Source organism: Methylocystis sp. (genome assembly GCF_051062815.1).
Classification (GTDB): Bacteria; Pseudomonadota; Alphaproteobacteria; order Rhizobiales; family Beijerinckiaceae; genus Methylocystis.
In genome coordinates, this window is the sequence record NZ_JBPFDU010000070.1 from 1 (window position 1) to 109019 (window position 109019).

Annotated in this window: 117 protein-coding genes, 2 tRNA genes and 1 pseudogene (1 of these 120 running past the window's edge); 60 read left to right on the plus strand and 60 right to left on the minus strand. The window is 62.7% G+C overall.

All coding sequences use genetic code 11. The features are described from left to right. The first annotated feature begins 480 nt into the window (after positions 1-480). The 4 genes from ACR65W_RS10915 (at position 481) to ACR65W_RS10930 (ending at position 4337) form a co-directional block, all read left to right on the plus strand. The gene (locus ACR65W_RS10915; protein WP_434502654.1) at positions 481-1101 is read left to right on the plus strand and encodes a hypothetical protein; all 621 of its coding nucleotides are present in this window, start codon (positions 481-483) and stop codon (positions 1099-1101) included. A 63-nt stretch (positions 1102-1164) separates the two neighbouring features. Next, the gene (locus ACR65W_RS10920) at positions 1165-1602 is read left to right on the plus strand and encodes a copper resistance CopC family protein (protein ID WP_434499846.1); all 438 of its coding nucleotides are present in this window, start codon (positions 1165-1167) and stop codon (positions 1600-1602) included. A 113-nt stretch (positions 1603-1715) separates the two neighbouring features. Further along, complete coding sequence (locus ACR65W_RS10925) at positions 1716-3641, plus strand: c-type cytochrome (protein ID WP_434499847.1); 1926 nt, start codon at positions 1716-1718, stop codon at positions 3639-3641. A gap of 117 nt (positions 3642-3758) precedes the next feature. Next, positions 3759-4337 (plus strand): copper chaperone PCu(A)C, encoded by a 579-nt coding sequence (locus ACR65W_RS10930; protein WP_434499848.1) that lies wholly within the window; start codon positions 3759-3761, stop codon positions 4335-4337. 139 nt (positions 4338-4476) lie between these two features. Here the strand turns inward: ACR65W_RS10930 and ACR65W_RS10935 are convergent, their stop codons facing one another. After that, on the minus strand, positions 4477-4710 hold the full coding sequence (locus tag ACR65W_RS10935) for a hypothetical protein (RefSeq protein WP_014893014.1): 234 nt from the start codon (positions 4708-4710) through the stop codon (positions 4477-4479). A gap of 465 nt (positions 4711-5175) precedes the next feature. Between ACR65W_RS10935 and ACR65W_RS10940 the strand changes: the two genes are divergently transcribed. The 3 genes from ACR65W_RS10940 to ACR65W_RS10950 all read left to right on the plus strand — a co-directional run bounded on the left by ACR65W_RS10940 (position 5176) and on the right by ACR65W_RS10950 (position 7622). Continuing rightward, on the plus strand, positions 5176-6378 hold the full coding sequence (locus tag ACR65W_RS10940; RefSeq protein ID WP_434499849.1) for a pyridoxal phosphate-dependent aminotransferase: 1203 nt from the start codon (positions 5176-5178) through the stop codon (positions 6376-6378). Positions 6379-6564: 186 nt separating this feature from the next. Then, the gene (locus ACR65W_RS10945; protein WP_434499850.1) at positions 6565-7113 is read left to right on the plus strand and encodes an SRPBCC family protein; all 549 of its coding nucleotides are present in this window, start codon (positions 6565-6567) and stop codon (positions 7111-7113) included. Between the two features lie 41 nt (positions 7114-7154). Then, complete coding sequence (locus tag ACR65W_RS10950) at positions 7155-7622, plus strand: hypothetical protein (RefSeq protein WP_434499851.1); 468 nt, start codon at positions 7155-7157, stop codon at positions 7620-7622. Between the two features lie 25 nt (positions 7623-7647). On the opposite strand, the gene ACR65W_RS10955 is transcribed toward ACR65W_RS10950, so the two are convergent. Beyond that, on the minus strand, positions 7648-8241 hold the full coding sequence (locus ACR65W_RS10955) for a superoxide dismutase (RefSeq protein WP_029651728.1): 594 nt from the start codon (positions 8239-8241) through the stop codon (positions 7648-7650). Positions 8242-8428: 187 nt separating this feature from the next. Further along, positions 8429-9040 carry a hypothetical protein gene (locus ACR65W_RS10960; RefSeq protein WP_434499852.1) on the minus strand — a complete coding sequence of 204 codons (612 nt, stop codon included), beginning with the start codon at positions 9038-9040 and terminating at the stop codon, positions 8429-8431. 384 nt (positions 9041-9424) lie between these two features. On the opposite strand from ACR65W_RS10960, the gene ACR65W_RS10965 reads away from it, so the two are divergent. Further along, on the plus strand, positions 9425-9877 hold the full coding sequence (locus ACR65W_RS10965; RefSeq protein ID WP_434499853.1) for a hypothetical protein: 453 nt from the start codon (positions 9425-9427) through the stop codon (positions 9875-9877). Positions 9878-9884: 7 nt separating this feature from the next. On the opposite strand, the gene ACR65W_RS10970 is transcribed toward ACR65W_RS10965, so the two are convergent. The 3 genes from ACR65W_RS10970 to ACR65W_RS10980 are packed head-to-tail and all read right to left on the minus strand — an operon-like array spanning position 9885 to position 12758. Beyond that, entirely contained in the window at positions 9885-10826 is a 942-nt protein-coding gene (locus ACR65W_RS10970) for a CBS domain-containing protein (RefSeq protein ID WP_434502656.1), read from the minus strand. A 33-nt stretch (positions 10827-10859) separates the two neighbouring features. Beyond that, positions 10860-11675, minus strand: coding sequence for an exodeoxyribonuclease III (locus ACR65W_RS10975; RefSeq protein ID WP_434499855.1), 816 nt, complete (start codon positions 11673-11675; stop codon positions 10860-10862). Between the two features lie 6 nt (positions 11676-11681). Continuing rightward, complete coding sequence (locus tag ACR65W_RS10980; protein WP_434499856.1) at positions 11682-12758, minus strand: YcjF family protein; 1077 nt, start codon at positions 12756-12758, stop codon at positions 11682-11684. Positions 12759-12988: 230 nt separating this feature from the next. Here ACR65W_RS10980 and plsY point away from each other — a divergent pair, with 230 nt between their 5' ends. Both plsY and dprA read left to right on the plus strand, forming a co-directional pair. Then, positions 12989-13582, plus strand: coding sequence for a glycerol-3-phosphate 1-O-acyltransferase PlsY (gene plsY / locus ACR65W_RS10985; protein ID WP_434499857.1), 594 nt, complete (start codon positions 12989-12991; stop codon positions 13580-13582). Continuing rightward, on the plus strand, positions 13579-14847 hold the full coding sequence (dprA, locus tag ACR65W_RS10990; protein ID WP_434499858.1) for a DNA-processing protein DprA: 1269 nt from the start codon (positions 13579-13581) through the stop codon (positions 14845-14847). Before plsY ends, dprA begins: the two co-directional genes overlap by 4 nt. A gap of 1 nt (position 14848) precedes the next feature. On the opposite strand, the gene ACR65W_RS10995 is transcribed toward dprA, so the two are convergent. Beyond that, a complete protein-coding gene (locus ACR65W_RS10995) occupies positions 14849-14983 on the minus strand; it encodes a hypothetical protein (RefSeq protein WP_434499859.1) in 135 nt (44 codons plus the stop codon). Between the two features lie 249 nt (positions 14984-15232). Next, positions 15233-15697, minus strand: a complete 465-nt coding sequence (gene ruvX / locus ACR65W_RS11000; protein WP_434499860.1) for a Holliday junction resolvase RuvX — start codon at positions 15695-15697, stop codon at positions 15233-15235. A gap of 153 nt (positions 15698-15850) precedes the next feature. Here ruvX and gatC point away from each other — a divergent pair, with 153 nt between their 5' ends. From gatC to ACR65W_RS11015, 3 genes are read left to right on the plus strand one after another with little or no spacing between them, the layout of a single operon-like run. Further along, entirely contained in the window at positions 15851-16138 is a 288-nt protein-coding gene (gene gatC, locus ACR65W_RS11005; RefSeq protein ID WP_014893028.1) for an Asp-tRNA(Asn)/Glu-tRNA(Gln) amidotransferase subunit GatC, read from the plus strand. Positions 16139-16190: 52 nt separating this feature from the next. Beyond that, positions 16191-17681 (plus strand): Asp-tRNA(Asn)/Glu-tRNA(Gln) amidotransferase subunit GatA, encoded by a 1491-nt coding sequence (gatA, locus tag ACR65W_RS11010; protein WP_434499861.1) that lies wholly within the window; start codon positions 16191-16193, stop codon positions 17679-17681. Next, complete coding sequence (locus ACR65W_RS11015; protein WP_434499862.1) at positions 17681-18064, plus strand: chorismate mutase; 384 nt, start codon at positions 17681-17683, stop codon at positions 18062-18064. The genes gatA and ACR65W_RS11015 overlap by 1 nt, the downstream gene beginning before the upstream one ends. On the opposite strand, the gene ACR65W_RS11020 is transcribed toward ACR65W_RS11015, so the two are convergent. After that, positions 18031-18363, minus strand: coding sequence for a hypothetical protein (locus ACR65W_RS11020; protein WP_434499863.1), 333 nt, complete (start codon positions 18361-18363; stop codon positions 18031-18033). The two genes, ACR65W_RS11015 and ACR65W_RS11020, sit on opposite strands and share 34 nt — an antisense overlap. Positions 18364-18449: 86 nt before the next feature. Here ACR65W_RS11020 and gatB point away from each other — a divergent pair, with 86 nt between their 5' ends. From gatB to hemB, 3 genes are all read left to right on the plus strand, one after another. Further along, positions 18450-19919, plus strand: a complete 1470-nt coding sequence (gatB, locus tag ACR65W_RS11025) for an Asp-tRNA(Asn)/Glu-tRNA(Gln) amidotransferase subunit GatB (protein ID WP_434499864.1) — start codon at positions 18450-18452, stop codon at positions 19917-19919. Between the two features lie 675 nt (positions 19920-20594). Beyond that, positions 20595-20882 (plus strand): histone, encoded by a 288-nt coding sequence (locus ACR65W_RS11030; protein WP_434499865.1) that lies wholly within the window; start codon positions 20595-20597, stop codon positions 20880-20882. 765 nt (positions 20883-21647) lie between these two features. Beyond that, entirely contained in the window at positions 21648-22673 is a 1026-nt protein-coding gene (gene hemB / locus ACR65W_RS11035; RefSeq protein ID WP_434499866.1) for a porphobilinogen synthase, read from the plus strand. Positions 22674-22720: 47 nt separating this feature from the next. Here hemB and ACR65W_RS11040 read toward each other — a convergent pair whose 3' ends face one another. Further along, the gene (locus ACR65W_RS11040) at positions 22721-23161 is read right to left on the minus strand and encodes a PA2169 family four-helix-bundle protein (protein WP_434499867.1); all 441 of its coding nucleotides are present in this window, start codon (positions 23159-23161) and stop codon (positions 22721-22723) included. Positions 23162-23391: 230 nt separating this feature from the next. On the opposite strand from ACR65W_RS11040, the gene ACR65W_RS11045 reads away from it, so the two are divergent. Together ACR65W_RS11045 and pyk are read left to right on the plus strand one after the other, a co-directional pair. Then, a complete protein-coding gene (locus ACR65W_RS11045; RefSeq protein WP_434499868.1) occupies positions 23392-23811 on the plus strand; it encodes a DUF1036 domain-containing protein in 420 nt (139 codons plus the stop codon). Positions 23812-23834: 23 nt separating this feature from the next. Continuing rightward, a complete protein-coding gene (gene pyk, locus ACR65W_RS11050; protein WP_434499869.1) occupies positions 23835-25277 on the plus strand; it encodes a pyruvate kinase in 1443 nt (480 codons plus the stop codon). Here pyk and ACR65W_RS11055 read toward each other — a convergent pair. From ACR65W_RS11055 to ACR65W_RS11065, 3 genes are all read right to left on the minus strand, one after another. Continuing rightward, positions 25274-25486, minus strand: coding sequence for a cold-shock protein (locus ACR65W_RS11055; RefSeq protein WP_014893040.1), 213 nt, complete (start codon positions 25484-25486; stop codon positions 25274-25276). The genes pyk and ACR65W_RS11055 overlap by 4 nt on opposite strands. Positions 25487-25672: 186 nt before the next feature. Next, positions 25673-26152, minus strand: a complete 480-nt coding sequence (locus ACR65W_RS11060; protein ID WP_434499870.1) for a GNAT family N-acetyltransferase — start codon at positions 26150-26152, stop codon at positions 25673-25675. Then, positions 26149-26940, minus strand: coding sequence for an inositol monophosphatase family protein (locus ACR65W_RS11065; protein ID WP_434495209.1), 792 nt, complete (start codon positions 26938-26940; stop codon positions 26149-26151). Before ACR65W_RS11065 ends, ACR65W_RS11060 begins: the two co-directional genes overlap by 4 nt. A 447-nt stretch (positions 26941-27387) precedes the next feature. On the opposite strand from ACR65W_RS11065, the gene ACR65W_RS11070 reads away from it, so the two are divergent. Continuing rightward, entirely contained in the window at positions 27388-27918 is a 531-nt protein-coding gene (locus ACR65W_RS11070) for a DUF1465 family protein (protein WP_434499871.1), read from the plus strand. Positions 27919-27969: 51 nt separating this feature from the next. Here the strand turns inward: ACR65W_RS11070 and rpmE are convergent, their stop codons facing one another. Beyond that, positions 27970-28200, minus strand: coding sequence for a 50S ribosomal protein L31 (gene rpmE, locus ACR65W_RS11075; RefSeq protein ID WP_014893044.1), 231 nt, complete (start codon positions 28198-28200; stop codon positions 27970-27972). Between the two features lie 164 nt (positions 28201-28364). Here rpmE and ACR65W_RS11080 point away from each other — a divergent pair, with 164 nt between their 5' ends. Further along, on the plus strand, positions 28365-29300 hold the full coding sequence (locus ACR65W_RS11080; protein WP_434499872.1) for a homocysteine S-methyltransferase family protein: 936 nt from the start codon (positions 28365-28367) through the stop codon (positions 29298-29300). A 60-nt stretch (positions 29301-29360) separates the two neighbouring features. Here ACR65W_RS11080 and cpdR read toward each other — a convergent pair whose 3' ends face one another. Beyond that, positions 29361-29735, minus strand: coding sequence for a cell cycle two-component system response regulator CpdR (gene cpdR / locus ACR65W_RS11085; protein WP_026223012.1), 375 nt, complete (start codon positions 29733-29735; stop codon positions 29361-29363). A 179-nt stretch (positions 29736-29914) separates the two neighbouring features. Between cpdR and ACR65W_RS11090 the strand changes: the two genes are divergently transcribed. Both ACR65W_RS11090 and hisN read left to right on the plus strand, forming a co-directional pair. Beyond that, complete coding sequence (locus tag ACR65W_RS11090) at positions 29915-30874, plus strand: N-formylglutamate amidohydrolase (protein ID WP_434499873.1); 960 nt, start codon at positions 29915-29917, stop codon at positions 30872-30874. A gap of 33 nt (positions 30875-30907) precedes the next feature. Further along, complete coding sequence (gene hisN, locus ACR65W_RS11095; protein WP_434499874.1) at positions 30908-31720, plus strand: histidinol-phosphatase; 813 nt, start codon at positions 30908-30910, stop codon at positions 31718-31720. Between the two features lie 117 nt (positions 31721-31837). On the opposite strand, the gene ACR65W_RS11100 is transcribed toward hisN, so the two are convergent. The 4 genes from ACR65W_RS11100 to ACR65W_RS11115 all read right to left on the minus strand — a co-directional run bounded on the left by ACR65W_RS11100 (position 31838) and on the right by ACR65W_RS11115 (position 36339). Further along, on the minus strand, positions 31838-32785 hold the full coding sequence (locus ACR65W_RS11100) for an alpha/beta fold hydrolase (RefSeq protein WP_434499875.1): 948 nt from the start codon (positions 32783-32785) through the stop codon (positions 31838-31840). A 78-nt stretch (positions 32786-32863) separates the two neighbouring features. Further along, the gene (locus ACR65W_RS11105) at positions 32864-33412 is read right to left on the minus strand and encodes a TlpA family protein disulfide reductase (protein ID WP_434499876.1); all 549 of its coding nucleotides are present in this window, start codon (positions 33410-33412) and stop codon (positions 32864-32866) included. An 80-nt stretch (positions 33413-33492) separates the two neighbouring features. Next, complete coding sequence (locus ACR65W_RS11110) at positions 33493-35886, minus strand: TonB-dependent receptor (RefSeq protein WP_434499877.1); 2394 nt, start codon at positions 35884-35886, stop codon at positions 33493-33495. Positions 35887-35946: 60 nt separating this feature from the next. After that, positions 35947-36339, minus strand: coding sequence for a DUF2946 family protein (locus tag ACR65W_RS11115; protein WP_434499878.1), 393 nt, complete (start codon positions 36337-36339; stop codon positions 35947-35949). Between the two features lie 269 nt (positions 36340-36608). On the opposite strand from ACR65W_RS11115, the gene ACR65W_RS11120 reads away from it, so the two are divergent. Beyond that, positions 36609-37769: a helix-turn-helix transcriptional regulator gene (locus ACR65W_RS11120; RefSeq protein ID WP_434499879.1), complete on the plus strand. Its 1161-nt coding sequence runs from the start codon at positions 36609-36611 to the stop codon at positions 37767-37769. A 91-nt stretch (positions 37770-37860) separates the two neighbouring features. Next, a complete protein-coding gene (locus ACR65W_RS11125; RefSeq protein ID WP_434499880.1) occupies positions 37861-38325 on the plus strand; it encodes an Hsp20 family protein in 465 nt (154 codons plus the stop codon). Between the two features lie 62 nt (positions 38326-38387). Here ACR65W_RS11125 and ACR65W_RS11130 read toward each other — a convergent pair whose 3' ends face one another. Then, complete coding sequence (locus tag ACR65W_RS11130; protein ID WP_434499881.1) at positions 38388-39854, minus strand: hypothetical protein; 1467 nt, start codon at positions 39852-39854, stop codon at positions 38388-38390. 444 nt (positions 39855-40298) lie between these two features. Between ACR65W_RS11130 and gltB the strand changes: the two genes are divergently transcribed. From gltB to ACR65W_RS11150, 4 genes are all read left to right on the plus strand, one after another. Then, a complete protein-coding gene (gene gltB / locus ACR65W_RS11135) occupies positions 40299-44993 on the plus strand; it encodes a glutamate synthase large subunit (protein WP_434499882.1) in 4695 nt (1564 codons plus the stop codon). A gap of 131 nt (positions 44994-45124) precedes the next feature. Further along, positions 45125-46330 carry a diguanylate cyclase domain-containing protein gene (locus tag ACR65W_RS11140; protein ID WP_434499883.1) on the plus strand — a complete coding sequence of 402 codons (1206 nt, stop codon included), beginning with the start codon at positions 45125-45127 and terminating at the stop codon, positions 46328-46330. 199 nt (positions 46331-46529) lie between these two features. Then, positions 46530-47948: a glutamate synthase subunit beta gene (locus tag ACR65W_RS11145; RefSeq protein WP_434499949.1), complete on the plus strand. Its 1419-nt coding sequence runs from the start codon at positions 46530-46532 to the stop codon at positions 47946-47948. Between the two features lie 6 nt (positions 47949-47954). Further along, a complete protein-coding gene (locus ACR65W_RS11150; RefSeq protein ID WP_123176412.1) occupies positions 47955-48164 on the plus strand; it encodes a hypothetical protein in 210 nt (69 codons plus the stop codon). Between the two features lie 55 nt (positions 48165-48219). Here the strand turns inward: ACR65W_RS11150 and ACR65W_RS11155 are convergent, their stop codons facing one another. Beyond that, positions 48220-48948: a L,D-transpeptidase gene (locus ACR65W_RS11155; RefSeq protein ID WP_434499884.1), complete on the minus strand. Its 729-nt coding sequence runs from the start codon at positions 48946-48948 to the stop codon at positions 48220-48222. Between the two features lie 80 nt (positions 48949-49028). After that, the gene (locus ACR65W_RS11160; RefSeq protein WP_434499885.1) at positions 49029-50345 is read right to left on the minus strand and encodes an SGNH/GDSL hydrolase family protein; all 1317 of its coding nucleotides are present in this window, start codon (positions 50343-50345) and stop codon (positions 49029-49031) included. 139 nt (positions 50346-50484) lie between these two features. Between ACR65W_RS11160 and ACR65W_RS11165 the strand changes: the two genes are divergently transcribed. From ACR65W_RS11165 to ACR65W_RS11180, 4 genes are all read left to right on the plus strand, one after another. Beyond that, positions 50485-50961, plus strand: coding sequence for a hypothetical protein (locus ACR65W_RS11165; protein ID WP_434499886.1), 477 nt, complete (start codon positions 50485-50487; stop codon positions 50959-50961). Positions 50962-50986: 25 nt separating this feature from the next. After that, complete coding sequence (locus ACR65W_RS11170) at positions 50987-51694, plus strand: ribonuclease T2 family protein (protein ID WP_434499887.1); 708 nt, start codon at positions 50987-50989, stop codon at positions 51692-51694. Between the two features lie 3 nt (positions 51695-51697). Then, positions 51698-52543: a 23S rRNA (adenine(2030)-N(6))-methyltransferase RlmJ gene (locus tag ACR65W_RS11175; RefSeq protein ID WP_434499888.1), complete on the plus strand. Its 846-nt coding sequence runs from the start codon at positions 51698-51700 to the stop codon at positions 52541-52543. Positions 52544-52643: 100 nt separating this feature from the next. Beyond that, positions 52644-53252: a glutathione S-transferase family protein gene (locus ACR65W_RS11180; protein WP_434499889.1), complete on the plus strand. Its 609-nt coding sequence runs from the start codon at positions 52644-52646 to the stop codon at positions 53250-53252. A gap of 57 nt (positions 53253-53309) precedes the next feature. Here ACR65W_RS11180 and ACR65W_RS11185 read toward each other — a convergent pair. Next, a pseudogene (locus ACR65W_RS11185) lies at positions 53310-53603 on the minus strand (LysM peptidoglycan-binding domain-containing protein); the annotation flags it as partial. Between the two features lie 268 nt (positions 53604-53871). Between ACR65W_RS11185 and coaD the strand changes: the two are divergent. From coaD to ACR65W_RS11230, 9 genes are all read left to right on the plus strand, one after another. Next, positions 53872-54396, plus strand: a complete 525-nt coding sequence (gene coaD / locus ACR65W_RS11190) for a pantetheine-phosphate adenylyltransferase (protein ID WP_434499890.1) — start codon at positions 53872-53874, stop codon at positions 54394-54396. A 9-nt stretch (positions 54397-54405) separates the two neighbouring features. Then, entirely contained in the window at positions 54406-54957 is a 552-nt protein-coding gene (locus tag ACR65W_RS11195) for a peptidylprolyl isomerase (protein ID WP_434499891.1), read from the plus strand. A gap of 42 nt (positions 54958-54999) precedes the next feature. Beyond that, the gene (locus ACR65W_RS11200; RefSeq protein WP_014893070.1) at positions 55000-55455 is read left to right on the plus strand and encodes a peptidylprolyl isomerase; all 456 of its coding nucleotides are present in this window, start codon (positions 55000-55002) and stop codon (positions 55453-55455) included. Between the two features lie 167 nt (positions 55456-55622). Further along, positions 55623-56324 carry a PRC-barrel domain-containing protein gene (locus ACR65W_RS11205; RefSeq protein ID WP_434499892.1) on the plus strand — a complete coding sequence of 234 codons (702 nt, stop codon included), beginning with the start codon at positions 55623-55625 and terminating at the stop codon, positions 56322-56324. A 94-nt stretch (positions 56325-56418) separates the two neighbouring features. Continuing rightward, the gene (gene queA, locus ACR65W_RS11210) at positions 56419-57480 is read left to right on the plus strand and encodes a tRNA preQ1(34) S-adenosylmethionine ribosyltransferase-isomerase QueA (protein WP_434499893.1); all 1062 of its coding nucleotides are present in this window, start codon (positions 56419-56421) and stop codon (positions 57478-57480) included. After that, the gene (locus tag ACR65W_RS11215) at positions 57477-57809 is read left to right on the plus strand and encodes a hypothetical protein (RefSeq protein WP_434499894.1); all 333 of its coding nucleotides are present in this window, start codon (positions 57477-57479) and stop codon (positions 57807-57809) included. The genes queA and ACR65W_RS11215 overlap by 4 nt, the downstream gene beginning before the upstream one ends. Beyond that, a complete protein-coding gene (gene tgt / locus ACR65W_RS11220) occupies positions 57806-58930 on the plus strand; it encodes a tRNA guanosine(34) transglycosylase Tgt (RefSeq protein WP_434499895.1) in 1125 nt (374 codons plus the stop codon). The genes ACR65W_RS11215 and tgt overlap by 4 nt, the downstream gene beginning before the upstream one ends. Positions 58931-59264: 334 nt before the next feature. Then, positions 59265-59549, plus strand: a complete 285-nt coding sequence (locus tag ACR65W_RS11225) for a HigA family addiction module antitoxin (protein WP_246720743.1) — start codon at positions 59265-59267, stop codon at positions 59547-59549. Between the two features lie 2 nt (positions 59550-59551). Beyond that, the gene (locus tag ACR65W_RS11230) at positions 59552-60751 is read left to right on the plus strand and encodes a DNA methyltransferase (RefSeq protein ID WP_434499896.1); all 1200 of its coding nucleotides are present in this window, start codon (positions 59552-59554) and stop codon (positions 60749-60751) included. A gap of 7 nt (positions 60752-60758) precedes the next feature. On the opposite strand, the gene recG is transcribed toward ACR65W_RS11230, so the two are convergent. Both recG and ACR65W_RS11240 read right to left on the minus strand, forming a co-directional pair. Further along, complete coding sequence (gene recG / locus ACR65W_RS11235) at positions 60759-62861, minus strand: ATP-dependent DNA helicase RecG (protein WP_434499897.1); 2103 nt, start codon at positions 62859-62861, stop codon at positions 60759-60761. Positions 62862-62895: 34 nt separating this feature from the next. Beyond that, positions 62896-63540 (minus strand): M15 family metallopeptidase, encoded by a 645-nt coding sequence (locus tag ACR65W_RS11240; protein ID WP_434499898.1) that lies wholly within the window; start codon positions 63538-63540, stop codon positions 62896-62898. A gap of 81 nt (positions 63541-63621) precedes the next feature. On the opposite strand from ACR65W_RS11240, the gene ACR65W_RS11245 reads away from it, so the two are divergent. Further along, positions 63622-63915: a peptide-binding protein gene (locus ACR65W_RS11245; RefSeq protein ID WP_434499899.1), complete on the plus strand. Its 294-nt coding sequence runs from the start codon at positions 63622-63624 to the stop codon at positions 63913-63915. Positions 63916-63975: 60 nt separating this feature from the next. After that, positions 63976-64683: a superoxide dismutase gene (locus ACR65W_RS11250; RefSeq protein ID WP_434499900.1), complete on the plus strand. Its 708-nt coding sequence runs from the start codon at positions 63976-63978 to the stop codon at positions 64681-64683. 13 nt (positions 64684-64696) lie between these two features. On the opposite strand, the gene ACR65W_RS11255 is transcribed toward ACR65W_RS11250, so the two are convergent. Together ACR65W_RS11255 and ACR65W_RS11260 are read right to left on the minus strand one after the other, a co-directional pair. Next, positions 64697-65380, minus strand: coding sequence for an orotate phosphoribosyltransferase (locus ACR65W_RS11255; RefSeq protein ID WP_434499901.1), 684 nt, complete (start codon positions 65378-65380; stop codon positions 64697-64699). A 43-nt stretch (positions 65381-65423) separates the two neighbouring features. Then, complete coding sequence (locus tag ACR65W_RS11260; protein WP_434499902.1) at positions 65424-66128, minus strand: glutathione S-transferase N-terminal domain-containing protein; 705 nt, start codon at positions 66126-66128, stop codon at positions 65424-65426. Between the two features lie 98 nt (positions 66129-66226). Here ACR65W_RS11260 and ACR65W_RS11265 point away from each other — a divergent pair, with 98 nt between their 5' ends. Further along, the gene (locus ACR65W_RS11265; RefSeq protein ID WP_434499903.1) at positions 66227-66709 is read left to right on the plus strand and encodes a DUF2165 family protein; all 483 of its coding nucleotides are present in this window, start codon (positions 66227-66229) and stop codon (positions 66707-66709) included. 4 nt (positions 66710-66713) lie between these two features. Here the strand turns inward: ACR65W_RS11265 and ACR65W_RS11270 are convergent, their stop codons facing one another. Together ACR65W_RS11270 and ACR65W_RS11275 are read right to left on the minus strand one after the other, a co-directional pair. Beyond that, on the minus strand, positions 66714-66908 hold the full coding sequence (locus ACR65W_RS11270) for a hypothetical protein (protein ID WP_434499904.1): 195 nt from the start codon (positions 66906-66908) through the stop codon (positions 66714-66716). Positions 66909-67053: 145 nt separating this feature from the next. Beyond that, positions 67054-67905, minus strand: a complete 852-nt coding sequence (locus ACR65W_RS11275; protein WP_434499905.1) for a hypothetical protein — start codon at positions 67903-67905, stop codon at positions 67054-67056. A gap of 535 nt (positions 67906-68440) precedes the next feature. Here ACR65W_RS11275 and ACR65W_RS11280 point away from each other — a divergent pair. Next, entirely contained in the window at positions 68441-69184 is a 744-nt protein-coding gene (locus ACR65W_RS11280; RefSeq protein ID WP_434499906.1) for a hypothetical protein, read from the plus strand. Between the two features lie 44 nt (positions 69185-69228). Here the strand turns inward: ACR65W_RS11280 and ACR65W_RS11285 are convergent, their stop codons facing one another. Both ACR65W_RS11285 and ACR65W_RS11290 read right to left on the minus strand, forming a co-directional pair. After that, on the minus strand, positions 69229-70260 hold the full coding sequence (locus ACR65W_RS11285; RefSeq protein WP_434499907.1) for a hypothetical protein: 1032 nt from the start codon (positions 70258-70260) through the stop codon (positions 69229-69231). 340 nt (positions 70261-70600) lie between these two features. Further along, positions 70601-70676, minus strand: a tRNA-Ile gene (locus ACR65W_RS11290). A gap of 165 nt (positions 70677-70841) precedes the next feature. On the opposite strand from ACR65W_RS11290, the gene ACR65W_RS11295 reads away from it, so the two are divergent. Then, the gene (locus tag ACR65W_RS11295) at positions 70842-71504 is read left to right on the plus strand and encodes a class II aldolase/adducin family protein (protein WP_434499908.1); all 663 of its coding nucleotides are present in this window, start codon (positions 70842-70844) and stop codon (positions 71502-71504) included. Here the strand turns inward: ACR65W_RS11295 and mtnA are convergent. Then, positions 71501-72589 carry an S-methyl-5-thioribose-1-phosphate isomerase gene (gene mtnA, locus ACR65W_RS11300; protein WP_434499909.1) on the minus strand — a complete coding sequence of 363 codons (1089 nt, stop codon included), beginning with the start codon at positions 72587-72589 and terminating at the stop codon, positions 71501-71503. The two genes, ACR65W_RS11295 and mtnA, sit on opposite strands and share 4 nt — an antisense overlap. Positions 72590-72711: 122 nt before the next feature. Here mtnA and ACR65W_RS11305 point away from each other — a divergent pair, with 122 nt between their 5' ends. The 3 genes from ACR65W_RS11305 (at position 72712) to ACR65W_RS11315 (ending at position 75721) form a co-directional block, all read left to right on the plus strand. Next, entirely contained in the window at positions 72712-73911 is a 1200-nt protein-coding gene (locus ACR65W_RS11305) for a GNAT family N-acetyltransferase (protein ID WP_434499910.1), read from the plus strand. 89 nt (positions 73912-74000) lie between these two features. After that, entirely contained in the window at positions 74001-74759 is a 759-nt protein-coding gene (locus ACR65W_RS11310; protein WP_434499911.1) for a peptidase, read from the plus strand. Next, the gene (locus tag ACR65W_RS11315) at positions 74756-75721 is read left to right on the plus strand and encodes an L-threonylcarbamoyladenylate synthase (protein WP_434499912.1); all 966 of its coding nucleotides are present in this window, start codon (positions 74756-74758) and stop codon (positions 75719-75721) included. Before ACR65W_RS11310 ends, ACR65W_RS11315 begins: the two co-directional genes overlap by 4 nt. Here ACR65W_RS11315 and ACR65W_RS11320 read toward each other — a convergent pair. Continuing rightward, entirely contained in the window at positions 75718-76758 is a 1041-nt protein-coding gene (locus ACR65W_RS11320) for a hypothetical protein (RefSeq protein ID WP_434499913.1), read from the minus strand. The two genes, ACR65W_RS11315 and ACR65W_RS11320, sit on opposite strands and share 4 nt — an antisense overlap. 173 nt (positions 76759-76931) lie before the next feature. Here ACR65W_RS11320 and pgi point away from each other — a divergent pair, with 173 nt between their 5' ends. The 3 genes from pgi to ACR65W_RS11335 all read left to right on the plus strand — a co-directional run bounded on the left by pgi (position 76932) and on the right by ACR65W_RS11335 (position 79784). Next, on the plus strand, positions 76932-78566 hold the full coding sequence (pgi, locus tag ACR65W_RS11325; RefSeq protein WP_434499914.1) for a glucose-6-phosphate isomerase: 1635 nt from the start codon (positions 76932-76934) through the stop codon (positions 78564-78566). A 166-nt stretch (positions 78567-78732) separates the two neighbouring features. Continuing rightward, positions 78733-79233: a hypothetical protein gene (locus ACR65W_RS11330; protein ID WP_434502658.1), complete on the plus strand. Its 501-nt coding sequence runs from the start codon at positions 78733-78735 to the stop codon at positions 79231-79233. 53 nt (positions 79234-79286) lie between these two features. Next, positions 79287-79784, plus strand: a complete 498-nt coding sequence (locus ACR65W_RS11335; protein ID WP_434499916.1) for a DoxX family protein — start codon at positions 79287-79289, stop codon at positions 79782-79784. A gap of 94 nt (positions 79785-79878) precedes the next feature. Here ACR65W_RS11335 and ACR65W_RS11340 read toward each other — a convergent pair whose 3' ends face one another. Beyond that, positions 79879-80994 (minus strand): methyltransferase, encoded by a 1116-nt coding sequence (locus ACR65W_RS11340; protein ID WP_434499917.1) that lies wholly within the window; start codon positions 80992-80994, stop codon positions 79879-79881. Between the two features lie 131 nt (positions 80995-81125). Between ACR65W_RS11340 and ACR65W_RS11345 the strand changes: the two genes are divergently transcribed. Then, positions 81126-81202: transfer RNA gene (locus tag ACR65W_RS11345), tRNA-Arg, on the plus strand. Between the two features lie 166 nt (positions 81203-81368). Continuing rightward, positions 81369-81815, plus strand: a complete 447-nt coding sequence (locus ACR65W_RS11350) for a hypothetical protein (protein ID WP_434499918.1) — start codon at positions 81369-81371, stop codon at positions 81813-81815. 13 nt (positions 81816-81828) lie between these two features. Here ACR65W_RS11350 and ACR65W_RS11355 read toward each other — a convergent pair whose 3' ends face one another. The 15 genes from ACR65W_RS11355 to ACR65W_RS11425 form a co-directional block, all read right to left on the minus strand. After that, the gene (locus tag ACR65W_RS11355; RefSeq protein ID WP_434499919.1) at positions 81829-82092 is read right to left on the minus strand and encodes a hypothetical protein; all 264 of its coding nucleotides are present in this window, start codon (positions 82090-82092) and stop codon (positions 81829-81831) included. Continuing rightward, positions 82092-82670, minus strand: coding sequence for a hypothetical protein (locus ACR65W_RS11360; RefSeq protein ID WP_434502660.1), 579 nt, complete (start codon positions 82668-82670; stop codon positions 82092-82094). The genes ACR65W_RS11355 and ACR65W_RS11360 overlap by 1 nt, the downstream gene beginning before the upstream one ends. A 132-nt stretch (positions 82671-82802) precedes the next feature. Beyond that, positions 82803-83411 carry a terminase small subunit gene (locus tag ACR65W_RS11365; RefSeq protein WP_434499921.1) on the minus strand — a complete coding sequence of 203 codons (609 nt, stop codon included), beginning with the start codon at positions 83409-83411 and terminating at the stop codon, positions 82803-82805. A gap of 8 nt (positions 83412-83419) precedes the next feature. Further along, on the minus strand, positions 83420-83854 hold the full coding sequence (locus ACR65W_RS11370; protein WP_434499923.1) for a hypothetical protein: 435 nt from the start codon (positions 83852-83854) through the stop codon (positions 83420-83422). A 234-nt stretch (positions 83855-84088) separates the two neighbouring features. Then, positions 84089-84403 (minus strand): hypothetical protein, encoded by a 315-nt coding sequence (locus ACR65W_RS11375; protein ID WP_434499924.1) that lies wholly within the window; start codon positions 84401-84403, stop codon positions 84089-84091. After that, positions 84400-84894, minus strand: a complete 495-nt coding sequence (locus ACR65W_RS11380; protein ID WP_434499925.1) for a hypothetical protein — start codon at positions 84892-84894, stop codon at positions 84400-84402. Before ACR65W_RS11380 ends, ACR65W_RS11375 begins: the two co-directional genes overlap by 4 nt. Then, positions 84891-85211 carry a hypothetical protein gene (locus tag ACR65W_RS11385; protein ID WP_434499926.1) on the minus strand — a complete coding sequence of 107 codons (321 nt, stop codon included), beginning with the start codon at positions 85209-85211 and terminating at the stop codon, positions 84891-84893. Before ACR65W_RS11385 ends, ACR65W_RS11380 begins: the two co-directional genes overlap by 4 nt. Then, positions 85208-85636, minus strand: coding sequence for a hypothetical protein (locus ACR65W_RS11390; RefSeq protein ID WP_434499927.1), 429 nt, complete (start codon positions 85634-85636; stop codon positions 85208-85210). Before ACR65W_RS11390 ends, ACR65W_RS11385 begins: the two co-directional genes overlap by 4 nt. Continuing rightward, positions 85633-86760, minus strand: coding sequence for an AAA family ATPase (locus tag ACR65W_RS11395; protein WP_434499928.1), 1128 nt, complete (start codon positions 86758-86760; stop codon positions 85633-85635). The genes ACR65W_RS11390 and ACR65W_RS11395 overlap by 4 nt, the downstream gene beginning before the upstream one ends. A 521-nt stretch (positions 86761-87281) precedes the next feature. Further along, positions 87282-87575: a helix-turn-helix transcriptional regulator gene (locus tag ACR65W_RS11400; RefSeq protein WP_434499929.1), complete on the minus strand. Its 294-nt coding sequence runs from the start codon at positions 87573-87575 to the stop codon at positions 87282-87284. A gap of 102 nt (positions 87576-87677) precedes the next feature. Then, the gene (locus ACR65W_RS11405; RefSeq protein ID WP_434499930.1) at positions 87678-88310 is read right to left on the minus strand and encodes a hypothetical protein; all 633 of its coding nucleotides are present in this window, start codon (positions 88308-88310) and stop codon (positions 87678-87680) included. Positions 88311-88434: 124 nt separating this feature from the next. Next, a complete protein-coding gene (locus ACR65W_RS11410; protein WP_434499931.1) occupies positions 88435-88650 on the minus strand; it encodes a hypothetical protein in 216 nt (71 codons plus the stop codon). Next, complete coding sequence (locus ACR65W_RS11415; protein ID WP_434499932.1) at positions 88647-89009, minus strand: hypothetical protein; 363 nt, start codon at positions 89007-89009, stop codon at positions 88647-88649. Before ACR65W_RS11415 ends, ACR65W_RS11410 begins: the two co-directional genes overlap by 4 nt. Further along, positions 89006-89596, minus strand: a complete 591-nt coding sequence (locus tag ACR65W_RS11420; protein WP_434499933.1) for a hypothetical protein — start codon at positions 89594-89596, stop codon at positions 89006-89008. Before ACR65W_RS11420 ends, ACR65W_RS11415 begins: the two co-directional genes overlap by 4 nt. A 68-nt stretch (positions 89597-89664) precedes the next feature. Then, positions 89665-90945: a tyrosine-type recombinase/integrase gene (locus tag ACR65W_RS11425; protein WP_434499934.1), complete on the minus strand. Its 1281-nt coding sequence runs from the start codon at positions 90943-90945 to the stop codon at positions 89665-89667. A gap of 926 nt (positions 90946-91871) precedes the next feature. On the opposite strand from ACR65W_RS11425, the gene ACR65W_RS11430 reads away from it, so the two are divergent. Beyond that, entirely contained in the window at positions 91872-92084 is a 213-nt protein-coding gene (locus ACR65W_RS11430) for a cold-shock protein (RefSeq protein ID WP_014893112.1), read from the plus strand. A 154-nt stretch (positions 92085-92238) separates the two neighbouring features. Continuing rightward, positions 92239-92394 carry a hypothetical protein gene (locus tag ACR65W_RS11435; protein WP_434499935.1) on the plus strand — a complete coding sequence of 52 codons (156 nt, stop codon included), beginning with the start codon at positions 92239-92241 and terminating at the stop codon, positions 92392-92394. A 45-nt stretch (positions 92395-92439) separates the two neighbouring features. On the opposite strand, the gene ACR65W_RS11440 is transcribed toward ACR65W_RS11435, so the two are convergent. Next, positions 92440-92922, minus strand: coding sequence for a hypothetical protein (locus ACR65W_RS11440; RefSeq protein WP_434499936.1), 483 nt, complete (start codon positions 92920-92922; stop codon positions 92440-92442). Positions 92923-93203: 281 nt separating this feature from the next. On the opposite strand from ACR65W_RS11440, the gene ACR65W_RS11445 reads away from it, so the two are divergent. Next, complete coding sequence (locus tag ACR65W_RS11445) at positions 93204-93425, plus strand: hypothetical protein (protein ID WP_434499937.1); 222 nt, start codon at positions 93204-93206, stop codon at positions 93423-93425. Positions 93426-93556: 131 nt separating this feature from the next. After that, complete coding sequence (locus ACR65W_RS11450; RefSeq protein ID WP_434499938.1) at positions 93557-93691, plus strand: hypothetical protein; 135 nt, start codon at positions 93557-93559, stop codon at positions 93689-93691. Here ACR65W_RS11450 and ACR65W_RS11455 read toward each other — a convergent pair. The 3 genes from ACR65W_RS11455 to ACR65W_RS11465 form a co-directional block, all read right to left on the minus strand. Continuing rightward, the gene (locus tag ACR65W_RS11455; protein WP_434499939.1) at positions 93688-94146 is read right to left on the minus strand and encodes a DoxX family protein; all 459 of its coding nucleotides are present in this window, start codon (positions 94144-94146) and stop codon (positions 93688-93690) included. The genes ACR65W_RS11450 and ACR65W_RS11455 overlap by 4 nt on opposite strands. Further along, complete coding sequence (locus ACR65W_RS11460) at positions 94064-94477, minus strand: HvfC/BufC family peptide modification chaperone (protein ID WP_434499940.1); 414 nt, start codon at positions 94475-94477, stop codon at positions 94064-94066. Before ACR65W_RS11460 ends, ACR65W_RS11455 begins: the two co-directional genes overlap by 83 nt. Positions 94478-94595: 118 nt before the next feature. Continuing rightward, on the minus strand, positions 94596-95150 hold the full coding sequence (locus tag ACR65W_RS11465; protein WP_434499941.1) for a GYD domain-containing protein: 555 nt from the start codon (positions 95148-95150) through the stop codon (positions 94596-94598). A gap of 18 nt (positions 95151-95168) precedes the next feature. On the opposite strand from ACR65W_RS11465, the gene ACR65W_RS11470 reads away from it, so the two are divergent. Both ACR65W_RS11470 and ACR65W_RS11475 read left to right on the plus strand, forming a co-directional pair. Continuing rightward, the gene (locus ACR65W_RS11470; RefSeq protein ID WP_434499942.1) at positions 95169-96305 is read left to right on the plus strand and encodes an efflux RND transporter periplasmic adaptor subunit; all 1137 of its coding nucleotides are present in this window, start codon (positions 95169-95171) and stop codon (positions 96303-96305) included. A 20-nt stretch (positions 96306-96325) separates the two neighbouring features. Then, a complete protein-coding gene (locus ACR65W_RS11475; protein WP_434499943.1) occupies positions 96326-99607 on the plus strand; it encodes an efflux RND transporter permease subunit in 3282 nt (1093 codons plus the stop codon). Positions 99608-99643: 36 nt separating this feature from the next. Here ACR65W_RS11475 and ACR65W_RS11480 read toward each other — a convergent pair whose 3' ends face one another. The 7 genes from ACR65W_RS11480 to recF form a co-directional block, all read right to left on the minus strand. Further along, a complete protein-coding gene (locus ACR65W_RS11480; protein WP_434499944.1) occupies positions 99644-99904 on the minus strand; it encodes a hypothetical protein in 261 nt (86 codons plus the stop codon). 125 nt (positions 99905-100029) lie between these two features. Then, positions 100030-100299 (minus strand): (2Fe-2S) ferredoxin domain-containing protein, encoded by a 270-nt coding sequence (locus tag ACR65W_RS11485; protein ID WP_434499945.1) that lies wholly within the window; start codon positions 100297-100299, stop codon positions 100030-100032. An 8-nt stretch (positions 100300-100307) separates the two neighbouring features. Further along, positions 100308-101558, minus strand: a complete 1251-nt coding sequence (glyA, locus tag ACR65W_RS11490) for a serine hydroxymethyltransferase (protein WP_434499946.1) — start codon at positions 101556-101558, stop codon at positions 100308-100310. A gap of 9 nt (positions 101559-101567) precedes the next feature. Continuing rightward, entirely contained in the window at positions 101568-103307 is a 1740-nt protein-coding gene (locus ACR65W_RS11495; protein WP_434499947.1) for an AAA family ATPase, read from the minus strand. Between the two features lie 24 nt (positions 103308-103331). After that, positions 103332-105776 (minus strand): DNA topoisomerase (ATP-hydrolyzing) subunit B, encoded by a 2445-nt coding sequence (gene gyrB, locus ACR65W_RS11500; RefSeq protein WP_434502662.1) that lies wholly within the window; start codon positions 105774-105776, stop codon positions 103332-103334. 179 nt (positions 105777-105955) lie between these two features. Further along, a complete protein-coding gene (recQ, locus tag ACR65W_RS11505; protein ID WP_434501042.1) occupies positions 105956-107794 on the minus strand; it encodes a DNA helicase RecQ in 1839 nt (612 codons plus the stop codon). A gap of 96 nt (positions 107795-107890) precedes the next feature. After that, positions 107891-109019 carry the 3' portion of a DNA replication/repair protein RecF gene (recF, locus tag ACR65W_RS11510; RefSeq protein WP_434501040.1) on the minus strand. The gene runs 11 nt beyond the window's last position, so only the last 1129 of its 1140 coding nucleotides appear in the window; its start codon lies off the right edge, out of view; its stop codon occupies positions 107891-107893.

The following is a 109019-nucleotide window of genomic DNA, read 5'->3' on the forward strand; positions in this document are numbered from 1 at the left end:
GATATGCCCTAAGCGATACTGACGAATTGAAATAAAAGCCCCCGGCCCAAAAGGCCGGGGGTTTTCGTTTGGAGCCGCCCCGCGCCGCCTGTGCCGCAAACCAAGCGCGCCTTCCTATGACGACGCGCCTCCCGCGCGAACTCAGAACGCGCCTTCTGCGTGAAGGCGTTGCGCCGAGCGTCAAGCGGCGTTCTGCAAGTCGCCCGCGAAATCCCGCGCAACGCGTTCGCTAGGGCAGATGCCGTGTCCCTTTCGAATGCCTCGATGAGCGGTGCGTCCTTTCGACGCAAATGATGCGGTCGTTTTTCCTCGCGTCAATTTCTGGCATTTGTCAAAAGTAGGACGAGCGTCCATCGGCGCTGGCGATGCAATGGCATGACAATAGTCGAGCCGCGAACCAAAAATCCGCTATAGAAGATCCAGGGCTCAGTAACGTTCGCCAATAACAGCGGCAGCCCCGGACTCAATATGGATCGAGGGATGGAAATGAAGAATTGGCGTAGCGTTGCAGCTGCTGTTTTTGGCGCGCTTTTCTCGCTGGCGTTGACGGCCCCGTTGCGCGCATCGGAGGGCGGCGCAGGCCCGGAAGCCATGTCGATGGGCAATATGTGCATGGTCATGTTCGGCTACGACATGATTCACATTACGGCCTATCAACCCGGCAAATCGCGCAGCGAATATTGCGCCGAGATCCCGACCTCCGGACCAACCATTCTGGTGTTCGACATCGAAAATCCGACGTTTCGGGACATGCCGCTGGAACTGCGAATCATTCGCGACCCGCTGACGCCGATCACGAAGGGCACCGATCTCGAGGCGCTGACCGAAGTTCATCGTCCCGCGACCAAATACACCAAGGGCACCTTCAATCTTGAGCACGACTTCAAGGACAACGGCCATTATATCGGACTCGTCACGCTGACCCGCCCCGACGGCACGCAGGAGACGTCCGAATTCAAATTCACGGTTGGCGAAACGCTGTGGGCCTGGGTGCCGCAGATCGCCGGGACCGTGCTCATCGCCGGCATTGTTTTCGTGTATTGGAAGCACACGCATCCCTCCGGCAAGAAGAAGGATGCCGACGCCGCCGCTGTGTCTTGATCGCGGCGACATGCGTAAACATCTCAAAACAAAAAGGGGCTCAGGCCTCTGGGGAGGGACGCCATGACTAATGACGCCATGACTAACGCTGACAGAACTTCGCCGGCGCGCGTGCGCCGTCAGGCCAAGGTCGGGTTCTCCGCCGCCGCCGGGGCTTGCGCCATCGTCATAGCAGCTGCGTTTGGGACGAGTTCGGCGCTCGCGCATTCTTTCCTTGTCGACGCTACGCCTTCTTCGAAGGAACATGTCGCGGCGCCGCCAAAGACCATCAAGTTGCGGTTCGGCGGCGGAGTCGAACCGCCTTACTCGAAGATCACCATAGAAGCGCCGGACGGTAAGGTGCTCGCCGAAGGCAATAGCGCCGTTCCCGACAAGCCGCGCGAATTGTCGGCCAATGCGCCGGAACTCGCGCCCGGCAAATATATCGTACGCTATCGCGTGCTCTCCACCGACGGCCACATCGTGGAGGGAAACTATGAGTTCACCGTGGACGCGAAGTAAGCGCCATCGGGCGAGTGACAGCTCGCGGCTACGCTTGCGCGACACGCTGCTCGTTTCTCACTTCTCATGCGAGCTGAAGAGATGAGCGCCAGAGAACATCGGGCGAAACAAAAATGTATCTCTCTCTTGCGGCGATCCGCTTCCTTCTGAGCTTGCCTTCGGCCCTCGCGGTCGGGCTCCTGCTCCTGCCGCGTCTCATCGGCGAGGACGGCGGGCGTTTCAAGCCTGCCGTCGCGGCGCTGGCGCTGGTGCGCGCCGTTTTCGGCTTCGCGCTGCTGTATGTCACCGCGCGTGCGATCTTTCCCGCCGATCGTCCGATTGAATTCGACACGCTATGGGAGTTCACCGTCAACACGAGCGTCGGAAACGCCTGGATCGGGACGCAACTGGTCGCGTTCCTCTTCGCGGCTCTCGCGGCGGCGCGCCTCTTCGTCGCTTCAGATGTGCTCGATCAGGTGACGCTGTGGGTCGGCGTGGTCCTTATCGCCGTTGTTTCAGTGACCGGCCACGCCATCGACGACGGCCTGCCGCGCTGGACGCAGCTGAGCTTCCTTCTCCACACGGCCGCCGGCCTCACCTGGCTTGGCGGCTTGCTCGGTCTCGTCTGGTGGATGTTCACTGCGCGCGGCAAACCGCCGGAAGTTGCGGCGCAGCTCGCCGAGCGCTGGTCGTTCATCGCAAAGGTCGCTATGGCGATCGTCGCCGTTACGGGATTTGCGATCGCCTGGGAGAACGTTGGAAGCATCCCGAATATGCTGGCGACGCCCTATGGTCGGCTGCTGACGCTGAAGCTGGTTTTTCTATGCGCTGTGTTGCTCGCGGCGTTGGCGCTCGCGCGCTACATCACCCGGAGACCCGAAGGCGAATTCAATTTTGCCTGGTACAGCAAGGTCGGCGCGGGGGAGTCGGTCTTTGCGCTCGCCCTGCTTGCGATCGCCGGCTACATCGCGGTCATCACGCCAGCCTCGCATGAAACCAGTCTCTATTGGCCGTTGCCATTTCGCCTGTCCTACATCGCGACGTGGGGACAGAACCCAGCGATGTTCAGCTCGATCTGGTGGTGGGGCATCGCCGCCGTCGTACTCGCAATCATGGCGGCGCTGATCTGGTGGACGCCATCGACTCGCCAGTATCGTCTCTATGCAACGCCAGCCATTTCCGCCGCGGCGGCGATCTCGCTCGCCGTGTCATTTGCGACAGAAGCCTACACAGACACGTACGACGATCCGACGCAGGACTACACCGCGGAATCGGTTTCGCGCGGGCTCGCGCATTTTCAGGAGAACTGCATCGGCTGCCACGGCGCACAGGGCGAGGGAAATGGACCGCTCGCCAAGGATCTCAAGAACGAGCAAGGACTCCTCGTGCAGCCCGCCGATCTGACCGCCCCGCATGTCGGCACCCATACGATCGGCGACATCTTCCACTGGCTGACTCACGGCGGACAAAGCGGCGTTATGCCGAGTTTCCGCGAGCAGCTCGACGTCGACGATCGCTGGGACGTGATCAACTTCCTGCTGATGATATCCTATTCGAACCGGTCGCGTTTCATGAGCCCTCAGCCCATGATTCAATGGCTGATTGCGCCGGACTTTGCGCTGATCGATCCCGAAGAGGACGTAACGTCGCTCTACAGGCTGCGCGGCGTGCCGACGCTGATCTCTTTCGCGCGCTGCGGGTCGCCAGACGCCGATCCAAAGGCGCGCGCCGCCAGCGTGAAGATTGCGCATGACGCCGCGAAAGCCGTTGGCGCAAACCAGGTGACGATCTACGACGCGGCCTGCCCGCAGGAGGCGAAAGCTCGAGAGGTTGTTCATCCCAGAGCGGTCGAGACCGCCTATTCGGTGATCAACCGCTACCCCAATGAAACGCCGTCGGAGGAGATCGGGGAGGCGCACTTCCTTGTGGATCGCTCGGGCTACGTTCGGGCGCGTTTCCGCACATTTGCCCCCGACGACGGCAACGCTCAGAAACTTTCTGGCCTCGTCGCCGAATTCGCGCGTGAACCCTTGATCGAGATCAGCCTGCACTCGCATTAGCGCGCCATATTGTCGCAAGCGTGAACGGGGCGCGAGGGTATCGGAGCGGCGCGTCCTTCGTCATGATGCCAATCAGACCGGCGAGAGAGAAGTCCGGCGCAAAAAGGGAGAAGCGAGATGCTGAAGCGGCGTGAATTTTTGCTGACCGGAGGGACTCTGCTCACCGGGACGGCGCTCGGGCTCTTTGCCGGGCGCGGTTCCGCGGCGGCGCATGAGTACGACGTCGGCAATCTGAAAGTGGAGCATCCTTGGCTTCGCGCCCCTGTCGACGGCGACAACAAGGCGCAGTTCTACGCAATGCTGCACAATAATGGCGCGACGCCCGACAGGCTGATCGCCGTCAAGTCGGAAAAATTCGGGAAGGCCGAGATCCACGGCGACCCCAAGAAGCTCGACCTCATCACGCCTGTCGTCCTGCCGCCCAAGTCGAAAGTCACGCTCGCGCCTGGCGGCGTCTATGTGACGCTTCTGGACATCAAGAAGCATCTTGAGGTGGGCTGGGGCCTGGAGATGACGCTCGTCTTCGAAAAGGCCGGCGAAGTGGTTATTGACGCGGCGATCGATGCGCCGGACGCGGCCCATGCACATGACGCCGAAGCGATGGAACGATGGCAAAAGGCGCATGGCCAGGACTCCGCCGGGCCCAAGGAAGGCGGCGACTCGCATCACGAGCACCATCACATGGAAAAGAAGTGATCGCGGGCTAAGAGGGTCTTATCAGCGTAACGCAATCAAAAACCGGCCGCTTGAAAAGCAGCCGGTTTGGAACCCGCCAAAAAGATTGCGCGCGTCGACAGACGCGCGCGTTACTTGCCGCTTACGAAATTTGCGAAGATTAGCGGTCGATCGTCACCAGTCGCCCGGCGAAAACGCCGCCGTCGGTCGCAACAGGCGTGGCCTTTTGCGCGGGCGAACCGATCGGCAGGGCGAAGCCGAGCACGAAGGCGGCCATCGCCATGGCGGCGACCAGCAGGAGCGAAACTCGAAACTGGCGACGCGCCGAATCCCTATCGAAGCTGCGCGTGAAGGCGGGCTCCATCTGATCTTCAAATTTGTCAACGAGCGACATTTTCCCTAATCCTCTCGCATTCGCCCTTGTAACGCTTGACCTCTCCCCAAGGCCCGCGCGCGATTAACTCGCGTCGCCGCGTTCTCAAGACAGAAACGAGGATGGGCTGAAAAAGTTGCATCATTCTTCGGAAATTTTATAAATTTTTAAGAAGTGCGTGAAACGGGGTTAACACTTGGCAATATTGATTTGATCAAGTTGAGCCAAAGCTCAGTCGCCGATTCGGGCTATTTGATAAAAGACGGTTGTTTTTCCTTGGAAAACACCGATACGCAGCATGGCTGACACTCGCGCCGGCGCGTGGCGCGGCAGAGCGGCGATCGCGCGTGCCCCGCGCGAGGCGGTTAAAAGTCTTCATCAACAATAGACCCATGTGGCTCTGCGAGCCTCGTGAATCTCGTTGCGACGCTACGCCGCGCAAATTATGGTGCGGCGCACTATCCCCTCCGCAGGAACTCCACTCCAATGACTTTCCTCGCCAACGCCTTGTCGCGCGTGAAGCCCTCGGCAACCATCGCGGTGACGCAGAAAGCCCGCGACTTGCGCGCGCAGGGTCGGGAGGTGATCAGCCTCTCCGTCGGCGAACCCGATTTCGACACGCCCGGGCACATCTGCGCCGCAGCGAAAGCGGCGATCGATCGCGGCGAAACGCGTTATCCGCCGGTGCTCGGAATTCCGCCGCTGCGCGAGGCCGTCGCAAAAAAATTCAAGCGCGAAAACGGCTTGGACTACACGGCGTCGGACACGATCGTCGCCACCGGCGGCAAGCACATCCTGTTCAACGCATTTCTTGCGACGCTCAATCCCGGCGACGAAGTGATCGTTCCGGCGCCGTACTGGGTGAGCTACCCGGAGATGGTGGCGATCTGCGGCGGAACGACCGTCTTCGTCGAAGCTCGGATGGAGGACGGCTTCAAGCTCCAGCCTGAGGCGCTCGAGCGCGCCATCACGCCCAAGACCAAATGGCTCGTGCTCAACTCTCCGTCGAACCCTTCGGGCGCGGCCTACACATTCGATGAAATGAAGAAGGTGACGGACGTTCTGCTGCGCCATCCGCAGGTGCATGTCCTCACCGACGACATTTACGAGCACCTCGTCTACGGCGACTTCAAATTCGTCACGCCGGCCCAGGTCGAGCCGGCGCTCATGGAGCGCACGCTCACCATGAACGGCGTCTCCAAGGCCTACGCTATGACCGGCTGGCGCATCGGCTACGCGGCGGGGCCCAGCGCCCTGATCAAGGCCATGGACCTGCTCCAGGGCCAGCAGACGTCGGGCGCCTGTTCGATCGCGCAATGGGCGGCGGTCGAAGCCCTCGAAGGGCCGCAGGACCACCTCGCGGTCTTCCGCAAGGCCTTTGAGGAGCGGCGCGACCTCGTGGTCTCCATGCTCAACCAGGCCAAATATTTGAAGTGCCCGACGCCGGAAGGCGCGTTCTACGTGTTTCCCTCCTGCGCCGACGCCATCGGGCGTAAGACCCCCGACGGGAAGGTCATCGAAACCGACGAGGACTTCGTGACCGAACTCCTGGGAACGCAGGGCGTCGCCGTGGTGCAAGGCTCGGCGTTCGGCTTCGGTCCTAATTTCCGCGTGTCCTACGCCGCCTCGAACGTGTTGCTCGAAGACGCCTGCCGAAAGATCCAGGCTTTCTGCGGAAGCCTCATCTAACCCCACAATGCATTGCGCATTGCGCCCGCCGCTCTAAACTGACGCCCAGCGCGTCAGGCGGCGGGCCGTGGGCGAGTGGCTTCGCCAGGAGAGCGGAGTCTCTCTCGGCCCGGAGAGCGCGGAACTAAATTGCAAGTCCGTGGGCCGTTCGCTCGACGGACTCACGCTCTTGCGGAGACCTGCACCATGACGATTTTCGCTCTCCTTCTCCTCGCTCTCGTCAGCGCGCTGATCGCCTACATCTCCTTGCTGCCCGATAAATTCCGCATCGCCCGCTCGATCGTGATCGACGCGCCGCCGGAAGTGGTTTTTCGCCACATCAACGACTTTCACAATTGGGCCGACTGGTCGCCCTGGGCCAAGCTCGATCCCGATATGAAGGAAGAATATGGAGGGACGCCGCAGGGCTATGGCGCGACCTATTCATGGTCCGGCGACAAGCAGGTCGGCGTCGGTCAGATGGAGATCGTCGAGAGCCGCCAGGGCGAGCGCGTCGGCATCAAGCTCGAATTCAAAAAGCCGTTCAAAGCCAAGCGCGACGTGCAATTCAATCTCAAGCCTTTGGGCGAGAACAGCACGGAAGTCACCTGGGCGATGTCCGGCCACCATGAATTTGTGGGCAAGGCGATGCATAAGTTTTTGAACATCGACAAGACGGTCGGGGCGCAATTCGATCGCGGCCTCGCTGACCTAAAGCGAGTCGTCGAGTCGCAGCCGAAAATCGCCGCTGATTGACCGCGCCGAGCGGACTATAGACGCAGCGAAGGAAGCCGCTGATGCTTTTTGGCTTGCAGATCGCCGCGATCACGAGCGTCGCGCTATGCGTGATTCCGGCGGGCGCGCATTTTTTCGAGCGCGCCAATAAGATGGCGCTCTCGCCGGCCGACTACATGAGCGTTCAGCAGATCTACGCCGGCTGGGCCTATTTCGGAATCGCCGTCGTTCTCGCACTACTGACGACGCTGGCGCATACGATCGCCGTTCGCCGCAACCGGATCGCCGCGGTCCTCTCGTTCGCCTCCTTCGTAACGCTCACTGGAACGCAGGCCATCTTCTGGACGTGGACCTATCCCATGAATGTCGCGACGCAGAATTGGACCAAGATGCCGGCGGCGTTCGAGGCGGCGCGACGTCAATGGGAAGATTCGCATGCTGTGGCGGCGGTGCTCGCCTTTGCGGCGCTTCTGCTGCTTACCGCCTCGGCGCTTATTCACAACTCAAAAAATGCGCGGCGCGCGAATTAGGCGCACCGCGCGGAATGAAGGGACGCTACGCCGCGTCGAACATTTCCTCGACATGTTCCCAATTGACGAGATGATCGAGAAACGCCTTCAGATAGTCGGCGCGGCGATTGCGATAGTCGATGTAATAGGAGTGCTCCCAGACGTCGGCGACGAGGATCGGCGCGGCGCCATGGATGAGTGGATTTTCCGCGTTCGGCGTCTTGCGAATGGCGAGCTTTCCATCCTTCGCTTCGAGCCATACCCAGCCGGAGCCGAATTGGCCGAGGCCTTCCTTCTGGAATTCTTCGCGGAATTTGTCGACCGAGCCGAAGGACTCGATGATCGCCTTCTCGACCTTGCCGGGAATGGCGCCGCCGCCGTTCGGCTTCATCCACTTCCAATAGTGGTGATGGTTGAAATGCTGGGCGACGTTATTGAAGATCGGCGTGTTGCGGTTGTAGGCGGTGACGATCACTTCCTCGATCGGCTTGCCTTCATATTCGGTGCCTTTCACCAGATTATTCGCGTTGGCGACATAGGTCGCGTGGTGCTTGTCGTGGTGATATTCGAAGGACTCGCGGGAAAGATAAGGCTGCAGAGCGTCGTAGGGATAAGGCAAATCTTCCAGGGTGAAGGACATAATTCTCTCCTGAATACGTTAGACGAGCGTAGCCTGTCAGCCTCGGCTGCACGGGCTTAACTAAACCCGCGCGCCGCATGCGGCAATATCGCGAGATCCCGAATGGCGCAGCTATGTTCGCTTTGTAGCGACAAAAAAGCATGGCTCGTCGGCGACCGAGCCATGCTGCAATCTTCGGGCCGCTTGCTTAGGCGATTGCGTCGCCCGCTTGCGACTTCTTCTTTGCGCCGGCGCGCAGCATCCACCACATCAGACCGACAAGCGAGAAGAAGCCGACGGCGTAGAGGATATATTCGATCAGTCCCCAGAAGGTGTAGAGCCCCACGGAGAAGGGAAAGCGCGAGACCCATTCATTGCCAAGATCGTCGCGCACAGTGACGATTCCGACATAACGACCAGCATCCTTGAAGTCGTGTTCAAAGGTCATGGTGCCGTTGCGATAGACCTTCGGCTCGATATAGGCGACGGTGATCGTATTGAGGTTGGCCTTTTCTTTCTCTTCGCCGACATCCTTAACAATGCGGATGCCAATCGCCATGTCGCGCAGATCAGGCGAAACCGCGGTGAGCGCAATGACGGTCGGCCCGGTTTTGGCGATGTCCTCGCAAAACTCCGCTTCTTCTCCCGAGCGCTGATAGCCGATGAAGTGCATGGTGTTCGGACCGATCCGCAGCACGCACTCGTCTTGCTCGAGCATCACGCCGCCATGCGCGAAAGCGGCTGATGGCGCGACGAAAAAAGCTGCGGCCGCTATCAGTGCGCCAGCCAGCAGCCCGCGCACGCCAGTTAAACTTGCCATCTAAGGTTCTCCCTACGATTGCCGACGTCGGCCGGTTTTCCGCGCGCTCTTCCGCCGCACGCGCGCGTCGACGCTGTGACGATGACGTTTGTATTGATTGATCGAATTACGATGTGACACCGTGCCGCATCTTATAAATACTTTTATCTAATTGAAAATAAACGAAAAAATATACTCCAGTGCTTGCATGGCAGATAAATTCAACCACTACATATTGATGTTAAATGCAGTAACATACGCATATATTGTTTTAAAATTTTCGCGGCGGCGCGGCGGTGCGCGCGCGTACAAGTATTCGCGCGTCTTCCCCGGGGACTTGCGTTCATATGGCGGTCGGCGCGCCTTGTGATAGGTTCCGGCCCGGACAACCACTGAAGGATGACGATGAGACGATACGGCCTGGGCGTCATTTTTCTCGGGCTCGCGCTTGCGCTTTCCGGCGCCTATGGCATGTGGTCCGGGTGGGATTACATTCAGCTTGAGCGCGGTTGGAGCCTGTTCATCGGCGGCGCCACGGCGGTCTCTGGCGGTGTGGTGACGATAGCGCTTGGGCGCGCAATCGGCGTTTTGGGCCGCATCGCCGACAAAGTTCCGGCGACGCAGGCGCGCGCGGCGGCAGATCTGGTTGAAGACGCGCAGGCGCCGCAACAACAGCAGCAGCCTGTCGCCGCCACGCCGCCGCCGAAGCCGCCGGTTGAAGTCGATCGATATATCGCCAGCGGATCCGTCTATGTGATGTTTTCCGACGGATCAGTTGAAGTGCAGACCGATGGCGCCGCGCGCCGCTACCCTTCGCTTGCGGCATTACGCGCCGACACGGGCGTCGGCGGCGGGTGACGCACACTCAATTACGCGCCGCGCTCCACATCAGGAAGAGCGCCGCGTCGCCCGGCAGACCTTCGGGGAAATCGACGATTTGCGCGGCGATACGAAAGCCGCGAGGGTGCAGTTCATTACGCCACCGGTGAAAGACGTCGGCTGGCTCGCCGCGCAGAGTCGCCGGCCAATCGGGGTCCGGCGCATTGATCGCGCGGCCGCCGTCGGCGCAAAGCTGCGATGGAAATCGGATGAGCACATGTTCGGTGAGCCCGGCCGCCGCGCTGCGTCGCGCCTGCTCCAGCATCTCGCGCCATTGCGGGTCGGTCAGCCGCTGGCTCGCGAGATCACGAATGCGTTGCTCGCGCAGTTCGATCGCCGCCCGTCGACGCTCTACGCGTTCGAGGTCGAGCTGGCGCTCATGCGCCGCGACGAGCTGGCGAAATTCCTGCGCCGTCGCGACGGCGCAGCGATCGCCGGTTTGCTGCGGAAGGGAAATCAGCGGACGACGCCGATGCGCCTCCAAAGCCATGGCGGCAAAGCCTCCCGCCATCGCCTCCATGACTTCTTTGCGCAGCACGAGGCCGATGATCTTGTGGCCGTCAACGACGGGAATGCGTTTGAGGCTATGGCTCTCCATAATTCGCGCGATGTCGGGAACTTTGGCGATGTCGGAAATCGATATCGCCGGAGAGGTCATCACTTCGCGCAACGCGCGACCATTCGCATGGAATACATGCTTGGGCCTGTTGCGCAGCAGAAATGCCGGAATGGCGCCGAGGTCAGGCAGGGGGTGCGGGCGCGCCTGTTCGAGATTGCTGCGCGTCACGATTCCGATCGGCGCCAGCTCGTCGTCGACGACCGGCACGGCGCCCAGCCCGCATTCAGCGAGAAGTTTCGCGACGTAATCGAGATCCGCGTCCGCCGTTACATAAGGAAAGTCGCTGTTCATAAGATCGCGCGCGATCATGCCGCCGTCTCGCCTCCCGATCCTCGTATGCGCTCAGTCCGACAGTTCGATCGTCACCGGCACGTGGTCGGACGGGCGGGTCCAGCTGCGCGCCTCGCGCAGCACGTCCAAACGTTCCAGCCCGCCGCCAAGCGCCTCGCTCACCAGAATATGGTCAAGCCGGCGCCCCCGGTTCGACGCCGCCCAATCGGCGGCGCGATAACTCCACCACGTATAAAGCTTTTCTTCCGCGGGGACGAAATGGCGCATGGCGTCGATCCATGCGCCCGCCTGTAGCACCGCGGTCAGCTTCTCCACCTCGACTGGGGTATGGCTCACGACTTTCAATAACGCCTTGTGGCTCCAGACGTCATGTTCGAGCGGCGCGACATTTAGGTCTCCGACCAGCACCACGCGGCCGCGCGCGACCCCTTCGGTGACAACCCAGTCGCGCATTTCATCGAGAAAATCGAGCTTGTGCTGAAACTTCGGATTGATGTCGACGTCGGGCTCGTCGCCGCCGGCCGGCACATAGAAATTATGCAGCGAGATCGGGCCGCTCCGGGCGTCGATTTCCACGCAGATATGACGCGCGTCGCCCTTTTCGCAGAAATCGCGCTTCTCGACGAAACGTAAAGGCCGCTTCGAAATGACGGCCACGCCGTGGTAGCCCTTCTGGCCGTTGATCGCGATATGCTCATAGCCCAGCGCATGGAGATCCTTCATCGGGAATTCGGCGTCCCGGCATTTCGTCTCCTGCAGGCAGAGCACGTCCGGCGCCCGGCTCTTGAGAAAGTCGGCGATCAGCGGCAGGCGCAGCCGCACGGAATTGATGTTCCAGGTGGTGATCTTCAGGCTTGCTGCTTTCAATGCGGATCAGCTCTTGGTCTTGTCGCCGAAGAGGAAAGGCGCGACGTCCCTGACGCCCGGCTGCTTCTCGGCGATGAAGGGCGTCGGTCGGCAGACGGCCATGGCGGAAAGACCGACTCGCGCGGTGAGAAGCCCATTCAATACGCCTTCGCCGAGCTTTGCCGAAATGCGTGCGGCGATGCCGTGGCCGAGCGCCTGCTGAAGGATAGAGTCGCCGACCGCCACGCCGCCGGTGATGGCGAGATGCGCGCCGACCGAGCGGGCCAGTTTGAAGAAGCCGAGCAGCCCCGGCTTGCCGCCGTAAATCTCCGCGATTTTTCGCATCAGCACGATCGCCTGGCCGACGACGAACAGCACGTCGAGGAGCGCGCGCGGGCTGATCGCCGTGACGACGGAGACGCGTTTGGCGGCGCCGGCGATCTCGCGCCGCGCTTCTTCGTCCAGGGGCGCGACGAGATTACGCTCGGCAAGCGTGATCAGATCGCGTCCGTCGATAATCCGCTGCAAATAGTCGTTGAGCAGCGCGCGCGCCCGGCCGGTGTCCGGGCGATCTTCATAGAGCTTGCAAAGTTCGCCGACGCGCTCGCGCGCAGCCTTACCGTCATCGCTCGCATGCGCCTCGGCCAGCGCGGCATGCAGCTTGGCGATACGATTCTGCCGGCCGATGGCGCGAAACTCGCGCGTGACGGAGATGAGGGCGGCGACGGCGGCGAGACCCGCAAGGCTCAGTCCCACCATGCCGAGAAGGGCGGAGCGCTGGAACAGGTCTTCGACAAACCCCCAGATCCAGAGCGTGAAGGCCAGGGACATAAGCCCGCTGACCGCCGACAAAAAGACGCCGCCCCAAGAAAAAATGTAGCGGCGCAGCATGCCGTCGGCCTGCGCCGCTTCGACGGCGGCTTCATCCCCGGTCATGCCGTCCGCGAGCTGGGCGGCCTCAAGCGCGAAAGCGTCAAATTCCGCTTCGACGACCTCGATAGACGGCCTCCCGGCATCGTCGATCTGCGGCGTCGCCTTGGCTGTGACCGTCTGGTCGCCTTCGAGGCGAAAAGCCCGTGGGCGCGGCCTGCGTTGCTCAGTCATTCGATTCCTGATTTTAGCCTTCTTACCGTCTCGAGTTCGAAAACGCGACGCGCGGATGTGTCGCGCGAGCTTCCAGAGAGCGATTTCAATTAAAAAAGGCGCCCACAAGGCCTCGACGACCGTCCTGAAATATAGGCGGTCGTCGCGACTGAAAACGCTTATTGCGGCGCGATAGCGCCTCCTTTAGCATCCTCTTGCCTTTCGCTGTCGAGAAGATCGCGTTTTCCCGCATGAACTCCATCATTTACGACATCGTCGCCCTTGCGATCGGCTATTTGCTGGGCTCTATTCCCTTCGGTCTGCTGCTCACGCGCCTCGCGGGCACGACGGACCTGCGCGCGATCGGCTCCGGCAATATCGGCGCAACTAATGTGTTGCGCACCGGTCGAAAGGATCTCGCGGCGGCGACGCTGCTGCTGGACGGGCTGAAAGGCACGGCGGCGGCGCTCATCGGCGCCTCGCTTTCGCCCGAAGGAGGCATGATCGCCGGTCTTGCTGCGTTCATCGGCCATATTGCGCCGGTCTGGCTGCAGTTTAAGGGCGGAAAGGGCGTTGCGACGTTCCTTGGCGTGCTGTTTGGGCTCAACTGGCCGACGGCGTTGATTTTCTGCGCCGTCTGGCTGTCGGCGGCGGCGCTGTGGCGTTATTCGTCGCTTGGCGCGCTGACCGCGAGCGCGACGGCGCCGGTGGTCCTGTTCATGCTCGGCCATGGCGGCGAGGCCTTTACCGTCGCGGTGATGGCCGCAATCGTCTTCTACAGGCATCGAGCGAACATCGCGCGTCTGCGCGCCGGCACCGAAACGCGCATAGGACAGAAGGCGTGACCGAGGCGTCGCCAGGTCGGTTGAGCGAAGCGCAGCTCGTCGACTGGCTGAGGCTCATCCGCAGCGAAAATGTCGGGCCGCGCACGTTCAGACAGCTCATCAATCGTTTCGGCGGCGCCGGCGCGGCGTTGGACGCGCTGCCGTCCCTCGCGGCGCGGTCCTTGCGCGGGCGGATCATCCGCATCGCCACTCGTGAGGAAGCGCTGCGCGAAATCGAGGCGGCGCGCGCGCTCGGCGTTCGCTTCGCCACCACGGGCGATCCGGACTATCCGCCGCTGCTGCGGGAAATCGCCGATGCGCCGCCGCTCATCGCAATGCGCGGCGTTTCCTGGACCGCGCAGCGCGACGGCGTGGCGATTGTCGGCTCGCGCAACGCTTCAGCCGCAGGTCTCGCCTTCGCCGAACGGCTCGCGCGCAGCCTCGCGCTCGAGAATTACGTCATTGTCTCTGGCCTTGCGCGCGGCATCGACGCCGTCGCGCATCGCGCCACGCTCGAAACAGGCACGGTCGCCGTGCTCGCCGGCGGCCATGCGCGACCGTATCCGGCCGAACATGCGCGGCTTGTCGAAGAGATCGCCGAGAGGGGACTGATCGTCTCTGAAATGCCCATCGAATGGGAGCCGCGCGGCCGCGATTTTCCGCGCCGAAATCGCATCATTTCCGGGTTGAGCCGCGCGACCATCGTCGTCGAGGCGGCGCGGCGTTCCGGCTCGCTGATCACGGCGCGTTTCGCCAATGAGCAGGGGCGAGAGGTCTTCGCCGTTCCTGGTTCGCCGCTGGATCCGCGCGCCGAAGGCGTCAACGATCTCATTCGCCAAGGCGCGACGTTGTGCGCGCGTCCCGAGGACGTGATTTCGGTGCTTGCCGAGAACGCAGGGACCCCGCCGCGCAAGAATCTCTTTGACGACGACTCCCTCGAAGGACAGGACGCTCTGATCGACGAACTGGATCTTTTCGCCGGCCTCGACGGTTCGGCGTTTGAGGAAAGAGCCGCGCCCAAACAATTCTCGCCGCCAAGCCCGCCAGCAGATTGCGTCGCCGATATTGACGCGCGCACGCGAGGCGACGAGTCGCCTCAGCGCGACGCGCATGAGGTCGTCCTGTCGCTGCTCGGGCCTGCGCCTATCGCGATCGACGATCTCATCCGCGTCGCCGGATTGACAGCGCGCGAGGTGCAGGGAGTCCTCGTCGAACTCGACATCGAGGGGCGCTTGCAGCGTCACGGCGCCAACAGCGTTTCCCTCACACTCAACTATAAGTTGTAAGTTAGGCCGAGCGGTCGACTGGATAGCCGCCAAGCTCGCGCGCCCGCATGTCCGCCTCGGCGCGGGCGAGGTTCAAGAAATAGCAGAGCATGGGCATGTCGCAGCGACTGGCGAGTTTCGCCATTTCGTCTGACATGTCAGCTATATATGACGCGATGGACGCCGCTTCCTCATTGGCTTTGGCGCTCTCCGCGGTCGTTCCAGGGGTCTTGCTGCAATCTTTTTGAGAAGTATCTGGCCGGGGCATCGCTGTCAGTCTCCACGGACCACGAGGCAGGTTATGAATAGGGTAAGCATCAGACTTTCTTATATTTTTCTTCCATCACGCCTATCCCGTGTCAAGAACAAAATTCTATCAAAGGTTGTAATGCTGCGATCGAGGCCGCTACAGACGTTTCAAACGGTCGAGCGCGCCCTGCAGGATATAGGCGGCCGCCATTCGGTCGACGACTTCGGCGCGTTTGGCGCGCGAGGCGTTCTGCGCGATCAATTCGCGCGTTACAGCCGCAGTTGACAGGCGCTCGTCCCAGAAGGCGAAGGGCAGGGAGGCGAGCTTTGAAAGATTGCGCATGAAGGCGCGCGTCGCCTGCGCGCGCGGCCCTTCGGTGCCGTCCATATTGAGCGGCAGCCCGACGATCAGCGCGCAAATATCGAAATCGGCCGCGCGTTTGAGCAAGGCGGCGGCGTCCTGAGAAAACTTCACTCGCCCGATCGTATCGAGCGGCGACGCGAGCCGCCGCTCGACGTCCGAAAGCGCCAATCCGATGGTTTTGGTCCCGAGATCCAATCCCATCAGTCGGCCCTTCGGCGGCAGGAGCGCCGCCAGTTCTTCAAGGGTCGTCGCGCGCATGGTCACCGCGATTCCGCTAACACGCCGCGGCCGTTCCGCAAACTCACTGGCTCCGTGCTCCCGCTTTTTCCCTCTGCGATCCGCTTCGCAACATTGCGCCGCGAAAGGCCAGGCGCTATAGCGCCCGTCGAGACCTTTCTTGCGGAGCCCTAGATGTCCGTTGATTCCGCGACCGTCCGCCGGATCGCCCATCTCTCGCGCATCGCCATCGAAGACAGCGAGGTCGAGCGCCTGCGCGGCGAACTCAACGCCATCCTGGCTTTCGTGGAGACGCTGAGCGAGGTCGATGTCGACGGCGTCGAGCCGTTGACCTCCGCTTTGCCGATGCAAATGAAGAAGCGGGCCGACGTCGTGACCGACGGCGGCATCGCCGATGAGATTCTCGCCAACGCGCCTTTGCGCGAGGATCATTATTTCGTCGTGCCCAAGGTGATCGAATAGCGCTTGTCGCGCCGGCGCCGCGCATGCAGCGGCCTCAGATATAAAGGGACAAATGTCCGACCCCACGCATCTTACATTGGCCGAGGCGCGCGACGCTCTCAAATCCAAACAGCTCTCCGCCGTTGAACTGGCGCAGGCGCACATCGACGCAATCAGCAAATCGCGCGCGCTGAATTGCTTCATCACGGAGACGCCGGAGTTCGCGCTGGCGCAGGCGCAGGAGAGCGACGCGCGCCTTGCGCGCGGCGACGCGCGCCCGCTTGAGGGTCTGCCGCTCGGCATAAAGGATCTCTATTGCTCCAAAGGCGTGCGCACGACGGCGGGGAGTCGAATTCTCGACGACTTCACGCCGACATATGAATCGACGGTCTCGGCAAATCTGCTGCGCGACGGCGCGGCCATGCTCGGCAAGCTCAATCTCGACGAATTCGCGATGGGGTCGTCGAACGAAACGAGCGCCTTCGGCCCCGTTGTTTCGCCGTGGCGCCGCGCCGCGGATCCCGACGCCAAGATCGTGCCGGGCGGTTCTTCGGGGGGCTCGTCGTCGGCGGTGGCCGCGCGTCTTTGCCTGGGAGCCACGGCGACGGATACAGGCGGCTCGATCCGTCAGCCCGCCGCCTTCACGGGCACTGTCGGCGTCAAGCCGACCTATGGCCGCTGTTCGCGCTGGGGCATCGTCGCCTTCGCGTCGTCGCTGGATCAGGCGGGTCCGATAACGCGCACCGTGCGCGACGCAGCGATCATGCTCAGGTCGATGGCCGGCCACGATCCGAAAGACACGACCAGCGTCGACGCGCCTGTGCCGGACTACGAAGCCGCTGTCGGCGCCTCCGTGAAGGGACGCCGCATCGGCGTGCCGAAGGAATATCGCCTCGACGGAATGTCGGCGGAGATCGCCGCTTTATGGGATAAAGGCGCCGCTTGGCTGAAGGACGCGGGCGCGGAGATCGTCGAAATCTCCCTGCCGCATACGCGCTATGCCTTGCCGACATATTACATTATCGCGCCGGCCGAAGCCTCGTCCAATCTCGCGCGCTACGATGGCGTGCGCTACGGGTGTCGTGAGCAAGGCCGCGACGTCAGCGAAATGTACGAGAAGACGCGCGCAGCGGGCTTTGGTCCGGAAGTGCGGCGGCGCATTATGATCGGCACTTATGTGCTCTCCGCCGGCTATTACGACGCTTATTACGTCCGTGCGCAGAAAGTCCGCAGCCTGATCAAGCGCGACTTTGACGAAGCCTTCGCGTCCGGCGTCGACGCCGTCCTGACGCCGGCGACGCCGTCGACCGCCTTCGCGCAGGGAGAGAAGGGTTCGGCGGATCCTGTAGAAATGTATCTCAACGACGTGTTCACCGTTACGGTGAACATGGCCGGTCTTCCCGGCGTCGCCGTTCCGGGCGGTCTCGCGGCGAACGGCTTGCCGCTCGGGTTGCAGCTCATCGGCAAAGCATTCGACGAGGAGACGCTGTTCTCTCTCGCTGCGGCGATCGAACGGGCGGCGCCTAAGATCGAACTTCCGCAGCCATGGTGGCGCGAGGGCTGATGATGACGACGCCGAGCGCTGAAAAGGACATTGCGGAGCGCCCGCAGCAAGCGCTGCAGGACGAAATGTCCGACGTGCGTCGCTTGATCGACGAGCTGGACGAAGAGCTTGTGGCGCTGCTCGCAAAGCGGCAGCGACAGATCGAGCGGGCCGCAAGGATCAAACCCGCGCTGGGTATCCCCGCCAATGTCCCCGAGCGCGTCGACGAAGTGTTGGCGCATGTGCTTGGCGCCGCGCACCGCGAGGGACTGTCGGTCGAGGTCGCGATGACCCTGTGGCGCGCGCTGATTGACTGGTCGATCCAGTACGAAGAGCGGCTGATGGACGCTCGCGCGCTAAAGGGCGTCTCTCAAGGATCGGCGGACGGCGACCGCTCTTCTTGATCGCCGTTGGGGGCCTTTGTCTTGACGCGGACGAAACCGTTGCGGATCGACCAGCGCAGGAATTTTAGCGACCACCAATGAAAACGCCGGGACAGCCTGTGAGCGCCCGGGGAGTGCGGGGCGAGGATCGCAAGGCCCAAAGGGAGCATCCACACCCCGAAGACGGGAAGCGGCGCAAGAATGGTTCCGCCGAGGATCAGGCCGACGCCCACAGGAATGCTCACATAGCGGGGCGCGCCGCGCATGCGGGCGATGAGGCCTTTTCGGCGGCTGTCCTCAGAATTGCGTTCCGTGGCCATCTCGCCCGTTCCCTCTGCTGCGCGCCGGCCGTTCCGCTCTTGCGAAGCGTGGTTTATATGGAACGGGTAAGTTTAGCGAGGCGGATATGACGACACAGGCGGCTCCCAACAAGCTCATCAGCGGCGCAACCGGCGACTGGGAAGTCGTGATCGGCATGGAGATACATGCGCAGGTGACGAGCAACGCCAAGCTCTTCTCCGGCGCTTCCGCGGAGTATGGCGGCGCGCCGAACAATCACGTCTCCCTGGTCGATGCGGCCATGCCGGGCATGCTGCCGGTCATCAATGAGGAATGCGTCAAACAGGCGATCCGCACAGGTCTCGGCTTAGAGGCCAAGATCAACCTGCGTTCGGTTTTCGACCGCAAGAACTATTTCTATCCCGACCTGCCGCAGGGCTACCAGATCTCTCAGTACAAGCACCCGATCGTCGGCGAAGGCGCCGTGATCGTCGACGTATCGCCGAGCGAGCGCATCACCGTGGGCATCGAGCGTCTGCATCTCGAGCAGGACGCCGGCAAGTCGCTGCATGATCTTTCGGCGACCGAAAGCCACGTCGATCTCAATCGCAGCGGCGTCGCGCTCATGGAGATCGTCTCCAAGCCCGACCTGCGTTCGGCGGAAGAGGCGCGCGCCTATGTTTCGAAGCTGCGGACGATCTTGCGCTACATCGGCTCCTGCGACGGCAACATGGAGCAGGGTTCGCTGCGCGCCGACGTCAACGTCTCCGTGCGCCGCCCCGGCGCGCCGCTTGGCACGCGCTGCGAAATCAAGAACGTCAACTCCATCCGCTTCATTGGCCAGGCGATCGACGTCGAGGCGCGTCGACAGATCGGCATTCTCGAAGACGGCGGCGCAATCGCCCAGGAGACGCGGCTCTTCGATCCAGGGAGAGGAGAGACGCGATCGATGCGCTCCAAGGAGGAAGCGCATGATTATCGCTACTTCCCCGATCCGGATCTGCTGCCGCTCGAGTTCGACCAGCCATATGTCGACGCGCTAAGGGCGCAGTTGCCGGAGCTACCCGACGCGAAGCGCGCGCGCTTTATCCAGCAATACGGCCTGCCGCCTTACGACGCCGGCGTGCTTGTGATGGAGCGGGCGGCCGCCAACTACTTCGAGGAGACGGCGAAGGGACGCGACGCCAAGCTTGCGGCCAACTGGGTGATCAACGAGTTGTTCGGCCGTCTGAACAAGGAGGGGCTCGACGTCACGCGCTCACCAGTGTCGTCACAGGCCCTGGGCGCGATCATCGACCTCATCTCGCAGAACGTTATTTCGGGCAAGATCGCCAAGGATCTTTTCGAGATCGTCTGGACTGAAGGCGGCGATCCCAAGGAGATTGTCGAAGCGCGCGGCATGAAGCAGGTGACCGACACAGGCGCGATTGAAGCCGCCGTCGACGCCGTCATCGCCGCCAATCCCGACAAGGTAGAGCAGGCGAAGGCGAAGCCAACGATGCTCGGCTGGTTCGTCGGACAGGTGATGAAGCAGACGGGCGGCAAGGCGAATCCGCAGTCGGTGAACGAGCTGCTCAAGCGCAAGTTGGGCGTCTGACGCGCGCCCGTTCGTCGAAAAAACGAATCAGTTCACGACACGCGCTGCGCGATTCTTCTCCCAGCGAAGCTGTCGTGCGCCATTTTTTTTTGATCCGACCGCGCTGACCACAATTTTTTTTTCTCTGCGAATGCGCGACCTCGCGCGCGCCTCCGAGGCGCGCGAGGTCTGCGCCGCTCCACGTCCTCCGTCTCTCCGCCGGCGTCGAGTCGCCCGACCGCTACAGGCGCGCTCCGCGATTTTTAATCGTGTTCCGATATATTGCGCCGCGATCGATCTCAGGCGGCGTGCGCGAGTCGCAATTTTTCGCGGATACAAAAGCAAATCAAGTAATTGAACAACAGGCGCGACTTGCGGCAAAGCGTGCGGCTGCACCTCTGGAGCCTTCTCGGAGCGGATGTCGCCAACCGAATCCGCGCACGGATCGTCGTCAATAAAACGCGCGGCGCAAACCTGTCGCGATAGTCTCGCCGAAGCGTTTGCAAAGCAGCTTCACGATCATTTTGCTTGTCGCGCGACAGCGCTCAACATGCCTCGTCATGCGTTGCGTTGATCACTTCTGCGCGCGCAGCACTTGAACGACTGCTTAACCGCGTTACGCTATTTGCGCGTATTGTCGGTGGACCATAGTTCCGGCAATTCGGATCAAGGGGACTTATTATGGCGAGAGCTACAATGAAGCGTAAGCCGGCCAAGAAGGCTGCGGCGAAGAAAGGTGCGCGTAAAACCGCAAGGAAGGCAGCGACGAAGAAGTCAGCTGCCAAGAAGGGCGCCCGCAAGGCTACGCGAAAGTCCGCTGCGAAAAAGACGGCCCGCAAGGGCGTCCGCAAGGTGGCGACGAAAAAGCGCGGCGCCGTGAAAAAGGCCGGCGCCAAGAAGAGCACGCGCAAGGCGACCGCGAAGAAGCGCACGCCGCGCAAGGCGAAAACGCCAACCCCGCCAGCTGCGCCAGCGACCGCGTAAGCCGAAGCGCCTCGCATGCGCGATCGGTCTTTCGCGTCACTGCGGCAGCGCTTCACGCGCTCATCGCCCGGGGGCGCGCGTCCAGCGAGACGCATCCCGGGCGATAGCATTGCTCACTGCATTTTCGGCCGCGTCCGACGCGCGTCAGCCGTTAGCGGCGCCTAGCGCGTCAGGCATTCCGTCGCGAAATCGCGCCACATCGGCAAACCATCTTTCGACTCGCGTTTCATCCTGTCCCATTCCTCGGCGCAGGCTCGCATCTTCTCGCGCGGCGCGGGGGGGAGAGTCGGCGGCGGCTGGCTTGTATCGACCGGAGGCGGCGTTCGCGGTGGCGACAGCGCGTCGACGCCAGGCGCCTGCGGAGTTTGCGGAGCGGGCTTCACACTCGGCGTCGGCGGTACGACCGTCGGAGATCGCGTCGCGCGGGGCTGCCGCGCCGGCGGTTGCCCAACCTCCCGTGGAAGCGAGGGGGTTCTTTGCTTTTGCTGCGCCGGGCCGGAGCGGGCTCGAACTGGCGGCGTTGGCGTCGCCGGCTTGACCTGTGCGAGTGATGCGCTCGCAGCGAGAAGGGCGCCGGCGGCGATCGCCGAAGCACGCGCCAAGCGGCTCAGAGAAGAGTTGCGCGAGCCGATTTTCAATGCTTTTCCTCGCGCAAGCGCAATGGCCATTGATCCTCTATAGCCTGAAGTCCGTTCCCCTCGAAAGCGGATGACGCCGATGACCAAAGGAGGGCGCATGTCAGCCAGCACAGAGAGAGGAGGCGCCATGAACGATGCACGAAAGCCCGTCGAAGCAGCAGCGCGGCTGAGTCTGCTACAGCGCCCGCGTCGGAATCGGAAGAGCGAATGGGCGCGCCGTCTCGTCAGGGAAAACGCACTTGAGGTCTCGGACCTCATCTGGCCCCTCTTTTTGATCGACGGGGCGGATCGACGCGAGCCCGTATCCTCGATGCCAGGCGTGTTCCGTTACTCGGTCGACGCGGCGGTTGAAGCCGTCGCAGAGGCGGCCGCGCTCGGCGTGCCCGCTGTTGCGCTGTTCCCCTATACCGATCCGGACTTGCGCGACGAAATCGCGAGTGCGGCGCTCGATCCCGAGAATCTCGTCTGCCGCGCCTGCCTGGCGATCAAGGGCGCCGTTCCCGACATCGGCCTCATTACCGACGTCGCGCTCGATCCTTACACGAGCCATGGGCATGACGGCCTTCTGGTCGGCGACGAGATCGTCAACGACGCCACGGTCGCCGTGCTGGCGCGGCAGGCGGTCAGCCAAGCGCGCGCAGGCGCGGACATCGTTGCGCCCTCGGATATGATGGATGGACGCGTCGAAGCGATCCGCAACGCGCTCGACGCCGAGGGTTTCGAGAACGTTCAGATCATGAGCTACGCCGCGAAATATGCGTCGGCGTTCTACGGGCCGTTCCGCGACGCAATCGGCACGAGCAAGACGCTGAGAGGGGACAAGCGGACCTATCAGATGGATCCGGCCAATTCCGACGAAGCGCTGCGCGAGGTGGGTCTCGACCTGGAGCAGGGCGCCGATATGGTGATGGTGAAGCCCGGAATGCCGTATCTCGACATCGTGCGACGCGTCGTCGACGTCTACCGGGCGCCAACATTCGCCTATCAGGTGTCGGGCGAATACGCGATGATTACCGCTGCCGCGCAAAACGGCTGGATCGACGGCGAACGCGCCATGCTCGAAAGTCTACTCGCCTTCAAGCGCGCCGGCGCCTCGGGCGTCCTGACCTATTTCGCGCTCAGCGCGGCGCGGGCGCTGCAAGGAAGAAAGTGACGCGCGCGTCACTTTCTTCCAGAAGGATCGTCCTTCCAAAAGGATGGTCACGCCGCGTCGCGCAGGCTGCGTACGCGGTCGTGGTTTTCCTTCACGCCCTGATACTGGCGCTGGACCATCGATCGGATCTCTGGAGGGAGAGGTTGCGCGATGGCCTGCTGATAGGCGTCCTTGGCGGCGTCTTCGCCGCGCTCGACCTCCTCCAGCACCGCCTGTTCCGAACGGCTTGTCAGAGCGGCCTTCAGATTTGTCCAAGCCCGGTGCATGGCGCCGGTCATGGAGCCGCTCTTCGAAGGTTCGCCGCCTAAGCTGGCGATCTTCGATTCGAGTTCCCGCGCGCCTTCAGCGCAGCGCGCGGCCGCCGTTCGAAACACAGTCTTTAGCGTCGGATTTTCGACGTCTTCAGCCGCGGCCAGAAACCCTTGCTCGCCGTCGCGACTGATTTCGGCAAGCTCATTCAACGTGGTGATGACTTCAAACTTTTCCATTTTCCTGCCTCCCGAGGACGCATGCGCGTACGGGTCCTAAACATTAGGCCGATTGCTTTGTTCCGGCGGATTGCAGGTCGGGGCGCGTCGGTAGGGCGGGCGGCGCGGCGAGACTCCGAGGTCGCGGGGTGGACAAAGACTCGCAAGCATGGTTTGCAGGACCGCCCGCTGCGCCGCTTGCGCGCGCGTCAGCGAGCTATCTTCAGCCCCCTCCAGGCCTCGCTAAAGATATGATTCAACGCGCCGTTCTTGTCGCCACTCTAACGTTTTGCGCCGCCGGGTCGGCCCGAGCGGATTTTCGTCTGTGCAACAACACGAGCGCGCGCGTCAGCGTCGCCATCGCTTATACCGACGGGCGCAACTGGTTGTCGGAGGGTTGGTGGAACCTTCGGCCGAGCGTTTGCGAAACGCTTCTGCGCGGTCCGCTCGCCGCCCAATACTATTATGTCTACGCGATGGACGAGCGCGGCGGCGAGTGGAAGGGCAAAGCGTTCATGTGCACGCGTGATCGGGAATTCCGCATCGACGGCCGAGAGGACTGTTTCGCGCGCGGTTTTGATCGAACCGGATTTTTCGAAATCGACACGGGACGGGACGCGAAGAGCTGGACGGTTCAGCTCACGGACCCCAACGCTGCGCCCGCGCAATAACTCAATTCAGGAACTGCTTCATCATGAGAAGGTCGCGGCGCGTCAAAATTATCGCAACGCTTGGTCCGGCGACGGTCGACAAAGCGGTCATCGCGGGGCTCGTGCGCGCCGGCGCCGACGTCTTCCGCATCAACATGAGCCACACGGATCATGCCGGCCTCGCCAGCTATGTTCGGATCATCCGCGAAATTGAGAACGACATGTCGCGCGCCATCGCCGTGCTCGTCGATCTTCAGGGCCCGAAGCTGCGCATCGGCGCCTTCGAGGAAGGCTCGGTGCATCTGCGCAAGGGCGACGTGTTCGTCTTCGACAGCGATCCCAAACCCGGCGACGTCACGCGGGTGCGTCTGCCGCATCCCGAGATTTTAGCGGCGCTCAAGGTCAATGATTCGATCCTCATCGACGATGGCCGCGTGCGGCTGCATGTCGTCGAGACGTCTCCGGAGCGGGCGCACGCCGTGGTCGACGTCGCTGGCCGCCTCTCGAACCGCAAGGGCGTCAGCCTGCCCGATACCGAAATTCCCATCACTTCGATGACCAACAAGGATCGCGCCGATCTCGACGCCGCGCTCAAAGAGCGCGTCGACTGGGTTGCGATCTCCTTCGTCCAGCGTCCCGAAGACGTCCTTGAAGTGAAGCAGATCACGCAAGGCCGAGTGATGGTCATGGCGAAGATCGAGAAGCCTCAGGCGATTTCGAGGCTCGAGGAGGTGATCGAGGTTTCTGACGCGCTAATGGTGGCGCGCGGCGACCTTGGCGTCGAAGTGCCGCTCGAGCGCGTCCCAGGACTTCAAAAACGCATCAACCGTTCGGCGCGACGGCTGGGCAAGCCGGTCGTCATCGCGACGCAGATGCTCGAGTCGATGATCCTGTCGCCCTTGCCGACGCGCGCCGAAGTGTCCGACGTCGCCACCGCCGTCTTTGAAGGCGCGGACGCCGTCATGCTCTCCGCCGAAAGCGCGGCGGGGCAGTATCCGCACGAAGCCGTCGCCACCATGAGCCGGATCGCGGAAGAGGTCGAGACGGACGCGATCTACCGCTCGATCATCAACGCCCAGCGCGGCGAATTGCCCAATCCGACCTCAGCCGACGCCATCGCCGTCGCCGCCCGCGACGTGGCGCAAACGCTTCATTCGAAGGCGATCATCGCCTGGACGTCATCCGGCACGACGGCGCTGCGTATCGCCCGCGAACGGCCCCAGTCGCCGATTCTCGCGCTGACGCCGAAGCGCGACACGGCCCGTCGCCTGGCGCTTGTCTGGGGCGTGCACGCGCTGGAGACGCGCGACGCCGTCGACATTGAAGATATGGTGGGGCGCGCCTGCGAATATTCGGAGAGCGAGGGGTTCGGCGGCCCTGGCGACCGGGTCATCATCGTCGCCGGCATGCCTTTCGGCACGCCGGGCGCGACAAACATGATCCGCATCGCACATCTGGGCGAGCAGCGCCAAAGCGGCGAAGTCTAATCCTGCAGTTGCAGCTTATCGGCGGAGGACCTGCCGCTCCGCTTGTCCACGACGAGTTCGTAGGAAACCTTCTGGCCTTCAGCGAGGCTGTCCAGGCCTGCGCGCTCGACGGCGCTGATGTGAACGAAGACGTCCTGGCCGCCGGCATCCGGCTGAATGAAGCCGAAGCCCTTTTGTGCGTTGAACCACTTTACGGCGCCTGTCGGCATGGCTTTTCCTTTCAAAATCGCGGGAACGCTGCGGATCGCTGCGTTCTTCTCAGTCAATCGAAGCTTGGGAAAGGTCAGGCGCCGCGCGTCTTGAGACGAGAGAGCAAGATCGTTCGGCCGAAACTCGAATGCGCGATGAATATTATAGGAGCGGAGGGCCAATGAAAACCCGGCAGGCGAGAATTGTTAGTCTCCCAGCGGTCGCCATTCCATCATGATGGTTTCGCGCCCGGACAAAGTGTTCGCGCCGCGCCCGACGCGCGAAAATCCGTCACGTTCGTAAAAATGGATGGCGCGAGCGTTGTCCGCATTGACGTCCAGCCGAATAAGCCTTGGCGAGACGTTTCGCGCCGCCGACAGCAGCGACGCTCCGAAGCCTGCGCCGAATCGATCGGGAGCGACGCAAATCTGATCGAGCCAGCCGTCCGCCGGATTGATCACGACGAAGCCTGCAAGCGTCGACTGGGCGTCAAACAGGCAGAGCGTCACCGCTCCAATCGCTTCCAGCTCTCGAAGGCGGCGTTGGAGCCAGTCGCGGCGCGCCTCAAAGTCGATCTCGGGGTAGGTCGCTCGCCAGGAGGCGACCCAAACGTCGAGGATGAAGGGCCAGTCGTCGTCGACGCGCGAACGCAGATTCAGCGGCGCATGTGCGGTGGGGGCGTTCATGCCTTCCTCATCAGATCGAGCAGCTGGCGGTGAATCGCCTCATTGCCTGCGCAGATCTCGCCCTTCCCAAGCATGTCTGCGCCGCCGGAAAGGTCGCTGACGAAGCCGCCGGCTTCACGCACGAGCACGATGCCCGCCGCCACATCCCAGGAGTTAATGCCGCGCTCCCAATAGCCGTCGAAACGTCCGCAGGCGACCATCGCGAGATCGAGCGCCGCGGCGCCCAAGCGGCGAATATTGGCGATCTTTCCCATGCCGGCCGCAAGCTCGCGCTTGAAGGATTCATGATCGCGGACCCGCGCCAGCGGCGGAATTCCGCAGGCCACCATGGACTCGCCGAGCGAACGCCGCGCAGCGACGCGCATGCGGCGATTGTTGAAATAGGCGCCTTGGCCTAGTTCCGCGACGAACATGTCGTCGGTGGCGGGATTATAGACGAGGCCGGCGACGAGACGATCCTCGCGCTCCAGGCCGATAGAGATGGCGAAGACCGGAACGCCATGGAGGAAGTTCGACGTGCCATCGAGCGGGTCGATGATCCAGCGGTGGCTCTTGTCGGAACCTTCGACGACGCCGCCTTCCTCCAGAATGAAGCCATAGCCGGGGCGCGCCTTCGACAGCTCGTCGAACAGAGTCTTCTCGGCGCGCTTGTCAGCCGCGCTAACGAAATCGCCCGGACCCTTCACCGATACTTGGAGGTTCTCCACCTCCCCGAAATCGCGTTTAAGGCCGCGTCCCGCTTTCAGGGCGGCGGCGGTCATCACATTCATCAAGGCGGAGCGAATCATTTTAGGAGAGCCTAGGGGGAGGGTTGTGGGAGGTTCAACGCTTTTCGAGCGCGGCGGGCGCCCGGGGACGAACGCGGAGGCTTGTTCAAATGCGCCAGTTTTCGTCCTGGAGCCAGTCCCTTTTTCGGCTTTGCCGCCGCTACCTCTCCGTCGGCCAAAAACGCTCGACACAATGGCAGTTTGGCGCGCGTTAACTTTAAATTAAGGATTATCATGCAGCCTGAATGCGTCCCTTAAGTGGGACATCCGAGTGGCTTCTTCTCCACTCGTCCTTGATGCCTCCCTGTCAAGAAGCCTTGAGAGCCGCCGTCGCGGCTCTCTTTTTGCGTTCGGCGCGGCGCGGCCCGTTAAGGTTAAGGAAAGGCTAAGCGCGCGCCCCTCGGTCCTCTGCGTTACAGTTCATGCCATCGAAAGACGCAACCGCGTCGCATTTGCGTGAACGTTCGTATGGCTCGAGTCAAAGGCAGCGTGGGGGAGAAGCAGCCGGTCTCTTTCATCGAGAGACTGGCGGGATCCGAGGGCTTTTGCGCTCTGTTCCGCGAAGGAATGAGCCTCGTCGAGGAGGCGGCCTCCTATCTCGACGGCGACGGACGTCTCGACGCGAAGGCGCTGCCGCGGACCGAAGCTCTCGCCTATGCGGCTGAGAGCATGCGGCTGACCACAAGGTTGATGCAGATTGCGTCCTGGCTGTTGCTGCAGCGCGCGGTGAATCAGGGCGAGCTGACGCGCCATCAGGCGGCGAGCAACCGGCATCGCGTCAAGCTTCGCGAACAGGAGCTAGCCTCCGCCCCCGACCTCTTCCAGCGCCTGCCGCTCCGCCTGCGCGAGCTGTCGCTGCAGTCGCTGCGCCTGCAAGCTCGGATTATCCACCTTGACCGGCTGATCCATGCGCTCGAGCCGGCTCTCGCCGCGCCGGCGCCGACGTTCAGTCCGGTCGAAGCGCAGATCGCGAGGCTGCGCGCCGCTTTCGCCCAGTAATATCCTTCAGGCGAACCAACTGGAGGCGGCGGTTTGACCGCCGCCTTCTTTTTATTTCTTGCCGAAAGAGAGATTTCCGAAGCGGGAGTTGAAGCGCGACAAACGTCCGCCGCGGTCGAGCAGTTGCGTCGACCCGCCCGTCCAGGCCGGGTGCGTCTTCGGGTCGATGTCGAGGTGCATCGTGTCCCCCGCCTTACCCCAGGTGGAACGGGTCGTAAATTCCGTGCCATCGGTCATCACGACCTTGATCATATGATATCCGGGGTGGATGTCCTTTTTCATAGCGATGCATCCTTTTTGCGATGGAAACGACTGAAGACCCACGCCGCGGCGGCGCGGGGTCGGCCGTTCGAAACAAGCGAATTTGCTGGCGCTGATAACGCACTGCGGGCAAATGGGCAAGTTGACCCCTCACGGCCGGGCGCCACAAGCGAGGAATATAGAAAATGACCGGACGCCGAGCCGATCTGCCGCAGCTGAAGCCCGGGCTCTTCGTTAGCGACGGCGGCATGGAGACGACGCTGATCTTCCATGAGGGCGTCGACTTGCCGCATTTCGCGTCGTTTGTTCTGCTCGACAGTGAAGAGGGACGGGCGCGGCTCCGCGCCTATTACGAGCGCTATCTCGCGATCGCACGGCGCCATGGACGCGGCTTGATGCTGGACAGTCCGACCTGGCGCGCCAATCCCGACTGGGGCGCGAAGCTTGGCTATGACGCGGCAGGGTTGAAGCGCATCAATGAAGCATCGATCGCGCTTCTCGACGAACTTCGGCGGGCCTGGGAGACGGCTGAAGCGCCGATCGTCGTCGCCGGCGTGATCGGGCCGCGCGGAGACGGCTATGCGGAAGGGCGCATGAGCGCCGCGGAAGCGGAAGACTATCACGCGCCGCAGATCGCCTCCTTCTCCAAAACGGCCGCCGACATGGTCGCGGCCTACACTTTGAATTATGTCGAGGAGGCGATCGGGATCGCCCGCGCCGCCCGCGCGCTCGCCATGCCCTGCTCGATTTCCTTCACGGTGGAGACCGACGGCAAACTGATCGGCGGGCGGAGCTTGCGCGACGCGGTCGAGACGGTGGATCGCGAAACCGACGCAGCGCCTGCCTATTACATGATCAACTGCGCCCATCCGACGCATTTCGAGCAGGCGCTCTCTGCGGACGCGCCGTGGATGAAACGGCTGCTCGGCGTCAAAGCCAACGCTTCGACAAAAAGTCACGCCGAGCTGGACGAATCGGAAACGCTCGACTCCGGCGATCCGATCAATCTCGGCCGCAGATATCGGAGATTGCGCGAGACATATCCCGGCTTGCGCATCCTGGGCGGGTGTTGCGGGACGGACGACCGCCATGTCGCCGCGATCTGTGAAGCCTGCGCCTAGCGCGCGCTATGTGATCTGCATTTGGGCGACCAGGTCCAAAAGCCGCGTGATCTAAAGCGCTTATGCCGCAAGCATTCTGTGCACCTCGGTAACCAGATCCCGCAGATGGAACGGCTTGGAGAGGATTTTCGCCTGTCGCGGCGCGTGACTGTCGGGGTTGAGCGCCACGGCGGCGAAGCCGGTGATGAACATCACCCTGATGTCGGGATCGAGCTCGGTCGCACGGCGGGCGAGTTCGATTCCATCCATCTCGGGCATGACGATGTCGGTCAGCAGGAGTTCGAAGGGCTCGACCCGAAGCTGATCGTAGGCGGAAAGCCCGTTGTCGAATGAGGTGACGGAAAAACCGGCCTGCTGCAAAGCCTTGACCAGGAAGCGCCGCATGTCGTTGTCGTCTTCCGCAAGCAGAATTCTTGCGGTTGGTCTGTCGTTCATCGCCATCCTCGCGGGTTTTTAGCCATATCGCCCGAGCTTCGTAAATTTCAGGTGAAACCGGGGTGGCGCCGCGTTAACTTAGCGCCCAGTATAGCGCGACGCATCGTCCTTTTTGAGCTGATCCGCCGCGCCGGCGCTCGTCTGAAGAGACGGTCGCGGCGCGGAAACGAGAAAAACGAATGAACGACGGCATGCGCGAGTGGCGCGAAACCAATTCGACGGCGACGCCCTGCTGCGAACCGGAATTTGAACGCGCCTTCGACATCATCGAGCCGGACGCGCTCGTTTCGCCGCTGGTCTTTTCCTCACCGCATTCGGGGCGGATCTATCCTGCGCGCTTTCTCGCCGCGACGCCGCTCGACGCGGCGACGCTGCGCCGTTCGGAAGACGCCTATGTCGACGATCTCTTCGCCTCGGCCTCATCCCTGGGAGCGCCTCTGCTGCGGGCGCGCTTTCCCCGCGCCTATCTCGATCTCAATCGCGAACCCTACGAACTCGACCCCAAGCTCTTCGACGGCGCTTTGCCGTCCTTCGCCAACACGCGCTCGCTGCGCGTCGCGGCCGGACTTGGGACGATCCCGCGCGTGGTCGCCGACGCGCGCGAGATCTATGCAAGCCGCCTCACGCTCGAGGAGGGCTTGCGGCGCATCGACAGCCTCTACAAGCCCTACCATGCGGCCTTACGCGGCCTGATGGAGCGCGCCGCGGCGCGTTTCGGGGTCGCGGTGCTGATCGACTGCCATTCGATGCCTTCGACCGGCGCCCGCGATCCTTTGCTCTCGACGCGGGGCGACAAGCGGCGCATCGACTTCGTCATTGGCGACCGCTACGGCGCCAGCGCCTCCACCGGACTCGTCGACGTCGTCGAGGATCGATTGCGCGGCCGCGGCTATCACGTCATGCGCAACCGGCCCTACGCGGGCGGTTTTATTACCGAGCATTACGGCAAGCCCGTCGGGGGCTGGCACGCGCTGCAGATCGAAGTGTCGCGTGGTCTTTACATGGACGAGTCTACGCTCCAGAAGAACGAGCGCTTCGACGCCGTCGCCCGGGATCTTGCGGACGTCATGGCGATGGTGGCGCGGCACGAAGACTTGAGCGAAATTTTGGGCGGTGAGCGGCGGGCGGCGGCCGAATAGCCGGGCGCTCGACGCGCCCCGCTGGGAGCTGGCATGACCGCCGTTGATTTCGAGAAGTTCGTTGAGCGCCTCGCCGACGTTTCGGCGGAAGCCATCATGCCTTTCTTCAGGACCGCGCTCGCCGCCGACGACAAGGCGCATGGCGGGGCGTTCGATCCCGTCACGGAAGCCGACCGCGGCGCCGAACTCGCCATGCGGCGGCTGATTGAGGCGACCTTCCCCGACCACGGGGTCTATGGCGAAGAATTCGGGCACTTACGCGAAGACGCCGAATATGTCTGGGTGCTTGATCCGATCGACGGCACCAAGAGCTTCATCTGCGGCCTGCCGCTGTGGGGCACGCTGATCGGCCTCACGCATCGCGGGCGCCCCTGCTACGGCCTGATGAGCCAGCCGTTTACCCGAGAGCGGTTCTTCGGCGACGGCGAGGCCGCATATTGGCGCGGGCCGGCGCGCGGGCCGGAGGGCGCGCGCGGCGTTCTTGAGACGCGCAAGATTGCCTCGCGCCACTGTCCAAAGCTCGCGCAGGCGACGCTGATGACGACATCGCCGCTGCTGATCGATCCGGCGCTGCGCGAGCATTTTCACCGTGTTGAGCGCGGGGCGCGGCTTTCCCGCTACGGCGGCGACTGCTACGCCTATTGCGCGCTTGCGGCCGGCCATGTCGACCTCGTCATCGAGACGAATTTGCACCCCTACGACATCGTTGCGCTGATTCCGATCATCGAGGGCGCGGGGGGCGTCGTCACCAACTGGAGCGGCGGCCCGGCGGCGCTGGGCGGCGCCATCATCGCGGCGGGCGACCCAGCGCTGCACGAAGAGGCGTTGAAGCTGCTCGGCGATTAGCGCGTCTGGAGCGCTTCCCCATCACATGGAATCATGTGATGGCTGGGGAATCGCTCAAAATCAAAATGTCGGAGCAGGTCTCATCGAAAAAGTCTGTCAACTTTTTCGGAACCTGCTCTATGAGACGCGCGCTTCGCCCGGAATGAACGCGTCGAAGCCGCGCCAGAACTGACTGCGAAACTCGTCGCGCTCCATCATGAGTTCGTGCTTGGCGCCGGGAACCATCGCGAGAACGCCGCTGTCGAGATTTTGAGCGAAACGCTCGATGGCGCCGTTAGAGACGATCATCTCGCGCCCGCAGCCGAACATCAGGATGGTCGCGCGGATGCTTCGGGCATAGTCGGGCGATTCGAAGCCCCTCATGAGACGGAAGGCGGCGTTGACCCAGCCGATCGTCGGATCGCCGATGGCGAGCTGCGGCGCCACCCTGAGAATGGCGGCGTTTCGTTCGAAGCGGACCCGATCGGTGGTCAGCAGATTGCCTTCGAAGGGCTTCTCGATAAAGGAGGCGCCGGTTCCGCCCGGAATGTACATGCCGCCCAGTCCGCACATGTCGAGCGTGTCAGCAAGCCAGCGCGAGGCGCGCGGAAACCGCAGATTGGCGAGATCAATCATGGGAGCGGTCAGCACGAAGCGCTGGAACGGCGTTTTTCCTGCATGCGCCGCGTCCAGCAGGATGGCCGCGCCCATCGAATGGGCGAGGGCGAACCAGGGCTTTGGCCGGTCGCTCAATACCTGGGAGATGAAAACCTCCAGATCGCGCTGATACTGAGAAAAGTCGTCGATATGGCCCTTGCGCGGGTCGGCGAGCTCGCGTTCCGAGCCGGCCTGGCCACGCCAATCGAGAGCCACCACGTCGAGGCGGCGGCGGCGCAACGCCTCGATGGTCTCGAAATATTTTTCGATGAATTCATTGTGGCCCTGAAACAGCGCCACCGTGCCGCGCGCTCTCTCGCTGCAGGGAAATGCGGCGGCGCGCAATCGCCGGCCGTCCCGCGTCTTCAGGGTGTAAACGGCGGCGCCTTCGGGAATCGGGTTGCCGGGCGACGCGACAAGTTCTCGCATGGGATCTCCTCGGCGCTTCAGAGCCGAATCTTCGCGCCAAGATAATGCATTTTGGCGACAAGGCCGAACGCCGCCGTTTCAATCGGCGCAGAAGGCGGCGAGACGTTGGGGTTCCGCGAAGTTCAGTCTGCCGCTGACGATAGCGTCGACCCGTCCGGACGCGCCGATGAAATAGTGGAGAGGGGTAACGACGCCGCCGTCGGCTGTCGCGCCATAGAAGGCCCGGGCGCTCATGGCTTTTGAGACGTCCATCCTCGTGGAATCGCCAACGCGAAAGATTTTCCAGGGCAGTCCGTAGGTTTTGAACTTCGCCGCATCCTTGGGGTAATCGCTGGCGCGCGCCGAGACGAAGACGATGTTCCAGCGCTCCGGGCAGGCGGCGGCGATCGCCTTGAAGCCTTTCATTTCAGCGAGACAATTCGGACACCAATATGCCCACAGGCTGACAAGCGTCGGCCGGCCGTTCGCCATCAGCGCGCGCAGATCGAGCGGCGCGCCATTTGCGCCCACGAGATCGACCTCCCCCAGAGAGGCCTTCATCTCGTCCTCGGTGACAGCGCGCGGCGCATTCGCGCCAATGATCTCGGCGTGCGCCGATGCAAGCGAAGCGCAGAGCAAAAGGGTCAAAAGGAGAGATCGCCGCATCATAAGCGTCCGGAGAAAAGGCGGCGCAACAGCGCGCCGCCTTTGAAAATAGAGCGTCGCGGTCAGAACCTCACGGTCAGCCCGGCATAAAAGTTCCGACCCATGCCGGGTACCTGACGCACGCTCGCAAGACCCGCATTGCGTCCGAGCAGGCGCGCGTTCCACGAATAGTTCGACAGGTCGAATCCGCCAAGCGGCAGCGAGTAGAGGGCGTCGGTGAGATTGTCGACGCCAAGGTCGATGCGCATGTTGCTCCACTCATAGGCGGCGCGAAGATTGAGCAGCGCATATGCCGGGGTCGTGAACTCGCCCTTGTTCGCCGACACGTGATCCTTGGGCGCGACGAGTTGCGTTTCGGCGGCCATGCTCAATCCGCCGATCTGATGCTCCAGCGCGATGCGCGCATTGGCCGGCATCAGATTCCACAGGCCGTCGCCCTTCTTGACCAGAAACGAGGCGACGGAGCACAAACCGTTGCCCGGCAGACAAAATTGCGGATTGCCGATGTCGAGATTTCGTCCGTAGACGAAACTGACGACGCCGACCGCCTGGAGCCTGCCGTATTCCGGCGACTCATGCAGCTTGATCCTGCCCGAGCCGTCGACGCCGTAGAGCTCCGCCCTGAAATTGCGGAACTGCATGATCTGGAAAATATAGGAATTCGCCACTGGAAACTGATTGAAGGTCCCGCCGGTTCTGGCGCCGTCGATGTAATTCTCGACATAGGTGTAGAAGGGCGAAATCCGAGCATCCCAATTGTCGGCGCCCGACATGTCGCGCCAGGCGCCGGTGATGCCGAAATTGTGGGCGACTTCCGGCTTCAAATTGAGATTGCCGGTATAGCCGTTGCCGTCGCCGAACCAGTTGAACATCGCGGTGAATGGGCTGGACACCGGCCAGATGTAGCGCTCGTAAAGATTGGGAGAGCGCGTCTTTCGCGAATAGCCAAATTCGTAAAAGCTGCCGGGCTCAGGTTCGTAGCGCGCAAGCGCGGTCATATCGAAGTTAACGTCAGTGCGCGCGTGGCTTTGAGCGTTGAACAGATTGACCGCGACGACGTTCGGATTGGCGAACGCGAACGGCGTGTAGCTGCGGCCGGGACCCGTATCCATCCAAACGACGTCGTTGCGCACGCCGATAAGGCTCGACCATTGCGGCGTCCAGCGGCGCTCCCACTCAGCATAAGTGCCGATGCGATTGCGCTGGCCGCCGTTGATGTTGATCTGCGCGAACGGACGCGACAGCGCGTTGACGTTGGGGAAGCCGGTGAGATCGGACGGCCAGTAGTCCTGCAGCCGATAGCCGTGGAACTCATTGCCGATACGGAAGAGATCCTGCTCGCTGTATGGAATTTCCGCCTTGACGGAATAGCCGAAATCTCGGCCCTGCGCGATCATCGGGTGGTTTAAATAGAAGCGATCCTCCAGGAATCCCATCTTGTGGAAGACCTGGTGCCAGTAGGCGCGCGCTTCCAGCGTGCCCCACTCGAAGGCGCCTTTGTAGAGGGCGTCCAGCGAATAGGAGCGATTGCGCGTCATATCCATGCGCTGGTTCGGAAAGCCCTGATAGGGGATGTTCTGATAAGCGCCGCGGAAGGTGAACAGATGCCCTTCGTTCTGGTAGCCGAGCGTGACGGCGTGATTCTCGGACATGAAGCTCGTAGAGAGAACTTTGTCGCCGTTGCCGCCGGCGTGATAATTCGTCGCCCGCTGCCAGGACCCGTTGTAAAGAAGGCTCCAATGGTCGTTGGCCATGTTGATGTTGGCTGAAACGCCGACGCCGTTGTTATTGCCGCGGAAGAAGGCCGAGATCGTTCCCGTCGCCAGCACTTCATTGTTGGGGCCAAAACGCAGCGTGCCGGGAACTGGCAATGGGAGGTAAGGAACGGGGCCGTAGGGGCTCGCGGCGACGATCGGCGACACCGGCGCGCCGCCAGGGCCGACGACCCCCGGCGCGACGACGGGCGTCGCAAACACCGGCGATTTCGGCGTGACCAGAATAGAGCCGCCGATCGAATCGCCGCCTTTGCTGACCGACGAGACCGCGGTCACGACTTCAACGCGGCCGATCGTGTTCGGATCGGTGTAGCTCAACGGCGAATTCATGTGATTGGCGCAGGAGGACGTGGCCTGCACGCCGCCTACGACAATCTTCAGGCGATCGTCGGCGAGACCACGGATCGCCGGGAGGCCGGAAACGCCGCCGCCTGTCTGCACGCTGACGCCCGGCTGATGCTCGAGAAGCTTCGCCGTATCCGTCTCCGGCGGCTTCTCCTCAATGATTTCCTTCTGCGTGACGATGGTCTCGTCGGCCTTCTCCAGCGGCGGCGTGGTTGGCGTCCTCTGCGCCGCGCCGACGACGATCTGCGGAAGAGAGACTTGGGCCTTGGCGGTCGCAAGCGAGGCGAGGATCAACGCGCAAGCGCTTGCGCCGCGCAGTAGGGCGGGACGGTACATTGAATGAGTTCTCCTGATCCGCCGGCGAACGGCGGTTGAAACGGTTCGTGTTCTGTTTCGTCAGGAGAGCGCGGGAGGCGCGCGCGAGCGCGTTTCGCCGGGCCGGCGTCGCTCTCGCGGCTCGAAAGGCCAGGAGTAAAAAAAGACAACGGCGGTTGGCGGTTGTTCCAGCCGCGCGATCGGCGGCCTTTCGGAAATGATCGGCGGAGTTCCGATCGGGCAGGCGCCGCAATGCGCGTGCCAGCCGTGCGTCGGCGCGCCGCTCGGCGCTTTCCCGTTCGCAGCGTCGTGACTTCTTACGCAGAACTCTTGCGTCGCCGACAGGGCCGCATGCGGCGCGATCGTCGCCTGCATCAATGCCGAAACGACGAAAAGCGTCGCAGCAAGAAAGGCGCGCAGGCCTTTCCGCCTTGCGTCCGTGTTTGCTGTCGTCGTTGAAGTCGTGGGTGACATGCCGCCGCGCCGATTCATTTTGCGCAACTTAGCCGCTACGTTTTTCTCCGTTTCCCCCCGATCGGGAGGGTGACGCTCCGCACTTACGTAAATTCTTGTCCTTGTTGCAGTTGCGCAACACAGAAGCTAAGGTGCGATTGAATGGCGCCCTGGTTTTTTTGCTGATTCTTCTAGGGCTCCAGGGCAATAAGACGTTTCGCTGCGCGGAAAGCGCCATCGCGAAGACCGGCTTTGCGAAGGTGTGGCGAGAGGTCGCACCGGGTGAAGACATGACCTCGACGAAAGATGCGGATGCGCGCGCCATCGTGGCGATCAAAGCTGCGGGCGCCGAAGCGCAGCACTGGCCAGATGCGCTCGACGAGATTGCGCGTTTCCTAGATGCGCGTTTTGCAGCGCTGCTGTTCGAAGACCGTTGTTCGGCGCTGTTGGAGCTCAAGCATTCGACACGCGCCGAGAAAGCGTGGATCGTCGAATATCTGCGCAATCATCGCAAACTCGATCCGGTCAAGGCGCGAGTCCTGGCCGAAATTGGCGTCGGTCGGGCGTTCTCGTCGGAAGACTTCGTCTCGCGGGACGAGCTTCATCGAAGCGGCGCCTATCAGCGCTGGATGGCGCCCTTCGGCCTCGCCGATATGATCGGCGGCGTCATTCATCGCTCCGAGACGGGCGTCTGCCTATTCGTCGCCTTTCGCGATGATTCCGCAGGTCTCGCCGACATCGAGGCGAAGGGGCGTCTTGACGCGCTTCTGCCGCATCTCGCGAAGGCCATCGCGCGGCACAAGCCGGCGCCTGACACATCCGCTCTCGTCGAATTGTTCGAGGAGCTGACGTCGCCCGTGCTTGTCGTCGACAGCAGGATGCGCGTCGTCCATCGGAATCGCAGCGCCGACGAGATGCTCGGCGAAGGCGATGCGCTGGCGATCTGCGGCGAAACGCTGACTCTGCGCGATCCGCGCGCAAAGGAAGCATTGGAGCGTGCGCTCGCCCGGATCGGCGGGGCCGATGCGGAAGCCTTCGCGATCATGGTAAAACGCGGGGAGTCGCGCTGCTGCGTGATGCATGTGCTGCCGCTGTCGAAGGGACTGTCGGCGCTGTTTCTGCGCAGGCTCGCGCTCAACTCCAGCGAGGGTGGAGCAGTCGCCGCGGGCGTGTTCGGCCTCACCGCCCGCGAGAGTTCGGTGCTGCTCGCCATCGCCGAAGTGGGCGGCGTCCCGGCGACCGCGCGCGCGCTTGGTCTTAGCGAAGGAACCGTCAAGGGCTATCTGAAAAGCATCTTCCAGAAGACCGGCGCGAGCCGTCAGGCGGATCTGGTCAAGCTCGTGCTTGCTCTGGAATCCCCCTTCCGCGCGCCGGAGCGCCATCCGCTGCCGACGGAGACGCTGTTATCCGCGTCGCCGGCGCCTCTTGAACGACGCCGCAGCGCTTCCTAAATCGTTGCCAGCGCGGGCCGTAACGGACGCGCTAAGAGGCGCGGCGCGATAACGCTAGCGCGCCGCATGTCGCTCACCTGGAGGATATGTCATGCGTCAGTTCGATCTCTCTCCGCTCTACCGTCAGACCGTCGGCTTCGACCGTCTGTTCAATTTGCTGGATCAGGCCAGCGGCTTCGAGACGTCCCAAAGCTACCCGCCTTACAATATCGAGCGCACGGGCGAGAACGCCTATCGCGTGACGCTCGCGGTCGCGGGCTTCGGGCGTGAGGAGCTGTCCGTCGAGACCAAGGAAAACACGCTGTCCATCAAAGGCTCGAAAGAGCCGGCGCAGCCTTCCGACGGCCGCGCGGTCCTGCATCAGGGCATCGCCGCACGGGCCTTTGAGCGTCGGTTCCAGCTTGCCGACCATGTGGTCGTAACGGGCGCCAGCCTCGTCAACGGCTTGCTGCACGTCGACCTCGTCCGCGAGATTCCGGAGGCGCAGAAGCCACGCCGCATCGACATCGGCGTGACGACGCCGTCCGCGACGATCGTCGAGTCCAAGGCTGCGTAACGGCGGAAAGTTTGCTGAAAATGCCAGAGGCCCCCTTTCGGGCGCCTCTCTTGTTATCCGCCTTATCCGCCGGTCTTCGGCTTCGCGGCGTCCTCGGGCGTCTTTGCCGTCGCTGAACCCATCGGGGCGGAAGCCGGCGGCGTCGACGCCGTCGGGGTCACGGCAGTCGTGCCGCTCGCGCCTGACGGCGGGACGATCGCCCGGCGCGAGGAGCCCCCGGCGGCGCGGACGGCCGCTGCGCGCTTGGCAGGCGTGGAGACGCTGTGCGACGGAGCGGCGGGCTTTTCGGCGATCTGCTCCGCTGGAGGCGCGGCGCTTGGCGCATGATCAGCCGAGACCGGCGCCGGCGATGTGGGGGCGCTTTCAGGACCTTGCGGCGACTGCTGCGTCGCTTGCGCTTGCGGCGGTGTGCTGGCGGGATCAGCTTTCGGCTCCCCAGACGCCGAATTCGCCGGCTTATCGGCGGGCGTTTCCTTGGCGGCCTGACCCGACGGCGGAGTCGCGCCAGAGTCCGGCGCCTTTTCAGCAGAGGTCGGCGCCGGCTTAGCTGAGCTTTCCGTGGTTGGCTGCACCTGGAGGGATAGCGCCGGCGCGGGGGCGCTGGCTTCGTTCGACTTCAGTTCTGACGGTGCCGAAGAGGTTGCCGGCTTGTCGCCAGCGGTCTTATCGGCTGTCGCCGCCGGAGGCGTCGCCGTTAAATCGGGGCCTTTCTGCTCCGGGCTCGACGCGGGCGGCGTCTCAGCGCCCGGCGCGGGCGCGGTCTTGGCGCTCTGAGCGTTCGGCTTGGGCTCCTGCGACTGCGCGGCGGCCGGCGCAGGCTTGGGCTCGGTCGGCGTCGGAGCAGGGGAGGACGTGGCGGGCGCGATCGCCATCGGCGCCTCGGGGGGCGCTATGGGCTTCGTCGTCGGGGCGATTGCGCGCGAACTCTTCGGCGCCGCGCTTTTCTGCGCCGTCCGAGCGCGCTGTTTGCTGGCGCTATTTGGCGCCTTATCCGCCAAAGTTGCGCCGCCGGACTGCGGGCGTCCGAGTTCCCCATTCGGGTAGGGGCCATTGTCAAAGCCGCGAGCGGCCGGGCCGGGGCCAACCGCCCCGGGACCGACGGACCCGGAACCCCCGGCGCCGCCCGGCGGCGCCACATAAGCATCGCCGCCAGAAGGTCCGTAAGCGCCGCCATAGCGTGGCCCGCGATCATACATCGGCGGAGGTCCAAGTCTCACTGCGCGCAAGATGCGGCCCTCGTAGGGGTCGATGATAAAGCGCATCTCGCCCTCGCGGCGACTGACGCCGGTGGCGACGATCTGCTCGCCCCGACGGCCAAGCGCCCCAACGAGTCGATAGCCCTCTCTTCCAAGAATCGAGGCGACGGCCCGACGGGAGGCGAAGGTGGGCGCCTCGTCCGGAACTTGGGAGCGGTAGCTATAGGCGAACGGCCGAAAGAAAAACTGCGCGAAGGCGTGCTGCGGAACGGCGGCGCTTGCCGCCAGCGCCAACGCGAACGGCAAAACCGCTTTCCCATTGAATGACCGCATTGTTTCTTCCCTATCCAAGCCCTCTCGGCCGCGCGCGGATGCTCTGACAACATTGCGGCGAGCATTGGACCGCCAAGCGCCCAAAGCCCAAGCGGTTGCTTGTCACTTCAGCGCAAATCTGGCAGTAATTTAGCCCGCAGATATGTCAGCGTTGCTGACCTTAAAGCGGCGCTCGCTTTTGGAGCCTCTGTTTTTCACGGTCGCCGCTCGACACGCGCCCCGGCCAACGTAAATGAGAGGCTCGCAAAGTGGCGCGTCCCTTGCCTTGCGCCCGGTCGCGAGACGAGGACGCGAGGGATTCGCAATCGTTGCGAAACCTGCGTTACGGGAATGCGAGAGTCGGGCTGCGACGATTTAGGTCACGCCCACGACAGTTTTATGGTTCGATGAGCGGGCGGGAGGGGCGCAGGAAAAGGCGCGCGGTCCTGTCGAGGAGACGCCGAAATGACGAAACCCGCCGAGCACTTCGCTGAAGCCGGACCGCAGCCGCTCGGCCGCGACCCCGCTCTTCCGCAGGCGCAAGGGCTTTATGATCCCGCCAAGGAGCATGATTCCTGCGGGGTCGGCTTCGTCGCCAATATGCGCAACGAGAAGTCGCACGCCATCATCGAGATGGGCTTGCAGATATTGCTCAATCTCGATCACCGCGGCGCCGTCGGGGCTGATCCGAAGCTTGGCGACGGCTGCGGCATCCTGCTTCAGATCCCCCATGAGTTCTTCAAAGCGGAGTGCGCGAAGCTCGGCATGGAGCTTCCCGCCGCCGGCGATTACGCCATCGGGCAGTTTTTCCTGCCGCGCGATCCCGAAACACGCGCGCGCGCGCGCGCCATCATCGAAAAGTCGATCGAAGAAGAGGGGCTCGTCGCTCTTGGTTGGCGCGATCTTCCCGTCGACTCGAGCGATCTCGGCGAGGCGGTGAAGGCCGTCGAGCCGCATCACGCGCAGATCTTCATCGGGCGGGGGCCGAACGTCGCTGACGCAGACATCTTTGAGCGGCGCATCTATCTTGCGCGCAAGGCGGCCTCGAACGAAATTTACCGGCTCGGCAACGGCGGACGGGAATTTTACGCCGTCTCGGTCTCCTCGCGCACCATCGTCTACAAGGGCATGGTGCTCGTCTCGCAGCTCGGCGAATATTTCCTCGATCTCAAGGACGAGCGTTTTATTTCGGCGCTGGCGCTCGTGCATCAGCGCTTCGCGACGAACACCTTCCCCTCCTGGCGGCTTGCGCATCCCTATCGCTTCGTCGCGCATAACGGCGAAATCAACACGCTGCGCGGCAATCTGAACTGGATGGCGGCGCGCCAGGCGTCGGTCTCCTCGCCGCTGTTTGGCGACGAGATCAGCAAGCTGTGGCCGATCTCCTATGAGGGCCAGTCCGACACCGCCTGCTTCGACAACGCGCTCGAATTTCTTGTGCGTGGGGGCTATTCGCTCGCGCATGCGGTGATGATGCTGATTCCGGAAGCGTGGGCCGGCAATCCGCTGATGGACGCCGACCGCAAGGCTTTCTACGAGCATCATGCGGCGCTTATGGAGCCGTGGGACGGTCCCGCCGCCATGGCCTTCACCGACGGGCTCCAGATCGGCGCGACGCTCGACCGAAACGGGCTGCGGCCTGCGCGCTTTCTCGTCACCGACGACGGTCTCGTCGTCATGGCTTCAGAAATGGGCGTGCTGCCGATTTCCGAAGAGAAGATCATTACCAAGTGGCGTCTCCAGCCCGGCAAGATGCTGCTTGTCGATCTGGAGCAGGGACGCATCATTTCCGACGACGAGATCAAGAAGGAGCTGTCGAACTCTCACCCCTACAAGGAGTGGCTGGCGCGCACGCAAATTCAGCTCGAGGATCTGAAGCCCGTCGATACGCGTCCCGCGCGATGGGACGTGTCGATGCTCGACCGTCAGCAGGCCTTCGGCTACACGCAGGAAGATCTCGATCTTTTGCTTTTCCCAATGGCCGTCACAGGCCAGGAGGCGATTGGCTCGATGGGCACGGACACGCCAGTGTCGCCGCTCTCCGACAAGGAGAAGCTGCTCTACACCTATTTCAAGCAGAACTTCGCGCAGGTGACCAATCCGCCGATCGATCCGATCCGCGAAGAGCTGGTCATGAGCCTCGTGTCCTTCATCGGTCCGCGGCCCAACATTCTCGACCACGAAGGCTCGGCGAACAAGAAGCGACTCGAAGTGCGCCAGCCGATCTTGACGAGCGAGGATCTCGAAAAGATCCGCTGGATCGGCACGGTCGAGGATAGTTTCGACACCAAGACGATCGACGTCACTTACGACGCCGCAAAGGGCGCCGAAGGCATGCACGCCGCGATCAAGCGGCTATGTCAACGCGCCGAGGAGGCGGTCAGCGGCCGCTACAACATCATCATCCTCTCGGACCGCATGGTCGGGCCGGACCGTATCCCGATTCCGGCGCTGCTCGCGACCGCGGCGGTGCATCATCATCTGATCCGCAGAGGGCTGCGCACCTCGGTCGGCCTCGTCGTCGAGACCGGCGAGGCGCGGGAGGTGCATCATTTCTGTTGCCTCGCGGGCTACGGCGCCGAAGCGATCAACCCCTATCTCGCGTTTGAGACGCTCATCGCTTCGGCGGCGGAGTTTCCCTCCGACGTCGACGGTCCGACCGCCGTCAAGCGCTTCATCAAGGCGGTCGACAAGGGTATTCTCAAGGTGATGTCCAAGATGGGCATCTCCACCTATCAGTCGTATTGCGGCGCGCAGATCTTCGACGCCGTCGGTCTTGCGCAAAGCTTTATCGACGAATTCTTCACCGGCACGACGACGCGCATCGAAGGCGTCGGGCTCGAAGAGATCGCGCGCGAGACCGTGCGTCGCCATCGCCTCGCCTTCAGCGACGCGCCCGTCTACAAGGAGGCGCTCGACGTCGGCGGCGATTACGCCTACCGCATCAGAGGCGAAGCGCACAGCTGGACGCCGCAAACCGTGTCGCTGCTGCAGCATGCGGTGCGCGGCAATGCGCAAGACAAATATCGCGCTTTCGCCAAGCTGCTGAATGAGCAGGACGAGAAGCTTCTCAATCTGCGCGGGCTGTTCCGCGTCAAAGGCGCTGAGGAGGACGGTCGGAAGCCGATTCCGCTCGACGAGGTCGAGCCGGCAAACGAGGTCGTCAAGCGCTTCTCGACGGGCGCCATGTCGTTTGGCTCCATCTCGCGCGAGGCGCATACGACGCTCGCCATCGCCATGAATCGCATCGGCGGCAGATCGAACACCGGCGAGGGCGGCGAAGAGGCGGATCGATTCAAGCCGCTGCCGAACGGCGATTCAATGCGCAGCGCCATTAAGCAGGTGGCGTCCGGCCGCTTCGGCGTGACGACGGAATATCTCGTCAACGCCGACATGATTCAGATCAAGATGGCGCAGGGCGCAAAGCCCGGCGAAGGCGGCCAGCTGCCCGGCGACAAGGTCGACGCGGTCATCGCCAAGGTGCGCCATTCGACGCCCGGCGTCGGCCTGATCTCGCCGCCGCCGCATCATGACATCTATTCGATCGAGGATTTGGCGCAGCTCATCTTCGACTTAAAGAACGCCAATCCGCGCGCCGCCGTGTCGGTGAAGCTCGTTTCGGAAGTTGGCGTCGGCACGGTCGCCGCCGGCGTCTCCAAGGGCCGCGCCGATCATGTGACGATCTCCGGCTTCGAGGGCGGCACCGGCGCTTCGCCGCTGACGTCGATCAAGCACGCGGGCTCGCCGTGGGAGATCGGGCTCGCCGAAACGCACCAGACGCTCGTGCTGAACAATCTGCGTTCGCGCATCGCCGTGCAGGTCGACGGCGGGTTGCGCACCGGCCGCGACGTGGTGATCGGGGCGCTGCTCGGGGCCGACGAGTTCGGCTTCGCGACGGCGCCGCTCATCGCGGCGGGCTGCATCATGATGCGCAAATGCCATCTCAACACGTGCCCGGTCGGCGTCGCGACTCAGGATCCCGTTCTGCGCAAGCGCTTCGTCGGCTTGCCGGAACATGTCATCAACTTCTTCTTCTTCGTCGCCGAAGAAGCGCGCGAACTCATGGCCTCCATGGGGTATCGCAGCTTCGACGAAATGATCGGGCAGATGCAAATGCTCGACAAGGAGAAGGCGATTGCGCACTGGAAGGCGCGCGGTCTCGATTTCTCCAAGCTGTTCTTCAAGCCGCAGGGAGAAGGCGGCGCGATCCGTCACAGCAAGACGCAGGATCACGGCCTGGATAAGGTCCTCGACAACAAGCTCATCGCCGGAGCGCGCGCGGCGCTCGATCGCGGCGCGAAGGTTTCCATCGAAACGCCGATCCGCAATGTCGATCGCGCCACGGGCGCGATGCTCTCGGGCGAGGTCGCGCGCATCTACGGCCATGCGGGACTGCCCGAGGACACGATCGACATTCGCGCGACGGGCACCGCGGGCCAGAGCTTTGGGGCGTTTGTCGCGCGCGGCGTGACGCTGCGTCTGGAAGGCGAAGCCAACGACTATGTGGGCAAGGGCCTCTCGGGCGGCAAACTGATCATCTATCCGTCGCGCGACGCCGGGCAGATCGACCCCTCGAATTCGATCATTGTCGGCAACACCGTTCTCTATGGCGCCATTGCCGGCGAATGCTATTTCCGGGGCGTCGCCGGCGAACGCTTCGGGGTGAGAAATTCGGGCGCGCTCGCCGTGGTCGAGGGCGTTGGCGATCACGGCTGCGAATACATGACGGGCGGCGTCGTGGTGGTTCTTGGGCAGACCGGCCGCAACTTCGCGGCCGGCATGTCGGGCGGCATCGCCTATGTCCTCGACGAGGACGACGCGTTCTCGACGCGTTGCAATCTCGCGATGGTCGACCTCGAGCCGGTGCGCGACGAGGAGACCGTCATGACCGAGACCTATCACCAGTCCGGCGATCTGGAAGGCCATGGCCGCGTCGACGTGATGAGCGACATGACGCGCTTCGACGCCGAGCGGCTGCGTCAGTTGATCGCCAATCACCTGCGCTACACCGGCTCGACGCGGGCGCGCGACATTCTGGCGGATTGGCCAAATTACGTGGGCAAGTTCCGTAAGGTGATGCCGGTCGAGTATCGGCGGGCGCTCAACGAACTCAACGCGCGCAAAAAGCAGCCGCAACAGCTGAAAGCTGCGGGCGAGTGAGCTGGGCGACGGATGAGCGGAATGCTTGGGCGTAGCCTTTGCCTTTGTCAGCAGTGATTGTTAAAGAGAGGGAGTCGGGCTAACCTGCTTTAAACTCGGAGGTTTTTCCTTGACGGCGGCCAGGAAGCCTGATGCGAGACGACTCTAGAGTTTACAGCTTGCCGCGCTGGCCTGCGATGCGCTGGCTCGTGAACCCGGGGCATGGCGCGACTCGCGACATCCAGGTGGCGTTGATTGGCGGGTTGTTCGGAAGCCTGCCAGTCTTCTTTGGCGGCGTCATCAATACGATTGTCGTGTCGGGAGCGATTGCCGCGCGCGAACAGACGCTCCCTTTCGTCGCTTGGTTCGTCTTTGAAATCGTGCTCGGAGCCGCGCGTCTGATCGTCCTGAGAGTCTCGCGGCGCGCCGCTCTCGCGCATCGCCAGACGCCCACGGATCTTTACGTGCTGCTTCAGCTGCTCTGGAGCAGCGGCGTCGGCTACGGCGCTTTCATCAGCCTCGCGAGCGGCGACTGGGTTGCCGCGACGCTCGCCTGCCTTTCTGGGTCCGCCATGGTCGGCGGCATCGGATTTCGCAATTTTGGCGCGCCGCGTCTCGCCGGCGCAATGATCCTGACGACTCTCGGCCCGTTTTTGGCGGGCGCGGCCCTCTCGGGCGAACCGTTGCTTTATGTCGTGTTTCTGCAGGTGCCGCTCTATCTTACCGCCATGATCGCCGCCGCCTACAATCTAAACAAATTGCTTGTCGCGACGATGCAGGCCGAACGCGTGAACGACCATCGCGCCAAGCATGATGCGCTCACCGGCCTGCCGAACCGTGTCGGGCTCGCCGCCGCGGTTGACGCGAACCTGAAAAGCGCGCCGATACAGGGCGGCGATTTGGCTGTCCTTTTTCTTGATCTCGACAACTTCAAAGCCGTCAACGACACGTACGGACACGCCGCCGGAGACAGGCTGCTCAAATCGGTCGCGGAGCGTCTCCGCCAGTCCTTGCGCGCGACCGACGTGGCGGCGCGGATTGGCGGCGACGAATTCGTGGTGCTCGCCAAGAGTTTGACGAGCGAGCAGGCGTCGGAGCTGGGTCACCGGCTGACGAATTCCATATCGGCGCCTTATGACCTCGGCGACGGTATTCACGCGACGATCGGCGTAAGCGTCGGCATAGCTCTGGTGGCGGAACATGGCGCAGACGCGGAGGCGCTTCTCGCGGTGGCCGATGAAGCGCTTTATGAGGCGAAGGCTCAGCGGCAGGTGAAATTGCTGCACACCCTCGTTAAGGAGGATCAGTCTCGCCGCCTCGCGCCCGAGTCGCGCGGCATGCGCCCCAGCACTCAATAGTGGATGCTGGCGACCGTCAGTTCATGACGCGGAAGCTTCGCGGCTTGACGGCGACCCCTCGAAAGCGTTTAGAAAACATCCAAGATTGCGACAGCTCAGGGCGCACGGGACAGCGAATTGGCTTTTCCATGCGAGACTGCCGCGCCGATGAGAATTGCCGTTGCCGCCGCGACGCGCGGCGCGAGAGGTGCGCGACAAGATGGGTAAGGTGACCGGGTTTCTCGAGATCGACCGGCATGACCGCAAATATAAGCCGGCGGCCGACCGCATTCGCCATTATCGCGAATTCGTCATTCCGTTGTCGGACGAGACCACGCGCAGCCAGGCCTCGCGCTGCATGGATTGCGGCATTCCGTTTTGCCACAATGGCTGTCCGGTCAACAATCAGATTCCCGACTGGAATGACCTCGTCTACCACGGCGAGTGGCGGCGCGCGCTCGTCAATCTCCATTCCACCAACAACTTCCCGGAGTTCACCGGCCGCGTCTGTCCGGCGCCCTGCGAAGCCTCATGCACGCTGAATCTCCAGGACCAGCCGGTCACCATCAAGACCATCGAATGCGCGATCATCGACCGCGGATTCGAGCAGGGCTGGGTCGTTCCTGAGCCGCCCAAGCGCAAAACAGGCAAGAAGATCGCCGTCGTCGGCTCCGGGCCGGCGGGACTTGCGGCGGCGCAGCAGCTGGCGCGCGCCGGCCATGACGTGCATGTCTACGAAAAGCAACCAAAGGCCGGCGGCCTGCTGCGCTACGGCATTCCCGACTTCAAGATGGAGAAGCACTTCATCGACCGTCGGGTTCAGCAGATGGAGGCGGAAGGGGCGGTGTTTCACTGCGGCGTTCATGTCGGCGTTGATCTCACCGCCGCCGATCTGGTCGCAGGCCATGACGCCGTTGTCCTCGCCGGCGGCGCCGAACAGCCGCGCGATTTGTCGATCCCCGGCCGCGAATTGCGCGGGGTTCACTTCGCCATGGATTTTCTGCCGCAGCAAAATCGCCGGGTCTCGGGCGAGCCGCTCTCGACCAACGAGCCGATCCTGGCCACCGGCAAACATGTCGTGGTCATCGGCGGCGGCGACACCGGCTCGGACTGCATCGGCACCTCGGTGCGCCAGGGGGCGCTTTCGGTCACCCAGCTCGAAATCATGCCGCTTCCCCCCGAGAAGGAGAATAAGCTGCTGACGTGGCCCGATTGGCCGCTAAAGCTGCGCACCTCCTCCTCCCACGACGAGGGTTCGTCGCGCGAATTTTCGGTGCTGACGCGCGAATTCGAAGGCGCTGAAGGCGCGGTGAAGGCGCTGCGCTGCGTGCGCGTCGACGGAAAAATGCAGGAGGAGCCCGGAAGCGACTTCAAGCTTAAGGCCGATCTGGTGCTGCTTGCGATGGGCTTTGTGTCGCCGGTGCGGGAAGGCTTGCTCGAAACGCTCGGGGTCGATCTCGATTCGCGCGGCAATGTCGCGGCGGACACGCGCGCCTATCGGGCGTCTCGCGAGAGGATCTTCGCCTGCGGAGACATGCGGCGCGGACAATCGCTCGTCGTCTGGGCCATTCGCGAGGGACGCCAATGCGCCCACTCGGTGGACGAATTCCTGATGGGCGAAACCAATCTGCCAAGGTGAGAGTAAATGGTCAGTGAAAAGCTAAATCTCTGGTATTGTGACACCTTCGTCAGCACGCCCTGGCAATTTTACTTTCTCATCGTGCCGCTCGTAGGGGCCTTCTTTTATGGCCGCGAGAAATACAAGCTCGCCTGGTCGCTGATCGGCTTTTGGGTCGCCACTCAAGTGATCTTTTCGGCGCTCACCAATCTCGTGTTCAGTTGCTCGCTCGAATAGGCGCAAAATAAAAAGGCCCCGGCAATCGGGGCCTTTCGTTTGACAGAGAGCCGGCTTACAGCACGACGACCGTGGCGCCCACCTTCACGCGGCTGAACAGATCGGTCACGTCGTTGTTCAGCATGCGGATACAGCCCGACGAGACCGCCTGTCCGATCGTCCAGGGCTCGTTCGAGCCGTGGATGCGGAACATCGTGTCGCGATTGCCCGAGAAAAGATACATCGCGCGCGCGCCCAGCGGGTTGTCCTCGCCGCCAACCATATGGCGCGGCAGATCGGGACGGCGCTTCAACATTGCCGCCGGCGGCGTCCAATCCGGCCAGGCTTCCTTGCGGCCGATATGCGTCCGGCCTTTCCAGGTGAAGCCCTGGCGGCCGACGCCGACGCCGTAGCGCACGGCCTGTCCATTCGGCAGCGACAGATAGAGATAGCGATTGTTCGTGTCGACGGTGATGGTGCCAGGACGCTCATTGGTCGGATCCTGCACGATCTCGCGCGTCGTGGTCGGATATTCGCGCGCGAGCCGCGCGTCTTCTTGATCCCCGTAGTAGGCCTGCGGGTCCTGCGCGCCATAATTGGCCTGCTGATCCTGGCCGCCATAATAGGCTTGCTGTTCACGGGCGTCATCGTAAGACGCGGTCATTTCCTGCGCGCCCGCCGACGGGTCAAACAGCGCCATGAAGGAGCGTTCCTGAGCGTTGACGGCGGAAGACGAAAGTCCCGCGAACGCGGCGACGGCGGCGACCTTCAGAAAGCGGCTGGCGTTGAATTGACGGCGGGACATGACGGCGGCTCCAATTTCTCTGTCGTGCAGAGAGAATGCAGAACCACCGAAAAGCGTTCCGTGCGCCAACGCACAAATCGTTAGCGCGGCTGAGAAGGTGCGTTTGCCGCCGGGCGCCAGCTGTAGTCGTCGGCGCGGTTGCTGCGTGGATTTTGGTCCCCGCCCTCGACGAAAACATGTCGCGCGAGCGCTTGCGCAGGCGTGCCTGCGTCCGTCGCCGCTTTGCTGGCCGGGGTTCGCCTGGCGAGCTCTGTCGCCGCTCCGGCGCCCGTCAGTTGCTGCGTCGGGCCGACGGCAGGTCGTTCGGGCAAGCTCGGCGCCGCCGACGGCCCGCCGACGGGCGAGCGGAATACGATCGGCTGACCGTCCGCTGGGGTCGCCGCCAAGGGCTGCTGGGGCGGAGTCGCGCCCGCCGCCTCGGGCTGGGGCGTCGCCGGCGGGCCAGCGACTGGAGCCTGCTGGCGAGAGGCGTCGTAATATTTCTTGATCTCGCCTTCGACGAAATGGGCGACGCTGCGCGCGCCGGCATTGGTGAAGTGCACGCCGTCCGCAGAGCGCAGTTTGACGATCTGGCCGTTGATGTCCGGCCCGAAAGCGCTGTACTGCCCATGTTCGTCAGTCATCGCGTCCCAGAGATCGACATAGGGAATATTGGCGTGGGCCGCACGCGCCTTAAAGATTTCGTTGAGCTGCGCCATGTCGGCGGACAGGCGCTCGTTCTTCATGACCGGCAGACCGACCCAAATGACCGGAACATTCTTTTCCTTGAAAGCCGCAATCACCGCGTCGACCCGCGCTGCGTAGATCTCGCGCCAGCGCGGCGATAGCGGCTCGATTGACTCTTCGCCCTGTTGGATCGGTTGACGGTCGTTGCTGCCGAGCATGACGACGGCGACATTGATCTTTTGCGGGTCGGCCGCGATCTCCTTCGCCGCTTTGGGCCAATCGTAAAAGTCTTCGCGTACGAGACCGCTGCTTTCCCGGCCTTTTCGAAGAATGGCGACGTCTGGGCGATCCGAAAACCCGTCTTTCAGGCCGTTGGCGAGAAGCAGTCCCAAAGTGTCGCCGATCGTCGCGACAAAGAACGTCGGCTGGGTAACGGCCGTGTTCTGAGCCTGGTCGGGGGCGGCGCCGTCTGTACGCTTCGCCGCGCGGCGCGGATTATCCGTCTGGCCGTGCCAGTACGTCGGCGCGCGATTCTCGCGGTGCGGCATGATCCGTCGCACCCTAGGCTCGCCACGAGGCCCCCAACCATGCTGCGGATGGCCGCCAAAGATGCCGCCAAAGAATTCCGTGAAGGGGTCCTGCGCGAACGACGCGCCGGGCGTCGCGCTCGTCAACAATGCGCCAAGGAAGAGCGCCATAACGCGGCGCAGGGTCCGTACGTTCCTAGACATGGAGGCCATTATAGCGCGTCCCGAACGCCTTGGCATCCTTGTTGCGATTCTTCGCTTAATAGTGTGCCGCATAACCTTGACGCATGGAGCGGTTTTGGCGTCAATCGTCAGCAATTGGGCGGGATTTAGGAGAAGCGAGATGCGGCGCCGTAACCAGGGATCTGGCGGAGTTTGGAGGCGAGCCGCCGCGACGGCGCTTTTCGCGCTTGCCGCGGCCACGGCGGCCGCCCAGCCGGCGCGCGAGGAAAACCCGCCCGCGGAATTTCGAATTCTGCCTTACTCAGGACTGACGCCCTACTGCGTCGATCCGACGATTCTCAACGAAGTCGTCAAGGGTTTTGCTGCAAGAGAAGCCTGGTTCTGGAATTCGCCTTTGGTCATTGTGGCCTTTGAAGGCGTCGAGGACATCGGCGCGCGCAACAACGGCCTGAGCTATATTCCCCGTCGCTATTGTCGCGCATTGGCGCTTTTTAACGACGGCGTGAGACGCGAGGTCGTCTATAATATCGGAGAATCCTTGGGCTTCATCGGCGCGGGACCTGGCGTGACATGGTGCGTCGTCGGGCTGGACCGTAATCATGCCTTCAGTCCTAATTGTCGAGCCGCAGGACCTTAGCTTCCTATTTGAAGAGTCGTTTGAAATGAGAAGAGTTTTCGTTCGTTGCGCCGCATGGGCGCTAATTGTTGGCGCGGTGGCGTCGGGCGGATTTTTGGGCGCTATCGCGAAGGAAGGCGACTGCACGGCGGAGGATTGCGCGAATCGCGCGGCCTCGCGGGCCGGCGCGGCGCGCGACTTCGACTTCTACGTGCTGGCGCTCAGCTGGTCGCCCGGCTTCTGCCAAAGCGTCGAAGGCGCGCGCGACCAGTGCGAGCCGGGAAAGGGACTCGGCTTCGTCGTTCACGGGCTCTGGCCACAGTATGAAAGCGGCGTCCCGAGCGAATGTCCGGGCGCGCGCTCTCCATCGCGCGTCGCCATCGAAAAAGCGGCAGGCTTGTTTCCCGACGAGCGGCTGGCGCGTTACGAGTGGCGCAAGCATGGAGTGTGCAGCGGCAAAAGCCCGAGCGACTATTTCGCCGACGTGGCGCGCGCCCACGCCGCCCTGGCCATCCCGCCGCTTTTCGTCAAGCCCACCCGCGACCAGACCTTTACGCCGATCGACGTCGAGCGCGCCTTCTACGAAGCCAATCCACGGCTGCGGCCCGGCATGATGGCGGTGTCGTGCCGGCGGGGCGTTATGGACGGCGTGCGCATCTGCCTGTCAAAGGACCTGCGCGAGTTTCGCGCCTGTCCTGCCGTTGCGCAGCGCGGTTGCCACGTTCGAGAAATCAGCGCGCCCGCGCCGTTGTAGCGCATGAACTATCGCCACGGGTTTCACGCCGGCAATTTCGCCGACGTCTTTAAACATGCGCTGCTGGTGCGCCTCCTGGCCTATCTGAGGCGCAAGGAGACGCCGTTTCGCGTGATCGATACACACGCAGGAGAGGGCGCCTATGATCTTTCAGCCGAGGAGGCGGAGCGCACGCGCGAGTGGCGCGGCGGCGTTGGACGTCTCGCAGATCTCTCCGGCGCGAGTGCGGAAGTTCGCGAGCTGCTTGCGCCCTACATCGATTGTCTCGGGCCGCGCGATCGCGAGGGAAAGCCCGCGCTCTATCCAGGTTCCCCGGCGATCGCGCAGAAATTGATGCGCCCGCAGGACCGCGCGATTTTCTGCGAGCTGCGGCCTGACGCCTTCGCGGCGCTGCGTCGCCGGTTCGCACGCGACGAGCGCATCAAGGCGATTCATATCGACGGCTATTTGGGGCTTGGCGCTTATGTTCCGCCAAAGGAGCGGCGCGGGCTCGCGCTGATCGATCCGCCTTTCGAGCGCGAGGACGAATTCGAAGCCGCATTCGATGCTTTGCATAAGTCCTATGCGAAATGGAGTTCCGGCATTTACGCCTTGTGGCATCCCGCAAAGAGCGACCGCGACATTCGGAAATTGCACAATAGACTGAGAGAAAGCGGCATACGGCGCATCCTGCAGCTTTCGTTGAGTATTGGCGGAGACGGTGACGGGTTGCGCCGCTGCGGAATGGCGGTCGTCAATCCGCCCTTCGTGTTCGAAGAAGAAGCGCGAATTATCCTTTCCTTCCTCGCTGCACGGATGGCGCAGGGCGAAGGCGCGGGCTACGAGATTGCGTGGCTCGCTGGCGAATGAGCTGATGCGCGCTTTGCAAGTCTATCCGGCGGAGGCCGAAAAAGTTGACGGTCCCCCATAACGCCGTTGTGGGTTTCCTACACGGATGATAGGAGCGGCCATGCTCGTTCTGCGCTCTTCTCCCGCTTCGCCCTACGCCCGAAAGATCCGAATCGCCACCGACCTGCTCGGCTTGTCGGAAAGGATCGAAATCGCCGCCGCCGATGCGGCCGATCCCGTCGACAGTCTGCGTCGTCAGAACCCGCTCGGCAAAATCCCGACTTTGGTTTTGGAGGACGGCTCGTCGCTGTATGACAGTCGGGTCATCGCCGAATATCTGGATCATTTGGCCGGCGGCGGGCGGATCATTCCGACCGAGGCGACGGCCCGCTTCGCGGCCTTGCGGCTGCAGGCGCTCGGCGACGGGATCAACGACGCCGCTCTGTTGATCCGCTATGAGACCTTTAATCGCCCGGAAGACTTACGCTACGATGAGGCGATCGCGCTTCAGCAAGGCAAAATCGATCGGGCGCTCGGCGCGCTGGAGGCCGCCGCCCCGACCGGTTTGGTCGACATCGGCCATATCGCGGTCGCCTGCGCGCTTGGCTATCTTGATTTGCGTTTCGCCGGCGCGTGGCGAGAGGAACATCCCGGTCTCGTTTCGTGGCTTAAGGAATTTGGGCGCGCCGTCCCTGCCTTCGACGCGACGAAGGTCCAAATTCGGCCCTAGCGCTTATAGCGCCTGTCCGGGATCTGCTCCGCCCAGAAGCGAAGCTGTCGGCTAAGCCTATTTGCTGGCGATTTCGCTTGGTGGCTTCCAGTCGCCCCCGGCCGAGGGACCAGTCGGCGCGTCTGGGATGCGCAGGCGTTGACCCGGCTGGATTTTGTCGGGATCGGTCAGCATCGGCCGATTGGCCTCGAAGATCTCCATATATTTGGCGCCCTTGCCGGCCCCGTAATGCGCTTCGGCGATCTTCCACAGCGTGTCGCCTGGCTTCACGACGTAGAAGGTCTCTGTCGCGGACGACTCTGCGGCCGCGGGCTTCTCTTCGGCCTCAGGGGTAGCCTCGGCCGTTTTCTTGAGCGCGTCTGGGGCAGGCCCCGGTTTGCCTTTTCCGGTCAGAAAATCCAAAAGTCCCATGCTGGAGTCTCCTTCGTAGCTCCGGCCATTCACGCCGGATGCGCCTGATCTATTGTAGCGCTCCGCTCGCAACGCGCGAGTGTAGGCGTGTCCGAAAAGCGGCGCCAGGGCGCGACTTCCGGGCAATCGTAGGCGGCGCGCAGCGGGTCGTGGCGGCGAAGGCGCTCACCGTCTCGCGAAACCGCGCAAAATCTCCTATACCGCTGCGATGATCGCCACCTCTGCCACCACCGTGCGGACGGCCCTCTACCCCGGCACGTTCGACCCGTTGACCTTTGGCCATCTCGACATGATGGCGCAGGGCGGGGCGCTGTTCGACAAGATCGTCGTTGCGATCGGCGTGCACCACGGCAAGGAGCCGTGGCTCTCTTTCGACGAGCGCGCGGGGGTCATTCGCGACGCCTGCGCCGGGCTGGGCGCGTCTTGCGCTTTCGAGGTCGCGGGCTTCGACGGGCTCGTCGTCGAGGCGGCGCGCCAGCACGGCGCCTGCGCCATTCTCCGCGGTTTGCGCGATAGCGCCGACTTCGACTATGAGATGCAGATGGCGGGGATGAATGGGACGCTTGCGCCTGACATTCACACGGTTTTCCTGCCTGCTTCGCCAGGGCTACGCCATGTCAGCGGAACCTTCGTGCGCCAGATCGCGGCGCTTGGCGGCGACGTGTCGGCCTTTGCGCCGGCCGTCTCCGTCGCCGCACTCAAACGCGCCATAAAAAGGCGCGGCAATACATAGGGAGGCTTCATGAAACTCACCCGCCGTCTGCTGCTTGCCGCCGCGGCCGTCGCCGCGCTTAGCGCCGCGCCCGTTGGAGCGGCCGATGACCACACACTCTACCTCGACACAAAAGACGGCCGCGTCACCATCAAGCTGCGGCCTGATCTCGCGCCCAAGCATGTCGAGCGCATCGAGAAGCTCGCGAAAGAGCATTTCTACGATGGCATCGCGTTCCATCGCGTCATCGACGGTTTCATGGCTCAGGCCGGCGACCCCACGGGGACGGGCATGAGCGGCTCCCGCTATCTCGATCTTAAGGCGGAGTTCTCGAATACGCCGTTCAAGCGCGGCGTCCTCGGAATGGCGCGTCAGCCAGGCGACAACGACTCGGCCAATTCGCAGTTCTTCATCGTCTACGCAGACGCGCCGCAGCTCAACGGCAAATACACCGTATTCGGCGAAGTGGTCTCGGGCATGGACGTCGTCGACAAGATCAAGAAGGGTTCGAAGTCCAATAATGGCATGGTCGATAATCCGGATAAGATCATCAAGATGCGCGTCGCTGGCGACGAGAGCTGAGTTCAAGAGCCGCTACGCCTGCAAAAATCAAAGGAAATGATAATGACCGAAGCCGCCGACACCATGACGCTTGAGACGACGAAGGGACCGGTCGTCATCAAATTTCGTTCAGACCTCGCGCCCAATCATGTCGCGCATATCAAGAAGCTCGTCTCGGAAGGATTCTACGACGGCATCGTCTTTCATCGCGTGATTGACGGCTTCATGGCTCAGACGGGCTGCCCGCGCGGCACAGGCACGGGCGGATCGCAATATCCAGACCTCAAGGCCGAGTTCAACAGCGCGCCGCATGTGCGCGGAACCTGCTCCATGGCCCGCGCGCAAAGCCCCGACAGCGCCAATTCGCAGTTCTTCATCTGCTTCGACGATGCGCGCTTCCTCGACAACAAATATACGGTCTGGGGCGAGGTGATCTCCGGCATGGAGAATGTCGATAAGATCAAGCGCGGCGAGCCGGTGAAAGATCCGGACAAGATCGTCAAGGCGACGTTGGGCTGATCGACTGACGCGACAGAATAGGCTTCTTGGTCAAGCATGCGCCCCGGCCTTGGGCGCATGTGCAGTAAAGACCTGAGTTGGACGCGAGATTCGGAACTATCTCTCCAGACGCTGGTTGCAAAGTATCGCTCGCCGAGACGGGCGAGCGGAACAGTGGAGAGTATCCGATGAAATCGCTCAAGTTGTTGATCGCTACAGTCGCGGCGATCGCGCTTTCCGCCAGCGTGACAGCGAATGCAGGGCGCGATCGCACGGGCGCGAGCTCGAGCAAAAATCAAACTCAGTCTCGCAGCAGCAATCAGTGGCAGGAGAAACAAGGCCAACCAGCCAAGGATATGGAGGATACGACATCTGGCGGCGGCTGGCGGGAGATGGGCCGCGATGACGACCCCTCGCCGACTTGGCGAGGCAGCGCAGCGCGGGAACGGATGCGCGATCATGACAGCCAGTCAGGCATGGACCGGATGGGCATGGATCGGCGGATGACGAAAGGCCGATCCGCAGCTGAAATGCGCGAACTGGAGCAGCTCGGCTCCGCCCGCGTAATTTTTTACAGGCTCGGCCCCACCGATATGCGCATGTCTCAGCTGATCGGCAGCGACGTCCGCAATCTTCAGAATGATAACGTCGGCGAGATCGAGGACGTCATCTTCGACAATAATAGGAACGTGCGCGCGGTCATCGTCAGCGTCGGCGGTTTCCTTGGCATCGGCGAGCGCCATATCGCGATTGACCCGTCATCAATGGTCGTTTCTCGGAACGAAGATGGCGACGTCGAAGCGATTGTGAACACGACTCGCGACGATCTGCGAAACGCTCCGGAGTTCCGATTCGACGAGCGTCGCCGGCGCGTCGGCTCCTACCAATAAGCTTTTGCAGCGGCGCCGGTTGATCGGCAATCGGCGCCGCTGACCGCTCTGGCGCACTTGACCTGACGGAGCTTATGGTTTTTGCAAGCTCCACATGCGCGTCGACCTTTTCGACTTCAACCTCCCGCAAGACAGGATCGCTCTTCGGCCCGCCGATCCCCGCGACTGCGCCCGCATGCTCGTCGTGCCGGCGGGCGGGACTTTCCAGGACAGGATTGTTCGCGATCTGCCGGATTACCTTCGCCCGGGAGACGCGCTCGTCGTCAATGATTCGCGCGTCATTCACGCGCGGCTGTCGGGTCGGCGCCTGCGCGGCGAATTGACCGCCAATGTCGAAGCGACGCTGATCGAACGGCTGGACGCTTCCCGCTGGCGCGCGCTGATGCGCCCGGCCAAGAAGCTCGCGATCGGCGATCGCATAAGCTTTATGGGCCACGGGGGCGAGATCGACGCTCGCGTCGAAGCAAAGGGCGACGAAGGAGAGATTACGCTTGCTTTCGAGCTTCGCGGACCCGCTCTGGATATCGCGATAGAGCAGGCGGGCGTCATGCCCCTGCCGCCCTATATCGCGGGCAAGCGTTCGGCCGACGCGCGTGACGAAAGTGACTATCAGACGATCTTTGCGCGCGAAGCGGGAGCGGTGGCGGCGCCGACCGCCGGCCTGCACTTCACGCCACAGCTGCTGGCGGCGATCGAAGCGCGCGGCGTTCGTCTTTACCGCGTTACCCTACATGTGGGCGCCGGCACCTTTCTTCCCGTAAAGGCGGATGACACGGACCTGCATCGGATGCACGAGGAATTCGCCCGGCTTGACGCTGAAACGGCGCAGGCGCTGAACGAGGTGCGGGCGGGAGGCGGACGCATCGTCGCCGTCGGCACGACGGCGTTGCGCGTGCTGGAAAGCGCCGCGGACGACGCCGGACGGCTTGCGCCTTATGCTGCGCGCACGCGGATCTTCATTACGCCCGGCTATCGTTTCCGCGCCGTGGACATGCTGCTCACAAATTTCCATCTCCCGCGCTCGACGCTATTCATGCTGGTCGCCGCATTCGCCGGCCTCGAGCGGATGAAGGCCGCCTATGCGCATGCCATCGAAAGCGGCTATCGCTTTTATTCCTACGGCGACGCTTGCCTGCTTCAGCGTTCCGAAACATGAGCGAGACTCGCGATATGCGCATCCTCGCGCTCTGGCGCGACGATCCGCGAGAGGCGCCGATGACCATTGACGCGCGGATCGACGGCGCGCGAATCGTTTCGGCATGGGATCTATTCGGCGCCTTTGCGCTCGACGGCGATAGCGTGCGTCCATTCATCCTGCGGCGCGACGGACGAATCGACTTTGGTCATGGAGAGAGCTGGCGATCTGACCTGCGCGAGGCGACGATAAATGTCGGCTCAGAGTTCGCCGTATGGTTCAACGAATGCGACAGCGGTCGCTATCGCATTGTGAAAATTGCCGCGCTCGGCGCAAAGGACAGGACGTGACGCAGGCTTTTTCCTTTTCCGTTCTCGCGACCGACGGCCTCGCCCGCCAAGGCGAAATTCTCACGCCGCGCGGATCAATCCGTACGCCGGCCTTCATGCCGGTCGGCACCGCGGCGACGGTGAAGGCGATGTTCGTCAATGATGTGCGCGCCGCAGGCGCCGACATTCTGCTCGGCAATGTCTATCATCTCATGCTGCGGCCGGGCGCTGAGCGGATCGCGCGGCTGGGCGGACTGCATGAATTCATGCGCTGGCCCTATCCGATCTTGACGGATTCCGGCGGCTTTCAGGTGATGTCGCTTGCGAAGCTGCGCAAGCTCGATGAAAGCGGCGTGACGTTTCAGTCGCATATCGACGGTTCACGACATCACCTGTCTCCCGAGCGCTCGATGGAAATTCAGGATCTCTTGGACTCGGACATCCAGATGCAGCTCGACGAATGCGTGCGCCTGCCATGTTCGGAAGGCGAGGCCGAACGCGCCATGCGTCTTTCCCTGCGTTGGGCCGAGCGTTCGCGTAAGGCGTTTCGCGAACGCCCGGGCAGGGCGGTGTTCGGCATTGTGCAAGGCGGCGAATCGAAGCGGCTTCGGATCGAAAGCGCCCAGGCGCTTGCCGGCATGGAGTTCCATGGGATCGCCGTCGGCGGTCTGGCCGTCGGCGAACCTCAGGACGTGATGCTCGACATGCTCGAGACGACCGCCCCGCATTTGCCCGAATCAAAACCCCGTTATCTGATGGGCGTGGGCGCGCCTGACGACATTGTTCAGGCCGTCGCGCGGGGAATTGACATGTTTGACTGCGTGATGCCGACTCGCGCCGGCCGCCACGGCCTCGCCTATACGCGCCACGGACGGGTGACGTTGCGCAACGCGCGCCACGCCGACGATCAGCGGCCGCTCGATAAGCAGTCATCCTGCCCCGCCGCACGCGACTATTCGCGCGCCTATTTGCATCATCTCGTCAAAGCAGGGGAAATCCTCGGGATGATGCTGCTGACGCAAGCCAATGTCGCCTATTATCAGGAGCTGATGGCGGGCCTGCGCGCAGCCATCGGCGCCGGGCGCCTCGCCGACTTCATCGCCGAAACGCGCGCCAAATGGATCGAGGGCGAAACCGCTTAGCTTCTGGCGGATCGGGTGAGGAAAACATACGCAAACGGGGGCTTCCTCGTCCTTCGAGACGCGTGCTGCGCACGCTCCTCAGGATGAGGAAGCCCTTCACCCGATCGCCCTGCTTAACGACCTCAGCCGAGTTTACGGACCAGATAATATGGTTTACGAAAACAATATTCGGCGGGGGCGGAACATGGGCCGCTACCATGAAGAGCTCACCAGAAGATTTTTGATCGGCGTTCGGCGGGAAGCGCCGGCAAATGGGCGTCGAGCGACGCATCTGCGACGCGAGAGCGTTCGCGCCCGCCCGTCAAAATCCAAACTGGCGTCGATGGAGAATGGGATGTCGCATCCTGGCGAAATTCTTGCCCGTCATTTGCAGGAACTCGGACTGACGGCGTCGGATCTGGCGCGAGATATCGACGTGCCGGTCAATCGGGTCACCGCCATCCTCAACGGGCAGCGGGGCGTCACCGCCGATACCGCGCTGCGACTGGGACACTGGTTCGGCGTCCAGCCCGAAGATTGGCTGGAGTTACAGACACAATATGAGCTTTCTCTCGCGCGCCGCGCGGCGGGAGCGAGGATCAAGTCGCTGCCAAGCCTCGCCGATCGTCAGCGCGACTGAGCATGAGCGCAGTTGAAAAGCTCGCGGAAGCGGAATTCTTCCACGACCTGCGTTGGTCGGCAGAATTCGGCGCGGCGACCCGCGCCGTTGTCGCAGACGGCGTTCCTTATTACCTCAACGCCTTCTGGACCGCCGGGCAAAGGCGCGCGCATCCGCTGCATGAGATCAGCTATCGCGCCTGTTTCAAACCGCAGCTCCCAGCCTTTTTCATCGATCGGCTGACGCAGCCGGGAGATGTCGTCTGCGACCCGTTCATGGGCCGCGGCACGACCATCCTGCAAGCCGCGCTGATGGGGCGAAGGCCCATCGGCTCCGACGCCAATCCGCTGTCGCTGCTGCTGACGCACCCGCGGCTGCGGCCTCCTGCGCTTTGCGAGATCGAGGCCAGGCTCGCGGCCGCGCCCTGGGGACCCGGCGAGGTTGAGCGCGACGATCTTCTCGTCTTTTACCACTCCGAGACGCTGCGGCAGATTTGCGCGCTGCGCCGCTATCTGCTGATCCGCGCGAACGATGGCCGCCTCGACGCCGTGGACAGCTGGATTCGAATGGTGGCGCTCAATCGATTGACCGGCCATTCTCCCGGGTTTTTTTCCGTCTATACGATGCCGCCGAACCAGGCCGTTTCCGTGAAGGCGCAATTGAAAATCAATGCGCGTCGGGAACAAACGCCGCCGCGGCGCGACATCGCCGAGCTGATTTTCAAGAAATCGCGCGCGCTTTTGGCGGAGGAGGCGCTGACTGCCTGCGACGCGCCGCTCGTCGTGGCGGATGCCGCGCATTTGCAGCACATCGCCGATGCGACGGTCGATCTCGTGGTCACGTCGCCGCCCTTTCTCGACGTCGTCGATTATCGCGGCGACAATTGGCTGCGCAACTGGTTCGCGGGAATCGAGGCCGAGAGCATCCGCCTCTCGCAGCTTCGCGCGCCGGAAGACTGGCGCGCGATGACGCGCGACGTCTTCGCGGAACTGGCGCGAGTCGTGAAGCCGGGCGGTCACGTCGCTTACGAGGTTGGCGAGGTCAGGGGCGGGGCGCTCCCGCTCGAACAACTGGTCTGGCGCGCGCTCGACGATCTTCCGTTCGAACGATTGGGCGTGCTCGTCAACGAGCAAAGCTTCACGAAAACCAGCAACTGCTGGGGCGTCGCCAATAATGTGAAGGGCGTCAACAGCAACCGAATCGTGATCGCGCGTCGCTGTTGACGTCGCATCAGCCGGCGCGCAGCAGGCGCACGGCGTCGTCGCGTTCGAAGAGGTAGAGCAGGGCGCGCAAGGCCTGGCCCCTGTCGCTCGCAAGCTCGGGATCGCGCCGCAGAATCAATTCGGCGTCGTCGCGCGCCATCGCGAGGAGACGCGCGTGGGCGGAAAGGTCGGCGAGCCGAAAGCTCGGTAGACCGGCCTGGCGCACGCCGAGAATTTCGCCTTCGCCGCGCAGCCGCAGATCCTCCTCGGCGATACGAAATCCGTCCTCCGTCTGGCGTATGATCATCAGCCGCGCCTTCGCCGCTTCGCTCAAAGGACCCTTGTACAGAAGCAGGCATGAAGACTTTCCCGAGCCGCGACCAACGCGTCCGCGCAGCTGGTGCAGCTGCGCAAGGCCGAAGCGTTCGGCGTGCTCGATGACCATGATCGTCGCTTCCGGAACGTCGACGCCAACTTCGATGACCGTGGTCGCGACCAGAATTTTGACTTCGCCGCGCTGAAAGGCTTCCATCACGGCGTCCTTCTCGCCGCCCTTCATCCGGCCGTGAACGAGGCCGACCGCCGCTCCGAAAAGCTTTGAGAGATCCGCATGGCGCGCTTGCGCAGCGGAGAGGTCCAGCTCCTCATTCTCCTCAACAAGCGGACAGACCCAATAGGCCCGCGCGCCCTCCGCCAAGGCGCGGCGCAGCCCCGCAATCACCTCATCGATCCTTTCGGCCGGAAGCGCGCGCGTCGAGATCGGCGTGCGGCCGGGCGGCTTTTCGTCGAGCGCCGAGCAGTCCATGTCGCCGAAGGCGGTCAGCGCCAGCGTGCGCGGAATGGGCGTCGCGGTCATCACCAGCACGTCGACGGCGTCGCCCTTGGCGCCGAGCGCCAGCCGCTGCTCGACGCCGAAGCGATGCTGCTCGTCGACGACGGCGAGGCCGAGGTCGTGAAAGGCGAGATCGCTTTGCACGAGAGCGTGCGTGCCGATGACGACGTCGACTTCGCCCGCTCCAATGGCTGCGTGGAGCGCTGCGCGTTCACTCGGTTTGGCGCGGCCTGTCAGCAGCGCGACGCGCAGTCCCGCGGACGCGAGCGTTGGCGTAAGCCGAGCGTAGTGCTGCCGCGCCAGGATCTCGGTCGGGGCCATCAAGGCGCTTTGCCGGCCGGCCTCCGCCACGCTCGCGATGGCGAGCGCCGCGACGACGGTCTTGCCGGATCCGACGTCGCCCTGAACAAGCCGCAGCATGCGCTGTTCCGACGCAAGATCGGCGCGGATTTCGTCAAGCGTGCGCTGCTGCGCGCGCGTCAAGCGAAACGGCAGTGCGGATTCGATCGCTCGGGCGTAGCGGCCGTCGCCCTTGTGCGCGCGACCCGGAGGGCGGCGCATCTTGGCGCGAATGAGGCGCAGCGCGAGCTGGCTCGCGAGCAATTCATCGAGCGCGAGACGCTGACAGACAGGATGCTGCGGCGAGAGCGCATCGGCGCTTCCCGGCCGGTGCGCCGCGCGCAGCGCCTCGGCGAATGCGGGAAGCTTGTTGGCCGCGAGAACGCTGGCGTCCTGCCATTCTGGAAAGTTCGGCAGCCGCGTCAGCGCTTCTTCCGTCGCGCGTAAAACGTAACGCGCCTGCAAGCCTTCGGTGAGGCCATAGACAGCTTCATATGCGGGGAGCTTCGCCAATCCGGCTTCATCGAGCACGCGGTCAGGATGCACGATCTGGCGGCGGCCGTCATAAAGCTCGATGCGTCCCGAGATCCAGCGCGTCGCGCCAAGCGGCAGGCTGCGTTCGATCCAGTCGGGATTGGCGAGGAAGAACACGAGTTCGACGTCGCCGGTGTCATCCTCGACAAGCACGCGATAGGGCGATTTCGAATACCGGCCCTGAGGTCGACGATGCTCGGTGACGCACGCCTTCAACACGACCATCGTCTCGAGCGGAGCCGCGGCGATCGTGGGCCGCACGCTTCGGTCGATGACGGTCGACGGAAGATGGAAAAGCAGATCGACGAGTCGCGCTTCCGTCCCCGGCTTGGCGAGCAGCCGGTCGAACAGCCTAGCGGTTTTCGGCCCGACGCCGGGCAGTGCGGCGACGCGACCGAAGACGGGATCGAGCAGGGAGGGACGCATGAAGGTTCAGTTCAGCTCGCCGGCGCGGAACAGGTCACTTGATCTCGACATCATAGCTCGGCGCCCCGTCCGCGCCTTTGTAAGTGAAATGCCACCATTCGCGCGGAAAATTTTCAAAGCCGTGGCGGCGCATCAGCGTCACGAGCGCGTCGCGATGCGCCCGCGCCGTCTTTGAGGTTTTAGCTTTCGTCCATGAGCGCGTATCGAAAAAATCGAACGGCGTGCCGAAGTTCCAGCCTTTGACGCCGATATCGATGGCCAATCCCGTCGAATGGGTGGAATGTTCGGCGATATAGCCCTGCGGAAACAGCGCGCTCTTGGCGAGGCGCGGATAATGTTCGGTCTTCGTCCGCTGGTCGGCGTTGCGCGACCAGTCGACGAAGGCCGAAACGGCGCGCAGCGGTCGGTAGCAATCGTAGACGACGAGCGAAATCCCGCGGGCGCGCGCATCCTTCTGCGCGGCGGCCAGCGCTTTGGCGGCCTCGGTGCGCAGCCAGCATTGCGGCGCGCCATAGCCGGGCACCGGGGCGCCGGTGAAATTATCGGCGCCGGCATAGCGCATCTCTTGAACGATGCTCGGCGCAACGTCCGCAAGGCGCGCGAAGCCTGGCGGCGGTTCGCCGGCGTGCGCATATGGCGCGGAAAGCGCCCCAATAAGAAGAAACATCACTCTGCGCATGGCGGCTCCACGTGCGTTGGCGCAATTCGTAACGCTCGAACCTTGACTATAGGTCTTTCCAACGCAATCGGGAGGCCTTTCATGTCCGAGAAACTCGCGCCTTTCGCCGGCCTCACTCTTGCCGCTCTCGCCGCCGCGATCGCATGGGGCGCGACGGCGCTCGCTGGCGATCGCTGTAAGGCGACGGGCGCTGTGGGCGCTTCGATCGCCATCCGCGATCAGCGCAAAAATGTCATCGACGCCATTGAAGACGGGAAGGCTATTATCGTGCAGCGCTATGGCGAGGACGATCACGGCAGGCCCTGGGCCTATGTGGCGAGCCCCGGCGGCAAGCGGCTCGGCTGGCTTTATCGCGAATTCATCCGCTGCTCTTGATCGGGGCGTCATGAGGACTGACTATGTTTCGGAAATTCGACGGCGCAGTTGGAGAGACGCATGACAATTCGGATTGGCCGTCGGCAGTTTCTCGCCGCCTCCGCCGCCGCTGGCGCGGCGCTCAACGCCGCCGCGGCGAGCGCCGAGAACGACGCCGCTGTTTTGCGCAAGGGCGGGGTAAACAAGCCGCTGCCTTTGCCATTTGATCCCGCCAAGATCAAAGGGCTTTCGGAAAAGCTCCTCATCTCACATTACGAAAACAACTATATCGGCGCGATCAAGCGCCTCAATGCGATCGGCCAGGAACTTGCGGCGCTCGATTTCGACAAGGCTCCGGGGTTTCAGATCAACGGCTTAAAGCGCGAAGAGCTTATCGCCGCCAATTCCATGATCCTGCATGAAGTTTATTTTGCCGGACTTGGCGACGGAAGCAAGCCGGGCGCCGATTTGGCGCAGGCGATCGATCGCGATTTCGGAGGATTCGCGCGTTGGCGGTCCGAATTCCTGGGCATGGGCAAGGCGCTCGGCGGCGGCTCGGGCTGGGTAATTCTTGCCTACGACAAGCATGGCAAGCGGCTCGTCAACACTTGGGCGAATGACCACACGCAAAACATGGCTGGAGGCGATCCCCTGATGGTCCTCGATATGTTCGAGCATGCCTATCAGATGGATTTCGGCGCCAAGGCCGCCGACTACATAAAAGTTGTGATGGAGGCGTTCAGCTGGTCGAACGCTGATCGCCTCTATGCCAAATATAGTAAGACGTAGCGCCCGCTTCGACCTATCCCTTCGCCTTGGCGAGGCCGCCATGCGCCGCCGACCAGGCGATGGGATCGGCGATGAAGGCTTCCACCTGGTTCAGCGCGTCATCGGGGAAATATTTGTGCTCGCGGGCCACGGCGAGCACGTCACGCCAGGTTGCGAGCGCATGTAGGCTGATGCCGAGCGCGGCCAGCTCCTCGCGCGCGCCGGCGAATATATCGTAGAAGAAGAACACGAAGACATGGTCGCAGCGCTGCCCTGAGTCGCGCAGCGCCTGCACGAAGTCCTTCTTCGAGCCGCCGTCGGTCGCCAGATCCTCGACGAGCAGGGCGCGGCCGCCCTCCATCACGTCGCCTTCGATGCGGGCGTTGCGGCCGAAGCCCTTGGGCTTTTTGCGCACATATTGCATCGGCAGCATGAGGCTGTCGGCGATCCAGGCCGCGAAGGGAATGCCGGCCGTCTCGCCGCCCGTCACGACGTCGAGCGATTCATATCCGATGTCGCGCTCGATCGTCCGCGTCGCGAATTCGACGAGGCGCCGCCGCAGCCGCGGAAAGGCGATGATCTTGCGCATGTCGATGTAGACCGGCGACGCCCAGCCGGCGGTGGTTATGAAAGGCTTATCGACGTTCACGAGAACCGCTTGCACTTCGATCAGCGCCTTGGCGGTCTCTCGCGCGGCGGTTTGGCGGTCGTTCGACATGGATGCGGCGTGTCCCTGTTTAAAAAAGCCGCGCAGCCATAGCCTATTTCGCGCCGCCGCGCTCGCTGGTCTGACCGAAAAGTATTTCGCGCTCCAGCGCCGTAAAATCGAGACGCGACCGCTCATAGGGCGCGCCGGCCGCGTAGGCGCGGATCACCGCGGGCCGGGAACGGATCGCCTCGAACCAGCGCTTGAGATGCGGGAAGTCGTGCAGATCCAGGCCCTGATCCTCATGCGGAACGATCCAGGGATAGCAGGCGATGTCGGCGATCGAATATTCGCCGGCGAGGTAGGGCGTCTTGGCGAGTTGACCGTCCATGACGCCGTAGAGCCGGCCGGTCTCGTTACGATAGCGCTCGATCGCGTAGGGAATTTTCGCCGGCGCGTATTTGGCGAAGTGATGGTTTTGACCGGCCATTGGGCCAAGCCCGCCGACCTGCCAGAACAGCCACTGCAGCGTTCGCGCACGGGGATGGAGGTCCGCGGGAAAAAGCCGTCCAGTCTTCTCCGCGAGATAGACGAGGATCGCGCCCGATTCGAATAGCGCGACCGGAGCGCCGCCGTCGGCCGGCGCGCGGTCGACCATGGCAGGCATGCGATTGTTCGGAGAAATCGCGAGAAACTCTGGCTTGAATTGATCCCCTTTCGTGATGTCGACGGGCTTGATCTGATAAGCGAGTCCCGCTTCCTCCAGAAAAATCGTGACTTTGTGGCCGTTGGGGGTCGGCCAGTAATAAAGATCAATCATGGTCGCATGTCCGACGGGAGAGCAGACTGTGTTGTAAGCCCTCGCGTCGCAAGATCAATGGCTCAGGTCATGCTAGGCTGGGCCCGGGAGTGGTCGACATGTTGATGAGATATTCGAAGATTTTGCTGACGGCTGCGCTCGGCGCGCTCATTCTGCTCGTCGCGATCAATAATGTCACGGACTACGACACAAACTACCAGGTCGTCAGCCATGTGATGTCGATGGACCAAGTGCCACTCGGCAGCCCGCTCGAGTGGCGCGCCGTCACCAGTGCTACGCCGCACCGAATGCTTTACGCATTCATCATCGCAATCGAATTCGCCGCCGCCGCGCTCATTCTCGCCGGCGTGTGGCGACTATTGCTGAGGCGCAATGCGGAAGCGGCCCGCTTCAACGCCGCAAAGGATGTCGCCACTGCGGGGCTTGCGCTCGCGGTCGGGCTTTACCTGTTCGGCTTCATGGCCGTGGGCGGCGAGTGGTTCCAGATGTGGCGCGCTGGACCAGACCTGCAACAGGCCGCGTTCCGCTTCATCGGCTGCGCGGCGCTGGTGATGCTGTTTCTAGGTCAGCGCGACGATTAACGCGTCACAGCCGCTTCAGCATATTGTATCCGAGCAGACCGCCAAGTCCCGCGCCGACCACCGCGATGAGCGGGCCGCCGATCGCGACGCCGGTCAGGCCGCCGAGAAAGGCGCCTACGCCACCAAAAAGATATTTGTTCTTTTTAACGGTGGGGTTTTCGTCGGTCAGTTGCTTCTGAAGATTTTTGTCATCAGCCATTGCAAAATCCTCGGGAAAGAGCCGCAATGGCGAATTAAGCAGAGCGGCGCTGAAATCAAGAGCGGTCGGAAGAACGGTCAGAGAGTAGCGATTCGGTCACAGCTACGGATCGGCGGCGGCAACCCGGAGGCGTTGACGTTGCGGATTAATCTGGCCGCGCCAAACTCCCCTGCGCCGTCGCCCCCAGTTCCAAGCTGATCCCCTGCATCTTGAGATGAGCCCAGTTCTTAAGGTCTTTCACGGTGAAGCCTTTCAAGAAGGGATTTCCATTGACGATTTTTTCGCGGGTTTTGCCCGGCTGTCCGTCGACGCTGGCGATCACTGTCGCCGCATCGACCTCTTCCGGCGCGGACAGGATCGCCGCCGCGCCGCCCGGGCCGGCGAAATGCGCCAAATAAAGCGCCCCCGGCGTGACCGGCAGACCCTTTTTCATCAGGATCGACGTGTTTTGCTCGATATAGCGCGCCGTCATTTCTCGAGAGAGATCAGGATCCTTGCGCAAGTCGAGAATCGCTTTGTCGCTCAGAGCGCCGGCGAGGTCGGGACGGTGTTTTTTGATCAACCCCATCCATGTGGCGTTGATGAACTGTCCCAGCCCGGCCGCAGAGGAAAACTTGTTTCTAGCGTCCGGATCTCCCTGTGACTCGGACATGGTGATCCTATCGACCAGAGCCTTGAGCGACGAGGCGGCCTGATCGGGAAAAACTGGAAAATGAACGTCGTGGAAGTGCAGTTTCAGTCCGAATCCAACGGCGAAGACCAGCATTAGAGCGACTGGAGAAACACGCGTGCTTTGTTCGTCGCCGGCCTGCCTGCGCGTGGTGCAAGCCTCTTCCCGATAAGGCGCGGTCAGGCTGATATATTCAGCGGTCTGCGGTTGTATTTGCGCGTTCTTGAGAGAAGTTAGAAAGCTTTGCAGCGTCTGGTCGTCGAACCCAAGATTGATCCTGATCTCGACCTTTCTTCCCGTGTCCGAACTCTCGCCGTCAGAGACCAACGTCGCGGGTTCGCAAGTGGAAATTTTGACCGCGGCTTCTGCTCCCGTGCAAGCTGGCGGAGCTTTGTCCTCGCGCGCTCGCGCGCTTGCTTCTTTGGACGTCTCGTTTGGAGAGCTTGCCTCGTCCATAAGCTCACTCCTCGCTTGCGGGGCGAATATCCGATGGCAGACGAGGGGAACAGCATCCTGTTATCAAATTGTAAATGATGCTTCAGAAAGCGAGCTTGCGCTTGTGTCGGAAAGGCGCCGCGCCTCGGCGCTTTGAAAATCGCCTTAATCTTCTGACGCCTGCTTCGAGCCTGAAACTGATCGAGGAAGATCTGCTTTCAAATTCGCGAGAGGGCCGCGACCCCTCATGAGGAAACCTTTTATTCCCCAAGAACGAACGATTTCCTTCCGCATCAACTATATTTCCTGAATCATGGTTTTTGGATTCTTGGCGTGGCCGAGGGGCAAGTCGCGCAGGCCGTTAATCCATTCTCAAGCAATCGGCGTGAGGCTCAAAAATCTTGCGCCCCTCATTCGAAGCCTTGCCATGACCGAGCAAACGGGATTAGCCGCCTTCGACCTCAGCCCTGCCGTGGCTCCTGCGGCTGACGTTCCGGAGCCGAAACTAGGGTCTGCGGACGCGACGATCTCCGCAGATGTGTCGGATCATTCCAAGGCGGCTGTCGCGCAACGCCTGCTGCCGGCGCTTAAAAGCACATTCATCCATGGCTCTCGGCTTCTTTGGGCTGCATTGCTCTATGGTGCCGCCGCACTCGCCGGCTGGCTAATCGCCGAGGCTGCCTGGCCGACGGTCTCCGCCTTGCCGGACCTCGTCCGAACGATGGCGACGCAAGAAAGCGCGGAGCGCGCCGCCGCTCTGCGAACCGCGCAGAAGACGGAGGAGGACATTCGTGCGCTCCGCGCTGAGATGGAGGCGATGCGATCTTCGATGCAAGCGGCGTCTCCCGGCGCCGACGCCGTCGAAAGCCTTGGCAAGCGCATCGACGCGATGAAAACGGAAACAAGCGCCGCGATCGGCGCGCTGTCCGGTCAGGTCGAGGGACTTCACCGCGAGGTCGCAGCGAAACCGGCGCAGACCGGCGAGCGACCGGATCGAAGCGAGCGCGGCGCTGTCGAACAAAGCGCGCCGAGGCGGACGACAGTCTCCGCTACGGTGAAAATCGGCGAGGGACTGCGGCGCCCCAAAATACGTCGCGGGGACGCGTTCGAGCCGGCAAAATATCCGGAGGCGCCCGGCGCGCCGCGTCCGCTCGGCGCCTACGGGCGGTAGGATAGATAATTGCGACCCCGACAGACTGCCTCGCAGCCGCTCGATCAGTGACCCAGCGACAGGTGTGACATACGGAAGATGCTGGATACGAACTTTATCACGAAACCAACGAGGCCTGAGCCGCCGTAAAAATCGCTTTTGTTGAGTTGGATAAAGACGTGGGCCGGCGCGTCGGATTCATTGGTCACTTCGCACACAAAGAATCCCTCACGGGCGCGTATCGATTCAAAGAGGATTTTCGTGGCGGCGGCGCATTCACGCAGTCGCATGTGGATCGAACTGTTGCGGCTGGCTTTTGCGCAAGCCGAAATGATTGCATTCGCTCTGGAGCGATCCTGTTCGACTGCGGCGACCCTAATATCCTCAGGATGCGTCTGGCTGGTGGGCCGTAGTTTGGAAACCACATTGGCGGTCGTCGCGATGACGTTTCCAAGCGCGTAGTCTCGACTCTCGCCGGGCTCGATCCGTTCGCACCAGATCATCGTTTTGCCGGCAAGACATAAGATCGCGGGCGTCGACGAATCGTCGACAGGGCACGTCCTGTAGACATAAGGCGCTCGCGCCCAACTCATGGTCGATGCGTCACAGGGAACGGATTCAATCGCGACATTTGCGGATGAACAAAGATAGGCAGGCTGGAGAAACAGAAGCGGCGGCGAATTGTCTCCTGCAAGTTTCGTCAGATCGATTTTCTCGACGACATTGCCTTCGCCAGCCGTCAGCAAAATCTCTCTCTGCTTCTCCGAAGTGGCGATCCGATTGAGTTTCACGTCTCCGCCGCCAAAACACACGTAAAGGAATGTTGCGAACTCGTTCACGATCCAGGAGCGTTTCGGCACGAAGTGAGGACTTTGGCGCGGAATGGTGCGTGTTCCGGGCCACCGGCAAACAGACCTGCTTGGGCGATCAAAAAAGGACGTCTTTGGACCGAGCGTCACGACGACCCCTTCGCGCGCGCCCAACAGGCGAAAGTCGCTTTCCCCTTGCCGCAGGGAGATTTGTTCGGGATTGGAAAATGGGTTGCGCATGAAGGTGCGAAACCCGAGGTCGATAAAGTCGATGGGCGTCATGTACATGCGCAAAATCCCTCAGCCAATTTTACAAGCATCTTGGGGAGATCGTCGCCGCGACGGATCGAAAGCTTACGTTCGCGTTTGCTGAAGCGATCGTCTCTATAACGCAGCGTTCGAGCGTTCGTTCCGCGCAAGTCGCGAGGAAGCGGGGCGAGGCGAGGGCTGACAAATCGATGTGATTATAAGCGGCTGATCTTGAGGATGAACTGGGACTGGGCGGCGCCTGGCCGCTCTGGAATAAATCTTTTGAAACGAATAGCGATCGAAAGGTGCGGGCGCTAAAGGGCGCTCTAAATTGATCAAGCTACTGGTTTCAAAATGTGATTTAAGTAATTGAATTTGCTGGTGGGCCGGGCAGGACTCGAACCTGCAACCAGACCGTTATGAGCGGCCGGCTCTAACCATTGAGCTACCGGCCCCGAGACGGGGACGCCCCTCCTATACCGCAACCCGAGCGCGCGCAATATCGCGGGCTTGGATGCAATCGCTCTCATCGCGCGCTCGCGTTCGCCCTGAAGCGCGGGCCATGTGCATGCGTCAGCTTATCTTGCCACGGGCCGCGCCGCGCCTGTAAGGCTTCTCGCATGAACGAGCGCGACGAGCGTGCGGCGATCGTCGACGCCGCGCGGGAGATGGAGCGGCTGGGGCTCAATCACGGCTCGGCCGGCAATCTGTCCTTGCGGGTCGGCGAGGCCGCGCTTGTCACCCCGAGCGGCGTTCCCAGCCGCGAGCTTTCCCCTGGTCTGATCGCCCGCATGCCGCTGGCGGGCGAGGGCGTCTTCGAGGGCCCTTTGCCGCCGTCAAGCGAGTGGCGGTTCCATCTCGACATCTACCGCGCGCGGCCCGACGTGAACGCCATCGCGCATATGCATTCGCCCTATGCGACGACGATCGCGACCTTGCGGCGTGACATTCCCGCCGTGCATTACATGATCGCGGCCTTCGGCGGCCCGACCGTGCGCTGCGTCGACTACGCGCCCTATGGCACGGCGGAACTGTCGCGACTCGTCGTCGCGGGGCTCGCGGATCGCGACGGCGTGCTGCTCGCCAATCACGGCGCGATCGTCACCGGCGCGACGATGCGCAGAACATTGTGGCGCGCGGTCGAACTCGAAGCGCTTGCGCAAGTCTTCTACCTTGGCGGGCTCGCCGGCGAACCCGTCGTGCTTTCCGATGATGAGATCATGCGCACGGTGGAGCGCTTCAAGACTTACGGAACGCGTGAGAGTTCGAAAGAGCTTCGCTAACCGCCAAGGTCCGGGAATAATCCCCTCAGCCCTTCTTCCGTCGCGGCGCAGACGCCGCGCTCGGTAATGAGGCCCGTGACAAAGCGCGACGGCGTGACGTCGAAGCCGAAATTACGCGCCGCAGAGCCGTCGGGCGTGAGTTGAATTTCGATCGGCGCGCCGTCGGCGCCGCGGCCGCTGATATGGGTGACTTCGCGCGCGCTGCGCTCTTCGATCGGAATGTCACGGACGCCGTCGGCGATGCGCCAGTCGACGGTCGAAGACGGCAGGGCGACATAGAACGGCACGCCATTGTCATGCGCCGCGAGCGCCTTGAGATAGGTGCCGATCTTGTTGCAAACGTCGCCGGCCCGGGTCGTGCGGTCGCTGCCGACGATGACGAGATCGACAAGACCGTGCTGCATGAGATGGCCGCCGGCGTTATCGGCGATGATCGTATGCGGAACGTCTTCGCCCAGCAGTTCGAAGGCCGTGAGGCTCGCCCCCTGGTTGCGCGGACGCGTTTCGTCCACCCAAACATGAATCGGCGCGCCTTGCCGCGCCGCCGTGTAGATCGGCGCCAGCGCTGTGCCCCAATCGACGGTGGCAAGCCAGCCGGCGTTGCAATGGGTGAGGATGTTGACGGGGCCATCGCCACGGCGCGCGTTATGAATGAGTTCGGCGCCGAAGCGGCCGATGGCCTGGCAGGCGGCGACGTCTTCTTCAGCGATCGTGGCGGCCTCCGCATAGGCGAGGCTGGCGCGGACCGAGACCGGAGCCGCGAGCAGAAGCGCGCGCAGCCGATCGAGCGCCCAGCGCAGATTCACGGCCGTCGGCCGTGTGGCGAGGAGGGCGGCATAGGCGCTGGCGATCGCGGCGTCGCTCGGATCGCGCCAGGCAACGAGCGCCATGCCATAGGCGCCGGTCACGCCGATCAGCGGCGCGCCGCGCACCGTCATCGTGTTGATCGCTGCAGCGGCGTCTTCGCAGCTCGCGAGCGTTTTCGTCTCGAAGCGATGCGGGAGCGCGGTCTGATCGATGACATGGACTCGCCGCCCGTCCGAATCGAGCCAGATCGTTCTGTAGTCGCGACTGTTAATTCTCATGCGGCTCGCTTTTTGCTTCCATCAAAACGTTGCGCTTGGATGAGGTCGTCCTTCGCGCCATGTTAGAGGGCGCCGCGGCGCTGTGCTAGAAAGCTTTGAAACGCGGCTGCTCCACTGGACACATGGCGCAAGAATTTTCGGCGCAAGAATTTTCGGTTCGATACGCCGAATCGCTTGACTCGGTCGCGGCTGAGGCTTGGGACGCCTGCGCCAATCCGCCCGGCCTGCCGGACGCGGTCGGCGAGCGATATAATCCTTTTGTCTCGCACGCGTTCCTGCGCGCGCTCGAATCGTCGAAGTCGGTCGGCGCGCGCGCCGGCTGGTCGCCGGCGCATGCGCTCGTCGAGGATTCGCGCGGGCGTCTCGTCGCCTGCGCGCCGGCCTATATCAAGACGCATAGCCTTGGCGAATATGTGTTCGATCAGAGCTGGGCGCAGGCTTATGAGCTTGCGGGCGGACGCTACTATCCGAAGATACAGGTGGCCGCGCCCTTCACGCCTGTGACCGGGCGCCGCCTGCTAATTGCGCGTGATGCGCCGGAAGGCGCGTGCGACGCGCTGATTGCCGCCTTGCAGGGATTGCGCAAGGCGAGCGGCGCGTCCTCCATTCATGTCACGTTCTGTACGGAGGACGAGCGCGTGGCGCTGAGCGGCGCCGGCTTCGTCTCTCGCGCCGGAGAACAATTCCACTTCGTCAACGAAGGCTATGCCGACTTCGAGGATTTTCTGGCGCGGCTCACGGCGCGCAAGCGCAAGGCGATCAAACGCGAGAGGCGCGAAGCGCTCGGCGACGACCTCGCAATCGATCTGCTCACGGGAAGCGACATTCGTCCGGCGCACTGGGATTCGTTTTTCGACTTCTACATGGACACAGGCGCGCGCAAATGGGGCCGGCCATATTTGACTCGCGCGTTCTTCGACGAGATCGGCGCGCGCATGGCGGATCGCATCCTGCTGGTGATGGCGCGTCGGGGCGCGCGGCATATCGCCGGGGCGATCAATTTCCTGGGCGACGACGCAATCTACGGGCGCAATTGGGGCGCGCTGGAAGCGCTGCCGTTTCTACACTTCGAGGTCTGCTACTATCAGGCGATCGAATTCGCCATCCGCCGCGGCTACAAGCGCGTCGAGGCCGGCGCGCAGGGCGAGCACAAGATCGCGCGCGGCTATGGGCCGGTGATCACCCATTCGGCCCATTATTTGGCAGACCCGCGCCTCGCCGAGGCGGTTTCGGACTATTTGGCGCGCGAGCGCGCAGCGGTGGCGGAATGGGCCGCCGAACATGCGGCCGAGCTTCCCTACAAGAGCGAAAACGGCGACTGATTTTCCTTCGCTGTGGCCGCGCCGCACTTGCCTCATGGCCCGAAACTTGTAAGTCCTGCTGCGTTTGGCGCGAACCGCTACGGGGGCACATGACCTATTGTTGCGGCATTCTCGTGCGCGATGGACTGGTGATGATCGCCGATACGCGCACCAACGCCGGGCTCGACAACATTTCGACGTTCCGCAAGCTGTATCTCTTCGAGCGGCCCGGCGAGCGCGTGCTGATGCTTGCCGCCTCGGGCAATCTCTCGGTGACGCAGGGCGTCGTGAACCTGATCGGCGACGGGATCGAGCATCCCGAGAGCGGCGTCGTGGAAAGCGTCATGAATACGCCGAACATGCTGCATGCCGCGCAGCTCGTCGGGCGCGCGGTCCGCCTTTCGCGCTCCCAGATGGGCAACGCCGAGGGGGAGCCTGCGGCGCAGGGCGTCAGTTTCGACGTCTCCCTGCTGCTTGGCGGTCAGATCGCCGGAGGTCCGCTCCGCCTTTTCATGATCTATACGGCTGGCAACAGCATCGAATGCACGCCGGACACCAATTATCTGCAGATCGGCGAGCACAAATACGGAAAGCCCATACTCGACCGGGCGGTCGCCTATGACACCGACATTTATGATGCGTTGAAGATCGGGCTCATTTCGATGGATTCGACCATGCGCTCGAATCTCTCGGTCGGCATGCCGATCGATATCGCGCTGCTGCGTCGCGACGCGCTGCAGACGGAGGTCGCGACCCGGATCGGTTCGAACGATCCGTATTTTCGCGATTTGCGCGAGAGCTGGTCGAAGGCGCTGCGCGAGGCGCATATGGCGATCCCCAAGCCTCCGTACAGCGGCCGCGACGCGTGACGACCATTGCGCCGGCCGACGCCGCGGCGATTGCTCGCGCCGCGGCGATCCTGCGCGAGGGCGGGCTGGTCGCCTTCCCGACCGAAACCGTCTATGGCCTCGGCGCCGATGCGACGCAGGCATGGGCGGTCGCCCGGATCTACGACGCCAAAGACCGCCCCTCGTTCAATCCGCTCATCGCCCATGTCGCCGATACGGAAGCCGCGCGCCGCGAGGCGGCGCTGCCTGAGCTCGCGCTGCGTCTGGCCGCGGCCTTCTGGCCGGGGCCGCTGACCATCGTCGCGCCGGTCGCGCCGGGCGGGGCGGTTTGCGATCTCGTCCGGGCCGGCCTGCCAAGCGTTGCGGTGCGGGCGCCCGCGCATCCTGTCGCGCAAGCGCTGATCGCGGCGCTCGGCCGGCCGATCGCGGCGCCTTCGGCCAACCGCTCCGGTCACGTGAGCCCGGTGACTGCGGCGCATGTCGCGCAAGATCTTACGGGCAAGGTCGACATGATCCTGGACGGCGGCCGCACCGCCGCCGGGCTGGAGTCGACGATCGTGTCCTTCTGTGAGGCTTCCCCTGTGTTGCTTCGTCCCGGGGCGGTCGCGCGGGAGGCAATCGAGAAAGTCCTGGGCGCCAAGCTTGCGGCGCCGGCGCGTGCGGACGTCCTTGCGCCCGGCATGACGCCGTCCCATTACGCGCCTGCCGCGCGCCTGCGTCTGGAGGCGCATGAACTCAACGAAGGCGAAGCGGCGCTCGATTTCGGCGGTAGGCTCGCCCCGCGCGCCAAACCCGGCGCCTTCGTGCTCGATCTTTCGCCGTCGGGCGATCTCGTAGAGGCGGCGGCCAATCTTTTCGCCCATTTACGGGAATTCGACACGCGCTGCATCGCCAACGTCGCGGTGGCGCATGTGCCGGAGCGGGGACTGGGCGAGGCGATCAACGATCGGCTGCGGCGCGCCAGCGCCCCGAAGCTCGATTAGGCCGCGAGCGCCGTCGGCGTCGCCGCGCGCAGGCAGAAGTCCTGTGTCGCCGGGGCCGGCTGGCCCTTCACATAGGGGCACTCATAGCCGCGAGCGGCGAAATCGCCTGCGCCGACGGCGCACATTTCCACCGCGAGGCGCGTCAGGCGGTTGAGCACGGGCTCCCGCACCCAGGAAAAGCGCGGCGCGTCAGGCGCGACGGCGCGCATCGCCGCCTTGCGGTTGACGTTGTTTTCATGGCTCATGCGCGCCTGCCAGCCGGCCTGCGGCTCTTGCCAATCGTTGACGACGATGACCGGTCCGCGCAGCACGCGCGCCTCATGTTCGGTGCGTTCGATCAGGGCCATCTCGCCGCGCCTGACGCCCGCCAGGGTGAAGAGCGTCGGACGCGCGATCGGCGCGCTGGCGATAAACTCGACGGCCGCCTCGAAATTTGCGCAATTTTCGAAAGCATAGCGCAGCACATGGTCCGGCGGCCAGCCGCCCTCGCTTGCCAAGGCGTCGCGCAGATTGAGGATGGCGTCATAGGCGAAGCCGATGGAGCCCTGCGTGCGCCGCTTCATCGGCGCCTGATTGATCGAGGCGCAAAAGCGGCCGGGAGCCATCGCGCTGAGCACGCCCACGGCCCCCGGCCAGGTGGCGTTGTAAAATTCGCCGGCCCCGCCGGACTGCAACGCGATTTCAACGCCCCTGCCGAGGCCCTGGAAAGGCCAGTCGAGCGTGCGGCGCAGGCGCGGCAAACCGCTTTCATCCTCGTAAGCCTGGGTGGTGCAGGCGAAGAGATAGGACATGTTCAGCGTCATCGCGCCGGGAAAGCCGAGAATGGCGACGATGCGCTCAAGCTCCCCCCGATAGGCGGAGGCGGAGCGCTTCAGCCAATTCGCCGCAATACGGTCAATTGGCGGAAGGCAAACCCGGCCCATCGGCGCGACCACGCCAAGACAGGCCTTGCGAAGCGCGGCCGCCGCGTCGATCCGCGCCGTCGCATGGGCGACCGGGCCGCCGTCGCGCACGTCGAGGAAGTGAATCGCGTCCATCGTCGTCCTTGCTGTCAGAAAACCGTCATTGAACAGATATGGATTTCACATCCCTCTGTCACAATACAGTAAAAATTTAGGGTCCAGCCTTTCGGCGTAAAGTCGTTGCGCGCCCTCCGCCTTCGAATCGGCTACAAATCGCTAAGGAAACACGCTTGCTTTTCGAGAAAAGAATGTCGGACGCCGTCGCCGTCGCTTTTGAGGCACTGAAGTTCCACGCCTCCGCTTTGGCGCGGACGCGAACGCTCGATCTCTTTGCGGAGGACTCCGCGCGTTTTAAAAATTTCAGCGTCAAGCTTGACGATTTTCTCTTCGACTTCTCCAAGCACCGAGTGACGCGCGAGACGATCGCGCTGCTGACCTCGCTGGCGAAGACGCGTGATCTCGACGCGCGGCGCGAAGCGTTGTTCTCTGGCGAAATCATCAACAACACCGAAAGGCGCGCCGCCATGCATATGGCGCTGCGCGATCTCTCGTCGCGTCCGCTTCTTGTCGGCGGCGAAAACATGCGGCCCCTGATCGAAGCCGAACGCGACAAGGTTTTCGCCTTCGCCCGCGCCGTGCGCTCCGGCGACGTCCGCGGCGTGACAGGCGCGCCGTTCTGCGATGTGGTCAATATCGGCATCGGCGGTTCGGACCTTGGTCCGGCAATGGCCTCGCGCGCGCTCTCGCCCTATCGCGGCGAGGGTCCGCGCATGCATTTCGTCGCCAATGTCGACGGCGCCGACCTCGCCGATACGCTGCACAATCTCGATCTGGCGCGCACGCTGTTCATCATCTCATCGAAGACGTTCACGACGCAGGAGACGATGGCGAACGCGAGAAGCGCGCGCGCCCGCATCGTCGCCGCGCTCGGCGAAGCTGCCGTAAAGGCGCATTTCGCCGCCGTCTCGACGCGGCTCGACAAGGTCGCCGAATTCGGCATCGATCCCGCGCGCGTCTTCGGCTTCTGGGATTGGGTCGGCGGGCGCTACTCGCTGTGGTCATCGATCGGCCTTGCGCTCGCGATCGGCGTGGGGCCGGAACACTTTCTGCAGTTTCTTCAGGGCGGGCACGATATCGACACGCACTTCCTCGAAGCGCCGCTTGAGCAAAACATCCCCGCGCTGATGGGACTTCTCGGCGTCTGGCACAGGAACGTGATGGGATGCGCCGCGCATGCGGTCATCCCTTATGATCAGCGCCTCGCGCGGTTTCCCGCCTATCTGCAACAGCTCGACATGGAGTCGAACGGCAAGTCGGTGACGCGCGAGGGCGCCCGCGTCAGCTATAAGACAGGCCCAGTGATTTTCGGCGAGCCCGGCACCAATGGCCAGCACGCATTCTTTCAACTGCTGCATCAGGGAACCGACGTCGTTCCGATCGACTTCCTCGTCGCGGCCGAGCCCACCGCCGCCGACGAGCATCATCATGAATTGCTATTCGCCAACTGCCTGGCGCAAGCCGAAGCTTTTATGCGCGGTCGAACGCTAGCGGAAGCGAAAGTGCAATTGCGCGGGCAGGGGCTGAGCGAGGAGGAAATCGCACGCCTCGCGCCGCATAAGACGTTTCCAGGCGATCGCCCGTCCAGCGTTCTGCTTTACCGACATCTCGATCCGCGCACGCTCGGTCGACTCGTCGCGCTTTACGAACACAAGGTCTTCGTTCAGTCGGTGATCTGGGACATCAATCCCTTCGACCAATGGGGCGTTGAACTGGGCAAGGAGCTCGCGAACCGCCTGGCGCCGATCGTCGAGAACAGGGACGAATCGACGCAAGGGCTGGACGGATCGACGGCGGGTCTGATCGCGTGGAGAAGATTGCACTAAGAAACGCCTCTGCTCTGTCGTCGCCTCCGCCGTGGGCGCTTGCGGAGACATTCGTCTGATTTTTGAGGATTGCGGACTGTCAAAAATAGATTGTCGTTCACTACAATTGTTTCGAGATCGCCCGCAGTCTGCGATTCTTCGATTGAACACGAGGGACGGTCAGCGAGTGCAAAAAGCAAGCATTATCGCGCTAGCATTGTTTCTCGTGGGCGCCGGCTTTCCCGGTTCTGCGACGGAAGCCGAGGAGTTTTCGCAAAACGATTGGTTGCTCCGCGCTGAAAACGACAATGCTCGTTTCCGACTGCTTCAGCAGCAAATGCGAGGGTTCGATCAGCCCATGTGGGAGGTTGGCGAGCGTTTCGAGCGGCTGCACGCTGCTCTGCAACGTGAAAACTATGAACTCGCCGTCTACCATTGGGACAAGATCAAAACGACGATCGAGAACGGCGTCGCCAAAAGGCCTGCGCGAGGCGAAAGTGCGCGAAGACTGTTCCTCGGCGATTCCTGGACGAAAATTCGCGCAGCCTTCGCCTCGGGCGACAAGCGTGAGGCCTGGGACGGATTCGACAGCGCCCGAACGGCTTGCCAGTCCTGTCACCAGTCGGAAAAACTAGAGTTCATGAACAATCAGGTGATATTCGACCTTGCAAGGCCGCACCGGGATTGATGGCCGCTCGGTTGCGGCGCTTTGAACCTCTTCTCTTGAATGGAGCGACGCAAGTGACCTTTCGGGAGTTTATCCTGTCGCCTGGCGACTCTCGCTGGGCTATCGTCATTCGACTCATGCTTGCCGGCGTGTTCGTTACGGAAGGGTATCTCAAGCTCTCGGACCCGGCCTGGCTCGGCGCGGGCCGTTTCGCGAAAATCGGGATCCCCTGGCCGGACGTCACCGGTCCCCTCGTCGGCTGGACGGAGGTTGTCTGCGGCATTCTCATGGCGATCGGCCTGTTCAATCGGATCGCGGCGATTCCTCTGATCGTTGTCATGGCGGTCGCGATCGTGAGCACGAAAATCCCCGTTTTGTTCGGGCGCGATTGGTGGGTTTTCAGCGTGCGCAAGCTGGAGCGCTATGGATTCTTCAGCATGACGCACGAGGCCCGACTGGATTATGCGATGTTGCTCGGCGCGCTCTTCATGCTGCTTTCGGGAGCGGGCCGCTGGTCGTTGGACGAGAAATTGTTCGGCGCGCGGAACTCGCGGCGAAACGCCGATAGCTGACCGGCTCGCAAGGGATCGCATCGCCGCCGGCGCGCTGTTCGGAGAGCGCCGGCAATAGCGCGCCGCACGCGCGGTATGCGCTGCTTGAAACGGATCACACCGCCTCGGCGAAGAGAATGCTCGCGAGCGCCGGCAATGCATTCCGCAAGAGCCGAAATTTGCCAAACCCCGCTTCGCGCAGCAGCGCCTCGATCTCTTCGACGCGGCGCGGCTCGCCGCGTCCCATGGCCAGCGTGTAGAAGCCGTAATAGGCGTCGAGCGGCTCGGCGCCTTTGACGCCGGACATGCCTTCGATAATCAGCAGCGTTGCGCCGGGCGCGAGCGCCTTGCGCACATTGCGCAAGAGTTTCAGCGCCGAAGCATCGTCATGATCATGCACGATTCGGATGAGCGTCGCGACGTCGGCGCCTTCTGGAAGAGCGTCATTGAGGAAGTCGCCGCCATGAATGTCGGCGCGCGAGAGGAGGCCGGACTCTTCGAGCCGCTCTTTGGCGCGCGCCGCCACGGCGGGAAGATCGAAGAGAGCAAGCTGCAAACGCGGCGCGCGGGCCGCGGCGGCCGCGAGAAACACGCCTTCGCCGCCGCCGATGTCCAAGAGGCGCCGATGACGCGAAACGTCGTAGGCGTCGAGCGCCTCCTGCGCGACCATCGGCTGCGTCGCAGCCATGAACGCGCTGTAAGGGCCGATTTGTTGCGCCGACAGCGCCTTGGGCGCATCCCCATCCGAATAGGGCCAATAATCGGCGAGCCGCCCGCGCTTTTCCTGGCGCAGCAGCGCCACGGGATCGGCGAGATCTGCGTAAAGCAGCGGCTGGTGTTCGACGATCGCGAGCGCCGCGCGATTGCCGGCGAAGGCGGCGCCGAGCAATCCGAGCCCGTATTTCGCGCCGCGTCGCTCGGCAAGGCCCAGCGAAGCGGCCGCCTCCAGCAGGCGTCGCGTGGCGGGCTCAGAAAGCGCGAGTTTCGTCGCCAGCGCGTCGAGGCTCAACGGGCCGTCGCGCAAAACGTCGAAGAGCTTCAGTTGGGCGCAGGCGACGAGAACCTGGGAGTAGACGAAGCCAGCGGCGAGATCGAGGCCGGCGCGCGCGCCGCGCCGCGCCAAGGGCCGGGTGACGGGATTTTTCAACGCCCAGCGCTGGAATCGCGGATTGGCGACAATCTCGTCGCGCGCGTTGCGCAATCGCTCCAGCCATTGATCGAGTAACGCCAAGACAGTCTCTCAAGATTCAGGTCTTGCCCTCAAGATTCAGGTCTTCGCTTAGCATGTCGCCAGAACGTCGTCTCGGGGCAGACGCCGCCGTTGCGGCGCAGGCGCGCTTCCTGTAGAAAAGCAGCGCGCCTGCGCCCGTAGCTCAGCTGGATAGAGCGTTGCCCTCCGAAGGCAGAGGTCAGAGGTTCGAATCCTCTCGGGCGCGCCAACAAAATCAAAGTCTTATTCGAAAAATCCGGCCACGGCTTCGGTGAAAGCTACCACATAGCTACCGGCGCGCGTGATTTGATTGTCCGATCTCGCATCCATGCACCTCGGCTTTGCTGCCCGCCGATTTTTGCTATGTTGCGGCGTCGGTTTTCGGAGCCATTTTGATGAAGAATAGCTTTTGGGTCTTCGTGATCCTTGGAGCCATTGGGTTGGCTTCGTGTCAGTCGACATCGAAATTCGGGAGTATCGACCAAAGCGACCGCAGCATTACCATGCCGCCAGGTTCAGCAATGCTTTTAGGTCCGCTCAAACAGAAGTTCTCCGAGGCCGGCTGGCGGATGAGCGTGGATAGGGGCCCGGACATGATCCAAGGTTCAATCGGCGAAAAGACAGCACTGGCCAGTGGGGCAACCTTTCTTACTCGCTATCGTTTGCTGATCAAGCAGAGACAGTACGACATCTGCATTGTTCCGATCGGCGGGCCAGCCGTGGATTACGACTTGAGCGTCATCGATAATCGAACGGGAGAAGAGATAATCACTCAGAACGGCTCGTCCTGCATGCTTGATGGTGTGGCGCAAGAATTCGTAGCCAAGCTCGGCGCTCGCTGATCGGGCCAGCCCTCTAATTCAAACTCACCTTGTCGGGAAAGCTCTTGTGCGAGAGCCGCAGGAAGTAAGCCCAGGCCGCTTCAGCATCGTGCGCCGCCGCAGCCGCCTTCTGGATCGCGTCCAGAGGCTCGACGGTGGGCTGATCGTGCAGGACGCTTTCGGTAAAGTCCAGAAGCGCCCGGTTCGCTGCGAAGGCGGATCGCAGCGCTTGCCGGAACGCCTCTTTAGATTCGGCGCTCTCGAACGGCGAGGGCCGCTTCTTCGGCTTCCTGGCCATCAATCTTGGTAATCCGGGTCACCAGGAAGTCGGCGCTTCCGGTATTTCGCCTTGCCATACTTATCGAGCGACGACCCGCCGGCCTGTAGTAGCGTCCCAACTGCCTGCATTCGCGCCGCGCTGCGCGCTCGACTGGCTGCGACGCCCTTGGCGTTGTATGTGTTGACGCCCTCAAGCAAGGCGTTCTGAGATTCATAGTCCCGTTGGTTGTACTCTTCCAGTCCGCCGAACATCTCCAACGCCTTGTAGAATTCGCCTTGCCGCTCGATGAGCGCCTCTTGATTGATGACTGTCGTGTCGCTGGTTCCGCCCCCGCCGGCAGCAGCCACTGCGCGTGAGCGAGAGAGCGCAAGGTTTTTGTCTTGTGCGCGGCTCTGGGCTTGGCGCTGTGAACTGGCGAGCGCCGTATCTGCGGCATATTTAAGCCCTGTCGCGCGATTGGTGGCGTTGATGATATCGTATGGGCGCGAGGCGTCGATCGCCGCGGCGCTGTCCATGCTGGAGCGATATTCGCCATAGCCGCCGAGCAGCGTTCCCGCTGCTCCTACCCCCGCCATCGCTATTTCAAGTCCGCTCATCTGCCCTCTTCATCGGTCATCACTTGCCGCCCAGACAAGCGGTTGGCTTGCCCGCGCCTCAATGCGTCGACCATGCGGAACCGTTGCAAAGCATTGGAGCCCAGACCGCCCCACCGGAGGTATAAGCCCCCGTCATCCGGTGGTCTCTCCTTCTAGAACGCGTCGACCCTTCTCCAGGGCGAACGCCAGTCGACGAGCGTATTCAAGCGGCGTTAGTTCGACGGTCTCGATTGGCCCGCCGTCCTTGCCGGAATGCTCATGGCGGTCGACGAACATTCCAAGATGCTTGCCGATCTTTTCCAGCGCGCCGAGCTTGTCGTGGAACTTGATCTTTATGCCGTCGCGAGTCTGCGCGACCTCTGCAATCGCCGCAGCGGTGTCGTCGTCGATCTCGGCGCTATCCAGCATGGCGACGCCGTTGCTGATGGCCTCGTTGCCGTCCACGTCCTTGATTGCGATTCCTTCGCCCCATCGAACGGCCTTCCGAATGTCGGCGTAGCCGATCTTGGCCAGTTCAAGCAGCGTGCGCTCGATCGTGATCTCGGCGCGCTTGGCCGCTGCCGCTTGGATTTCCTGTATCCTTAGCGAAACCCTATCGTCAGCTATCAGTCGGGCGGCGTTGGCGTCCATGGAGCGCTCGTCGCCCTGATAACCCGCCGAACGATAAGCCTCGCGCTGAGAGGCGCCCTTGGCGATCTCACGGGCGAAGATTTCATGGCGCGGGTTTTCGAGGACAGGCATTTAGTTGCCTACTGCCGCTCTTGAGCGATGGCGGTGAGGGTTTCAAGCGCCGTGTTCTTGTTATCGAGGCCGCCACGCAGAATGACGCCATCAGCTCTGACGACGCACCACTTGTTGACGGGACCGCGCCATTTGACGCGAAGGTCCGCGCCCACGCTTTGGTCCTCTTCCTCTTTCCCCGCCATGTCGATGCGGTTAAGCTCGGCGACGCGGGCGCCGCAGTGCCAGACATCGCAGACGACAAGTTCCATACGCCACTCGCAGGAATCGACGGCGACTTCGATCAAGTCATACGGTTTCAGTTGCGAGGCGACGTGCAGCCAGAAATCGGGACGCAATACATCCTCGGGCTTTATGCTTTCTTCGACCGTCACGAAGTAAATGGCGCGCATATGCTCCGCGATCTGGAAACGGCGTTGAAGCAAGGCGGGCGCGTCAGTCATAGGTTCTCGCTTTCTGAGATTGAGGCGACGACTTCGCGAATGATGGATGCGGCGTCATTGTTTGCCGCGTTCATTTCTTCGGCGAGGCGAAGCCCTTCGCGCAGGTTGAAGCGAGCCCGGCGAAGCGCAGCGCCGCTCGGGTCGACGGCGGACAAACTTGCATCCAAGACGCAAGTCAAAGCGGTCGCGATTTGGTTGGCGTCGAGCATGATCTGAATTTGCGCGCGCCGATTCCTACGCGCCAGACGAGCTTTGTGCGCTTTGGAGATTTTTGAGTTTTTGTGCGCGAGCGCGGTCAAAATAGTCGGCGACACGGCCGTCTCTTTGTCCGGCGTGATAGGCTCTCAATGCAGCCTTGTCGCCATCCTGGAACATCGCAAGGGCGACGCGAGATCCCCACCAGCGACCGCCTATGCGTCGGCCGAGTCCATGCTCAGCACACCAGTTGCGCGCCGTCTGTTCCGATATGCCAGCGAGCAGCGCCATAATGCGGATGGGGATCGCTTCGTCACGATCGAATGGAATAAGAATCCGAGGCTCGTCGCTCACGCCGCAAGCCTCCTATCCCGCAACAGGCCGGCGAGTCCGATCAGCGCCGCTTCCGCCCTCCCATCGTCTTTGACGCGCGCGAACAATGCGGCTTGGCCAGGCCATCGTCGGATGGCTTCAGAGCGCGCCGCGTCCTTTGCGCCATCCTTGCCCGGCGGAATGCCCACCGCGCGTTTCCACACTGGCGGCGTCAGGAAAGCCACAGGGAGGCCAGCAGAAGCGCAAACGCCTTCGATGACGCCTTTGGACCGCCCGAAGGCGAAAGCCCCTGTAGGACCTTCCTTGGGGCGCGCGCCGACGTATTCGACAAATGCCTGCGACGCCTGCCAGCGGCGGACGATGCTCGCCAGTAGCGGCGCGTTCACGTTGGGCCGGTTTGCAGGGCCGTCGCGCAGGATCGGCATGTCGGCGACTTCGATTAGCTCGCCAGTCGGCGAGAGCAACGCCAGCGCGCCGCGCGCGCCTATGTCGATTCCGATGACGTTCGTCATTCGCCCCGGCCTCCGATTTCATCGGCGATGGCGCCGAGCGCAGCGCCCAAAATCCCGGCGGGACGGCCCACGCCGTCGCGCGTCAGAGCAGCCCGGATTGCCTCAAGCGGTGTCCCATGCTGCAAGGCTATCGACATTGCCACCGCAGCATCGCGAGCATCGTCCGCGGCGTCGTTTGATGGCTTTGCGGAATCGATGAAAAGCTCTGCAAGCCTTCCATCGGGGAAGTGGGAGAAGGTCGCGGTATAAGCCGCGCCGCGAAATTCAAAGCCGATGGTTTCGCCCGCGCGGCGGTTAGGTAGGCGGCAGCGGTTCATCGTCCCGACCTCCATTTCCGAAGATCGACGACGACGGTTTCGTCGCGAGCGATGTTGCGCAGCGTCAGCCGGCCATCGCGCCAGCCTTCAACCGGCAGCACATGCCAATCGCGCCGCCGCTCGCGCTCGGCTTCCATCTGCGCGTAGATCGTTTCGACAGCGTTGCGCTTCTCTTCGAGGGAGTTTTCGACCGATCCGCCGTCGTATGACCGCCAGCTTTCCCCACCTTGGCGGAGTTGCGGTCTTGCGGCCTTAATGTTCCCCCCCGTCAGCTCGGCGAGAAGCTCGGACTTATGCTCGCGAAGGACCGGAAGCCATTTCGCGCGCGCCTCTGCCGGGCCGCAAGCCTTTAATTTATTGTCGTTTTCCAGCCTTACGCTAACGCCTTCTGCGGCTGCTTTTTTGATGATGAGGTCGGCGCTCATATCTCGTCTTCCCCCTCATCAGAGCCAAGACCGCAAGGCCGCAAGGAATTTGAGGTGGGAGTCTCTTGCGGTGTTGGGTTCAAGACCGCCGTCTCTGCGGAGTTGCGGCCTTGCGGCCTTAGTCGCCATGACCATTTGTTGTCATGCCTGAACGCCTCGACGCCGATCGCCTTCTTTGCGCTCTCGACTGTCCGCCAACCGATAGCGTGCGCGGTCGCCGCCGCCTTCAGTTCTGTCGTCGGAACCGGGCCGTCCGCTAGCTGCTCTTTCAGGAAGGTTTCGGCCTCTCCAAACGCGCCCTTGTCCTCTGACGGCTCCGCCTCTGCCGCCGCGAGCATGTCGCGGGCGGAGCCTTCTATGGCCTCGCCGAAAACCGCGATGCTGGCGATGATGCGGTCGTCGCCCGGCATAGGCTCTTGGCGCAGCTCATAGGCGAAGCCGCCTTCGTCGGGGCCGATGTTGCTTTTCGCGCGGGCTAGGAAGCGACGCGGCGGCGTCCCGTCTTCGGTCTCGCCTTCCTTCCCAGCGATCATGACGACGCGCGCGAGAGCGCCAAAGGCGATCGAGCCGGTAATTCGCTCGATCGGCTCGCGGCCGGACGTTCCCTTGCTCAGATGCGTTATGCCGAGCAGCGCGGCACCGACGCTTGCGGCAAGATCGACGAGCGGCTGCAATGCCCGCCGCGTGTCAGCGTTCTTGTGACTGTCGCCAGCTACGGCGGAGACGATCGGATCAACGACGATCAGGACGCAGCCGCCGGCCTTTTCGATGGCTTCGCGCAGCGGTTCCATATCCTTGGCCGGGTCGAATGGTCGGCGGTATTCCCCTTGGGCGACATCGCCGACGAAAAAGACGCGCTCGACATCGGCGCCAGACGCCACAAGGCGCGGTAGAAGCGTATCGGCCGGATCGTCCTCTCCAGACCAAATGATGACATTGCCACGCGGCGCGCGTGAGCCATCCGGCCATAGACCAGCGATCGTCGCAGTAGAGGCCATCAGCATGGCGAGCGTCGTCTTGCCCGCCCCAGGTTGCCCGCCGATGATGTGGAGCTTGCCTCGCGCCAGCCACCCCCACCACACCCAGTCCACGGGCTCGGCCTTCAGGGTCGAAGCGCAGGTCAATTCGACAGTCGTTTTTGAGTGTTGACCCTCTACAACCTGGATCGGAGGTCGATGCCCATTCGGGAGGTCGGCTGTTGTCTCCCACCTGGGCGGAAGCGGCGGAGGCGTTCGTTCGGTCTCGTGCCGATATTCGCGCGCAGCGTCGCCGAATTGCGAGCGAGGACGGAAGGGCGGCTGTCTCATAGCGCGCCCCCGTCTTCTCCCGGAAGCGACTTAAACTCGCCGATCGCGTCCATAAGAACCGCGCGCGCGCTTCGCAGCGCTCGTTCAACGACGCCAACGTTGTCGGCGCTCGCCCCCGCCGCGAGCGCGGCGCCGGCCGTGACAAGGTCGTCGCCAAGCTCGGCCAGATAATCGAGGCTTAATAGCCGGGCGTCGCGCGCAGTGGCGCGCTGGCGTTGAAGATTTTGCAGGGAGGGGTTATGATCCGAACTGTCACGGCTCGCCAGCTCATGACAATTCCGGGGGTCGCTTCCGCATCGCGCGGTTGCGGCTCTCGCCGGTTCAAGGGGCTGCATATGCTACGCAGCAGCCTTCGCACGATGTTCGGATGTAGAGCGCGCCACCGTCGACTTGCTGGCCACCCAGTCGACGTAATCGCCCCATCGATAAAGCGAGCGGTTCCCGTACTTGGTGAAGGTCGGCCCCGTGCCTCGCGACGCCATCGACGCCAGCGAGCTTTCCGCGACGGGAACGTTCGCCTGCTCCGACTTTTCTGCGAGCTGCCGGCGCGTCAAGATCGTGTCGCGATTGAGAAGCGCTTCAAGCGCCGCGACGATTTCGGAGAGTTGGTTCTTTGAATTGCCCGGAGACATTGTGCCGCCTCTTGTTCGAGTTTGCGGCAATCTATTTCTCATCCCGGAGCGTGAAAGTCTTCAACTTCTCCTGGGCGTCATCGGCGTTCTATTAGAATGGCCCTAGGTATTTCGGCGTTCTTTCAGAATGGCCTCAATCTCTCGCCTGATAGTCCGCGTAGAAGGCCAGCCCTTGCGCTTCGTCTCTCGGTTTTCAAGTGCTTCGTGCTTCCGCACGCCGTCGCGGATGGACTCAGCGAAAGACTCTGACCCAACAAGTTCAACGCCCTTCGTCTCGTCCAATATCGCCTCTCGCAGGCGCTGTAGATCGAGGCTGGCCCTCGCTAACTTTGCGTAACCAGCTCGTCGTCCGTTCCATTTCTCAACTGCTCTATGGGTCGCTCCTATGGGCAAATACCGTGCAATCGCTTGTCCGCTCCAAAGCAGTTCCGTTACCACGTAGAGAATTTCACTGCGTCGGATGGCTGAGGGCGTGATTCTCAATATTGCGTCGAGGTTGCCAATAGAGGTTTGCAGCAGCTCGTAGTTCTTACGCAGAAGCGGCGCGTCAGCGTCGTCTTCAGACATTAGTCCGAGTTCTCTTGACGCGTCATCGAGCAGCAAATTGGAGATTTTTGCGATCCATTCGCGCAGTTTCTTTGCTTCGCTCTCGGCTTTCCGAATGAGTCTTTCCCGCTCCTTTTCAAACTCGATGTCTTCTGGCGTCTTTGCGCGGCCTAGGATTGTGCCAGCCACACTTGGAGGTCGATTGTTCAAGCCACCCATCGCGAGCCCTCGCGAGCGCCCCAAGGGTGCGTGGGGAAGCGAGGGGGCTTAAGTCTCACTTGTCGCGCCGTCGCGCTATCCCCACGCGTTCGGTTCACAGCGTGCGCTGCAAATGATCCGCCCTGACGGCGCATCGCTCAGCGCTCTCGACGATGCGCCGCGATATGCTCATCGCCGCGCCGTCGTATGTGTCGGTCACGCGCGCAAGCCAAAGGAAGAGGCGCGCGAGCTTGAACCGCCATGTCATCGCAATGAGCGTCGACAGCGGCAGACGGTGAAGCCGCGCCTTGACGTTGGAAGGGTCGGTCATCGGCGCGCCTCCACACTGGCCACAGTCGACGCGGCGAACATGGCATATTCATTAACGCAGTTGAGGAAACCGAATTCTAACCCACCGACTCGGCCACGCTCCGCCATCTCGCGCACGATGCTATTTAGGAGAGTGGCGTTGCCGTTCGTGGGATATCGTCCGATGAATGCCAGATATTCGCGCCCAAGCGCGCGCCCGGTTTCGTAGTCACGGGAGTAGCTTCCCGATGGCTTCACGGTCCAATAGCTTATGCCCGTCCCCTTTGGTTTTCGCCGCTTCATAAAGGATAGCGCCTCAGCATGGTGGGGGACGCCGCGCCGACGGTCGCGCACGTCGGCAAGCTTGGTAATGTTGCTCATGACAGCGCCTCCCGCTCCAGCGCCGCGATGGCGTTGCGGATGGAGTCGCCGATCATGTCGCCGACCCAATTGTCATTGACGACGTCGTCTTCGTCCAGAAAGTCGGCGATGTGGCGTAGCAGCCACAAAGCGCCCGCGCGCGTCGTCGGTGGCGTATCGTATAATGCGCACTCAGAATCCTTTTCCGCTTCGGTGGCCTCCGCGTCTGTGTCTTCCGCCTCATCGAGCCGCAGCAACATTTTCTGAATTTTCACCGGAGCGCCTTCAAGTTTGGCGAGGCCGGCCGCGTAGTCCTCATCGGAGTAAAAATTAAGCTCGCGCCGCTCTTCCAGCTTGCGGCAGGAGATAGTCACTCTCGGGTCTAAGCCGGCAGCTTCGATCGCTTCCCAGGTTTCGCCCCGCAGTTCGTCAACGGCTTCGGTGACGGTCTTATTGGCGGCCTTCGCGCGCTCGAGTTGCGCGAAGGCCGCAAAGATCGGATCGGCCTCCGCGACGACGCCAGCAATGGCGGGAAGCCCGGCGACGGGCGCAGCGGCAATGCCGGCGAGCATGGCCCGCCGCGATGGTGTATGAGACTGTCTAGCCATGATGCGAAACTCCAGTTCGCGTTGGGTTAGGCCGAGCGCGGCGCTGCAACGCCTCGCCCGGCCGTTTATCAGGCGGTCCCTCCGCCCGATCCTCTAAGAGGGACGACGACGCCCGCAGGCTGCGCGTCTCCCATCAATTCAGAAATCTTGCTCGCCACCGCGTCAGCAGCGGCCAACAGCACAGCGTCGGCGTGGTGGGCGTAGCGCGAAGTTATGCTGGCCTTCTTGTGGCCGATGAGAGCGGCGATCGTCAGCTCCGAATATCCGAGATCGGCCGCGATCGACGCGAAGGAATGACGGAGGACATGCGGAGTCACATCGTTGGGCAGGACGGCGCGTTCGGCTATGCGCAGCCAGACCTTATGAAAGCCGGCCATCGGCTTGCTGGGGTTCGCAGACGACGGAAACACAAGGTCGCCGAGGCGCGGCAATGCGCGCAGGACATCGCAAGCGGCGTGAGACAGTGCGCGCATTGAGAACCCGGTCTTGGTGTCGGAGAGGCGAGCAGTGCGCGTCGCAAGATCGACCTCTGACCATCGCAGCCCCAGCATTTCGCCTCGACGCCAGCCGGTGACCGCGAGGAAGCGCGCCGCGTGAATCGCAATCGGCCATGCGCTTTCAGGCATGGAGCGCAGAGTCTTCCCAAGGGCTGCGTATTCGTCGGCGCTCAATCGCCGTTCACGCGCTCCATCGGCCGCGCGATCGATCCCTCTGCATGGATTATCAGGCCGCAGACCCTGATTGATGGCGTATGTAAAAATTGCGCCCAGGAGTCCGAGCGTTCGTGTCGCCGTTCCGCGCCCGCCGGTTATGCGCGCCAATCCGTGCCGACCAGTCTTGATGCGGGCGGCGGTCTCGCCGTCCGTCACGGACTCCTGGAAGCTCTCGACGTCCTTTCGGGTCACGGCCGCCACCTTCAGGCGACCCAGCAGCGGAATAATGTGTCGCTCGATACGGCCCCTGTCAGTGGAGAGGGTGCTAACCTTTTTCGCTGTCTTTCGGCGCGTCAGCAGTTTCCCGGACTCTGCCTTGGCGAGATATTCGCGACAGAGGTCGGCGACGGTTGGGGCTTTCCTCGCCTCTTGCTTCACGCCCGCCGGGTCCGAGCCCTTGGCGACTTCCGCAAGAATGCGGCGTGCTTCAGCGCGGGCGGTATCGGGCGTCCACGGCGCGCCATGCCGACCAATTGTCTGCCACCGCTGGCGACCATCGGCCGTTCGATACTTCAGCACATAGGAGACTGCATCGCCCTTTTGCCGCCGGGCGCCGAAGCCCGGCACAGCGCCCTTGCCGTCATCCCAGACGGTCGAGCCCGGCTGAATCGCCCCAATGGTCTTGAGAGTGAGCATAGAGCAAATCCGCGGTAGCTAATCGGGCTAGCAACCGTATAGCTACCATCGAAACGCAAGCTCTAGCAATGGCGATCAAAGAAGCGCAAGAGAAGCTACCGCGCTCAATCTTGTATGATCAATATGTTATTGGCGGAAAAATTTCTTCCGGCTTATCCCGGCAAATCCCAGCAAATCCCGGGCGTTGCCCTCCGAAGGCAGAGGTCAGAGGTTCGAATCCTCTCGGGCGCGCCAAATTTTCGCGGCTTCCGCTACTGATGCGACGCCTTTAGATCGAGAAGGGCGGCGCGTCTCCGCGAAATGTTCTCGATAGGATCCGCCAAGCCATTCTATCGCCGGTCAACGCCAAATCGCCGTCATCGCAGCAGTTCGCGGCGAGTTCAGCAACTTTTCGCCACTCGTCGGTGGTCGGCGAGAGCCATATCTCCTCTGGGGTCCGGTCATTGGTGGAGAGCGAGAGAATCGCGTGCACAACCACGAGGTTCGTCCGGGGATGTTCAGCCCACCACGCGGATGATGCAAATCGGAGAGTGGCTTTTTCATTCATCACCCTTGCTCCTTCGCTTGGCGCTCTGCCGCGAAGCCGGGCGTGTTCACGAAATGGGCGTTGCTGCCGATGAAAGCAATTTCTTTTGGGACCTTATTTCGTCTCGAAGTTGAAGCTGAACCTATTCTTGCGTTCCATCAACGGGTCGGAATGTTTCGCCTTCGAAGGCCGGCCGAGGCCTCATATTCGCTCAGTTCTTCCCGCGTTTCAGCTTGTATTTTCGCCCATATGCGCTAAATATTGCCTATCGAGTTTCGGCCGAATGATCTTGCTTCCGCTCCCTTGGCGCGTCGGCTTCTGACTTCCTCTCCAGAACTTCGATCCCTAAGCGCCACGCAATCTTGCATGGCGCAGACAGCTGTTCTCGAAAGGACATGTCATGCAGACCGGTATCGTAAAATGGTTCAACGCCCAAAAAGGCTTTGGCTTCATCCAGCCGGAGTCCGGCGGCCCGGACGTATTCGTCCACATCAGCGCGGTTGAGCGCGCGGGACTTATGGGTCTCGCGGAAGGCCAGAAGCTCAACTACGAAATCGCCATCGATCGTCGTAGCGGAAAGTCTTCGGCCGATCAGCTGCAAGTCGCAGCCTAATTATCGTCCCGGCCCCTGGTGGCCCGGCCGCAATGCGGCTGATCGCCAGGGGCCGGCGAGTTCCTTTTAGGAGGAACAAGACTCTTCAAGAGTCCGCGCAGGATTGCGCAGCAGCGGACGTTGAGCGCGCGGCCCATTCATACGAGGGGCGGACATGGCTAAAGGCCAACAACGCAGTAATCGCGAAGCGAAAAAGCCCAAGAAAGATAAACCCCGCGACGGGGGTGCGGCGGTGGTCGTCAAGGATTCGTCCTGGCTGACCGTTGAAAAGCTCCAGGCGCGCGAAGCCGAAGCGAAGCGACGGCGGTAAGTCGAGCGCATGGCAGGCTCCAGCGCCTGAATGCGCTCATGACGATCACTCGAGGAGCGCCTCCACATGACCAATGACAACGACACGATCCGAAGCTTTCGGCGTCCGGCGCAAAGGCTCACCGCCTCTCCATCGCATAAATTCGCGATCGGGGTTCGCGTGATCCAAAAATTCGGGGCCGCGACGGGGACGGATTCGTTCAGCGTCACGCGCCACCTGCCCGACGCCGGCGCCGGCCTGCAATACCGAATGAAGAGAGAACGCGATGGGCAGGAAAGGGTCGCCGTAGAATCCGCTCTCGAACTCGTCGCGCGGGAAGACTTCATGCAATAGTTTCTGGAGGGGTCGATGGACGCGAAGCAATATCGAACGGAAGCCGCCCTCTTTTTTTCCAAGGCTGCCAATTCGAATTCGAAGTCCCTCAATTTTCGGCGCTTCGCGCACGCCTCGGAGGCCATACGCTTCGCCGTAGAGGAGCTTACGCCAAAAGCGCTCGCCAGCTGTTCCCTCGAAGTCGATGAACAGCACTTTTTCGGCCGCGAGATTCGGCCGCTTTACGACAGCGAAGATTACCCGTTGCGCCGCCGCCGGTCGATAACAAGTCCCGCCCATCGCGCCTGAGGCGCAGACGCGGATTAAAGATCCCGCTAGAGCGCGGCGTCGCGCGAAGCGCTCGTGAGCGCCGTCCTTAAGCTGCTTCAGAGTCCTTAGCGCAGCCTTACGCAGTATGCCCCGGTGGAGAGAGGCGCCCTATCTGTCTTGCGAGCGCGATCAGGCGGAAGGCCTGAGCGTAAGCGAGGATCAGAACAATGGCCAAGACACCGAAGATGGCCAAGCCATACGCCAATACAGACGCAAAGACCTCTGACGACATCAGCGGCGCGACGGCTCCACTCGCCTTTGCCGGAATCGGCTCCGCACTGGCCGCAGGTTTGGGCGTCGCCGCGGCAGGACTTTCCGTTGCATTCGTGTGCGCCATCGCCGGCGCGATCGGCGGAGCGATCCTCGGCGTGTGGGCAAATCGCCGCTGACGCAATTCCTGCTGAAGGCGCTGAGAAGCCAGGCGACGATCGGTCTCGGTGAGGGCCGCGTGCGAAGGCGCACATTCGCACGGTTCTGTAACGGGTAGCGTTCTCCTCAGCAAAAACAACAGGAGGACGTCATGTCGAAATTTACCAGCGCGATTGTCGGAGCCGTCATCGGGTCGGTCATCTTCTTCGGAGTCGGCGCCGGTTTGGCTCATGCCCATACTGCGCCTCAGCAGACAGGATCTGTTGTCTATGTCGAGGCGCCTTAAGCGCGCCTCGGCGACCACGCTCGAAACAGCAGATGGTCGAGGGAGATCGCGCCGGGCCCACGGGCGATCAACACGGTGAGGATCGCCATCCAATAGGCATGGACCGTCCACCATGCATCGGGATAGACGAAGATCTGGATGACGATTGTCATCCCCAGAAGAATGAACGCCGACAAGCGCGTCAAAAGCCCAAGCAAAAGCAGCAGCGGCAGGACGAATTCGAGGCCGCTCGTCACATAGGCGGCGGCGGTCGGCGAAATGAGCGGCAGTTTATATTCGTCGGCGAATAGCGCGAAGGTCGCGCTGCGCACCGCTGTCGGGATCTGGAACGACAGATCAAGGCCGAAAATGTCGCGGCCGAGAGTTGGTCCTTCAATCTTTGTCTGACCGGAGACGAAGAAAGGATGCGCGGCGACGATGCGCAGGAAGAGGGCGATCAGAGAGTAGGGGATCATAGTCGAGCCGCTCGTATGGGAGGGCGCGCAGGAAATCCAACGGTAGCGGCGCGGCGTCAGCGGCGTGATAGGCGGCGCCCACGGCATATTCCAGCCGCGCGACGTCCGGAAGGTAAGCAAGTTCGCGCGCCGGCTCGAAATTCGAGACGAATGTCGCAAACGCGTCGCCATATTCGAAAAGCATCGGCGTGCGCGGAAGGCGCTCGCGCACATAGCATTGCGTCATGGCGCGGAAAAATTCATCGCCGACCAACTGCAAGCAAATCGAAAAACGCTCCGCCAGCGCGTTCTGTCTGACGTTCTGATCTCCCTCTGCTTTCGTCCGATTCATCCATAAACGGTTGAAGTCTGACGTATTCGGCGTGCAATTCAATGGCGTCTGGTGCTTGCGAACAAAGTTGACCTGCTCAGCGCCTATTGATGTGCGAAAAGCGTCTGAATCCGGGATCCTACGCCGCGCTCTTAGGCGTCATGCTCGGGGCTGTGGCCGCCTGCAGGAGCATCGCGCTCGTTTCGTCAGCCGAGAATACTCTGGTGAGCCGATTGCGGCTCAGATGCCCTGCGGCGACGTCCGCGATCTCAATAGCCGCGGCGGTGGTTTCATCGGGCGCTTCGAAGAGCGCAAAGCCGTCATATTCTGCGCCGGGCGTGTAATATAATCCGATAAGGCGGCCGCCGAAGTGCCTGAGAAGCGCTTCTGAAGCCGCGGCGCGGTCCTGCGGCGCCTTGATGAAGGTGGACCAAGCGGCAGGAGAATAGGCAAACTGCGCCAGGAACAAGGGCATGTTTTCATCCTCTGTCCGGAGGCGGCAGTTTGCGCGTTTATGCAATGCTTGGCAATGCGCGGGGCGAGGCGCTGCAGAGCGCGATTGCCTTCTGGGAGCGCTGCCCTTACGTCGTCCCTGCGTTATGCGCCGGTCAAGAATGGCCGGTTTAATGCGAACATCAAAACCGGAGGTGAGATGCTGTTGGCTTTTGTGGCGGCGCGCGGCGGCGATGGTCACGGGAGAGTCGTAAGCGCAGTGTTTAAAACGCTCGCGGCGTTGGTGTTTCTCGCCCAATCAGCAGTGGCGCGCGCAGAGGGTCCGGCCCCGGAAGTGGTGGTCTCCCGGCCGCTCGCCAGGACGATCCCGCGCTGGGACGAATATACGGGTCGTTTCGAGGCCTTAAAGCAGGTCGAGGTGCGCGCCCGCGTCTCCGGCGCTCTGGAGAAGATCAATTTCACCGATGGGCAGTTCGTCAAAGCCGGCGACGTCCTCTTCATCATCGATCAGCGGCCGTATCAGATCGCGGTCGACAGCGCGCGTGCGGAACTTACTCGGGCGCAGGCGCAAGCCGTGGCGTCGACCCGCGATTATGCCCGCGCGCAGGAGATGACGCAGGGCCGCACCATCACCGCGCGCGACGTCGATCAGCGCAAAGCGAGCAATGATATCGCCAAGGCGCAGGTCTTGAGCGCCGAAGCCGCGCTTCGCAACGCGGAACTCAATCTGGAATGGACGCAGGTCCGCGCGCCGATCGCCGGGCGCGTGTCGGACCGTCGCGTCGATTCGGGCAATCTCGTTCAGGGCGGACAGGCGGATGCGACGTTGCTCACGACGATCGTGACGCTCGATCCCATCCATTTCATCTTCGACGCCTCCGAGGCCGACTACATTCGCTATGCGCGCTCAGCAGAAGGCCAGAAAGAAGCCTCGCGCGAGTTCAAGAATCGCGTTTCGGTGCGGCTGGCTGACGAGACCGAGTGGACCCGCAGCGGCGTCATGGACTTCATGGACAATCAGCTCAATCGGCGCTCCGGCACGATCCGTGGCCGCGCCGTCTTCGACAACAAGGACTATTTTCTGACGCCCGGCACCTTTGGTCGCCTGCGCCTGTTTGGCGGCGACGTCTCGGCGCTGCTCATTCCCGATGCTTCCGTCGTCTCCGATCAGACGAGCAAGACCGTGCTTGTCGTGTCGGACGACAACAAGGTCATCGCCAAATCGGTGAGTCTTGGCCCCATTCACAATGGTCTGCGCGTGATCCAATCCGGCCTCGACGCGAAGGATCGAATCGTGATCGGCGGGCTCGCGAATCCGATGGTTCGATCCGGCGCGACCGTTCAGCCCAAGGAAGGCGAGATCAAGGAAGCGCCTGTCGCGGTCAGCGACCGATAGACGTCGAGATCAGGAACGCTATGCGCATTTCGCACTTCTTCATCGAGCGGCCGATCTTTGCGGCGGTGCTTTCCGTGCTTCTGACGCTTGCGGGAGCGATTGCGCAAGGCGCGCTTCCCGTCTCCGAATATCCGGAAATCGCGCCGCCGACAGTGAATATCAGCGCAACCTATCCCGGCGCGTCGGCGGACGTGATCGCCGAGACCGTGGCCTCCCCCATCGAGCAGGAGGTCAATGGCGTCGACGACATGCTCTACATCACGTCGCAATCGACAGGCGACGGACGCGTGTCGATCGACGTCGTGTTCAAGCCGGGCGTCAACATCGATCTCGCGCAGGTGCTCGTTCAGAACCGCGTCGCCATCGCCAACCCGCGCTTGCCGGAGGAGGTGACGCGTTTCGGCGTCGTGGTGAAGAAGGCCTCGCCGGACCTGATGATGGTCGTTCATCTGCTGTCGCCCGACGGCTCGCGCGACCAGCAATATATTTCGAACTACGCCACGCTCTATGTGAAGGACGCCATCGCCCGAATCGACGGGGTCGGCGACGCGCGCCTCTTTGGCGCGAGAGACTATTCGATGCGCGTCTGGCTCGATCCGGCGAAAGTCGAGGCGCGCGATCTGACGGCGGGCGACGTTATCGCCGCGCTGCGCGGCGCCAATCTGCAAGTCGCCGCGGGCGCGGTCAATCAGCCGCCCGCGGCCTCGGCGGGCGCTTTCCAGCTTTCGGTGCAGACTCTGGGACGGCTCAGCACGCCGGAGCAATTCGGCGACATCGTCATCCGCGCCGACGCCGACGGCCAAATTTATCTGCGCGACATCGCGCGCATCGAATTCGGCGCGCAGGATTATACGCTCAACGCCTATCTCAACCACGACGTTGCGACGGCGCTCGGCATCTTTCAGCGTCCCGGCTCGAACGCCTTGCAGACGGCCGAAGCCGTCAAGCAGGAGATGGAGCGGCTCAAGAAGAATTTCCCTGCCGGCGTCGATTACACGGTCGTCTACAATCCCACCGAATTCATCCAGCAGTCGGTGGATGAGGTCGTCCATACGCTGCTCGAGGCGATCGTCCTCGTCGTTCTTGTCGTCATCCTGTTCCTGCAGACGTGGCGCGCGGCGATCATTCCAGTGGCGGCGATCCCGGTGTCGCTGATCGGCAGCTTCGCGGTGATGAAGGCCGCCGGCCTCAGCTTCAACACGCTGTCGCTCTTCGGCTTGGTGCTCGCCATCGGCATCGTCGTCGACGACGCGATCGTCGTCGTGGAAAATGTCGAGCGCTATCTCGCGCAAGGACTCTCGCCGAAGGAAGCTGCGCACAAGACGATGGATGAAGTCGGCGGCGCGCTGATCGCGATTGCGCTCGTGCTCTGCGGCGTGTTCATCCCGACCGCCTTCATCAGCGGCTTGCAGGGCGCGTTCTACAAGCAGTTCGCCATCACCATCGCGAGCGCCACGCTGATCTCAGCCTTTGTTTCGCTGACGCTGTCGCCGGCGCTGGCGGCGATGTTGTTGAAGCCGCATGATGTGGAGGAGGAGGAGAAGACTCATCGGCTGAGCTGGGCGCATGCGCCGCTGCGTCGCTTCTTCGACGTCTTTAACGCCGCGTTCGACAGGGTGTCGACGGCGTATGGCGCGGCGACGGGCCGTCTCGTGCGGCTTGGCGTCGTCATGCTCGCCGTCTACGCGATCCTGATCTTTTTCGCCTTCGATCTGCTGCGCCGAACGCCAACCGGCCTCATTCCGCAACTCGATCGCGGCTATGTGATCGCCGCCTTCCAATTGCCGCCCGGAGCGACGCTCGATCGCACCGACAAGGTGATGCGCGAAGCGACCGACATTATTCTGAAACGTGCGGGCGTAAAGGACGCTGTCGTTTTCACCGGCTTTGATGGCGGGACATTCACCAATGCGCCGAACACCGGCGTGATCTTCGTCACGCTGGAGGCCTTCGAGGAACGTGCAAAGAAGGGGCTGTCCTCGGCGCAGATCCAAGCCGACCTTTACGGCCAACTTTCCAAGCTGAACGACGCCTTCGTCTTCGTGCTGGCTCCGGCGTCGGTTCCCGGAATCGGCACCGGCGGCGGGCTCAAGGGCTATGTGCAGGATCGCGCCGGGCGCGGACTTCCTGCGCTCGAAAACGCGACGTGGACGCTCGCGGGCGCGGCTGGCCAGTCGGGAGAATTCACGCAGGCCTTCACGCTGTTCAACACGCGCACGCCGCAAATCTTCGCCGACGTCGATCGCACGAAGGCCGAGCTCATCGGCGTGCCGATCTCGCGCGTTTTCGAGACGCTCTCGGTCTATCTTGGCTCGACCTTCGTCAACGACTTCAATATCCTTGGACGCACCTATCGCGTCATGGCGCAGGCGGATGATCCTTTTCGCCTGACGCTGCGCGACATCGCCAATCTGAAGACCCGCAGCGCCTCGGGCGCGATGGCGCCGATCGGCGCTGTCGCCACTTTCCGCGACACGACGGGCGCGTTCCGCGCGCCGCGCTACAATCTCTATCCGGCCGCCGAGGTGCAGCTCAATCTCGCGCGCGGCGTCTCCTCCGGCCAGGGCATCGCGGCGGTCGAGAAGCTCGCGGCGGAGAAGCTGCCGCAGGGATTTGGCTTCGAATGGACCGAAATCGCCCTGCAGGAGAAGCTTGCCGGAAACACCGCCGCCGTCGCGTTTGGCCTCGCGGTGGTTTTCGTCTTTCTGCTGCTCGCCGCGCTTTATGAGAGCCTGCTCCTGCCGGTTTCGGTGATCCTCATCGTGCCGATGTGCATTCTCGCGGCGATGCTCGGCGTCGTCTCAAGAGGGCTCGATCGCAACATATTGGTCGAGATCGGGCTGGTCGTGCTGATCGGCCTCGCGGCAAAAAACGCGATTCTCATCGTCGAATTCGCCAAGCAGGCGGAAGACGCCGGCCAATCCAAATTCGACGCCGCCGTCACCGCAGCCCGCACGCGTCTTAGGCCCATTCTAATGACGTCGCTGGCTTTCATTCTCGGCGTGCTGCCGCTGGCCGTCGCCGAGGGCGCAGGCGCCGAAATGCGTCAGTCAATCGGCACGGCGGTGTTTTTCGGCATGCTCGGCGTGACGCTGTTCGGCCTCGCGTTCACGCCGACCTTCTATGTGGTCGTGCGCATTTTCGCGCGATATTTCCAGTCGGGGAGCGCCCGCGAGTCGACGCCGACGTCGGCAAGTTCGGGCGGGAGTTTCGCGCAAGAGATCGGCTTGCACGAAGCAAAGAAAATCGATCTTGGCCAAGCCAAGAGGTGGCTCGACGGCCTTCGGCGCAGGCTGCAATAATCAAGCGCGGGGGCGAAGGACGCGCCTCGCGCAGACTTACTGAAAATGTTCTTCGCGCAGCTTCGTGCTCTGCGTCGGGCCGAATTCACGGCGGCAGGCGGGGCTCAGGCGCGCTACATTTTCGCTCAGGCAGGATTCGATTTCTTCGACAAAGGGAATATCGGAGCTGCAGAATCTCAAGGCGTCGCCCATGCAGTCGGAGCGTTCCTGCGACGTGCCCTGAGCCCTGGCGGGCGTCGCGGCGGCGAACGCCAAAAGAAACGGGAAGAGAAACGAAAACGGAATCAGCTTACGCATGTTGATCCTTTCACACCTAAGCGTCTGTGATGCGCAAACCTAAGCGTAGAACCGTTCTTGAGAAAAGCAAAGCGGGTTCAACTAAGCTTTTCTTGTTAACCGTAACTTCGCGAGGGCGCTAGAACTTAGGCAAGTGCGGCGCGGGTGAGGCGCAAGAGTTCGTCGAGCGAGGGATTGGACAGGGCGTCGCCCGAGGGTTCGAAACGCACGACGGGATCGCGCGTGCAGAGCCGCAGACAGTCGCGCGTCGCAATGGCGAGACGGCCGGAAGCCAGCTCCTTCGAAAAGGCCTGCGCAAAAGACGTCTCGACCGACGTGAGCAGCGTGCGGCCTTTCCCTTCGGCGTCGCAGCGCGGGCCGACGCAGACGAGAAGACGCACGGGGCCGGCGTTCACGGGGGCGCTTAATAGATTGGATGTTGCGCGCAGAGCGCGGCGACGTCTTTGCGGACAGCTTCGATCAGCGCGCCATCGCTCGGATTTTTCAGCACGCGATCGATCCATCCCGCAATCCTTTCGAACTCGGCGGCGCCGAACCCGCGCGTCGTTCCGGCGTTGCTTGAAAGGCGCAGGCCCGACGGCGCCTCGGGCGGATGCGTATCGAAGGGGATCATATTCTTGTTGACGGCGAGGCCGGCGCGCTCCAGCGCCTTGGCGGCGACGTCGCCGGTGAGTTCGCGCGCGGCAAGATCGACGAGCATCAGTCCCATATCCGTGCCGCCGGTGACGATGCGCAGGCCGGCGTCTGCAAGAGCGCGCGCCAGCGCCCGCGCATTGTCGATCACCGCGCGGTTGTAGGCTGTAAATTCCGGCCGCAAGGCTTCACCAAGGCATGCCGCCTTGCCGGCGACGCCATGCAGCAGCACCGAGCCTTGCACGCCAGGGAATACGCCCCCGTTGATCGGCTTGCTTAAGCCTTCGTCGTTCCACAGAACCATGCCGCCGCGCGCGCCGCGCAGCGATTTGTAGGTCGTCGTCGTCACGACATGCGCATGGGGGAGGGGATCGGGATAGAGGCCGGTCGCGACAAGGCCGGCGAAATGCGCCATGTCTACGAGGAGATAGGCGCCGACCTCATCGGCGATCGCGCGCATCGACGCGAAATCGATGGCGCGCGCATAGGCGGAGCCGCCGGCGATGATCATGCGCGGCTTTTCGCGCCGCGCGAGATCGCGCACCTCATCTAGATCGATGCGTTCGGACTCGCGGCTGACGCCATAGGAGACGATGCGATAGTCGCGGCCGGTCAGCGTCGCCGGGTGGCCGTGGCTGATATGGCCGCCGGCGGCGACATTCATCGAAAGGATCGCATCGCCGAGTTTCAGGAGGCCGAGAAACACGCCGGCGTTGGCGTTGGAGCCCGAATGCGGCTGCACATTGGCGAAGCGACAGTTGAAGAGTTTCTTCGCGCGCTCGACGGCGAGCGCCTCAATGGCGTCGGCGAATTGCGCGCCGCCATAGTAGCGCGCAAAGGGCAGGCCCTCGACGGTCTTGTTGGTGAGGATCGAGCCCTGCGCTTCGAGCACCAGCCGCGAGACGATATTTTCGGAGGCGATCAGTTCGATGCCGTCCTGCTGGCGCCGCATCTCGCCGGCGATGGCCGAGGCGAGCTCGGGATCGGAGGAGAGGCGAAGGGCAAAATGAAGGGTGCTCAATGGCGCAAGCTAGCTGTCGATACAAGACGACGTTGAATTCCAAATCTCTTCCGAAAGCGCGCGAAGTTCAGATATTGCAAGATGTTCTGACGGATGAAATATCCGTGGATTAGCACCTGTTTCCATTTGTAAGAGATTTCGCAGTCGACGGAGGGCCAACTTCCCGCGCATCATTCCTTTCGGATCGCGGGCTAATTCCTCATGTGCTGTCGTCGCAATTGCTCCGTGATTGGGAGGTTTGCCGCTCTCGTTTCTCTCACGGAACGCCTGCTCTGTTCGTGAGTTAATGACCGCCTCCAATGATTCCTTTTGTACCTCGGTTATTGCTTGGTCTATCAGCGCTTGTGCTCTTTCAATTGGCACGGTTGGATTTAGCGAATGAATGTGATCGGCATTGAGGAAGTAGCCATCGAGATCACTAAACTCGGTCAAGAAAGGTCGAATACCCGCGTTTCTTAGTCGCTCGTTGAACTTTTTAGCCTGAACACCGCCCATGTAGTCGCGGTCGCGGTGGACCACCAAAGTTATGTTTGGAGCCTTACTTGAGAGGAATGCACCCAGTACAAGAGCTGACTCGACCTTGGTGCAGCCGGCGTATGACGCGATTTCCGTGTCCACTTCCACAAAGCCGTTACTGGCGAGCACGGCCCTCAACGCCCGTTTTGACTCTTCGCTAGAATCTTCGGTCGCGACGACACAATGGATCTCACCGTCAGCGAAGTAATCCACGGAATCTAACGCCCCGAGTTCCATAAGAACTGAAGTCGTATTTAAGTCGGGAGTGTCCACCTTCGCTCCCTTGCTCAGCCAGACAACGCTCCCGAGTCCTCTCACTGAGTCTAAGACATGCCGTGAGTGAGTGCTGATGAGAGCCTGGAAACCACGACGCTCGGCCAATCGAAAAATAAGTCCACACAACGACCGCTGGTTATTTGGGTGAAGATGAGAGTCGGGCTCATCCAAAATTAAGAGTTGTGGTTCAAATAAAGCAATATAGGCGAGGATTTGCGACGCCTGTAGTACGGATGTACCTGCAGCATCCACCTGCAACCTTGGACCTCCGTCGAAACGAAAATAGGCGCCGATCCATTCGTCCGTGTCTTCATCGAAGTCGATCTCAATCTCGATGCCGGCAAAAATTGATCTCATGTCTTCAACAAAAAGATGCCATTTCTCATTATTCGCGCGAAGCATGCGCAGAACGTTCCGTAACGTCAAATTGGCATCGCCCCGAGCGACAATTCTCCTGACAACGCCGGGCGAAAGGAAGCGCTCCTCCTTCGGTATGCCAGCTAATCCCGGGGCGTACACGGTGAATGGCTGCGCAAGGTCCATTAACCGCTCGCCTATCTGCCGACCCACAATCGAAACAGCAATGTTTCTATTTCGGCCTCGCCGAAGTCCGACGCTGCATCTATTGCCCTCCGCATCGAGAAACTCAATTTCGATCTGACTCGGGCGCGGCTCTTGAAGCGTTCCACCGTTCGCTAGCGACAGCACATCGGCAACAGGGGAATAAAGGAGTTGCGCCGGGTTAAATGACAATTCGAATGTGCCTTTCTGCCAAGCAATTCCTTCACCAACGAGGCGTGCAGTTTGAGCGATCGACACAGCAAAATGGATTGCTTGGAGAACACTGCTCTTTCCCGCGTTGTTTGCGCCGATGAGCAGAGTGACGTCCCCCAGATCCAGGTCGAAATCGACGAGGCTCTTGAATCTCTTTATTTTTACTGAAGTGAGGCGCGGCATACGACACTCAAAAAAGGTTGGTTGCTACACATCCAAATTGGCGACGTTCAGCGCATTCTCCTGAATGAATTCGCGCCTCGGCTCCACGACGTCGCCCATCAGCTTGACGAAAATGTCGTCGGCTTCCACGGCTTCCTTCACCTTCACCTGCAGGAGCGAGCGCGCGTCGCGGTCGAGAGTCGTCTCCCAGAGCTGTTCGGCGTTCATCTCGCCGAGGCCTTTGTAGCGCTGGATCGTCAGGCCCTTACGGCCGATCGAGTTCATCGCGTCGTAAAGCGCGAGCGGCCCCGAGAGCGGCGCCTCGTCGCCGCGCCGAATCAGAGTCGCCGGCCCGGCAAAAACGTCGCGCAAACATTCGGCGCGCTCATGCAGCTTGCGCGCCTCGCTTGAATTCAGGAGCGACGCGTCGAGCGTCACCGCATGCGTCACGCCGCGCAGCGTGCGCTTGAAGACATATTCGAGACTCTGCCCGCCGTCGCGCACCTCGCCCGTCCAGCCGCGTTCGGTCTCCTCCGATATCGCATCGAGGCGTCGCGAGATGTCGTCGGCGTAGCGCTTCGCCTCCGCTTCATCCGTCAGCGGCGTCAGATCGCCGGCCATCGCCGCCTGTTCGACGACGGCGCGGTCATAGCGCGAATGCAGGCTCAGCATCACATTGCGGAACGCGCGCGCATCTTCGAGCGTTTGACGAAGGTCGGCGCCGGCGCGATCCTCTGAGCCGGTGCGCAGCACGGCGCCGTCAAGCAGACTTTCGATCAGATAATCTTCAAGCGCGCGTTCGTCTTTCAGATATTGCGTCGACTTGCCGCGCATCACCTTGTAGAGCGGCGCCTGCGCGATGAAGATATGCCCGCGCTCGATCAGCTCCGGCATCTGCCGATAGAAGAAGGTCAGGATCAGCGTGCGGATATGGGCGCCGTCGACGTCGGCGTCCGTCATGATGATGATCTTGTGATAGCGCAGCTTGTCGGCGCTGAACTCGTCACGGCCGATGCCCGTGCCGAGCGCGGTGATCAGCGTGCCGATCTGTTCGGACGACAGCATCTTGTCGAAACGCGCGCGCTCGACATTGAGGATCTTGCCGCGCAGCGGCAGCACCGCCTGGAATTCGCGATTACGGCCTTGCTTGGCCGTGCCGCCGGCGGAGTCGCCCTCGACGATGAACAGTTCGGCCTTGGCCGGATCGCGCTCCTGGCAGTCGGCAAGCTTGCCTGGAAGATTGGCGACGTCGAGCGCGCCTTTGCGGCGCGTCAGCTCGCGCGCCTTGCGCGCCGCTTCGCGCGCCGCCGCCGCTTCGCACACTTTGGAAACGACGGTCTTGGCTTCGGCCGGATGCTCCTCCAGCCACTGGCCGAGCAATTCGTTGACGATATTCTCGACGGCCGGACGCACTTCCGAGGAGACGAGCTTGTCCTTCGTCTGCGAGGAGAATTTTGGGTCCGGCACTTTCACCGACAGAACGCAGGTCAATCCTTCACGGCAGTCATCGCCGGTGAGATCGACTTTCTCGCGCTTGGCGAGGCCGGAGGATTCGGCGTAGCCGGTGATTTGGCGCGTCAGCCCGCCGCGAAATCCAGCGAGATGCGCGCCGCCGTCGCGCTGCGGAATGTTGTTGGTGAAGGCCAGCACATTTTCGTGGTAGCTGTCGTTCCACCACAGCGCGACTTCGACGTTGATTTGGTCGCGCTGACCGTGAATGAGAATCGGCGCCGCGACAAGCGGCGTCTTCGCGCGGTCGAGATAGCGCACGAAAGCTTCGAGTCCGCCCTCGTAATAAAGCTCTTCGCGCTTGACCTCGGCGTGTCGCGCGTCGGTCAAAACGATGCGCACGCCGGAATTCAAAAAGGCGAGTTCGCGAAGCCGATGCTCGATCGTCGCAAAGTCGAACTCGGTCATCGTGAAGGTCGCGGAGGACGGCAGAAACGTCACTTCGGTGCCGCGCTTGGGCGCGCCGTCGACGACCGGCGCGTCGCCCACGACGACGAGCGGCGCGACCGCGTCGCCATTGGCGAATTCGATTGCGTGTTCTTTGCCGTCGCGCCACACGCGCAGCTTCAACCACACGGAGAGGGCGTTGACCACGGAGACGCCGACGCCGTGCAGACCGCCAGAAACCTTGTAGGAGTTCTGGTCGAACTTTCCGCCGGCGTGCAGCTGCGTCATGATCACTTCGGCCGCCGAGACGCCTTCCTCGTGATGGATGTCGGTCGGAATGCCGCGGCCATTATCGAAGACCGTACAGGAGCCGTCTGCGTTCAGCGTCACGTCGACATGGGTGGCATGGCCGGCGAGCGCCTCGTCGATAGCGTTGTCGACGACCTCGTAGACCATGTGGTGGAGGCCGGTGCCATCGTCCGTGTCGCCGATATACATGCCGGGACGCTTGCGCACGGCGTCGAGGCCACGCAGCACTCTGATGGACCCCGCGCCATATTCCGCCGGGTCGTTCCGTTCGGTTTCTTCGCTCATTTGACCTATTTGTCGGGGGGTCGAACGACCCTCGATTCGAGAAGGCCGATTTTACCCCGGAATGGTTGCAAAATGCACGGAAATAACTGCGCTTTCCGGCGGTTTCACAGCCTTTCCGGCGGGCGGCGGGCCCGCGCCGGCTTCCCGGCCAGGGTTATGCCTCGGCGCCGGGGAAAAAGCTAACGCAGCGCCTCCGCCAAGGCTTCGAGAAATGCGTCGCCGTAACGCGCGACTTTCCTCTCGCCGACGCCGTGCACCGCGAGCATGTCGTCGAGCGTCGCCGGCCGCTTTTCGGCCATGTCGATCAGCGTGCGATCGGCGAAGACGACATAGGCAGGCACGCCTTCCTCCTGCGCAAGTTCGCGCCGCTTGCGCTTGAGGGCCGCGAGAATGCGGTCCGTCGTCTCGTCGAGGCCGGCGGCGGCTTTTTTGCGGCGGTCGCTGCGCGTCAGCGGATCGCCGCGCAGCATGATCGTCTCGCGGCCCAAGAGAATCTTCTCGCCTTTCGGCGTCAGAGCGAAACCGCCCATAGGGCGTCCGTAAGGACGCCCGTCTTTCGACGGGCTATATTCGACGCTTGCAGTTCGCAGCGCGCCGGCGGCGAAGAGCTGACGCATGATCGACGACCACTGCGATTTGGAAAATTCCTTTCCGACGCCGAAAGTCTTGATCGCGTCATGCCCATGCCGGCGCACGGCGTCGGTCGCTTCGCCTCTCAACACGTCTGCGATATGTCCGGCGCCGAAGCGCTGGCCGGTGCGATAGATGGCGGAGAGCGCCTTTTGCGTCGGGATGACGCCGTCGAAAACCGCGACCTTGCCCTGGCACACATCGCAGCATCCGCAAGGCGCGGCTTCTTCCGCGAAATAGGCGAGCAGCGTCTGGCGCCGGCAGCGCGGCGTCTCGCACAGCATGGCCAGCGCGGAGAAGCGGTCGTGCTCGATGCGGCGGCGCTCCTCGCTCACGTCCTTTTCGTCGATGCGCCGGCGGAGGAAGGCCATGTCGTCAAGCGAGTAGAGCGTCAGCGTATCGGCCGGCAGCCCGTCGCGGCCCGCGCGCCCGATCTCCTGATAATAGCTCTCGACGGACGACGGCATATCGGCATGCGCGACGAAGCGCACATCCGGCTTGTTGACGCCCATCCCGAAGGCGATGGTCGCGACGGCGATGACGGCGTCTTCACGCAGGAAACGGTCGCCATTGCGATTGCGCGCCGCCTGATCCATCCCCGCATGATAGGCGAGCGCGTCGTAACCTTGCTCCTGAAAGTAATACGCAAGGTCTTCGGTGCGCTTGCGCGACGAGCAATAGACGATGCCGCTTTCGCTCTTGTGTTTTTCGAGAAAATGCGAGAGCTGACGTTTCGGCTGGTCCTTCAGAGCGAAATTAAGCGCGATGTTGGGCCGATCGAAACTGTGCAGGAAGAGCTGTGGCGGCGAGGAAAAAAGTCTCCTGGCGATGTCCTCGCGCGTCGCGGCGTCAGCCGTGGCGGTGAGGCCGATCGCCTGGATGTCGCCGAGCGCTTCGGCCACGCGACCGATCTCGCGATATTCCGGACGAAAATCATGGCCCCATTCCGAAACGCAATGGGCTTCGTCGATGGCGAGGCGTCGCGCCCCGGCGCGGCGCACATCGGCGATGAGTCCGTCCATCATCAGGCGCTCGGGCGAGACATAGAGCAGCCGCAACGCGCCGTCTCGCATCGCGCGACGGGCTTCGTCATTCTCGTCCGCGCCGTTCATGGAGTTGAGCGTCGCCGCCGCAATGCCGAGCGCCCGCATCTGCTGCACCTGATCGCGCATCAGCGCGATGAGCGGCGAGACGACCACCGTCAGCGCGCCTTCCATGATCGCGGGAAGCTGATAGCACATCGATTTGCCGCTGCCGGTAGGCATGACCGCGAGCACCGGCCCGCCATGGAGGACGGCGGCGATGATCTCGGCCTGACCGGGGCGGAAGTCGTCATAGCCGAAAACGGATTTGAGCAGGACGCGCGCCTGCGGGGGAAGCATGGCCATGGCGGCGGGATAGCACAGGCGAGGACGCAGCGGCGATCAGGAACGCAAGCTGGCGGACGCGCCAGGTCGATGAGCTTCGATCATCACAGGGGAGGGCTAGGCTTCCTCCACTTTCCCGGGCGTTACCCGCAGGAGCTGGGCGCGTCCCTGCAATGACGCAAACAGCGCGGGGTCCGCGCCCGTCATCCATATCTGCCCGCCGAGCGTTTCGAGCTCCTGAAACAAGGCTTCGCGACGCTTCGCGTCGAAATGCGCGGCGACTTCGTCGAGCAGCACCAGCGGCGCCTGTCCGGTCATGGCGCCGATCAGCTTCGCATGCGCCAGGGTCAGCCCCATCAGCAAGGCTTTCTGCTCGCCGGTCGAACAGGCCCGAGCCGCCTCGTTCTTCGGGCCGTGGCGCACCGCGAGATCACTCGCCTGCGGACCAATTAACGTGCGTCCAGCGGCGGCGTCACGGCGTCGGGACGCGGCGAGTTCGCCGCGGTACCACTCCTCCACCGCGAGCGCCGGATCGAGCGCCAGCCGCCGCTCCAGCTCGCCCTCGATCGTCACGTCCGCCCAAGGAAAGGGCGAGGCGTCGTCGCGTCCTGCGGCGATCAGCGCGACGAGCCTTGATACGGTCTCGCGCCGCGCGGCGGCCACGGCGACGCCGAGCGCGGCGATCTCCTGCTCGGCGGCGTCGAGCCAGCGCCGGTCGGCGACGCCTTCTTCGAGAAGGCGGTTTCGGTTGCGCAGCGCCCGCTCCAGCCTGTTGGCGCGCGCGCCGTGCTCGGCGTCGACGCCGAGCGCCAGCCGATCCAAAAAGCGCCGTCTTTCCCCCGCTGCGCCCGAGAAAAGCCCATCCATCGCCGGCGTGAGCCAGAGCACCCGGACATGATCGGCGAAGGCCCGCGCCGAAGACGCCGGCGCGCGGTCGATGCGAAAAAGCCGTTCGCCTGACGGCGTCAGCCCGTGGCCGAGTTGCGTCCCCGAGCCGTCGCTATCGACTTCGATCGAGACGGCGAAACCGCCGGCGCCGCCGCGTCTCGCGCATTCGGCGAGTTCTGCGCGGCGCAGGCCGCGGCCAGGCGAGAAGAGCGACAGCGCTTCAATTAGATTGGTCTTGCCCGCGCCATTCTCGCCAAAGAGCGCAATGATCGTCGACTCGAAGCGGCAATCGAGCGCCGCATAGGAGCGGAAGTCGCTGAGCGTCAGGCGGCGCACGCGTGGCGCGCTTTTTGTCGCA

Excerpts from the sequence above, each read along its gene's own strand:
- ACR65W_RS10915 (WP_434502654.1), top strand. The coding sequence starts at position 481 with ATGGAAATGAAGAATTGGCGTAGCGTTGCAGCTGCTGTTTTTGGCGCG.
- ACR65W_RS10920 (WP_434499846.1), top strand. The coding sequence starts at position 1,165 with ATGACTAATGACGCCATGACTAACGCTGACAGAACTTCGCCGGCGCGC.
- ACR65W_RS10925 (WP_434499847.1), top strand. The coding sequence starts at position 1,716 with ATGTATCTCTCTCTTGCGGCGATCCGCTTCCTTCTGAGCTTGCCTTCG.
- ACR65W_RS10930 (WP_434499848.1), top strand. The coding sequence starts at position 3,759 with ATGCTGAAGCGGCGTGAATTTTTGCTGACCGGAGGGACTCTGCTCACC.
- ACR65W_RS10935 (WP_014893014.1), bottom strand. The coding sequence starts at position 4,710 with ATGTCGCTCGTTGACAAATTTGAAGATCAGATGGAGCCCGCCTTCACG.
- ACR65W_RS10940 (WP_434499849.1), top strand. The coding sequence starts at position 5,176 with ATGACTTTCCTCGCCAACGCCTTGTCGCGCGTGAAGCCCTCGGCAACC.
- ACR65W_RS10945 (WP_434499850.1), top strand. The coding sequence starts at position 6,565 with ATGACGATTTTCGCTCTCCTTCTCCTCGCTCTCGTCAGCGCGCTGATC.
- ACR65W_RS10950 (WP_434499851.1), top strand. The coding sequence starts at position 7,155 with ATGCTTTTTGGCTTGCAGATCGCCGCGATCACGAGCGTCGCGCTATGC.
- ACR65W_RS10955 (WP_029651728.1), bottom strand. The coding sequence starts at position 8,241 with ATGTCCTTCACCCTGGAAGATTTGCCTTATCCCTACGACGCTCTGCAG.
- ACR65W_RS10960 (WP_434499852.1), bottom strand. The coding sequence starts at position 9,040 with ATGGCAAGTTTAACTGGCGTGCGCGGGCTGCTGGCTGGCGCACTGATA.
- ACR65W_RS10965 (WP_434499853.1), top strand. The coding sequence starts at position 9,425 with ATGAGACGATACGGCCTGGGCGTCATTTTTCTCGGGCTCGCGCTTGCG.
- ACR65W_RS10970 (WP_434502656.1), bottom strand. The coding sequence starts at position 10,826 with ATGATCGCGCGCGATCTTATGAACAGCGACTTTCCTTATGTAACGGCG.
- ACR65W_RS10980 (WP_434499856.1), bottom strand. The coding sequence starts at position 12,758 with ATGACTGAGCAACGCAGGCCGCGCCCACGGGCTTTTCGCCTCGAAGGC.
- plsY (WP_434499857.1), top strand. The coding sequence starts at position 12,989 with ATGAACTCCATCATTTACGACATCGTCGCCCTTGCGATCGGCTATTTG.
- ACR65W_RS10995 (WP_434499859.1), bottom strand. The coding sequence starts at position 14,983 with ATGTCAGACGAAATGGCGAAACTCGCCAGTCGCTGCGACATGCCCATG.
- ruvX (WP_434499860.1), bottom strand. The coding sequence starts at position 15,697 with ATGCGCGCGACGACCCTTGAAGAACTGGCGGCGCTCCTGCCGCCGAAG.
- gatC (WP_014893028.1), top strand. The coding sequence starts at position 15,851 with ATGTCCGTTGATTCCGCGACCGTCCGCCGGATCGCCCATCTCTCGCGC.
- gatA (WP_434499861.1), top strand. The coding sequence starts at position 16,191 with ATGTCCGACCCCACGCATCTTACATTGGCCGAGGCGCGCGACGCTCTC.
- ACR65W_RS11015 (WP_434499862.1), top strand. The coding sequence starts at position 17,681 with ATGATGACGACGCCGAGCGCTGAAAAGGACATTGCGGAGCGCCCGCAG.
- ACR65W_RS11020 (WP_434499863.1), bottom strand. The coding sequence starts at position 18,363 with ATGGCCACGGAACGCAATTCTGAGGACAGCCGCCGAAAAGGCCTCATC.
- gatB (WP_434499864.1), top strand. The coding sequence starts at position 18,450 with ATGACGACACAGGCGGCTCCCAACAAGCTCATCAGCGGCGCAACCGGC.
- ACR65W_RS11030 (WP_434499865.1), top strand. The coding sequence starts at position 20,595 with ATGAAGCGTAAGCCGGCCAAGAAGGCTGCGGCGAAGAAAGGTGCGCGT.
- hemB (WP_434499866.1), top strand. The coding sequence starts at position 21,648 with ATGAACGATGCACGAAAGCCCGTCGAAGCAGCAGCGCGGCTGAGTCTG.
- ACR65W_RS11040 (WP_434499867.1), bottom strand. The coding sequence starts at position 23,161 with ATGGAAAAGTTTGAAGTCATCACCACGTTGAATGAGCTTGCCGAAATC.
- ACR65W_RS11045 (WP_434499868.1), top strand. The coding sequence starts at position 23,392 with ATGATTCAACGCGCCGTTCTTGTCGCCACTCTAACGTTTTGCGCCGCC.
- pyk (WP_434499869.1), top strand. The coding sequence starts at position 23,835 with ATGAGAAGGTCGCGGCGCGTCAAAATTATCGCAACGCTTGGTCCGGCG.
- ACR65W_RS11055 (WP_014893040.1), bottom strand. The coding sequence starts at position 25,486 with ATGCCGACAGGCGCCGTAAAGTGGTTCAACGCACAAAAGGGCTTCGGC.
- ACR65W_RS11060 (WP_434499870.1), bottom strand. The coding sequence starts at position 26,152 with ATGAACGCCCCCACCGCACATGCGCCGCTGAATCTGCGTTCGCGCGTC.
- ACR65W_RS11065 (WP_434495209.1), bottom strand. The coding sequence starts at position 26,940 with ATGATTCGCTCCGCCTTGATGAATGTGATGACCGCCGCCGCCCTGAAA.
- ACR65W_RS11070 (WP_434499871.1), top strand. The coding sequence starts at position 27,388 with ATGGCTCGAGTCAAAGGCAGCGTGGGGGAGAAGCAGCCGGTCTCTTTC.
- rpmE (WP_014893044.1), bottom strand. The coding sequence starts at position 28,200 with ATGAAAAAGGACATCCACCCCGGATATCATATGATCAAGGTCGTGATG.
- ACR65W_RS11080 (WP_434499872.1), top strand. The coding sequence starts at position 28,365 with ATGACCGGACGCCGAGCCGATCTGCCGCAGCTGAAGCCCGGGCTCTTC.
- cpdR (WP_026223012.1), bottom strand. The coding sequence starts at position 29,735 with ATGAACGACAGACCAACCGCAAGAATTCTGCTTGCGGAAGACGACAAC.
- ACR65W_RS11090 (WP_434499873.1), top strand. The coding sequence starts at position 29,915 with ATGAACGACGGCATGCGCGAGTGGCGCGAAACCAATTCGACGGCGACG.
- hisN (WP_434499874.1), top strand. The coding sequence starts at position 30,908 with ATGACCGCCGTTGATTTCGAGAAGTTCGTTGAGCGCCTCGCCGACGTT.
- ACR65W_RS11100 (WP_434499875.1), bottom strand. The coding sequence starts at position 32,785 with ATGCGAGAACTTGTCGCGTCGCCCGGCAACCCGATTCCCGAAGGCGCC.
- ACR65W_RS11110 (WP_434499877.1), bottom strand. The coding sequence starts at position 35,886 with ATGTACCGTCCCGCCCTACTGCGCGGCGCAAGCGCTTGCGCGTTGATC.
- ACR65W_RS11115 (WP_434499878.1), bottom strand. The coding sequence starts at position 36,339 with ATGTCACCCACGACTTCAACGACGACAGCAAACACGGACGCAAGGCGG.
- ACR65W_RS11120 (WP_434499879.1), top strand. The coding sequence starts at position 36,609 with ATGACCTCGACGAAAGATGCGGATGCGCGCGCCATCGTGGCGATCAAA.
- ACR65W_RS11125 (WP_434499880.1), top strand. The coding sequence starts at position 37,861 with ATGCGTCAGTTCGATCTCTCTCCGCTCTACCGTCAGACCGTCGGCTTC.
- ACR65W_RS11130 (WP_434499881.1), bottom strand. The coding sequence starts at position 39,854 with ATGCGGTCATTCAATGGGAAAGCGGTTTTGCCGTTCGCGTTGGCGCTG.
- gltB (WP_434499882.1), top strand. The coding sequence starts at position 40,299 with ATGACGAAACCCGCCGAGCACTTCGCTGAAGCCGGACCGCAGCCGCTC.
- ACR65W_RS11140 (WP_434499883.1), top strand. The coding sequence starts at position 45,125 with ATGCGAGACGACTCTAGAGTTTACAGCTTGCCGCGCTGGCCTGCGATG.
- ACR65W_RS11145 (WP_434499949.1), top strand. The coding sequence starts at position 46,530 with ATGGGTAAGGTGACCGGGTTTCTCGAGATCGACCGGCATGACCGCAAA.
- ACR65W_RS11150 (WP_123176412.1), top strand. The coding sequence starts at position 47,955 with ATGGTCAGTGAAAAGCTAAATCTCTGGTATTGTGACACCTTCGTCAGC.
- ACR65W_RS11155 (WP_434499884.1), bottom strand. The coding sequence starts at position 48,948 with ATGTCCCGCCGTCAATTCAACGCCAGCCGCTTTCTGAAGGTCGCCGCC.
- ACR65W_RS11160 (WP_434499885.1), bottom strand. The coding sequence starts at position 50,345 with ATGTCTAGGAACGTACGGACCCTGCGCCGCGTTATGGCGCTCTTCCTT.
- ACR65W_RS11165 (WP_434499886.1), top strand. The coding sequence starts at position 50,485 with ATGCGGCGCCGTAACCAGGGATCTGGCGGAGTTTGGAGGCGAGCCGCC.
- ACR65W_RS11170 (WP_434499887.1), top strand. The coding sequence starts at position 50,987 with ATGAGAAGAGTTTTCGTTCGTTGCGCCGCATGGGCGCTAATTGTTGGC.
- ACR65W_RS11175 (WP_434499888.1), top strand. The coding sequence starts at position 51,698 with ATGAACTATCGCCACGGGTTTCACGCCGGCAATTTCGCCGACGTCTTT.
- ACR65W_RS11180 (WP_434499889.1), top strand. The coding sequence starts at position 52,644 with ATGCTCGTTCTGCGCTCTTCTCCCGCTTCGCCCTACGCCCGAAAGATC.
- coaD (WP_434499890.1), top strand. The coding sequence starts at position 53,872 with ATGATCGCCACCTCTGCCACCACCGTGCGGACGGCCCTCTACCCCGGC.
- ACR65W_RS11195 (WP_434499891.1), top strand. The coding sequence starts at position 54,406 with ATGAAACTCACCCGCCGTCTGCTGCTTGCCGCCGCGGCCGTCGCCGCG.
- ACR65W_RS11200 (WP_014893070.1), top strand. The coding sequence starts at position 55,000 with ATGACCGAAGCCGCCGACACCATGACGCTTGAGACGACGAAGGGACCG.
- ACR65W_RS11205 (WP_434499892.1), top strand. The coding sequence starts at position 55,623 with ATGAAATCGCTCAAGTTGTTGATCGCTACAGTCGCGGCGATCGCGCTT.
- queA (WP_434499893.1), top strand. The coding sequence starts at position 56,419 with ATGCGCGTCGACCTTTTCGACTTCAACCTCCCGCAAGACAGGATCGCT.
- ACR65W_RS11215 (WP_434499894.1), top strand. The coding sequence starts at position 57,477 with ATGAGCGAGACTCGCGATATGCGCATCCTCGCGCTCTGGCGCGACGAT.
- ACR65W_RS11225 (WP_246720743.1), top strand. The coding sequence starts at position 59,265 with ATGTCGCATCCTGGCGAAATTCTTGCCCGTCATTTGCAGGAACTCGGA.
- ACR65W_RS11230 (WP_434499896.1), top strand. The coding sequence starts at position 59,552 with ATGAGCGCAGTTGAAAAGCTCGCGGAAGCGGAATTCTTCCACGACCTG.
- recG (WP_434499897.1), bottom strand. The coding sequence starts at position 62,861 with ATGCGTCCCTCCCTGCTCGATCCCGTCTTCGGTCGCGTCGCCGCACTG.
- ACR65W_RS11240 (WP_434499898.1), bottom strand. The coding sequence starts at position 63,540 with ATGCGCAGAGTGATGTTTCTTCTTATTGGGGCGCTTTCCGCGCCATAT.
- ACR65W_RS11245 (WP_434499899.1), top strand. The coding sequence starts at position 63,622 with ATGTCCGAGAAACTCGCGCCTTTCGCCGGCCTCACTCTTGCCGCTCTC.
- ACR65W_RS11250 (WP_434499900.1), top strand. The coding sequence starts at position 63,976 with ATGACAATTCGGATTGGCCGTCGGCAGTTTCTCGCCGCCTCCGCCGCC.
- ACR65W_RS11255 (WP_434499901.1), bottom strand. The coding sequence starts at position 65,380 with ATGTCGAACGACCGCCAAACCGCCGCGCGAGAGACCGCCAAGGCGCTG.
- ACR65W_RS11260 (WP_434499902.1), bottom strand. The coding sequence starts at position 66,128 with ATGATTGATCTTTATTACTGGCCGACCCCCAACGGCCACAAAGTCACG.
- ACR65W_RS11265 (WP_434499903.1), top strand. The coding sequence starts at position 66,227 with ATGTTGATGAGATATTCGAAGATTTTGCTGACGGCTGCGCTCGGCGCG.
- ACR65W_RS11270 (WP_434499904.1), bottom strand. The coding sequence starts at position 66,908 with ATGGCTGATGACAAAAATCTTCAGAAGCAACTGACCGACGAAAACCCC.
- ACR65W_RS11280 (WP_434499906.1), top strand. The coding sequence starts at position 68,441 with ATGACCGAGCAAACGGGATTAGCCGCCTTCGACCTCAGCCCTGCCGTG.
- ACR65W_RS11285 (WP_434499907.1), bottom strand. The coding sequence starts at position 70,260 with ATGTACATGACGCCCATCGACTTTATCGACCTCGGGTTTCGCACCTTC.
- ACR65W_RS11295 (WP_434499908.1), top strand. The coding sequence starts at position 70,842 with ATGAACGAGCGCGACGAGCGTGCGGCGATCGTCGACGCCGCGCGGGAG.
- mtnA (WP_434499909.1), bottom strand. The coding sequence starts at position 72,589 with ATGAGAATTAACAGTCGCGACTACAGAACGATCTGGCTCGATTCGGAC.
- ACR65W_RS11305 (WP_434499910.1), top strand. The coding sequence starts at position 72,712 with ATGGCGCAAGAATTTTCGGCGCAAGAATTTTCGGTTCGATACGCCGAA.
- ACR65W_RS11310 (WP_434499911.1), top strand. The coding sequence starts at position 74,001 with ATGACCTATTGTTGCGGCATTCTCGTGCGCGATGGACTGGTGATGATC.
- ACR65W_RS11320 (WP_434499913.1), bottom strand. The coding sequence starts at position 76,758 with ATGGACGCGATTCACTTCCTCGACGTGCGCGACGGCGGCCCGGTCGCC.
- pgi (WP_434499914.1), top strand. The coding sequence starts at position 76,932 with ATGTCGGACGCCGTCGCCGTCGCTTTTGAGGCACTGAAGTTCCACGCC.
- ACR65W_RS11350 (WP_434499918.1), top strand. The coding sequence starts at position 81,369 with ATGAAGAATAGCTTTTGGGTCTTCGTGATCCTTGGAGCCATTGGGTTG.
- ACR65W_RS11355 (WP_434499919.1), bottom strand. The coding sequence starts at position 82,092 with ATGGCCAGGAAGCCGAAGAAGCGGCCCTCGCCGTTCGAGAGCGCCGAA.
- ACR65W_RS11360 (WP_434502660.1), bottom strand. The coding sequence starts at position 82,670 with ATGAGCGGACTTGAAATAGCGATGGCGGGGGTAGGAGCAGCGGGAACG.
- ACR65W_RS11365 (WP_434499921.1), bottom strand. The coding sequence starts at position 83,411 with ATGCCTGTCCTCGAAAACCCGCGCCATGAAATCTTCGCCCGTGAGATC.
- ACR65W_RS11370 (WP_434499923.1), bottom strand. The coding sequence starts at position 83,854 with ATGACTGACGCGCCCGCCTTGCTTCAACGCCGTTTCCAGATCGCGGAG.
- ACR65W_RS11380 (WP_434499925.1), bottom strand. The coding sequence starts at position 84,894 with ATGACGAACGTCATCGGAATCGACATAGGCGCGCGCGGCGCGCTGGCG.
- ACR65W_RS11385 (WP_434499926.1), bottom strand. The coding sequence starts at position 85,211 with ATGAACCGCTGCCGCCTACCTAACCGCCGCGCGGGCGAAACCATCGGC.
- ACR65W_RS11390 (WP_434499927.1), bottom strand. The coding sequence starts at position 85,636 with ATGAGCGCCGACCTCATCATCAAAAAAGCAGCCGCAGAAGGCGTTAGC.
- ACR65W_RS11400 (WP_434499929.1), bottom strand. The coding sequence starts at position 87,575 with ATGTCTCCGGGCAATTCAAAGAACCAACTCTCCGAAATCGTCGCGGCG.
- ACR65W_RS11410 (WP_434499931.1), bottom strand. The coding sequence starts at position 88,650 with ATGACCGACCCTTCCAACGTCAAGGCGCGGCTTCACCGTCTGCCGCTG.
- ACR65W_RS11415 (WP_434499932.1), bottom strand. The coding sequence starts at position 89,009 with ATGAGCAACATTACCAAGCTTGCCGACGTGCGCGACCGTCGGCGCGGC.
- ACR65W_RS11420 (WP_434499933.1), bottom strand. The coding sequence starts at position 89,596 with ATGGCTAGACAGTCTCATACACCATCGCGGCGGGCCATGCTCGCCGGC.
- ACR65W_RS11425 (WP_434499934.1), bottom strand. The coding sequence starts at position 90,945 with ATGCTCACTCTCAAGACCATTGGGGCGATTCAGCCGGGCTCGACCGTC.
- ACR65W_RS11430 (WP_014893112.1), top strand. The coding sequence starts at position 91,872 with ATGCAGACCGGTATCGTAAAATGGTTCAACGCCCAAAAAGGCTTTGGC.
- ACR65W_RS11435 (WP_434499935.1), top strand. The coding sequence starts at position 92,239 with ATGGCTAAAGGCCAACAACGCAGTAATCGCGAAGCGAAAAAGCCCAAG.
- ACR65W_RS11445 (WP_434499937.1), top strand. The coding sequence starts at position 93,204 with ATGGCCAAGACACCGAAGATGGCCAAGCCATACGCCAATACAGACGCA.
- ACR65W_RS11450 (WP_434499938.1), top strand. The coding sequence starts at position 93,557 with ATGTCGAAATTTACCAGCGCGATTGTCGGAGCCGTCATCGGGTCGGTC.
- ACR65W_RS11455 (WP_434499939.1), bottom strand. The coding sequence starts at position 94,146 with ATGATCCCCTACTCTCTGATCGCCCTCTTCCTGCGCATCGTCGCCGCG.
- ACR65W_RS11460 (WP_434499940.1), bottom strand. The coding sequence starts at position 94,477 with ATGAATCGGACGAAAGCAGAGGGAGATCAGAACGTCAGACAGAACGCG.
- ACR65W_RS11475 (WP_434499943.1), top strand. The coding sequence starts at position 96,326 with ATGCGCATTTCGCACTTCTTCATCGAGCGGCCGATCTTTGCGGCGGTG.
- ACR65W_RS11480 (WP_434499944.1), bottom strand. The coding sequence starts at position 99,904 with ATGCGTAAGCTGATTCCGTTTTCGTTTCTCTTCCCGTTTCTTTTGGCG.
- ACR65W_RS11495 (WP_434499947.1), bottom strand. The coding sequence starts at position 103,307 with ATGCCGCGCCTCACTTCAGTAAAAATAAAGAGATTCAAGAGCCTCGTC.
- gyrB (WP_434502662.1), bottom strand. The coding sequence starts at position 105,776 with ATGAGCGAAGAAACCGAACGGAACGACCCGGCGGAATATGGCGCGGGG.
- recQ (WP_434501042.1), bottom strand. The coding sequence starts at position 107,794 with ATGGCCATGCTTCCCCCGCAGGCGCGCGTCCTGCTCAAATCCGTTTTC.